We start from the raw sequence: 93,804 nt of genomic DNA, 5'->3' as shown, positions 1-93,804 counted from the left end.
CTCCATTGTATGTTTGTCTGACTCACTCAAAGTTTTGACGCTTTAGTTTTTCCTTACTTGGTTGTTATATTGTATGTCAATGATCTTCATTTCTTCCGCTTCCTACAAAACCCAGTATCTGTCGTTTTCGTTTCGTATTTGCGAGTGCAAAAGTAATAACTTATTTTGATTTGACCAAATGTTTTTCAAGAAAATTTTAAAGTTTTTTCTGTAACCTTAACTCCTCTCTAAACTCTCAATCTATACTCTCCTGCGCTTCCCCATTTAGGGACTGCAAAGATACAAATCTTTTTTATTCCTGCAAATCTTATTTTATATTTTTTTTAAAAAAAGTTTAAAATAAAACCCGCTTCAATCTGTAGCTTTAAAAAGACTTTTACCGTCTTCCTTCAGGATTCATTAAGTAATATTGCTTAGCTAAAAGCTCTTCTGCGCTTACTGATTCTCTATCGTTTTTCAGTGGGGCAAAGATAAGGGCTTTATTCCTTACAATACAACTTTTGTTAACATAAATTTCATATTTAATTCATATTTAATCCTAAAGCGCTGAGTGACTGGGAGAATAATTTCTGAAATTTTAAACCATTGTTTGGTTTGCAGGTGGAAAAAGCGGAAGTAAGGAAGAATGATGACTATTTTTCTTACTATATATAGTAGCATTCTTTACTAATTGACTTTATTTTACTATTGGAATCTTCAATTACAAATTGAATTCTATCATATATATAATATGTAATAAAAAATCCCGAGAAATTTCCCGGGATCTACAGTTTAAAAATTTATAGTGTCAGTTTACTATTTTTTTGCTTTTTCTTTTAGCTCTTCTTTGTCTTTATCGGAAGGATTCCAAACTTTTACATCTGCGTTTTTATCAATTCCGGATAAGATCTGCACATTAATTCCATCACTTGCTCCCAATTTCACGTAGACTTTCTTAAATTTACCGTCTTTCTGCTTCACCTCAACGAAAGGAAGGTCTTTTCCGTTTTTCTTTTCGTACTGTACTAAAGATTCATCCAAAAGCAAGGCATTTTTCTGGGAGTTCAGAACAATTTCTCCGTTGGCAGAAAATCCTGCTCTGATATATTCATTATTCGGATTGAAAACATCTCCTTCAACAGGAAATTTAATGGTTCCGTTATTATCTTTTCCTTTTGGAGCGATCATGGTTAATCTTCCCGGAAATGTTTTATTCTGAAGTGCACCGATCACGATGTTCATATCCATTCCCTGCTTTAATTTTCCAGCCTGAGCTTCATCTATCTCTCCCTGAAAGATCAAAGAATTCAAATCTGCAATGGAACAGATGGTTGTTCCGGCATTGAAAGAGTTGGCTTCAATAACCTGACTTCCCACTTTTACAGGAACTTCAAGAACGGTTCCTGAAGCTTTTGAGCGAATTTGTGTTGTTGCCAAACCCTGTAATTCAGGAGTAGATCCCGTTTTTGCGATCTGTAAGGCTTTCTGAGCTGTTATCAATTGCTGCTGTGCGTTTCTCAGAACCTGTTGTGTAGAATACAACTGTTGCTGTGCATTGAGAAATTCCTGTTTGGAAGCGACTCCCTGCTTGTAAAGTCTTTCCTGCATTTCAAACTGTTTGCGCATATTATCCACATTCAGCTTTGCATTGCTGATCTGGAGCTGCTGATTGCTGACATTCTGCTGCGCATTATTTACCTCAGAAAGATTCGGAACAATTCTTACAGTTGCAATTAACTGTCCTACTTCTACTCTATCTCCTTCGTCTACCAAAATTTTATCTATAATTCCGGCAATATTGGGCTTGATTTCGATTTCTTCTTTGGGAACGATTTTTCCTGTTGCCATCACTTTATCCTCCATATTCTGAACAGACGGTTTTCTGGTAAGGAAAGCCTCACTCTCTTTAGAATTGGACTTTACAAGATACCCGATTCCCGAGAACAGCGCCACTGCAAATAAAAGCCCCAAGATGATATAAATGGCTTTTTTCCAAGTGAATTTCTTTTTCATATATAGTTTATTTTTTTATTTAAATTATTTTATTCAGTTCTTAAAGCTTCAATTGGTCTGATTTTAACGGCTCTCTGTGCAGGAATCATTCCGATTATCAATCCTAAAACCACCATCACTGCCATTGCTGCAAATACGTTTCCGTAGTTAACTGTAGGATTGTAGAACGGGAAGGAATCCTGTCCTTTTGTGGCAATATCCAAAATCATCAGTACAAAAATTCCGAAAATAAAGCCGAGTAATCCGGAGGAGAGTGTAATAACCACACTTTCCAGCAGAATCTGGTTTCTTACTTCTGAAGGTTTTGCTCCTAAAGCTCTTCTGATCCCGATCTCTTTGGTTCTCTCTTTTACTGTAATTAAAAGAATGTTGGAAATGGCAATAACTCCGGCAAGAATGGTTAAAGTTCCTACAATGATTGTGAGTAACTGCATTCCGGATAAGAACCCCGTCAGCTTTTTAAATTCTTTACCTAAATTAAAACTTCCGAAGGCATTGGTGTCATCCGGAGAGACTTTATTTTTGGCTTTAAGCTCCTGTTTTACTTTTTCTTCTACTGAATTTACATCTACATTCGGTTTGCTTACAATCGCGAACATATCAATATTATCCGCCGCATTGTACATTTTTGTGTAGGTGGATAACGGAATGAAAACCGAACGGTCATTTTCAAAACCTCCGTTTTTCTTGATTCTGAATACTCCGATCACATTAAAGAAAATTCCTTTTATATTAATGGATTTTCCCAAAGGATTTTCGTTCTTTTTTGAATCGAAAAAGTTCTTGTAAATTTCTTCTCCTATTACCGCTACATTTTTATTCCCGGAAACATCGGCGTCGTTGAGATATCTTCCGAAGATCAGTTTCTTTTCTGAAATTTTATTTCCTACCGGATAATCTCCCGTTAAAGAATACGTTCCGCTTTTTCCGTTTCTGGACATTAATTCTCCGGGTGTTCCGGTAAAGCTTCCTCTTGAATTCTGAGGCGATATATAATCAATATCGGTGATTTTTCTTTTTAAAATATCAATATCCGAAAGTTTAAGATGCATCTGTCTTCCTTTCGGGAAACCGTCATAAGGAATGGATGTATTTTGCGCCCAAAGGAAAATAGAATTGGTGGCAAAACCTGAAAACAGCTTATCAAAACCATTTTCCATTCCTTTTGCAGCACCCAGCAAACTAACATACAAAAACATACCCCAACCTACTCCAATCATGGTAAGAAAGGTGCGAAGCTTATTATTTCTCAAGGAATAATAAATTTCCTGCCAAGTATCTTTTTTAAATATAATGTTCATTTGTTAATGTCTGTTTCTTTTAATAATGTCAATAGTTAAATTCACTTGCTAAACAAAATTCACCATTCACCATTCACCATTCACTTTCTTTCATCATTCCGTTCTCAATGCTTCAATAGGTTTGATTTTTGAGGCTCTGTACGCGGGAACGAATCCTGCAATCAGTCCTGAAAACACCAGTGCAATAAATGCGGCTATAATGTGTCCCCATCCTACACTCGGATTTTTAATGAAGTATTCTTCCAGATTATCTCCTATTAAGTATAAAGCCAGAACGCCGAGTCCCACTCCTATTAATCCTGAAATTACGGTAATCACCACACTCTCCTGAACGATAAGCGCAACAATACTTTTTGGTTTTGCACCAATTGCTTTACGGACTCCGATTTCTTTGGTTCTTTCTTTTACGATGTACACCATGATGTTACTGATCCCAATAATTCCTGCCGCCAAAGTTCCCAATCCAATGAAACCTACAATTCCTGTAAGTACTGCCATAAAAGCAAAAGTGTCGTTCATATTCTGGGCATTGTTCCAGACTCTGATCCCGTTTTCGTCATCAGGTGCTACATTTTTTCGGGCTTTTAATCGTGATTTTAATTCATCACCATATTTAATTGCCTGTTCCGGTGTTAATTTGTCGTTGTATGCAATGTAATTGATGCTTACGGTATCCGAACCTTTCTTCATTTGCTGCAAAGTGGTGATTGGTACGGTAATATGTCTTTCGTCCCAGTCTCCGCCGTCGTCTGAGAAAACACCTACGACTTTAAAGATTGTCCCATTGATATTTAATTCTTTTCCTACCGGATTTCCGTTTTTTATAAGGTCGCGCTGAACCATTCTTCCGATTACCGCAACATTCTGTTTTCTTTCCAGATCTGTCGGGGTAAGATAGCGACCTTCGAGCATTTTTCTGTTTTCGATGATCTGCTCTTCGGGTTTTGCTCCGTTAATCTGATAATTTCCGCTTTCCTTGCCATATTTTACCAGTAAATTTGAGGTATATCTCGGCGTGGAACTTCCTACTTTTTTCTTGTCAATATTTACGAGAAAATCGTAATCATCATTGTTCATCGTCACCATACGATCGGATTGAAGCCCGTTGTAGGCAATCGTTGTTTTTCCGGTTGCAATAGAAATGAGATTCTGTGCATCTCTTGCAAAACCTTGTGTAAAGGCATTTTGCAGCCCTGTTCCGATTCCGAAAAGAACAATGAAAATAAATAATCCCAAAGCCACAGTAAAACCGGAAAGTACCGTTCGCAATACATTACTGCGAATGGAACTGAATATTTCCTGCCAACGATCTAGATCGAACATAGTTTTTGTTTTTTACTTTGTAAAAGTGAATAACTTCTCTGTGAATTTTCTCCGAAGTCAATTATTTTATGTCAATGTTTAATTGATTATTCACTGTTCACTTTTTAATCATTCCACTTAATAATATAAATGATGTCTTTATTAATTTTCCAATTTTGTCAAGATCTTCAATTTTTGCATAACTGCTTTCCACAATCATATCAAAACATGAGTCTAATTCTATTACAGAACCTCTAGCTATTTCGAAATATCTTTTCCTTTCCGATTCAGATTTTCTTGAACAGCCTTCCGTAATATTTAAGACTACTGAAGTTGAAGCTCTTCTTATTTGGTCTGTTAAATTAAACCTTTCGCTTTCCGGAAGTTTAGGAAGAATTTTATAGCATTCAATCCTTAATTCTCTGGCGGATTTATAAGCATCAAGATTATAATGATTCAGATTTAAAAACATTTTTTCTTTTTTTCGTATTCATTTGTGTCATTTGTTTTTATGTCAATTATCAGTTTTGTCACTCTAAAAAATTCACTTGCAAAGCAAAACTGACCTTTCACCATTCATTTATAAAATAATCTGTTTAATAAACTCATCACTTTCAATAATGCCGTCCCGAAGCACCACATTTCTCTTTGTTTGTGCGGCTACATCAGGTTCGTGGGTTACCACAATGATGGTTTTCCCTTCGTTATTAATGTCCTGAAGCAGTTTCATGATGTCGTGCGTGGTTTTGGAATCCAGTGCTCCGGTCGGTTCATCGGCTAGAACCACTTTTGGATCGGTAATCAAAGCTCTCGCAATGGCAACTCTCTGTTTCTGTCCTCCGGAAAGTTCGTTCGGTAAATGATTTGCCCACTGAGCCAGTCCTACTTTTTCCAGATATTCCATCGCTTTCTGATTACGCTCTTTTCGCGGAACATTTTGGTAATACAACGGAAGTGCAACATTATCCAAAGCAGTTTTATAACCGATAAGATTGAAGGACTGGAAAATAAATCCTAGAAACTTACTTCTGTACTCGGCAGCTTTTACTTCAGATAAATGTTCAATCGGAACTCCGTCCAGCTCATACGTTCCGGAATCTTTTTCATCGAGAATACCAATAATATTAAGAAGTGTGGATTTTCCTGAACCCGAACTTCCCATGATCGATACAAATTCGCCTTCGGAAATGGTAAGATTAATTCCCTTGAGAACGTGTAGCTTACTCTTCCCTGTATCGTATGATTTATGTAAATCCTGAATTACTAACATTAAGTGGTGTATGTTTTTTATACCCAATAAGTAGACAGAATTTTTAATTTGTTACGAATATTGAAAAAATCTTTATTTAATTAATTGTTTAGCCAAAAACGCCTTTATTTAAAGCGCTTTTATTTTTTTTGTTTAATAAAATCCCACGAATAATCAGGTTTTTGTTAACATAATACTTTGTAAGTCAATATTTAAGGGGCTTTCATGTAAATGTGGAAAACTTTTAAGGCTAAAACTCAACGAATTAGTATTTCGCCCTTTTTATTACAGTTCTTTTTTTCGAACTTTGTGCTTGCACAGATCAAAAAATAAATCGCTTCGGTGGTTGATAACTTTCACACATAAGTTACACCAAATCAGAATATTGATTATTTTTTGAACGTTATCCACATTGATCTATTTATTTTAATTTTTTAAGACATTTTTAATATGGGAATTTTTGATAAGAGAGTAAGTTACAAGCCATTTGAATACCCTGAGGTTCTTCAATTTGTAGAGGCAATCAACAAATCGTTCTGGGTTCATTCCGAAGTGGACTTTACTGCAGATGTTCAGGATTTTCATTCACAGTTGGAGCCGCACGAAAAACACGCTGTAAAAAATGCACTTTTAGCCATTGCACAGATTGAGGTGTCTGTAAAGACATTCTGGGGAAATCTGTACACTCATCTTCCAAAGCCTGAACTGAATGGTTTGGGAGCTACTTTTGCAGAATGCGAATTCCGTCACTCGGAAGCATATTCCCGATTGCTAGAAGTGTTGGGATATAATGACGAGTTCCTTAATGTAGTGGAAATTCCTGCCGTAAAAAGCAGAATTGAATTCTTAGGAAACGCCTTAAAACATGCGAATTCTGCAACACCGAAGGAATATGTTTCTGCATTATTGCTTTTCAGTATTCTGGTAGAAAACGTTTCTCTTTTCTCACAATTTGCCATCATCCTTTCTTTCACAAGATTTAAAGGATTTATGAAAAATGTTTCTAACATCATCGCATGGACTTCTGTAGATGAGCAGATTCACGCTAACGCAGGAATTTTCTTAATCAACAAAATCAGAGAAGAACAGCCTGATCTTTTAACAGACAGCGATATCGAAGATATTTATACTCTGGTTGATGAATCGATCGAAAGAGAAGGTGATATTTTAAGCTGGATCTTTGAATTGGGTGAAATCGACAATGTTTCTAAAGAAGATCTTTTAAACTTCATGAAATACCGCGTAGACGACAGTTTAAAGAAAATCAACATGAAAACAAGATACAACGTAACTCCGGAACAGTACAGACCAATGGTTTGGTTTGAAGAGGAAGTTTTCGCCAATTCTATGGATGATTTCTTTGCGAAAAGACCAGTAGATTATACAAAGCACGATAAGAGTATTACTGCGAACGATTTGTTTTAAATTTTATGAGTACCTATTTAATTAATTATTATTCAAAATCTTCAAATAGAAATCTAAAATTAGAAACAACTATAAAAGAAATCTCAGATCAGTATATTGAAGTTTTTCCAAATACATGGTTTATTACAACTTCAGAAATATCTGTTCAAATAAATTCTTTTTTGGCTACAACTATTGAAGAAGGAGATCAGTTGTTAGTTACAGAAACAACTGGAGATTGTTCTAGTACTGGTTTAAAAAATAATACAATTGAATTTTTAGATACCTATGGTTAAGATAAAATTAATTAGATTGAGAGCGAAGCGAGCGTCGAAACAGATAGTATTAGCGATGTCATGCTGAGCCTGTCGAAGCATCTCAAAAACAATAATTCCTTAATATTATTATTTTAATAAAATTTAAAATAATTAAGAACAGTTTAAGACGAAAATTCATGAATAGATTGCTTCGTTCCTCGCAATGACAAATAATTAAATAAAACAAAATTCCTGAGCCTTCAAACCGCTCGGGAATTCGAAAATATACAACAACAATGGAAGAACAAAACAACAACATATGGTGGCTCAATGAAGAGTCTGAGCAAATGCTGAACAGAGGTTATTTGCTGAAGGGTGAAACTGTAGACGGAGCCATCGACAGAATTACCACTGCTGCTGCCAAAAGATTATACAAGCCGGAACTTCAGCCTGCTTTCAAGGAAATGATCACGAAAGGATGGATCAGTTTCTCATCTCCTGTTTGGGCAAATATGGGAACACAGAGAGGTCTTCCTATTTCGTGTTTCAACGTTCACATTCCGGACAGCATTGAGGGAATTACCCACAAAATGGGCGAAGTCATCATGCAGACCAAAATCGGAGGCGGAACTTCGGGATATTTCGGGGAGCTCCGTAACAGAGGAACTGCGGTTACCGATAACGGAAAATCTTCGGGAGCGGTTTCTTTCATGAAACTGTTTGATACGGCAATGGACGTTGTTTCTCAGGGTGGCGTAAGAAGAGGGGCTTTTGCAGCTTATTTAGACATCGACCACGGAGATATTGAAGAATTTTTGTCCATCAAAGACATCGGAAGTCCGATCCAGAATTTATTTACGGGAGTTTGTGTTCCGGATTACTGGATGCAGGATATGATTGATGGCGATATGGAAAAACGTAAAGTCTGGGCAAGAGTACTGGAAAGCCGCCAGCAAAAAGGGCTTCCTTATATTTTCTTTACCGATAACGTTAACAGAAATAAACCACAGGTTTACAAAGACTTAGGACTTACTGTAAATGCAAGTAATCTTTGTTCTGAAATCATGCTTCCTTCTACAAGAGAAGAATCTTTCATCTGCTGTTTATCTTCCATGAACTTGGAATTGTATGATGAATGGAAAGATACGGATGCTGTGAAATTAGCAATCTATTTCTTAGATGCTGTTTTATCTGAGTTTATTGACAAAACAGAAGGAAACTATTATCTTCAGGGTGCAAGAAACTTCGCAATGCGTCACAGAGCGCTTGGTTTAGGAGTTTTAGGATATCATTCTTACCTTCAGAAAAATATGATTCCTTTTGAAAGTTTTGAGGCTACACAATTTAATGCAAGAGCGTTCAGAAGAATTAAAGAACAGGCAGAGCAGGCTTCAAGAGAGCTTGCCAATATTTACGGAGAGCCGGAATTGCTGAAAGGTTACGGATTAAGAAATACGACAACCATGGCAATTGCGCCTACAACGTCAAGTTCGGCGATTTTAGGACAGACTTCTCCGGGAATTGAGCCGTTTGCTTCGAATTATTATAAAGCTGGTCTTGCGAAAGGAAACTTCATGCGTAAGAATAAATATCTTGCAAAATTACTGGAGGAAAAAGGGCTTGATAACGAAGAAACGTGGAGAACGATCATGTTGAATCACGGTTCGGTACAACATTTGAAGGAGTTAACGGATGAAGAGAAAGCAGTGTTTAAAACATTCAAGGAAATTTCTCCGATGGAGATTATTTCTCAGGCAGCCCAAAGACAACAATACATTGATCAGGCGCAGTCTCTGAATCTGCAGATCCCTTCTACAATGCCGGTAAAAGATGTGAACTATCTTTATATCGAAGCATGGAAAAAAGGTGTAAAAACCCTTTATTATCAAAGAAGTTCTTCTGTTTCTAAAGAAATGATGGTAAATTTTGTTACCTGCACAGCTTGTGAAGCATAAGATACTCAAATAATAAACATTACATATTCAATCGGGCACGCTTTTTCAGCGTGCTTTTTTATGTTAAGAAAAAATTAATATTACATTAATTTCATGATCTGTTATAAAATATGCTGAATAATCTGCCGTGAATAAAGGAAACATACAAAGACTATTCTTTACAGAAAAATATTTCTGATTTCAGCATTGATTTTCAATTGACAGTAAAATATATTTTTTTCATACATTTGTAAAAAATAACACAAAAAATTATTTCAAACGAATATTATGCGAAAATATTTTCAAGTTAATGGATTTATCACATTAATTCTATTCACTTCTTTTCAGTCTAATGCTCAGGTAAAAATCTCCAATTCTTCTGGAACCGTAAATTCGGAAAGCATCTTACAATTAGAAAATTCATCTAACAACAAAGGCTTTCTGCTTACAAGAATTGCTCTTCAGTCCACCACTTTAGCTGCTCCGATGAATGCTCATGTTGCGGGAATGATCGTTTATAATACAGCAACAGCAGGCACTGCACCCAATAATGTAACTCCGGGAATGTATTATAACACAGGATCCGGCTGGGTAAAATTATCTGCAAAAACTCCAAAAACAGGAGACATTAAAAACGGATTTCAGGCAGCAGACCATAATGGATGGTATCTCCTCAACGGAAGAGCAATAAGCACTTTGAGTACAAATGCCAGAGCCAGAGCTACAGCCTTGGGCTTTACCACCAATTTACCGGATGCTACAGACCGTTTTCTTAAAAATACAGGCGGTACAGACAATCTAGCAGCAGTTTCCGGAGCTGATACTTTTACTTTAATACAAGCCAATCTACCCAACGTAACCTTCACAGGAACAACAAATACTACAGGAAGTCATACGCATACGTATACAGACAACCCTTTAAATTCTACTACAAACGGCGTAGTATCCGGAACCAATAATCCTATTTCTGATACATCGAGTGTAAATGATACAACAAGTACCGATGGAAATCATACCCATAGTTTAAGTTTTACTTTGGGAAGCAGCCAGCCTGTAAGTATGCAGCCAAATAACATTATTACGAACGTATTTATCTATTTAGGAAACTAGTATGAAGACAAAATTTTTATATACATGTATTGCTGTATTTTTATTTGTTGCACACAAAGCCCAAGTGGGTATTGGAACTTCTAATCCGTCAAATTCTGCTGTTCTGGAACTGAGCAGTACCAATAAAGGTTTTCTGATGAATACTGTCGCACTTACTTCAACCACGTCTGCAGCACCTTTCGGGAGCAATGTGGAAGGGATGTGGGTATACAATACCGCGACAGCAGGAACATCTCCCAATAATGTTATTCCCGGTTTGTATTATAATGATGGTACAAAGTGGGTTTTAATGTCCATTAATAATGATCTTCCTAAAATCGGTGATCTAAAATCCAGTATGGCAACAACCGACCATGACGGATGGTTTCTGCTTAACGGGAGAAATATTTCCACCCTGCCTTCAATCAGCCAGACCAATGCAGCGGCTTTAGGCTTCAGTACAACACTTCCAAGTTCAAGCGACCGGATTTTAAAAGGTAAAAATACTTCTGAGGCAGTATCCTCAACAGGAGGAAGCAATTCTTTCTCCATCGCACAGGCTAATCTTCCGAATGTAAATATTACGGGAACTACGGCTTCTTCGGGAGCGCACACCCACAGCTATACCAACCGAGGCGTAAACTACTGGAACTATAATGCAGGCAGCATTAATACAACAAGAACAATTGATACAGAAGTAAGAACTACGGCTGCCGCAGGAGATCACAGCCACACAATTTCCGTAGCAAGCGGAGGAACCAATACCGCGATTACGCAATATCCAAAACATCTGGTTGTTCAGTATTTTATTTATCTAGGAAAATAACACAAAAATTTAAACAATGAAAAAAATAATTTTCGCTATCATATTAACTTCTTTTACTTCGTTTCTTTATGCACAGGTTCTTATTACAAACGGAACTCCTAGCAATCCTACTCCAAATCCGAATGCTCTGCTGGAAATTTATTCTAAAAATAACAATAAAGGACTTTTAATGCCCAAGGTTTCGTTGATAACCACTGACAATCCGAGCCCTTTTCCAAGTCATATTACCGGAATGACGGTGTATAATACAAATACCACTACTGCAACCACGCTTACGAGTGTTACTCCCGGGATTTATTATAATGACGGAAGTTCATGGAATAAAATGGAAGTACAAATACCTACTATGGGAGACATAAAATACAGCAACGTAGCGACAGATCATGACGGATGGTATCTCTTAAACGGAAGAGCAGTTTCTACCTTGTCTGCAACTGCACAGTCTGCCGCGTCTTCATTAGGCTTTACAGCTTCACTTCCCGACAGTTCAGACAGGTATTTAAAAGCTAAATCTGCTTCGGAAACATTAGGAGCAACAGGCGGAAATACGGCTGTTACTCTTACACAGGCCAATCTTCCGAATATTACTTATAATGCGACAACTTCAAACACCGGAGCGCACAGCCATACCTATAACGACAGGGCAAGCGGAATAGTAAACAGTGTTGAAGCCGGAAATACTAAAACGGTGGTAGACAACGATGCCACGACATCTACAACTTCATCTGCAGGAGCTCATACCCATACATTCTCAATTTCTACAGGCGGATCGGGTACTCCCCTTAATCTGCAGCCAAAATATTTATCTGCCTATATTTTTGTTTATTTAGGACAGTAAAAATAATCTGAAAGCAACAGTAACAAACTGTTTTCTATTACTTGAAAGACAAGGTATTTTTAATCCTAAAAAATTTTAATATAACTTTAACATTTAAGAAATAAAAATATGTATCCCAGCGTAATCACCTGTAAATATTGAAAATATAGCTTTTTCAATCCCTAACCAGTGAATCAAATTACTGCATCTCTGCGCTTTATATATTTTTAAAAACAAATTTTTTGTATATTTGCAAACGTATTTTGTTAACAACAAAGTTTATTATTGTTAAAAACACAACTATAAATTGAAATTTTAATTAAATTAATAAAACAAATGTTGTTTTGAAAATAAAAAACAAATAGTTCATTCATAAATCTTGAAGATTATAAATGAATTTATTTATAACATAAAAACACACAAAAGAAACCTTAATTAATTTTATTGATAAAAAGTTTATCAATATTAAAAACACAAAAAAATTATTTCTAATGAACAAAATTATCACTCTAATTTTGGTAATGTTTTCTTACAGCATTACCGCACAAGTTGGTATAAATACAAGTTCACCTGATCCCAGCTCTTCTTTAGACATTACAAGCAGTTCAAAAGGTCTGTTACTGCCGAGAATCAGCAACCTTTCACTGGTTACTAATCCTGCAACGGGCTTGGTTATTTTTGATACCAATAAAAAGTGTATAAGCCAAAACGTTGGTACTCCTGCCACTCCGGACTGGGTATGTCTTTCACCTTATTCGGCGAGATTTTTCTACATGCCGAGTGTGGTTTTCGACACTACCACTATTGCGTCAGGACAGACGAAAGATTTGTATACACTGTATAAAAATCAGTTTTCGAATATCCCTACAAATGCGAGAAGTACCTCTGCGCCTGCAACAATTCCTTTTTTCCCTAACGCAACGGATCTTTATTATTATGTAACAGGGTATGATTCTACTGTATTCAGAATTAACAGCATCAGCAATACAGGGGTTTTAAACTATGATGTACTGGCAAATGCAACGCCTGCTTCTTTTATTAACATTGTTTTTGTCGTAAAATAAGTAAACATCATGAAAAAGAATTTCACAGGGTTGTCTTTGATGAGCCTTATCTTTACCTTGCTTACAAATTTCATGTTTGCACAGACAGACAGTACAGAAGTTGCCAGTATTTATGGATTTTACTCCTATTCCAGTTCATTAATGAATGCTTCATCGGCATCTGAACTTACCATACAGGGAAGCGCCTCTCATACCGCAACAGGAGTACAGCTTACACCGGCAAGTTCCAGCCAGTTCGGAGGATTGTTTATTAACGGCAGAACATTTACTTCGGTGAATGGTTTACATGTAGAATTCGAATACGACATGAAATCCGGCGCTCCGTTCAGCGGAACCTATGGAGACGGGTTATCTTTTTTTCTGTATGACGGATCTGTTACCACTCCTACAATCGGTGCTCCCGGTGCTGGTTTAGGATATGCATATAACAGAGCAAAAAACGATTTTTCTTCGTTTAGAAAAACGGGTTTGTCAGGAGCATATCTCGGAATCGCTCTGGATGAATTCGGAAATTTTAAATCTAAACGTTTTCAGGGAGAATCGAGAGTAAACGGTATTGCCGGAGTTACATGGAGCCAGGGGGCAAGCCATGTTACTTTAAGGGGAGCAAAAGGAGCTGTCATCAATACCAATGGTTTGGGAGACGGATATACAGGATATCCTGTTTTAGTAACAAGATCCACACTAAGTAACACAGGAACGGTAGGAAGAATACTACAGACAGACAGATCATATGCCACAACCACTAATACCCTGTCTTCTGTATTTGATTTGAGAAATGGAAACGGCGAATTCAGAAAAGTGCTTCTTGATCTGATTCCTCATTTTGTAACGGCAACTACTACAGACGGCTTTGATATCAAAGTCGATATTCAGACCACACAAAACGGAACACCCATTAATATCATTGATTATTTTCATTATAAAACGTCAATTCCGTACAGCGAAAATGCGAACCCGGCTGTAACCGACTTTAACAGTTCAGATACTGAGGGCGCGGCTACAAACCAGACTTTAAATGCTACAGTACCTTCATTTTTAAAACTGGGGTTTGCTGCTTCAACAGGAGCTGCTTACCAACAGCATATTATCCGAAATGTAAAACTAACATTGCCTTATTCTGCTGTTGCCAATGATGATGCAGCTACCACATGTAAACTCCAGCCGGTCTCAATCCCGGTTTTGGATAATGATATTGCATACAAAGGTCCTATTAGTATTACAACTCCGCCTACAGGAAATAAAAATAATATTGATATAACGACATTCAGCTTTACAAAAACAGGGGATACCGACCTTACTTTATACCGAAGAAAGGTAACTCCTGAAGGAACATGGAGCTATAATAAAAGTACCGGAATAGTTACATTTACTCCATCAAGCGGATTTACAGGAACAGCAACAATGACATACACGATAAAAGGAAAAACGCTTAAAGATTCTAATGGCAATATTGTGGAGCCTTATGGTGATACCGCCTACAGATCTGTTCCGGCAACTATTACAGTTACATTAAAAACAACGGGATGTGTTTATTCTGTAGTATCGAATAAAATGGTGACACAGGGAGTACAGTAAAAACCTTACCAATTATATAATCCGACAAACCACAGAAAATTTTCTGTGGTTTTATTTTTATCTTTGTTTTACATATTAATTCTAAAAATATTCAGATATGAAATTCGGACAAGTTGAAGATCCTTCAAAGATAGATTTTACGTTACCAAAAGACCATCCAAGAACCAAAGAAATTTTGAGCAGGAATAAAAGCGGACTGGAAAACATTTCCATAGGATGCGCAAAATGGAATAAAACAGACCTTAAAGGATTTTATCCCAAGGGTACAAAAGACGAACTTACGTACTATGCAACTCAGTTTAATTCTATTGAACTGAATGCAACTTTTTACGGTATGCCAACTCCGGAACAAGTGCAGACATGGAAAGAAAAAACTCCGGCTGATTTTAAATTTTTTCCAAAAATCACGAATACGGTGTCTCATTTCAGAAGACTTTTAAATATTGATGATGTGGTAACACAGTTCGCTACAGCCGTTTTAAATTTTGATGAAAAACTGGGAATGGTTTTCCTTCAGCTTCATGATAATTTTAAACCAAAAGATTATGAAAGACTGGAAAAATTTGTAAAAAACTGGCCAAAGGAAGTTCCTCTTGCAATCGAACTGAGAAATACAGACTGGTTTACAGATGAAGAGATCCTTAATAAAACATGTGACTTATTCGAAGAAAACAATATCACCAATATTATTGTAGATACGGCAGGAAGAAGAGATATGCTGCATATGCGCCTCACTACACCCAATGCATTCATTCGTTATGTGGGAGCTAACGCAGAAAGTGATTATGACAGACTGGACGACTGGATGCGACATCTTACCCGATGGAAAGAGGAAGGTTTGCAGAATCTGTACTTTTTTGTTCATCAGAATATTGAAAAAGCATCTCCCCTGCTTTCCGCTTATTTCATTAAAAAAGTGAATGAGGAGTGGAAACAAGACATTCACATCCCAAAAATGGCAACCGAAAGTACAGGAACTTTATTTTAAAGTTTAACAGATTTTAATTTTATTCACTAATAAGTGGGATAATTGATAATAAAAAGTACACTTTCACTATAAATAATTCACTTTTTTGTCTGTAAAAAAAATTACTCTAAAAGCTTCATTCATATTGTTATAATTAGTAAATTAGAAAGAAGAGATTCTATATTATCAAATCACAATAAAAACCAATAACAGTATGGAAAAGGAAATTTGTACAATAAGTATAACGAGTAACTGGCTCGGAGACGAATATACTTTTTATGAAGACGAAAAAATAAAAAGAACTTATGACAACAACAGCTTAAGTTCCGACGTTACAGAATGGCTTGAACCTAAACAGATCAGTAAGCAGAATAAAGACAAGCTGATTAAAAACTGTCCGGAAGAGCACAAAGAAAGAATTATGATTATTTTAGACTATCCCTAAATCTTTTAAAATGCATTAAAAAGTCCCAATCTTTACTAAAGCCTGGGATTTTTTATTTTCTTTTTCGCAGCAAAAGCATGATGTTGAGAAACAAAAGCAGAAAATCTAAGGTGATCCAGATTCCGAGCTTCACATTTTCATGGTTGTACGTATCAATCTGCTTTTTTGCCAGATCCGAAAGTTTTGAACTCTGAATAATATAATTCTGAACTTCAATGATCTGATCTATATTTTTATTCGGAACCGAATTCTGAGAAAAATAAACAAGATTCTTTTTACCCAGATATCCTACCACCCAATATTCATCAGATTTATCCATCTTCAGATATTCTATCCTGTAATACTCCGGGCGGATTTTTCCGAGATGCTTTGTTTCTATTACTTTGCCGGCTTCAGCATCATTTAAGGTGAGTACATAAAAATCCAGTGGCTGCGGAAGTTTGTTGATAACCTGAAGCGCAACCGAATTTTCCACAATGCCTATGGTACTTTTCTTAATAAACCAGTAGGTGAAAATTGAAAATGAAAAAATAATCGTAACGATACGGAATAATTTTGCCCATTCTGCGCCTTTCCCTTTCTTCAGTTTAGAAAGAAGGAGAGAAAAAACAGAAGCCCAGAAGATAACCAGAACAATAAATACCATACTGCAAAGATACTTATTTAAAGACTTTTAAAAGAATACTAATCGACATTCCACTCTTTGTAGAACTGATCGAGAAATTTCAGCATAAAATCGTGTCTTTCGGCAGCAATTTCTTTTCCTTTTTCCGTATTCATGAGATCTTTCAGCAGCAAAAGCTTTTCGTAGAAATGGTTGATGGTTGTTCCGTTGGATTTTTTATACTCTTCTTTAGACATATTGAGTTTAGGCTCTACATGAGGATCATACATCGGATTATTTTTAAAGCCTCCGAAATTGAATGTTCTTCCGATACCAATGGCTCCGATGGCATCAATCCGGTCTGCATCCTGAAGAATTTTCAGTTCAACAGGAAGATTTTTGGGAACTTCTCCCCTGTTTTTAAAGGAAATATTTTTAATAATGAACAAAACCTGCTCAATTAGTTCTTCTCCTGCGTTCTGGCTTTCGAGAAATTCACGGGAAACTTTCAAAGCAAGCGTTTCATCGCCGTTATGAAATTTGGGATCGGCTATATCGTGAAGCAAAGCTGCCAGTTCTACCACTTCCTGATTACAATTTTCGGTTTCAGCAATTTTTTTGGATAATTTCCATACTCTTTCGATATGAAACCAGTCGTGTCCCGCTTCTGCGCCTTCCAGCTTTTCTTTTACAAATTCTACCGTGTTTTCAATCAGATTCTTCATTATATCAATCATTTTAAATATTTGGCGACCAACACGTCAGAAAGAAAAAAGATTCGTTACGGAATTTCATTTAAAATAATATTCCACAGTTTCTTATTATAACTTCTGAAAAAATTGATGTGTCCTATTTCACCTTTTTCCGATTCAGAAGTTTTCACAAGTCTGTATGTAGGCCGGAGATTAGGATAGGTATCATTCATAAGACTTTTCACGCCTTTTTCTGTGAGCCAGGCATCATCTTCAGCACGAATAACAAATACCTTTTGTCTTAAACTTTTAGAATAATCATCAATTTTTTCCAGTAAACCGTTGGTCGATTTTCTGTTTAAAATTAAGGTTCTCCAGTCATATGCGCAATTTTTCGGGAGACTTTCTCCGAGTCCGAACCAATTTCCGGGGAAGTAGCCTAATAATGCGGTAGTTAGAGGCTGGGCAATTCCAAAACCAAGATAAGCTTCTATTTTTGTTTTGAATTTTAAATGTCCCACAAAAGCATTTTGGGTTCCCACGAAGAAAAATTCTTCAAAAATATCAGCATCTTTATTCATTCCTAAAATTAAAGCACCTACAGAATGTCCCAGACAATATTTCTGATAATCATTAAAATTTTTCTGAATATAATCTGTAACTGCTTTAAAATCTTCCGAACCCCAGATTCTCATGGAAGCATGAAATCCTCTCATATTTTCAGGTTTTGAAAGCCCGATTCCACGATAATCGTAAGTGATGACCGTAAATCCGTTTTCGGAAAAAAATTTGGCAAAGGAAAAATAAATCTGTTGTTTTACTCCGGTTGCAGAGTTGATAAGCAATAGTTTATGATTGCTTTTTTCAGGCAAAAACAGATGGGCAGCTATTGAAACATTATCAGATGTAGTAAACGTAAGCTCTTTCATGGTAAAAGAAAAAATCCACTATAAAAGTGGAAATTTTACTTTATATTTTATGTTAAGTTTAAAACTTTCGATATGTAGCAAATAGCTTATGAAATAAAATCTGAAAGTCTGGGAAGACAGCATTGAGAACCTTTTGATTCAGAAACTCTTGCCGAAACTTCATTCCCGAATTTCACACACTCTTCTATAGAATTTTTGTGGCACAAAGCAATAGAAAATCCTACCGTAAAAGCATCTCCCATTCCCATTTTATAAGCAGTTTTATCCTTGTCGTTTCTGCAGTATTTCATTTCTGTACCGTCAAAATAGATGGTAGAATTAATGTCGTCTCGTACAAAAACTTTATTAAAATATTTTTTAAGAATTTCTTCTCTCTGCTCTTCTCCGAAAACGATATGCAGTTCATTGCTTTTTACCACAAGGAAATCTACATTATTTAGAATTTCATCGCTCAGACGCTGTGCAGGCGAAGCATACATACCTACTTTTTTACCATATTTCTTGGCTTTTTTTACGGTATACTCAATCACTTTCATAGAAACTTCAAGCTGAAGAAGAACCAGATCTGCCGTATGAAAATATTTATCTGCCGCTTCCACATGTTCTACACTAAGATAGTTATTGGCTGCAGGAACCACAACAATTGCCGCGTTTCCGTCTGAGGTAGTTACATAAGCTGTACCGGTTGACTCACGATCTGTTTCGAAGACAAAGCCTACATTCACATTTTCGTTCACCATATTTCTCATGATCTGCTGACCAAGCGGATCCATTCCCACACAGCCTACAAAGTAGACGCTTGCTCCCAAACGCGCTGCACCAACTGCCTGATTGGCTCCTTTCCCGCCAAAATAACTTTCGGATTTTCGGGCAATAACCGTCTCGTTCTCACAGGGAACTTTTTCGGTTTCTAAAACAAGATCAATCGAAGAGCTTCCTACAACGATAATTCTTGGCTGTTCTGAGGAAAAATTCATTAGTGTTTCTTAATGGTTTAATATTCCGTGATTTGTACAAATTTATAATATGAAATTAGAATTTCAAAAAAAAATACTGACTATTAACTAATTTCAATAAATTCTGTGATGATTTTTACAGGATTGCTATTTTTATCGCACGCGATGTAACTTGCATAAAAACCTTCACCATATCCTGTTTCAAAAGCAAAAATAGTTCCCGGATGGTTTTCAGACGGTTTTAAAAAAGCAAACTGGTCAATCGCTCCTTTTTCATCAAAGAAATATTCATGAAAAAATTCTTCATAAATCCCCATAAAATCGACTCCTTTGCTGTGATACAGTCTTTGTTCGAGATCATTAAGATTATTCTGTGTATCCACATCCATAAAGCAGCCCATCCCGCTTTCTACAGGATATCCGAAAACTTCTCCTTCCTCAAGATCTTTAATATTCTGCCCTTCTGTCGTTGCCAGTTTCCAGTCTGTGATTTCTGACTGGCTAAAAATAATTTCGGCATACGCCACACAATTGCTTTCCCTTTCTTTATGCAGTAAAACCGAAAAATCTCCCTTCGGAAAGGTTATGGAGAAAGGTTTCATGTCATTTGTAATCAGAGGATCACAGGCAACAAGTTTTCCGCTGGAAAGATAAATTTTCCCAACTTCAAAGCTTTCCAGCAAGGGACTTTCTACGAAGTTTTTGGAGAACAGTTTTTTGATGTTTTCTATGTGTGTCATGTCATATTTAAGCTAAGATTAAGGTTAAGGCTAAGCTCTAGACTCTGCCTTAACCTAAACCTTATTATTATAAACTTTTCAGCTTCTCTTCCAAAATTGCAATTTTGTCAAGAGCGTCTTTTTGCTTTTTTCGTTCCGTCTCAACAACTTCAGGTTTTGCGTTGGCAACAAATTTTTCATTGGAAAGCTTTTTATCTACAGAGATCAAAAATCCTTTCAGATACTTTAATTCTTCTTCTGTTTTCGTTTTCTCTTCTCCCAAATCTAAGTTTTCACTTAATGGAATTGAAATTTCTGTTGCACCTACCAAAAATGTAAAGCTCGGCTTATCCGTTTTTGTTCCGAAATGAATTTCTGAAACATTGGCTAATTTCTTAATCACTGATTCGTTAGGAAATTCTGAAGCATTGGTATATACTTCTACAGGATCTTTAGGTGAAACACCTTTAGTTGTCTGACGGTAATTTCTAACGCCTGAAATAATTTCTGAAGCAAATTCAAACTTTCGAATTATTTCTTCATCAAATTCACCTGCTTTTTTCTGCTGCGCGATAACCAACGCTTCCTCTGCTTTTCTTTCAGAAATTAATTGCCAGATTTCTTCTGACTGGAAAGGTAAAAACGGATGAACCTGCTTCATTAGTTCTTCAAAAAGCTCAACTGTTTTGTTATAAACATCTTTTGAAATACCTTCACCGTAATTTGGTTTGATTGATTCAAGATAATAACCACAGAAATCATCCCAAATTAATTTATAAATCAAATGCAAAGCATCAGAAATTCTGAACTTTTCAAACTGATCGTTGATCTCAGCAATTGTTTTATTTAATTTATTTTCAAACCATTCAATTGCCTGAAGTTCTGTTGAATTGGCAGGCTTATCTTCATGGTTCCACATATTGATCAATCGGAAAGCACTCCAGATCTTTGACATGAAGTTTCTTCCCTGAAGCATCAAATCTTCATCAAAAAGAAGGTCGTTTCCGGCTGCAGAACTTAATAAAATTCCTACACGAACTCCGTCTGCTCCATATTTATCCATTAATTCCAGCGGATCCGGTGAATTTCCTAAAGATTTAGACATCTTTCTTCGCTGCTTATCTCTTACAATTCCCGTGAAATAAACATTTTTAAACGGAACTTCTTTTCTGTATTCCAACCCTGCCATAATCATTCTTGCCACCCAGAAGAAAATAATATCCGGACCTGTTACCAGATCTGAAGTGGGGTAATAATAATTGATGTCTTTATTTTCAGGATCAAGCAACCCATCGAAAACCGACATTGGCCACAACCATGATGAGAACCATGTATCAAGAGCGTCTTCGTCTTGTTTTAAATTTTGAGTTTCGAGTTCAGGGTTTTGAGTTTTATCTTTGGCTAATGCCAAAGCTTCTTCGATGGTCTCTGCAACAACGAAATCATTTTCTCCTTCACCATAATAAAAAGCAGGAATTTGCTGTCCCCACCAAAGCTGTCGGGAAATATTCCAGTCGCGGATGTTTTCCATCCAGTGTTTGTAGGTATTTTTAAACTTTTCAGGATAAAATTTAACCTCATCATCCATCACAACATCCAAAGCAGGTTTTGCAATTTCAGACATTTTCAGGAACCACTGTACAGAAACTTTAGGTTCAATTACCGCACCGGTTCTTTCTGAAGTTCCTACTTTATTTACGTAATCTTCTGCTTTCAGCAAAAGATCTTTTTCTTCCAGTTCTTTCGCAATCTGCTTTCTTACGTCGAATCTGTTTTTTCCGGCGTAGTGTAAACCGTGATCGTTCAGATTTCCGTCATCATCCAAAGCATCAATCATCTGAAGATTGTGTTTTTGTCCGATTTCGTAATCATTGATGTCGTGAGCAGGCGTAATTTTCAAAGCACCTGTTCCGAATTCGATATCTACATATTCGTCCTCAATGATCGGAATTACTCTGTTAACGATTGGTACGATTACTTTTTTACCTTTTAAATGAGCGTATCTCTCATCATTAGGATTGATACACACTGCAGTATCCCCGAAAATAGTTTCCGGACGCGTTGTCGCTACTGACAAATATTCATCGGTATCTGAGCCTGTCGAAGATTCAATTTTATATTTCAGGAAATATAATTTTCCGTTCTGTTCTTTAAAGATTACTTCTTCATCAGAAATGTTGGTTTTTGCTTCGGGATCCCAGTTTACCATTCTGTACCCACGGTAAATCAATCCTTTATTGTAAAGATCAACAAAAGATTTAATTACCTGTTGAGAAAGTTTCGGCTCCATGGTAAAACGGGTTCTGTCCCAGTCGCATGAACATCCTAATTTTTTAAGCTGCTCAAGGATTGTTCCTCCGTATTTATCGGTCCATTCCCACGCGTGCTTTAAAAACTCTTCTCTTGTAATATCAGATTTATTGACTCCTTCAGACTTCAGTTTAGCAACCACTTTAGCTTCTGTAGCAATAGAAGCGTGATCTGTTCCCGGAACCCAACAAGCATTAAAGCCCTGCATTCTTGCACGACGGACCAGAACATCCTGAATGGTATTGTTAAGCATATGCCCCATGTGCAAAATCCCCGTAACGTTTGGCGGAGGAATTACAACAGTGTAAGGCGGCTTGTCATTGGGTTCTGAATGGAAGTATTTATTTTCCAACCAGTAATTGTACCACTTTTGTTCTGTTTCCTGTGGATTGTACTTTTCTGAAATCTGCATAAATTCTTTTACTTTAATTTACAATTTGCAAAAATAGTCTAAAGAAAAATATTTTAAGTATGAATTAAAATAATTTTTAACTTTGTTTCTCAAAATTTATCTAACAACATATTTAATATTCAAGAATATGAAAAAATTAATCGCAGGAATTGCATTATTCGGAACCTTCGCTCTTGCATCTGCACAAACGATTACGTTTGACAAAACTACTTTCGACTACGGAAATGTAAAACCAGGTTCAGACGGCATCAGGTTTTTCACGGTAACCAATACAGGAGACAAGCCTCTTATCTTATCGAATGTAAAAGCATCTTGCGGATGTACAACGCCTGAGTTCAGCCAGGATCCGATTCTGCCGGGAAAATCAGCTAAAATAAAGGTAGGATACAATACCGGAATTAACGGTGGTTTCAACAAAATGATTGAAGTATTTTCTAACGATCCTGTAAACAGCAGAAGCGTAATCTACATTAAAGGAAACGTAGATCCAAATGCTCCGGATCCAAAACCATTGACTCCTGAGGAATTGAAGGCTAAAGCTAAAGAAGAGAAAGCTGCGGCTAAAGCTGCAAAGAAGGAAGCAAAAAAAGCGGCTAAAGCTGCTGCTAAAACTGCTGCATAATGGTAAAATCTTTACTAAAATAAATGAAACCGTCTCATGGAGGCGGTTTTTTTATTACATTTATATTAGGTTAGTTGATGGTTAGCGATTTTAACTATGGATTGTGACCAAAATTAATCTTTAATCTTTTAATAATTTAAAATAAACATGGACACTAACTTTTCAGACGATTTTTTGGTAAAAGGAAAATTTTCCATTAAAAAAGCTTCAACGGAGTACAAAGGAAAACTTACCAAAGAAGAAGGGGAACAATTATTATTTAACGAAAAAGAAAAGCTTCGTGAGCTTCAGGAGAAATTGTATTCCGATGGAAGCCAGTCTCTCTTAGTGGTACTTCAGGCGATGGATGCCGCGGGAAAAGACAGCATGATTGAGCATGTTTTCGGGGGAGTAAATCCGCAAGGCTGTAATGTAACGAGCTTCAAAACTCCCACTTCGAAAGAATATGCCCATGATTTTTTATGGAGACATTATTTAGCACTACCCCAAAAAGGGATGATCGGAATTTTTAACCGTTCTCATTACGAAAGTGTATTGGTCTGCAAAGTTCATCCTGAATATAATTTAAGCGAAAAAACATGGAAATCTGTTAAGGATTTTGATGATAAATTCTGGGAAAACCGCTATGAAAGCATAAGAAATTTTGAAAAACATCTTGCCCAAAACGGAACGACCGTTATAAAAATATTCCTGAATGTTTCTAAAGACGAGCAAAAGAAAAGACTTCTGGACAGAATTAACGAACAGGAAAAAAACTGGAAATTTTCCGCCGCGGATCTTCCGGAGAGAGCTTTATTCGAAAAATATATGGAATGCTATGAAACGGCAATCAATGAGACTTCAAAAGATTACGCGCCATGGTATGTTCTTCCTGCTGACAACAAATGGTTTGCAAGAGTTGCCGCGATACAGATTATTATTGATGCTTTGGAAAAAATGAATCTGCAGTATCCTAAATTGTCTGAAGAGGATCGTAAAGATTTAGAAGAAGCAAAAAAACAACTGGAAAGCGAGAAATAAGTAAGAATGGAAGATGGGAGCCTGAAGATGGAGGTTTAAATGATTGCGTTAAAGACTTCCTTCTTCCAGCCTCTAACTTCCAACTCTTAAAAAACCACGAGAAAATCTATAAGCCGGATTTTGTTCTTCCGAAGAAGTGCCTGTTATTTATCTGCATCTTACATTGCTGCAAAACTTTAGCTGATTACCCCTCGGCTTTCAGAGCGAGCAACTCCTATTTTCATTGCTGAAAAGAACCGATATACTTATCATTGCACCACAAAGAGTTTACCTGATTTCACTACAGCCGAACTGTACATCCTTTCTGTTGCACTTGTCCTACCCTCGCGGGTGACGGATGTTATCCGCTTTGCTGCTCTACGGTGTCCGGACTTTCCTACCTCCCGTGAAACGGGAAATCAACAAGCCGATTTTCTCGTGGCTGCAAAGATAGCAAAATGTGAATTAAATCCACATTTTGTGGATTGTGAATTGTCAATTAAATTCATTCTCAATTTATAAAGCATTGAAATCACTTTAATGAAAAGAAAAAATTCACCATTCAATTACGAAGTAAAATTGACAATTGACTAATAATTATTATCTTCGTGCTACAAAAATTAAACATCCCAATTGGCTTCAAAGGAAAAGGAATTTGCGCAGCTTATTAAGGATAATCAGGGTCTGATTATTAAGGTTTCGCGTCTTTACACCAATTCTTTGGAGGACGAGGAAGATCTTTTTCAGGAAATTGTGTTACAATTGTGGAGAAGTTATGACTCATTTAAAGGAAATTCCAAAATTTCTACGTGGATGTACCGTGTTGCTTTAAATACCGCTATCACCCTTTTCAGAAAAAAAAGCAAAAGTTTACAGACTAATGAACTGGACATCAACCATGCAGATTTTGTGGAAGATGATGACGAAAAACAGCAACAGGTATCACTTTTGTATACAGTAATCAAAACCCTTCCCAATGTGGAAAGAGCAATCGTGATGATGTATCTGGATGATTTGCCTTATAAGGATATTGCAGAAAACCTCGGTATTACCGAAGTAAATGCGCGTGTGAAAATGAACAGATTAAAGAAAACCCTTAAAGAACAGATGGAAAAATATGCCTGAATTTGATTTAGACAGCTTTAAGAAAACATGGCAGGAACAGCCTGTTCAGGAAAAATACAATAACAATGAGATTCTTCAGATGCTCAACAAAAAATCACGAAATTATGTGAAGTATATTTTCTGGATCAGTGTTTTCGAGTTTTTATTCTTTACATTAATAGGATTATTCTACATCATTCAGGGAAAGGAATCCAACTCTTTCATTAATATTCTTACAAAGCTGGGCGTACAGAAAACTTCGGAATTAGAAAATACGTTCGACAATATTTATCTCGTATTAAAAGTTTTAAGTTTAGCCATTACAGCTTATTTTGTTCTTAAATTTTATCAGAATTATAAGGTTATAAAAATTGAGGAAAATCTTAAAAAGTTTATTCTTAAGATCATTAAATTTAAGAAGACAGTTAATGCCTTTATTTTAATTAATATCGCATTATTAATCACTTTTACCTCTATTTTCACAATCTTTGTTTTTTATATTTTAAATACTCAGAATGTAGAAATTACCAATTCTACGCTAGTAGGATTTGTAGCAGGTATTATCATAAGTACTGTTTTTACAGTAATAATGGTATGGCTGTATTACAGGGTTGTTTATGGAATTATCATCAAAAAGCTTGATAAGAATTTAACTCAGCTGAAAGAAATCGATTCGCAGGAAATTTAAACTGAAAACTGCAGGAATTTAAGATATTATTGTTAATTTTATTTAACCAAATCTTTTATTCTATGCAAATATCCTATGTTCATGGCGCTTCCGACATTTCTTTATTGGGTGAAACCATCGGAAATAACCTGAAACACACGGTTGAAAAATTTCCTAATCACGAAGCATTAATCTGTGTACATCAAAATTACCGCGCTACCTATCAGGAATTTTACAATCAGACAACAGCGGTTGCAAAAGCACTGATTTTTCTGGGAGCAAAATCCGGAGACCGCATCGGAATCTGGTCTACCAACCGTTACGAATGGGTTCTTTTACAATATGCAACCGCAAGAATCGGAGTTATTTTAGTCAATATCAATCCCGCTTACAGAACCAGTGAACTGATCTTTGTGATCAATCAGTCTGAAATGTCCCATATTTTTTCATCTCTGGCTTTCAAATCCAGCGATTATAAACAGATGATTGCGGATGCAAGAGAGTTTTGTGTCACCTTAAAATCTGAAGTTTTCTTTGATGATAGCTGGGAAGAGTTTTTAAATAACGGACAGCATATTTCTGATGATACACTCCACAGTTTTGAGGAGCATGTTCAGTTTGACGATCCTGTGAATATTCAATATACTTCAGGAACAACGGGTTTTCCGAAAGGAGTTACGCTTTCTCATCATAATATTTTAAATAACGGATATTTTATCGGAATTCGGTTAAAGTATACTGAAAAAGACAGGGTCTGCATTCCTGTTCCTTTTTATCACTGTTTCGGAATGGTAATCGGAAACATCTGCTGTACTTCTCACGGAGCCTGTATGGTAATTCCGAATGACAGTTTTGATCCTGAAATCACTTTGAAAGTTGTTTCTGACGAAAAATGCACCTCGCTTTACGGAGTTCCGACTATGTTTATTGCAGAATTAGCCGTAAAAAATTTCGAAACCTTTGATTTTTCAAGTTTAAGAACAGGCGTAATGGCGGGCTCAGTATGCCCTCCGGAAATTATGAAAAAGGTGGAAAGTCTCATGAATATTAAAGAAATGAGCATCTGCTACGGAATGACAGAAACCTCCCCTGTTTCTACGCAAACTCTTATCGGAACCCCATTTGAAAAGCAGGTGAATACGGTAGGAACGGTTCAGGATCATCTGGAAATAAAAATCATTGATGAAAACGGAAAAATCGTTGCGCGCGGCGAACACGGGGAACTGTGTACAAGAGGATATTCTGTAATGCTGAAATACTGGAACGATCCCGAAAACACCAGAAAAGTTCTTGACGAAGGAAGATGGATGCATACCGGAGATATGGCAGTAATGGATGAAGAAGGCTATATTACCATTTCCGGAAGGATTAAAGACCTGATTATCCGTGGTGGTGAAAATATTTCTCCGAAAGAAATTGAAGACTTTTTGTACACGTATCCGAATATTCTTGATGTTCAGATCATCGGAGTTCCGAGCGAGAAATTCGGAGAAGAAGTTATGGCATGGGTGAAAGTGAGAAAAGGTTTTCAGGTAACAGAAGAAGAACTTTTAGAGTATTGCAGAGGCAGAATCGCCCATTATAAAGTTCCAAAGTACTGGAAGTTTGTGGATGAATTCCCGATGACGATTTCCGGAAAAGTACGAAAAGTGGAAATGCGGGAAGTTTCTGTAAAGGAATTGGGATTAGATAAGGCAAAGATTTAAAGATCTTGTCATTTGTAGCGAAGAATCCACTTTACAAATGGAGATTCTTTCAACTTCGTTCGAATCTTTTCAGGCTGTTTCAGAATGAGATACAACTTTATGGATAATTAAAAAACAATAAAAAAAGCAGTTCGATTTGAACTGCTTTTCTATTTTATAATTCTTTTCTTAATCTCGCTACCGGAATATTAAGCTGTTCGCGGTATTTTGCGATCGTTCTTCTGGCGATATTGTAGCCCTGCTCTTTCAGAATAACCACTAAAGCATCATCCGTTAGAGGTTTTCTCTTATTTTCTTTGCTGATCACTTCCTGAAGATGCATTTTGATTTCTTTTGTAGAAACTTCCTCTCCGTCATCATTCGTTAAACTATCCGAGAACAGATCTTTAAGGTAAATAATTCCGTTCGGTGTATCGGCGTATTTGCTTTTTACCACTCTTGAAATTGTTGATATATCGAAGCCTGTGATATCGGCAATATCTTTAAGAATCATGGGTCTCAAAGATTTTTCATCTCCCGTAAGGAAATAGTCTTTCTGAAATTTCACAATCGCAGTAATGGTTTGCAATAATGTATTCTGGCGCTGATTAATTGCATCAATATACCATTTTGCAGCGTCTAATTTCTGCTTGATGAACAAAGCCGCCTGTTTGTGTTCTGCAGAATTCTTATCGTGAGAATAAGTAGATAAAATATCTTTGTATTCTTCAGAAACTCTTAAAGTAGGTGCGTTTTTGCTGTTCAGCATCGGAATAACCTGTCCGTCTTTCACCTGAATTACAAAATCCGGAATAATTTCCTGATTAATGGTAATGGTTTGCGTATCAAAGTTACCCCCCACTTTTGGAGATAATTTTGAAATTTCATCCAGAGCGTCTCTCAGATCTTCCTCCTCGATATCATACTTCTGAATGATCTTGTTATAGTGTTTGTTGGTAAGTGCATCAAACTGATGTCTCAGAATACTGGCAGCCAGAGAAACCGCTTTATCTGAGCTTACTTTTTTCTCAATCTGCAGCAAAAGACATTCCTGAAGACCTCTTGCTCCCACACCGGGTGGATCAAGTTTCTGTACATAGTTTTCCAGAATATCTTCTACATTTTCTCTCGTTGTATAAATTCCCTGAGAAAATGCAAGGTCATCAACAATAGATTTTATTTCCCTTCTCAAATATCCGTCTGTATCGAGATTTCCGATAAGATATTCCGCAATCTTCAGATCTTCTTTGTTAATATTGGCAAGATTAATCTGTTCCATCAGATAATCATACAAAGACTGCCCTTCTGTCAGAAGACTTTCGTTATCAAATTCCTCATCGTCTGAGGAATAGTTGCTGGATGCTGTTTTATAACTTGGTTCGTCGTCGTAAAGATATTGGTCTACATCAAAATCCGTTTCAATACTTTCCGTTCCTTCTGTTTCATACGTATCTTCGAGAGAAGAATAATCATCTTCCTTAGATTCTTCTTTTGCGATCTCCAATGCCGGATTTTCTTCTAACTCCCTCTCAAGTTCCTCTTCAAACTCCAGTGTATGAAGCTGGATCAACTTCATTAACTGGATTTGCTGGGGAGCCAGCTTTTGTCCTAATTTGAGTTGTAAGTGTTGTTTTAGCATATTACTAGTTGGTGTTTTAACATAACATATTTTACGAATTTAATACTTTTTTTTGATAAAATTAAATTTTAGCACGATTTTTGTATTCAATTATGTATAATAAGCTATTTAAAATAAACAAAAAAAGCCCTGAACAATGATTTTCAGGGCTTTTTTATTCTTATATCTCCAGATTTTCAGGATCTCTTCTGTTATCCCAAAACGCCAGAATTTCAATAACATCTTTATTAACCCGATAATAAAGGGAAAAATTTTTATCAATTAAAACATATTTAACATCATCAATTTCAGAGGGTGAACCTATATTCGGATTTTCGGAAATAAGTTTTTCTTTTTTCTCAACTTCTTTTCTTAGCTTTTTTGAATATGTTTGGGAAGAATTATGAGCAATCCAATATTTTAATGTGTCAGCAAAAGATAACAATGCCTGACGAGTCCATTTTATTTGAAACATTGATCCAAAATTTCTTTAGCATCTTCTTTACTAACAAAATCTCCTTTATCAGCCTCATCTATACCCTTTAGCAATTGTTTCTTCTGCCACTCTGTAAGATTTTCTTCTTTATCAATTTCAAAATTAATTTTCAGCTCTTTCAGAAGGGCTTTCAGAAGATTGATCTGATTTTCGTTTTCTGTATGTATGGTAATTGTACTCATCATCATTATTTTAAGTAAAGTTAATAAAAAAATCCTTCCGATGTTCTCAGAAGGATTTCTATATTTTTTATTAAAAAATTAGAACTCAGCATTTTTAGGTGTTCTCGGAAAAGGAATTACATCTCTGATGTTCGTCATTCCTGTTACGAAAAGAACCAGTCTCTCCAATCCCAGACCAAATCCTGCGTGCGGAACAGAACCAAATTTTCTTGTATCTAAATACCACCACAATTCGTGTTCATCAACGTGCATTTCTGTCATTTTCTGCTTCAAAACATCTAATCTCGCTTCTCTTTCAGAACCTCCGATGATTTCTCCGATTCCCGGGAAAAGAACGTCCATCGCAGCAACTGTTTTTCCGTCTTCATTCAACTTCATGTAGAATGCTTTGATCTCTTTTGGATAATCAAACAGAACTACCGGACTTTCGAAATGCTTTTCAACCAGATATCTTTCGTGCTCAGACTGAAGATCGGTTCCCCAGTTTTCAACCGGATACTGGAATTTTCCTTTCTTATTTTCTTTTGAGTTCATTAAGATCTCGATAGCTTCTGTATAAGAAACTCTCTTGAAACGTTTCGCAATTACATTTTCAAGCTTTTCGATAAGACCTTCTTTTGCTCTGTCTTTTTCAGCCTTGGATTTTTGCTCTTCTTCAAAACGTTTGTCTAAGAACTCAAGATCGTCTTTGCAGTGATCCAGTACATATTTAATTACATATTTTAAGAAATCTTCTGCAAGATCAATGTTATCCTCAAGGTTGTTAAAAGCCACTTCTGGCTCAATCATCCAGAATTCTGCAAGGTGTCGTGTTGTGTTTGAATTTTCTGCACGAAAAGTAGGTCCGAAAGTATAAATTCTTCCCAATCCCATCGCCGCAGTCTCTCCTTCAAGCTGTCCGGAAACCGTTAAATTTGTTTTTCTTCCGAAGAAATCCTGAGAAAAATCGATATCTCCCTGCTCATCTCTTGGAATATTATTTAAATCAAAGTTCGTTACCCCGAACATTTCTCCGGCTCCTTCTGCATCAGCTCCCGTAATGACCGGTGTGTTGATGTAAAAAAACTGATTCTGGTTAAAGAAAGAATGTACCGCAAAACTCACCGCATGACGCACTCTGAAAACTGCTCCGAATAAGTTGGTTCTGAATCTTAAATGCGCCTGATCCCTCAAAGTTTCCAATGAGTGTTTTTTAGGCTGAAGAATCGTTTTGTCTCTTTCTTCCGTGAAGTTATCTCCTAAAATGGTAATTTTTTTAGCTAAAATCTCAACAGCCTGTCCTGCTCCCTGACTTTCCACCACTTCTCCTACAATTTTAAGGGAAGAAGCTGTACTGATTTTGCTGATAATCTCTTCGTCGAAATTTTCAAAATCAACAACAATCTGCAAATTATTAATCGTAGAACCATCATTAAGCGCAATGAAGCGATTCGCACGGAACGTTCTTACCCAACCGTAAACCGTAATGTCATGATGTAATACTTTTTTGTAATCCTGTAGGATTTCCTTAATTGTCTGCTTTTTCATTTGTTGATTAAAATTTTTCTGTAAAAATTAATGTCTGCAAAGTTACAAAAAAACAGCGCAATTTGAGGATTACACTGTTTTAATTCAATTCATTTATCAATTAATTACTCAAAAAATTATGCTTTAAATAAGAATCAATTAAAGAAAATCGTTTTTTTTCTCTGTTTTCCTTTCCTAATTTTCCATGCATGATAAGAACTCGGAACATCATATTGCCATTTGGGAAGAATCAAAATAATTAAAATTACGTCAATATGCGAAATAAATCCCAAAATAACGGTAAGATAAAAAGCCCAACCTGCCTGTTGAAAACCAATTAAACAGGTAAAAGCGATCAGCAAACTCAGTCCCCACATTTTTGATAAAAAAGCGTGAGTACAGGTCTCTTTCCCGAATTTTAGCCAGCTCATTATATAGCAAAGTGCTTCCATTACGAAAATTAGAGCAACCCCTTTCCATTCGTTTTTTATTAATTCGGCATTTAAAAAGTAAGAAGCAAATCCAAGAGATAGCCAGAATATCAAATCGGTCTGACTGTCTAATCTTCTAAGTTTTTCGGAAGAGACACCGACTTTTCGGGCAATAATTCCGTCGAAAATATCGGTTAATAAACCAAAATACATTAAGCTTAAAATTAAAAACCGGGATTCTGCGCCTTTGAAATAAGCTAATAGAAGGATGATTGGAGCCAAACAAAATCTTGTGGCGATTAATAGATAGGGTATTGTTTTCATTTCAATTGTTTTTTTAAGATTTAAAAGACTAAATTAAATCCCAAAGAAAATCTGAAACCTGAAGTAGAAAAATACTTATAAGGTTCGTATTCAATATTATAACCCGATTCAGCAGCAATAAAATGGTAAAAAACTATTCCAAATTTTGGTGATACCGCATATGGAGTAATTCCGGCACCGGTATATAAATTGGTAATTATACTTTTTTCTTTGAAATCTGCAACTTTGTAAAAATAATCCAGTTCCGGAATAACAATAAATTTTCTTTCCGATGTATCCCACCAATTGAAATGCCCTCTTAAACTCACATAATTATTTTCATTAAGAGGAATTTTAGGACCGAAAGAAAGAAAAGATTTATCATTCATGATGGTTAATTCGAGACGAGTGCAAATAATTGATCCTATAATTGCCCAGTCTTTTTTGTTGCCGATTTGTGCGTTTACAAAACTGCAAAAAGACAGCGCAATGATTAATAACAAATTTTTCATGATTGCTTATTTTAAAAATTACACCTCAAAGCTATACTTGAAAAGCTGTTTCATAAATGCGAAAAAAAATTAAAATAAATCTCTACATTTGTGAAAATCGCAAAAACCATGTATCAGGAACGTTTGCTTAAAGAAATCCGAAAAAAGATTGGCGAAAAATCTCTGAATGACGAAATTGCCAACATTCTCAATATCAGCTACGATGCGGCACACCGAAGAACTTCCCTGAAAGCAAAATTCAGTTTAGAGGAAGCTCTGGAACTGGCAAAATATTTTCAGATTTCTCTGGATCAGTTTCAGACTTCTGACCGGCAGATTATAGTAAGAAAAACAAGTGTTGTTACGGAAACAGAAGATTTAAAATCATTTTTCCAGAACAATCTCAATGTGTTTGAAAATCTTCCTCTTTCAAAAGGAATGACGATCTATTATTCGGCGAAAGACATTCCGTTTTTTTACACACTTTCAGATTCGATGCTTTCCCGTTTTAAAGTATATGTATGGATGAATCTCCTTAATTCCAAACAGGTTTTCATTCCTTTTCTGCAGTTTTCGCCTCCCGATTTTAAACTTGATACGAAAGAACTCAGGAAGAAATATGAGGAACAGAATGTTATTGAGTTATGGAATAACAGCACCATTTCGAGCATCCTACAGCAAATTTTGTTTTATTCTGAAACGGGACACCTGAAACAGAGTGAGGCTCGGATTATTTTAAATGAATTAACGGAACTTATACAGTATATTGAGGAAAAAACAGAAAACAATCTTAAATTTCAATTATATGAAAATGAACTGATGCATCTTTCCAATGACATCTTTTTTCATCATCCTCAACTGTCACTGTTTGCTATTCCGACCAATATGTTTGGTTATATTCTGATTAACGATGAAAAGACGTGTACCGAAACACTGAATTATTTTGAACATCAGATAAAAAATTCAAAATCGATGAATACTTCGGGAAACCGGGACCGAAAAATATTTTTTAACCGAATGTATACTCAGATTGAGGATTTGAAAAAGAAACTGAATACTAAAATGTAAGCAGCAAAATTATTTGTAAAATTATTCGTCTTTCTTGGAAGGAACCAAGAAAACATCAATAAGACCTTCCGGAAGCTGCATTTTGATGAATCTTTCATCTCTGTTCACTTCTAAGATCCAGTCTTTGATGATAGGGATTACCACTTCTTTTCCATCGAGATTGGTAATAAAGTAAACCTGCGCTGTCTGATCGTTTACAGAACGGATCACTCCACAGTCGTTATCATTTTCATCATGGATATTGTACCCGATGATTTCATGGTAATAAAATTGCTTTCCGGTAAGTTTTGGTAAACTTGAGAGAGGAAGATAGACGTTTTTCCCCAATGATTGATCCACTAAAGCTTCCGAGGAATTTTTAAAGGCAATATTAAGAGCATCCAATTTACTCCATGATGATTTTTCAATAAAAAAAGGAACCAATAATCCGTTGATTTCAACGAATATTGATTCCAGTTTATTGTAAAGCTCGGGTTGATCGGTATCCAGTTTAAGGATAACGTTTCCCGCAAGTCCGTGTCTGCGCGTGATTTTTCCTAATAAATAGCAATCTTCTTTACGCATACCGGATTTTTCTTAAGCTTCAGTATTTTCTTCTGTAGATTCAGCAGCAGCTTCTCCTTCTGTAGTTTCTTCAGCAGGTGCATTTGTTGCAGCTTCTTCAGCAGCTTTAGCGTCCGCTTCAGCCTGTGCAGCAGCCGCCAATCTAGCTTCATTTACTTTTACTTCAGCTTCTAAAGCAGCTTTCTTAGCATCAGATTTAGCAGTAGCCAAACCGTCTACTTTACCTTGTACTTTAGCTTCTTTAGCTTCTACCCAAGCATTGAATCTTTTTTCAGCTTCAGCCTCATCAAAAGCTCCTTTAGCAACACCACCTTGTAAGTGTTTTTTGTAAAGCGCTCCTTTGTAAGAAAGAATAGCTCTTGCAGTATCAGTTGGCTGAGCACCGTTGTTTAACCACTTCACAGCAGAATCAACGTTCAAATCGATAGTTGCAGGGTTTGTAATTGGGTTGTATGTTCCTAGTTTCTCGATGAATTTACCATCTCTTCTTGCTCTAGAATCTGCAACCACGATGTGGAAAAAAGGTCTTCCTTTAGATCCGTGTCTTTGTAATCTGATTTTTACTGACATAATGTTTGAATTTTACGGGAACTCGTCCCAGTTAAATATTTAAGAGTGCAAAGATAATAAAAAAGTTCAAAGTAAAAAGCTTCCGGTAAAAAGTTTTGTAAATTCTCTTTTTGGGGAGCCGGGAACCTGCTCTCACTACTCGCTTTTTCCTTAGATTCCGGCGCGGCTTCGCCGCGCCGAAATCCAAGGAAAAGAGCTCAGACATGCCGTTCGATCAGGGCTATTTAGTCCAAATTACCCATGTAGAACAACCCAAGACATTTTTGATTTTCCTCAATCGTTAAAGACTCTTTTAAATGATCTACAATTTTCGGGGAACTCCAGTAACATCCGATATTATTTGCTGTACAGGTAAGATACATATTCTGAACCGCCATAGAAACTGCGGCAATTTCTTCCCATTCCGGAACCATTCCGCTGAAATTAACAACAATGGAGACTACGGTATCTGCTTTATTGATTTTAAAACCGATATCATTATATTTTTTTTCTAAAAAAAGATGTTCAGGTTGGGTAAATTTGTAAATCGACTGCATTTCTAAAGCCAGTTTTGCTTTTTCCTCTCCTCTGAATATTTTCAAACGCCAGGGTTTTGTACGTTTATGATTGGGAGCTAACGTTGCCGAATGTAAAATTTCGTCGAGAATTTCCTGTGAAATTTCTGTATCTGAATAATCTTTTGGAAATATGCTTCTTCTCTGCTCTATGATTTCTTTTAAAACTTCTGCTTTATTCATGAGCGTAAAATTACGAAAAAGTTGATGGCTGGCTGTTGATAGCTGATAGTTTTTAGTTATTGATAATTTAGATTATCCGTTTATTTTAAAAGTTTGTTTGTCATTCTAACGAATATTCAACGTTAATATCACCAAAGTAAAATCTTCACTCCGCTACGCTCCATTCAGAATGACAGCCCGTGCTTAGTTTGAAAAATTCATCATTCATCATTCATCATTCATCATTCATCATTCATCATTCATCATTTATAAAAATTAAAGTACCTCAACAATTTTCTGATGGATTTTATTGAGCGTAAATTCATCTCCGGGTTTCATGCCCATCATTTTCTTTGCCATCGGACTTTCAGATGAAATAGCGTAAAAGCGGTCTCCTTCGAAGAAAAATTCACCTAAAGAAACTGAAATATAAAACCGTGCCTTATTGGTAATGACCAGAGAACCCAGCTGAACTCTTTCGGTAGAATTATTCAGGACTTTAGCCATATTTCTCCTGAGATCATTTAATGCGCCCAACTGACGCTGCATCTGGTAGATTTCTTCCTGCATTTCCTCGCGCATGCTGTCATATTTCGGAGTTTTTTTTATATCACGGCTTGCTTCCTGAGTAAATTCAATAAAGTTTTTAAGTTTCTCAATTTTTTCGGCTATTACGTTCTTCACATAATTTCTTATGTTATTTTTCTCAAATACGGTCTTCTCCATGAATCAAATCTTTATATAAAGATAATATTTTTTCAATAATTCTTATTCGGCTTAACATAAAATAACAATTCCAAATATGGTACTGAAATTTTAAAATAATTTCTACATTTGTTTTTTAACAAATAAAACTAAAAATACCATGTTTAAAGCACCATTTTCTTTCGAGGGAAGAATCAGAAGAACAGAGTATGGACTATCCTATCTTATCTATTTAGTATTTTCTGTTCCCTTCAATCTTTATTTTAATATTAATAATAACGAAGATCCTCCAGGAGTTCTTCTTATTATCTTTTTACTATTGCTTATTCCTCTAGTGTGGTTTATGTTAGCACAAGGAGCAAAAAGATGTCACGACAGAGGAAATTCAGGATGGTTTCAGATTATTCCTTTTTATTCACTCTGGATGTTATTTGCGGATAGTGACCATGGTCCGAATGAATACGGTCCCAATCCGAAGGGTGAAGGAAATTACAATTCTATCAATGAAATAGGTCAAAAAGAATATTAAGAATAAAGCCTTGTGAAAATTTCACAAGGCTTTAATTTATTTTTGGCTTAAACAAATTCTTTATTTCTCTACTAATTTCTTCAGATTATTCAGACCTTCTTCGTAGGATTTTCCCATTTGGTAATCCATCATCGGGCGCATTATTTTCATCATCGGATCTTGCTCCGTATCCATCGTCCACGTTACTTTTGTACCATTTCCTTCTGGAGATAAAGTAATTTCTGAGGTTGCCTGTCCCGCAAAAGGTCTTTCAAAAATCATTTCAGTTTTTTGTTTCTGGTTTTCAACTAGCTCTTTTATTTCCTGACATCCTGCTCCTGCATCATCATTTTTGCTGTCCCAACAATATTTATCTCCCACCTGTCCTTCATTTCCGGAGTATGTAAGTTTCATATTCGGATCCAGCCTCATCCACGGATTCCACTGGTTGAATGCTTTTGTGGAACTGATCTGTTTCCAGACTTTTTCTTTCGGAGCGTTCATCACCATAGATTTTTCATAATGATAATTGTTGCCGAAAGCCAAAATGGCAACTACAGCGTAAACTGCAATTAACAAAATAATGATTCCAAGAGCCTTTAAAAATGTTTTCATCGTTATATTATTTTAGGAGTTTATAATTTTATCTTAATAAGACTTTAGTTAACTGTCAAAATTAATCAATCCGGCTTCATCTTAACTTTGCATATGACAAGATTATACAATAATATCCAATTTTGTCACAACTTCTTTTCAGGCATCATTTTTGAGCATTTTCGCTGTCGGTTCCGGAGAATCATTAAATTTACAACAATTAAAAATCAGAATATGAATATTTTAACAGAAAAATTTACCACACCATATCATTCAGCACCTTTCGATCAGATTAAAACTGAAGATTATCTTCCTGCTTTTAAAGAATTAATTAAAAAGTCCGAAGAAGAGATCGATGCGATCACTAATAATCCTGCAGAACCAACCTTTGAAAATGTAATTGAAGCATTGGCGTATTCAGGAGAGCAGCTTGATGTGGTTTCCAATATATTTTTCAATTTAAATTCGGCAGAAACCAGCGATGAAATCCAAAAGATCGCACAGGAAGTTTCTCCGATTTTAACAGAATATTCTTCAAAAATTTCTCAAAACGAAGCCCTTTTCAGTAAAATTAAAAAGGTGTACGATGAAAAAGAGAAATACAACCTCAACGAAGAGCAGGAAATGCTTCTGAATGAAACGTACAAAGGTTTTGTGAGAAGCGGTGCTTTATTAAATGAAGAAGACAAAGAGAAATTAAAGAAAATCAGCATGGATTTATCTTTAAAATCACTTCAGTTCGGGCAGAATGTGTTGGCTTCGACGAATAATTATTTTAAACATATCACCAATAAAGAAGATCTTGCGGGAATTCCGGAAGCTATTCTGGAACAATACGCAGAAGAAGCCAAAGAAAGAAATCTGGAAGGATGGGTGGTAACGCTGCAATATCCAAGTTACATTCCGTTTATGACGTATGCTGAAAACCGTGAGCTTAGAAAGGAAATTGCTTTGGCGAACGGCAAAAAGTCTTTCGACGGCGGAGAATTTGATAATCAGAATTTAATTAAAGAGCTTCTTTCTTTAAAACAGCAAAAAGCTGAATTATTAGGCTATAAAAACTACGCAGATTATGTTCTGGAGGAAAGAATGGCAAAATCTCCGACAAAAGTTATCGATTTTCTGAACGAACTTTTAACCAAAGCAAAACCCTATGCCGATAAAGAAATTGAAGAGTTGAAATCTTTGGCAAAAGCTGACGGAATTGAAGAAATGCAAGGCTATGACCACGCTTTTTATGCAGAAAAACTTCGCAAAGCAAAATATGATCTTAATGATGAAGAATTAAAGCCTTATTTTCCTTTAAATCAGGTTCAGGATTCGGTTTTCGGATTGGCAGAACAACTTTTCGGATTAACTTTTGAGGAAAGAAACGATATTCCGAAATATCATGAAGAGGTAAAGGTTTATGAGGTATTTGAAACAGGGAGCGGAAAGATGGAAGATGGAAGCAACCATTCTGAAAAAACTTTCAAAGCGCTGCTTTATGTAGATTATTTCCCACGAAAAGGCAAAAGAGCGGGAGCTTGGATGACGAGCTATAAAAATCAATACAAAAAAGACGGCGAAAATTCCCGTCCGCATATTTCTATCGTTTGCAATTTCAGCAAACCGACGAAGGATACTCCAAGTTTACTCACGTTTCAGGAAGTAACAACTTTGTTCCATGAATTTGGTCACGCCCTTCACGGAATGCTTGCCGATACGCAATACCCTACTCTTTCCGGAACTTCCGTAAAATGGGATTTCGTGGAGCTGCCTTCTCAATTCCTTGAAAATTTCTGCTACGAACCGGAATTCCTGAAAACATTCGCAAAACATTACAAAACAGGAGAAGTTTTGCCGGATGAAAAAATTGAGAAAATTGCACAGTCGAAAAACTTTATGGAAGGTTATCAGACGTTGAGACAGCTTGGTTTCGGGTTACTGGACATGAATTACCATACTAAAGTCGGAGAGTTAGAGAATAAAAGTGTAAAGGAGTTTGAGGATGAATATACAAAAGCAACACAGTTATATCCTGCGAATCCTGAAACGGCAATGAGTCCGAGTTTTTCACATATTTTTCAGGGTGGATATTCTGCGGGATATTATTCTTATAAATGGGCGGAAGTTCTGGATGCAGATGCGTTTCAATATTTCAAGGAAAACGGCATTTTCAATCCTGAAATTGCTGCGAAATACAAAGTTCTTCTTTCTTCCGGCGGTACAAAAGATCCAATGGAACTGTACAAGAATTTCAGAGGAAGTGAACCGAAAGTGGAAAGTTTGCTGAAGAGAGCGTTTGGATAAAAACATTTATAAAACCATTAAGTTATTGAGCTTAATGGTTTTATTTTAAAAATCTGTGATGAAATTTTCAGCTATTCTTTAATTATAAACTGAAACGCAAAGCTTTATATTCAGAGCTAAATATTTATGTAAAGCAAAGTGAGGCAGATTTCATCTGCTATGAAGCACACGTTTCATCATCCGCACATAACGGAAATATACTTGTTCCCTTTCATCCTAAAAATTGTTTTTACTTTGCGTAGAATTAAAATTTATATTTGAGAGTCCGCTATAAACCAATTCGAAATTAAAACCATGGAATTAATTAATGATATTGTCTGTCAGGTTTATTTTGATGGAAAATCAACCGAAAAAATTTTTGAACGTTTAAATCTTTATCTGCCTAAATATGAACCGTTGAATTTAGATTATACTTCCAGAATGGATAGTGAAGAAGGCTTTACTACCAATAAAGAGATGATCGATTATTTTGTAAGTACAAATCATATTGACCAGACATTTTACTGGAATCAATACATTGACAATCCTGATAGAATTTCGTTTGGCGTCAATATCACAGATGATAATAAAACGGTCTTCAGTTTAACTATTGACGGAACCATTACCTTAGCTGAAATTTATTTAAATGATTTGAAACAAAGGCTGAATTCTGATATTGGAGTTATTACTTTTTTTAATCCTGCCGAATATAAAAATGGGCTTGATTTTAAAATGAAGTATGGATAAAGAGTTTTCAAAATGAAATCTGAATTTGATTTCGATGTACAAGGTTTAATTCCTGATGAAAATAATTCATTATATAAAAATTTTGTAACCATACAGCCTTTTTGAAAAATTTAGCATATGAACTGATAAAATTATTATATTCATTGAAAAAATAAAAAACACTTATGCATAGATTAAAAGTTCAAAAGAATCTAATTATCCTTTTATTAATCTTCACCATCAATCAAACTTTTGCACAAAAGAAAGAATTTCGGGATACAGAAGTTGATACTGTTACTTTTTTGAACAACAGAAAAATATTAAACAGTTTAAATACAGATAAATTTCAAAAGAAAATATTTGAAGATCATGAGGTTAAAATTCCGTATAGATTTTTAACTCCTAAAAATAACAGCAAAAACAAAAAATTCCCCTTGGTTATTACATTTCATAATTCTACAAGGATCGGAAATGATAATGAAAATCAACTTGAGCCATTTGCCAAAATATGGTTGCGCGAAGAGATTTATGAAAAATTTCCATGCTATGTTGTGGCTCCACAGTTTAACAAACGATCCACAAATTATGAAATCAATACAGAAGGTATTCAAATTTCAAAACCATCCAACGAAGTTTCTGCTTTATTGAATTTGATTAAAGATCTTGAAAAAGAATTTCCAAATATTGATAAAAACAGAATCTATCTGATTGGTTATTCAATGGGAGGTTCAACTGCTCAAAATCTTATGAATCTGCAGCCCAATACATTCGCAGCGGTTGTTTCTGTGGCTTCCGTTCCGGATTTTTCTAATCTTAATAAAATCAAAGAAAAAAATATCTGGCTAATTCATGGTAAAAATGATGATGAAAACCCTTACATTGGTAGCGTTGAGTTATACAATAAACTTTCCTCTGACAAAAATTTGATCTTTACAACATTCACAAAGCTCAACCATAATAATATTGTGATTCCATTTCTAATTACAGATGAAATTCCAAAATGGCTATTTGAAAAACATAAATAAACATTTACAATTTCATAATTTTACGCCATGAATAACACAAACACAAGATTACAAAACGTAAAAAAACTCCAGGCAAAAAGATGGGAAAATGAAGATCATTGGGATGCAATTAACGATCTTTTAATCAAAGAACTGGACGAAATTTTAGCACTAGAACCGGAAAATAATTCCGCTTTAATTAACATTGGTGCAATCTATTCTGATATGGGAGAAGACGAACAGGCTTTAAAATATCTTCACAGGGCATTAAATCTGGGTTCGGCGGATAAGAATCGGTTTATTAATCTTGCAATTGTGATGACTTACATGGGAAAGCATCCTGAAGAATATCATGAATTTTTGGAAATTGCAGAAGACAAAACAGAAGATCCACTTACTTTTAAAGCTCATTTTGATCCGGAGTCGCGTTGAGAATTTTATCTAAAATAATGATTCGGTTTAATAATTAATTCCCAATTTTTCTGTAATTTCAGCGTTTTTAAAAAACATAAATAATAACCATCTTATATGAAGAAAACAATTATTTCAGCATTTTTTATTGTCATTTTTTCAGCTCTTAAAGCGCAGATTCCCACTGTAAAACCTTTGAATGTGGGTCTGGAGAAAAATTATCAAAACTTCAGTTCAAAAAAAGAAACGGTAATTCAAAAAGAAATCATAAAACTCGGTGACTTTCAAGACCTTCATTTTCAGAAAATTGTTCTTAAAGATTTGTCGGATGATTCTACGCTGAGTGTTTTGGGCATCATGACATTTTCGGAAACTTTCGACAACATTTCCAGAAAGACCATTACTCTGGAAAAAGATGAAGTCGAAAAACTCATCAATGCGCTTGAAAAAATTCAGCAGAACTCATCTTCCAAAACCGAAAACGACACCAAATACAAATACACCACCAACAGCGGCATTGAAACAGGAAGCAACTACCATTCTGATCTGAAAACGTGGGAATATTACCTGAAATTGCCAGCTACATTCTACAGTCAGAATGAAATACAGTTTTCCCAAAACGAACTTGCCGAATTGATAAAATTCCTTAAAACGGCAAATCATAAACTTTAAAATCAATAACTATGTTTACTTTCTTTAAAAGAAAAAAGCCGGAAGTTACCATCCATTCCGTTTCTATCCCCACTTTCGGATGGGAAATCGTTGATCAGAATGCGGAACGTATTGTGTGGGTGAATCCTGAGCAAAGCGCTTTAATTTCTCTCTATTTTTTCAATATTCCTCCTGATTTGCCAACTGTTAAAAATGCAGATGAATTAAGAAATTTTCACAGACATTCCATTTCAGCTTCCGGCGGTGGTATTGTGGAGGTTTCACTATTTAATCTTCATAACATACCCAGTGTAAAAACCATTTTTAAAATTCCGCAGGAGGAACATGGGATGACGTATCTTGCATCGGTTACCATTCCTTTTGAAAACTGCAGTTTCGTCATCAAAGCTCAGGCTGTTGAAACCGGAACAACAGGGATAAGAGATAATCTGATATTAAGCAGATTTCTCCAAAACGGCGAAGTTACATTCGATGATAATGGACTGAAAAACTGGTTTGAAGATCCGTACGAACCTTCGTTCAGATCAGGAACTCTTATGAACAAATCTGAAAGAGAAGAATATGACAGTGATTTTCCCGATCATCCGCTTTCCATTGTTCGAAGCATGATGAATGAAGCCATTCAGGAAGTCGTTTTAAAAGATGAACTAAAATATTTAAACATTTTCAACAAATAGTAAAACTTATAATAAAAACACCTATAAAGTGTATGAAATAATACCAATCTGCATTTTCATGTGAAATTTTTCACTACCTTAGTTTTGAAATTTGCTGAAAAATAAGGCAATACATAAGATTATGGCAGAAAAACTTTATTTCATCAAAACCAATCCTATTGCCGCAAAGATCAATCTGTACAATAAAATTTGCCGCGAAGAAGACACTGCACTTCAGTTTTTTAAAGAAAATCAAAAAACAAGTTTTGAACTTATTAAAAAGAAAGTTCAGGAGAATGCAGAAAGTCTTAATAAAGAAGAAGTGGAAGATATTTTCAATTGGTTTGCATCAAAATACATTTCCGATCCGGAAGAAATGAAAACCCAGCTTTTCGTACACGGATTTGATATTTTTTATGAAATAAATAATACAGAAAAAGTTGAAAATTTTAAACAGATTCTTGCAGATTATGAAAAATATTCAACACAATATTTAGGGTACAAATGCAATACGGAAGATTTCAACCGCTTTCTGATCTACGGAATTTTTTTCACAGGATTCATTAATAAAAAGAAGGAAGATTATTTATCTGATTATTTACAGATTAATCATAAAGATCTGTTTTCCTTTGCAGAACAGAAGTTCAACGCCGGAAATACAGAACTTTACCGGGAAAATAATTTTCCCGATTTTAAGGAGCTGTACGACTGCACAAAGTTTTATAAAGGTTTAATTTTCAGACTTTAAAATAAGAAGAGGCTTTTTCAGGCCTCTTTTATTATTAAGTCCCTGTTTTTCATGAGATAATCCAGCGCTTCTTTTACTGCTGTCTCAGGATTTTTCGGCATAAAGCCCAATTCATTTCTTGCCTTTGAAATATCAAAATTCTGCTGTAATCCGGAAAACATAGAAATATCCTTTCGCGTCAGAACAGGAACTTTTCCTTTCAGTGCTGCCGAAAATTCCATGATTCCTGCAATCAGCTTAAGAATAAATTTCGGAACCGACTGCGGAATTTTCAGGTTCAGTTCCGGATACAGTTTTTTTGCCAGAGCTGTTGTATCTGTGATCGTCATACATTCTTCATTTGCCAGAATATATCTTTCACCTGAACGTCCTTTCTGTGCAGCAAGATAACATCCTTCCGCCACATCTTTCACATCAATCCAATTGAGCGTAATTTTTGTATCAACAGGAATTTCTTTATTCAGAATTAATTTTAAGATACCGTAAGAAACATTCAGCGGAAGAAAAGCTTCCCCTCCGATCATCGCGGAAGGCATTACGGAAACCAGTTTTATTCCAAACTTTGCAGCCAGTTCAAAAGCCAGCTTTTCACCGTCATTTTTAGAATTATAATACATATCCCTGCGATCCGGATTATAACCATAGCTTTCTTTTGTCGGAAGTCTGGTGTAATCCAGAGCTGCAATTGAACTTACATAGACAATTTTTTTCACTCCCGCTTCAGCCGCTGCTTCAATCGTATTTCTTGTACCCTGCAGATTAACGTCATAAATTTCTTTTTTCGGATCTTTTGCCCAAAGTTTAAATGCGGCTCCAACGGCATAAAAAGTTTCCACTCCCTGCAAAGCCTTTACGAAAGATGCTTTATCCGTAATATCTGCCTGAACAACTTCGCAGTTTAATCCTTCAAAACATTTTTTTTGAGCTGTATTTCTTACTGTTGCTCTTACAGGAATTTCTTTTTGCAGTAACAATCTTACCAGATTATTTCCCAAATGTCCATTGGCTCCGGAAACCAGACTTAGTTTTTCTTGTATCATTTTTCATTATATTTTGACGATACAAAGTTCCCTGTCCTGATTCCAAAAGCACTTGACTTTTGTTAGTTAATCAGTTTTCTGCGGATTCTACTGAGACTTTCGGGCTTCATTCCGAGAAAAGAAGCAATATACTGAACAGGAACAAACTGAATTATTTCCGGATAGTTTTTCAGCAATTGAAGATACCGCTGTTCTGCATTTAATGTTGAAAGTTCTTTTGAACGGTTTTCGTTGTAAGTAATCGACTGATGGAAAACAGAAATACTGAAATCTTTCATGGCAGAACTTTCCAGTGTAAGCCTGTCCAGATTTTCCTTTGTAATTCTTAATAATTTACAATCTGTAATGCATTCCACATTTTCGTCCGATTTTGTCTGATTGATAAAGTGAAAGTATGAGGTAAAAAATCCGGGAGGACAATTGATATGGGTGGTTATTTCGTTTCCTTTTTCATCAGTATGAAACAATCTCAGATATCCGGAAACAATATAATACAGATGCACCGGAACATTTCCCTTTTCTTCAATAATCATATTTTTCGAATATTCTACAGGCTCGAAACAGTCTTTAATCAGCGCGATTTCGTCAGCATTGAAATGATGAAAAGATTGAAGATGCTGTATAAGTTTGCCGTGCATTATAAAAATGAATGAGAAACACAAATTTAATGAAAATCAAAAGATATTTTGTTTCAGACTATTCCCTAAATTTACAAATTGCAAAGTACCATGAGAAACAACCAAAAAATAATCCAATCGGATGAATTAGATATGCTTTTAATCCTTCTTCCTTCCGGATGGAGTGAATTTCTGCTTTACATTCATGGAAGAAGCTTTAATTATGTAATTACTCATGTTTTTAACAATCCTTATTCAGAAATCATGTATGCCGTTCTGGATCTGATACAAGACAAATGGGAAACTGAATTTATCTGGTATAACGAACCGGGAGGACGTAAATTTGAAATAAAACGAATAAAGGATAAACAGCACAAAGCAGTTATTTCTGTATATGGTTTTGAAGAGTGTTACGGAGAACAGTTGAATTTTAAACTGGAAATACAGTTCGAAGTTAAAATAAAACAATTTGTTTTGCTTTGTTATCTTCAACTGAAAAAGACTTATTTACTGCTTAATGATAAAGAATTTTCAGACAAAAGAAGCGGTGCCTTTCTTATACAGAATTTCCATGATTTTGAAAGAAAAGTTGAAGATTTTTTGAAGAAAAAACAGATGATTTTTTAATAAAATTCTATATTTGCACTCATGAAGCACTTAAATAACCTATTGCGTCTTCCTTTTTTCAGCAATTATTATTACCCGGATAATCGTTCGGGAAGACTTCTATAACCATATTCAGTAGAAATTTAATCTAAAAATATCATAGAACCCGGACAGTTTTGTTCGGGTTTTTTCATGCTTAAAAATTAAAAATATGATCAGGAAATTAAAAGAGAATGCAGAAATCATTCTGCCGGAAAACGGACTGGAAGAGAAAATTCAGCAAGCCGAAAAAGAAAACAGAAAATTAATCATCAAACTGGGTTTTGATCCCACTGCTCCGGATCTACATTTGGGACACGCAGTTGTTTTGAAAAAACTGAAACAATTTCAGGATCTGGGACATCAGATTGTAATCATTGTCGGAAGTTTTACCGCAAGAATCGGCGATCCAACAGGAAAAAACAAGGCGAGAAAGCCTTTAACCGCTGAAGAAGTTCATCATAATGCGGAAACGTACATCAGTCAGCTCTCCAAAGTTATTGATGTGGAAAAAACAAAAATTGTCTTTAACTCTGAATGGCTGGATGCGCTGAATTTTTCGGAAGTGATCCAACTGATGTCGAAAGTGACAGTTGCACAACTGATGCACAGAAATGATTTCAGTAAAAGATTTTCAGAAAACACACCAATTGCCATGCACGAACTTGTATACCCTATTTTGCAGGGGTTCGATTCTGTACAGATTAATTGTGACATTGAAATGGGCGGAACCGATCAGCTTTTCAACTGTACGATGGGACGACAATTGCAGGAAAATCACGGAAAATCTCCGCAGATTGTGATGTGCATGCCTTTACTGAAAGGTCTTGACGGAAAGGAAAAGATGAGCAAATCTTTAAACAACATTATCGGATTAACTGACGAACCGAATGAAATGTTCGGGAAAACGATGTCCATTCCGGATTCTCTGATTGACGAATTTATTGATCTTACCACGGATTTTTCTTCTGAAGAGAAAGAACGTTTAAAACAAAACATCAATGATGGTCAAAACCCGATGAATATTAAAAAGCTGATCGCTAAAAATATCATCACACAATGTCATGATGCAGAATCAGCTGAAAATGCCGAGTTGTTTTTTATGAATCAGTTCCAGAGTAAAAATTTTGAAGAAAAAGTTTTTGAACCGGTCTTCATTGACTCTCTCCACCATATTCAGTATAAAATGGTTTTATCGGAATTATGCCATCAACTGAAATGTAACGAAAGTAAATCTTTCATCCGAAGACTGATTGAAAACGGTGGAATTCAGATCAACAATATCAAATTAACAGATCCGAATGAAGAAATTAAATTAGAGAAAGGAATAAAAATTAAGATCGGAAAAAGAAGTTTTTTTGAACTTTTGTAAACATTGAATTTGAGATTTTTTTCAATATATTCGTTCAGAAAATTTTAAAATAGAAACACAATCGCATGAGCTACTTTATGGTCGATATAGAATCGGACGGACCGATTCCCGGAGATTTTTCAATGGTCTGTTTTGGAGCAGTTTTAGTAGACGAAAATCTGGAAACCACATTTTACGGAAAACTGAAGCCTGTTTCAGAGAAATTCAATCCCGAAGCTTTGGCAGTTTCCGGTTTTACGCGGGAAGAAACATTGGATTTTAATGATCCTGAAGAAGTGATGCTGAAATTTGAAGAATGGATTAAAGAAAATTCTAAAGGAAGACCTGTTTTCATCAGTGATAACAACGGCTTCGACTGGATGTTTATCTGTTGGTATTTTCATCATTTCATCGGGAGAAATCCATTCGGCTTTTCATCCAGAAGACTTGCGGATCTGTATTGCGGACTGGAAAAAGACACTTTTGCCCAGTGGAAACATCTACGAAAAACTAAGCACACCCATCATCCCGTTGATGACGCAAGAGGAAATGCAGAAGTTTTGCTGTATATGAAAAAGGAAATGGGACTGAAAATCGGATTGAAATAAATGCTCTGTCTTAGTAAAATTCTGGTATTAAATGATAAAATAAAAAAGTATGCATTTTCAGCATACTTTTTTTACTTATAGGTGTAAGGCACGAGAACTTCAATAAAATTATCTGTTTTGTGAGGTTCCCCGATGGCCCGGAATTTCCAGTCGCCGTTGTGGCGGTAAACTTCTGCAAAAACCATAGAACACATTCCGTTCATACTGGCGTCACCAGAAAGACTGAATTTTGTAATTTCCCTTCCTCTTGCATCTACCGCACGGATAAATGCATTTTCTATCATTCCGAAATGTTGTCTGTTGAACAATCCCTGATAAATTGAAACTACAAACACAATTTTCTGATAGCGCTCATCCAGCTGATCCAGCAATACAATAATCTGTTCATCATCGCCATCTCCGGCTCCGGTTCTGTTATCTCCGGTCAGCCATATTTTTCCGCTGGGATGCCGCATAGAATTGAAATAGATTACGTCGCTTTTATACAGAGCAATCTCTCTTCCGTTTCTTCCGGGAACCGTCATTCCGAGATCCGCAACCTTCCCGTTTTTATCCAAAAGAAAAGCAATGGCATCCAGATCATATTCCGCACCGTCACTTATCCCGAAAAGACGGTTGAAAAAACCACCGGATCTTCTAACATCCCATCCTAAACCTATGGTCACAGATGACAGATCATATGCATCTTCTCCATGTTCATTTTTGCGGAGATTGATGGTCTGACCTTTTTGTAAGTTGATAGCTATTTTTATTTTATGATTTGTCCTTTATAATATTTTTCAAGAAAGAAACCCAGATCTGCTCTGTAGCCGATTCCCGAAGCTTCAAATTTCCAGCTTCCGCCACGTTTGTACAGTCTTCCGAATTCAATTCCGGTTTCTATGGAAAAATCTTCATCCAGTTCGTATTTGGCAATTTCCATATTGGTATTATTGTCTACAATTCTGATGTAAGAATTTCTTACCTGTCCGAAATTCTGCTTTCTCCTATCAAAATCTTCGATGGTAACAACAAAAAGAATTTCCTGAACTCTTTCGTCTACTTTTTCGAGATCAATAATGATGGCTTCATCATCATCTCCGTCGCTGTTTTTTCCACTTGGATCATCTCCTGTATGTGTAAGTGCACCATCCGGCGAATGCAGGTTATTATAAAAAACAAAATATTCTTCACTCACCAGTTTTCGTTCCGCATCAATCATAATTGCGGAGGCATCAAGGTCAAAATCATATCCCATTCCTTCATTTGGATCCCATCCGAGACCGATGGTCATTTTTGTAAATCCAAGATCAATTCTTTGCCCTTTCTGTAAATTAATTGCCATAATAATGATATGTGTTTTATGTATTGTTTATCGAAGTTATGGCGGTTTTAGTAAATTTCCAAAAAATTTTGTGACAAAAAATTATGTAAATTGCAAAACATAAAATTTTGAAATTCATTAAAAATTAAGCCTAAAAAAATCCAATCGTTATGACCGGATTTTATATTTTCAAAAGATTTAATTAAAAGATAGATTATTCTGTAAATTCTTTTTTGACCACATTTTTGTTTCTTGCCCTTGCTAAAGCAGGAATTGAAAGCAATCCGGTAATAATTGTGAGCAGAAACTGTAAGGGCAGAGATATAAAAGAGTATATTAATCCCATTTCACCGCCTGTTACAGCATTTTTACCTGCAGAAATAAAAAGAGCCATAAAGCCATACTTCATCGCCAGATTGAAAGCGCCAATTCCTCCGCTTGCCGGCACAATCATTCCGAAAGTTCCCACGGTAATAATAAAGAAGCCGTCTCCTATGGTAAAATCTGATGTTTCGGGAAGGGAAAAACATACAAGATATGCGGCAAGAAAATAACATATCCAGATTCCTATTGTATAAAGAATGAATTTTCCTTTTTGTCTGAGCTTGAATATTGTGGTTAAGCCCTGTAAAATTCCTTTGGCAAATCCTATAAGTTTATCTTTTTTGTATTTGAACAAAATAATTAATCCTACGATTGCCAGCAGAAAAAGAGAAATCTTCATATAGAAATAAAAAGCAGTAAAATCTACAATTCCTATTTTCATTAGAAATTTTTCAAAAAAGCCATGCTCTACTTTTACCTTTTCCTCTTTCTGTCCGGTTGCAATATCATAGAACGAAAGAATAGCATCATATTTAAAAATGATGGTAAGCCCCAGAAAACCTATCATACAGATAAGGTCTACAACTCTTTCTAAAATAATAGTTCCGAAAGATTTATCAACGGGAACGTCTTCTACACCGTACAATGCTGTAGATCTTGCCAGTTCACCACTTCTCGGAATCGTAAGATTCATTAAATATCCAAAAGATATGGTCCAGAAAGCATTTGCATCCGAAATTTTATATCCCATCGGTTCGAGAAGAATATTCCAGCGTATTGCACGGAGCCAATATGCTAACAAACCAAAGACTCCTGCAATAAAGACCCAGGTATAATTTGCTCTTTCAATGGATTTCTGGATCACTTTAAAATCCAGCCCCTTTAAAGCAAACCATAAAAAAAAGCCTGCAAAAGCAAGCGAGATCACTATCGTAAGAATGGATTTCAGAGGATTTTTTGAGTTCTTCTCCATCCGGTTACGTTAAAAGGTTTGTTTTTTCGTCGGGGAAAACAATCTTCGGCTGGAAATTCTGCGCCTCTTCCGGAGTCATCTGTGCATAAGCGATAATAATAATGATATCATCTCTCTGTACTTTTCTCGCCGCAGGACCGTTAAGACAAACTTCTCCCGATTTTCTTTTACCTTTAATAACATAAGTGTCGAAACGCTCTCCGTTATTCACATTTACGATATAAACTCTTTCTCCCACTACCAGACCTGCAGCTTCAATAAGGTCTTCATCTATCGTAATACTCCCAATATAATTAAGGTCAGAAGCCGTAACTCTCACCCTGTGAATCTTAGACTTAAAAACTTCTATTAACATGGTGCAAATTTATTAATAATAATTTATAAAACCGTCTTTTAAAATGAATTTAAAACCAGCAGAAACCCAGAACTTTAATTTTATTAAACGTAATTTTTAAAGATTTTATTTACAGAATTTATAAACATATCCTGAAAACCATCAATACTTACTATACAATTCAGGATTTAATAAATACAAAAAATAATATTGCATTTTTGGTAAAGTCAATACAGATAAGCAATTGGCATGATTTTAGTAACGGATAACGTAGATTTTTCGTAAAAAGCTGAATTATCATATTTTAACCAATTTTACTTAAAATCAAAAAATTTATTTATTTTTTTGCAAAAAAATTGCACATTTAGAAAATAGTATTATATTTGCTATTATAACGAACTAACTTTAATATTAAAAATTATGAACAAGTCTGAATTAATCGACGCAATCGCCAAAGATGCCGGCATCACTAAAGTTGCAGCTAAAGCTGCTTTAGAATCATTTATCTCTAACGTTACTACAACTTTAAAGAAAAAAGACGGAAAAGTTTCTTTAGTAGGGTTTGGAACTTTCTCAGTAGCTGAAAGAGCTGCAAGACAAGGAATCAACCCTGCAACTAAAAAGCCAATTAACATCGAAGCTAAGACTGTTGCTAAATTCAAAGCTGGTGCAGACCTTTCTGCAGCTGTTGCTTCAGCTAATGCTCCTGCTCCAGGTAAAAAGAAAAAATAATCACTCAGATTAAAGAAAAAATAAAACCTCATCATCTGATGAGGTTTTTTTATTGCATCTATTTTAAGGAGCTAATCTCGCAATTTTCCAATCGAGACCATCCACCAATTCATAAACAATTCTATCATGGAGACGGTTTGGTCTCCCCTGCCAGAATTCTATTTCATAAGGCTTTGCAATATACCCGCCCCAGTTTTCAGGTCTTGGAATTTCTGTGTCTGCATACTTTTCTTCCAGTTGCTGAAGCTTGTCTTCCAAAAATTCACGGTTCGGAATTTCTTCACTTTGAGGAGAAACTACAGCACCCAACTGACTTCCTTTTGGTCTGGAATGGAAATATCCGTCACTCAGGTTTTCTGCAATACGTTCCATCTCAGCTTTAATAATGATCTGCCTTTCCAGATTGGGCCAGAAAAAATGAAGACAGGCTTTGTGTGTCTTTTCTATGGATTTTCCTTTTCTGCTGTCATAATTGGTGTAAAAAATAAATCCTTCGTATGTATAAGCCTTTAACAACACCATTCTTGTACGCGGACAACCGTCGTTTTCCAGTGTAGAAAGTGCCATTGCATTCGCTTCAGAGATGTTCGGATTTTCGCTGGCTTCCATAAACCACTCCCGAAACTGTTCAATAGGATTTTGTTTTATCTCACTTTCAATAAGTTGGGATTTCTCGTACACTTTTCTTTTGTCGTGCAGGTTTTCCATAAATATTTTTTATTAAATTTGAGTATGAATTACTCTTACAAAGGTAAAATATTAATTTCCACACCCGACATTTCCGGCGATATTTTTTCCAGATCTGTTGTTTTGATTATTGAACATAATGAAAGTGGTGCATTTGGTTTAATATTAAATAAAAAAAATAACCAGATGAGCGGTAAATTCAAAGATTTTTTCGATTTCAGAATTGAAGTTTACGACGGCGGTCCTGTAGGAAATGACAAAGTTTTTTTTATTGTAAAAGGGGAAAAAGTAACTGAAATGTATACAGAAATTACCCCGGAATTTTATCTTACCGAAGATATTGAAAACATCATCAGCGCTGTTCTCAGCGGCGAACTGGACATCAATAATGTCAAAATATTTTCCGGCTATTCCGGATGGTCAGCTTTACAGCTTGAGGAAGAAATCCAGAGAAAATTATGGACTGTGGTAGATGTTTACAATCTGGATTACACCTTGCCAAACGATCAAACCCTCTGGAAATCGATCATGCAGAATCTTGGTGGCGAATTTCTTTTATGGGCAAATTCTCCTGAAAATATTTCTTTAAACTAGCAAGAGAAATTCATTAATATTATTTAAATATTTAACAAATTTTAAGAAAACGTTAACCAATTTTAAGCAAAGGTTTTACGTTATCTGGTAAACTAAATCTCTGTGATATAAAAGGAACAAATGATTACTAAATAAAACAGGATCAAGAGATTAAAGTTAAACAATTTGACCAACGAGAAAAATCAAAAACAAGTTGCTGATAAATTTTCTGAAATTTTCAGAGAACAATAAATAAAGATACAAATTCTGATTTATCAGAATAAAAACCCGGTAAAGGACTTTCGGAACTTTGTTGTTTACCGGGTTTGTCAATTTTTATCTAGAAACTTTCTTTCCAGTTTTTAATAAGTTCCGTGAACCGCTGGTTTCCAAAAGTTTTATTTCTTATTTTACCTACAGAAAATATTCCTTTTTCATCCGAAATTAAGAGTATTTCTTCAGCTTTCTGAGACTCAAATGCAATAATCTCATGTTCCTGTATATCCGCAAGATTATTTTTGTGTAAAAAAGTTACAAAATTCTCCATAAGCGGCGAAATGTAGGCTCCTTCTGTCTGTTTTGGAATTTTGATCACATCACCTTCCAGAAACAAGAGATTCCCGAAAGTTGTACGCGCAATTCTTTTATTCGGGTTGAGAAGAATGACATCATCAAGATCGTTTTCCTGCGCATAAATTTCGCCGTAAATATTTTCCGGACTGTGAACCCTGATATTGCTTAAAAGGTTGTTATTAACGTTTATTTCCTTAATTAAATCAAGTTCCAGATTTCTTTCATGCAATGCTAACAGATCTTGGGTTTCTGTAATTTCATAATAGTAAGAAACTGAGGATTTGGAAAGGGTAATTCCGTCTGAATTTCTGAAAACCTGAAAATTAATGATCGCATCCTGAATGCTTTTTCCTTCAATAACTTCTTTCTGAAATAAGGTCTGAAAAAATTCAAGTGTGTAGGTTAAAGGAATATTCAGTCTCATTTTTCTCATGGAAGCCATCAGGAAGAAATAGCATTCTTCATCCATGATTAATTTTCCGTTTCTGATAAAAAAAGAAACCTTTACGGCGTCCCCCGAAAGAAAGGCTCTGTTTTTCACATTGATTTCGTCTGATGTAAAATATTGATTTTCCACTGTAATCTGATTTATTTACAAAAAAATAATGAACGATAAATCGTTCATCAGTTTTATAATTCAGCGTGCCTACATTTAGGCTGCTCCTAATTTAATTCTAAGATTTTCGATAAGATTTTCCCAGTACATCGCATTTTCTTCTTCATCCCCTTCTTCACAGAAATCTGTAATGTTCAGAGACAGGTCTTCCGTAATGTCATCAATTGTGATCGTCATTTCAAAGAAATTCTTTGTTCCTTCATCTTCTTCCCATCGGAAACGTACGAAACCTTCAGGCTTATATCTTATTAAAGTAGCCTTCTCAGAAGGACCTCCACCCCAGCTGAAAAAGAAGTCATCACCTTTCTCTGTCACATCATCTGCAAACCATTCAGACAACCCTTCCGCCGTTGCCAGATATTCATATAAAATCTCTGATAAACAATGCATTGGGAATTCGTAATGGACTTTATGTTTCGCCATATAATCTTTGTTTTAATCGTTCCGCAATATATAAATTAATTTTTTTATTACACAAAAATGTGTTTACTTTTTTGCACAATCTTCATGATATTTGTCAGAGATTTTTAAATAGATGTTTAATTATTCTTTTAACATAATAACTCTACTTTAAAGGCATAAAAAAACTCTTCGGATGAAGAGCTGTATTATTTTAAAAATGAAAATTGAGTTCCACAAAACCTATTCTCCCGAATCCTGTTTCTGACCATGCCGTTTTATTATCTTTCTGAAAACTCGAACGGTCTACTACATAAATATATTTGTAATACAACATGGGTTCCGTAGAAAGGGAGAAATGAGGAGAAAGAAAATACTGTACTCCTAAAAACACGCCTAAACCATTATCATACTGCGGTTTATTGATGTTTTTGTAATTGGAATATCTGAAGAAGTAATCTGCTCCGTAGTAAAAATTCCATCTTCTGTATCTTTTCAGATTTCTGTCGATCCCAAGTTTAAAAGCGAATTGAGAATATCCGCCTTCGCTGTCGTCATTCTTAAAATCAAATCCTGTTCTGTAAGACCATTTGTTTTTCCCCGAATACCGATAATTAATAATCATTGCGTTATCGTCGGATGCAAATACAGATTTAATGAATTTATTGAGACTAATTCCGACCTGATTTCTCGGAATAGCAAATAAACTATCATTTTGAGCCTGTGCAAAAACTGAAGCAGAAAGTACCAGCAAAAAAATTGAAATAATTCGTTTCATAATAAAAAACATCTCAAAGATCTGATGAAACCTTTGAGATGTATATTTTTTGTATTAATTATTAAAGATAATTAGCAAAAATAGCTTTAACTTTTTGCTCGAAATCACCGATGTAAACATCTGTATTTTCCGATGATCCATCGAAATATACAATAAAGAACTCTCCTTCTCCATTCACTGTTTTGTAAACAAGATCTCCGATTTTTTGTCCTAAATAAAATACTTCTCCTTTTGTATTATTATTAATCTGCGCATCGGTAGGATCTGCCAGCGGAGCAAGAGCTTCAACATTCATGGTTGCAACAATTTTAAGATCTCCTTCTTTAATAGAACCTGAAATGGTTTTAAAATCATCTTTTGAAGAGATATTGGCGTAATCAGAATGTTTTAAGATTACATTGGCAATCACTTCGCTTGAAGATCCCTGAGGAATTGTATTATTATACTTAAACTGGAAATCTTTAGCACTGTTTCTTGTCCATACAATATTCTGCGTCATAGGTGAAGCAAAAATCTGAATATTTGCACTGATCGGCATACTGAAATTCGTACTGTTATCAAATGTTACATTGGATAAATCCATACTAAACACTGTATTTCCGCTTCTTTTCAAGACAAGATTAAAGGTTTTAGGCAACCATACTACTTCAGAATTGTAACTTGTCTGAATATCTGTGTACGACGAAAGAGTTAATTCACTATCGATTACAGAAGAATTGGCTACGGACGGAAATTTCAATACAACATTGGAAGAATTGGCAATTTTTGTCCAGGTTCCGTTTGCATTGTTGTAAGTATAAGTTCCTAATCTGTTGGCAAACTGAAGCTTGTTATTGATAAGCGCTTCTCCAAACTGATTTTCCCAGCCTTCTACAACATTGTTCAGATAACTGTCATCAAATTCCTGAGCGGTATTGTTAAACATTGAGTACAAAATGAATTTTGAAAGATCTCCATCATCCATTGTATTCAGTTTGCTGTAAAAACCGTCAATTGTTTTTTTAATGTTAGCTTTATCTTCATTAACGGTCGTGGTGTGGATAGAATCATCCGTAGAAGAACTGCAAGACTGAGTTCCCAAAATCGTTGCAAAGCCTAATCCTGCAACGAGAATAATTTTTTTCATTAGTTATTATTTTTTTAAAACGGTGCGAAAGTAAAAATAATTTTTGTTTCCTACAAATTATTTAATACGTCAAGGATAATTTTACATCCTTCTGCTATTTCTTCTTTAGAAATGGTAAGCGGAGGAGAAATTCTCAGATATTCATTTCTGTAAAGCTGCCAGAAAACAATCAGTCCTTTTTCCATGCATCTTTTGGCAACGTCTAAAGTATATTCGGGAGATCCGAGATTTACAGCCAACATAAGCCCTTTTCCGTTAATGTTTTTTATTTTTGGATGAACCAGAAGACTTCTGTATAATTGTTCTTTTTCTTCCACTTCATTCATCAGACCGCTTTCCAGAACTTCCTTTAAAGTTGCATAACTGGAAGCCGCAATAAGCGGATTTCCTCCGAAAGTTGTGATGTGTCCTAATTTCGGAGAATGAGACAGTGTTTCCATAATTTTACGTGAACTCATAAAAGCTCCTACAGGAACTCCGCCTCCCATTCCTTTTCCCATAACAAGAATATCCGGAACGATGCCGAAATGCTCAAAAGAAAAAAGCTTTCCGGTTCTTCCGAATCCCGGCTGAATTTCATCCAGAATTAACAATGCGCCGACTTCTTCACATCTCTTTTTTAGTTTAATTAAATAATCATCATTAGGAACTAAAAATCCTGCCGCACCCTGAATGGTTTCTAAAATAACACAGGCTGTTTTCTCGGTAATTTTATCGAAATCTTTTTCGCTGTTAAATTCAATGAACGAAACCATTGGCAATAACGGGCGAAATTCTCTTTTATGAAATTCGTTTCCGGATACACTTAACGCACCGTGTGTATTTCCGTGGTAAGAGTTTTTGAATGAAACAATTTCTTCTCTTCCGGTATATCTTTTTGCCAGCTTCAGACTTCCGTCTATGGCTTCTGCGCCGCTGTTTACAAGATAAGTAATTTCTAAAGGATCGGGAGTAGCTTCTGCCAACAGTTTACATAAAGCTACCGGCATTTCCTGTGCATATTCTCCGTAAACCATGACGTGAAGATATTTTTCTGCCTGTTCTTTAATGGCATCAACTACTTTGGGATGGGAATGTCCTAAAGTATTGGCAGAAACTCCCGCTACAAAATCCAGATATCTTCTTCCGTCTTTGCCATAAATATAGCTTCCTTCCGCCTTCTCTACTTCAAAACCAGCAGCAAACTTTGTCGTCTGAGCCTGATATATAAAAAAATCCTTTTGCATTTCCATTGTTCCAAAATTTTAGCAAAACTATAAAAGATTCGGCAAACACCGAAATGAAACGGACAGAATAAAAAAATTGCCCGCAGAAAACTGCGGGCAATACCACCAAATCACAAAATATTAATATAGTTTCATATATTCTTAGGTAAATATATAGAAAAAAAACAATTAAAATACACATTCAATAAAAAATATTTACATTCAGTAGCAACATCGCAAATCAATTCAACAAACCATGAAAATTTACTAATTGAAAAACCGAATAGTCATGAGGCTTTCCGCTTCACAGATTTTTGAATAAAACACTTTAAAAAAGTTTAATTTTTTTAAAGAAAATATGAGCTACCGACTTGTTTCAGGGAGTTTTATAAAAATAAATCACCATTTTAAATGAATAAAATGGTGACTATTTATATTTTTCGGCTTTTTAGCTTAAAAAAATACGAATTATCTTCTTACACGTTTCGGTTTTTTCGCTTCTTCTTTGGCTTTAGCTTTTTCTACTGCTTCCTGAGCTTTGTTATAGAGTGTATTGTCGGCTTCGTATTTCACTTCCTCATAATTCGGTGTATCCACGAGGATATCCCGCCATTTCAAAATCCGGTCTTTGGTATTCCAGTTGAAATCCGGAAACTTCCGCCTTTCGGGTTCTATCATACTCATAGGATAGGTATCTGATGCCGCTCCGATATTACAGGCAACAACATACAACATCTTTTCCTCAAAAACAGCATCAATAATACCGCATGAAGTGAGAGAAATCCCGATTCTTTCTTTTTCCTTTGTCTGCTCGTTTTCATCATCGGAATAGGTAATTGCCTGAGCATTTCCGATTACTTTTGCTTCTTTGATGTTGTTATCTTCTCCATAATAAACTGTCATCAGTTTCCCTTTTACCTGATTGAATTCGTCTTTCATATTCAGAGAATCGACTTTACTGATGGCAAAAGCATTTCCGATAACTTTTAAGGAATCTATATTTTCTTTTTGGGTATTAAAATACGCTTCAACTTTATCTCCGGTCACCTGCTTTCCGTTGCTCCAAAGGATTGGATTAGTGTACATGTGAAGAACTCCATCTGTTTCATTAAAAGCGATGGAATCTGCTCTTCCCTGCGCATTAGATTTATAAAAACGTCCTTTTTTGTATGCTCTCAGAAAACTTTTCTTCACCTTGATGTCTTCTGGATCCGGTTTTTGAAAAGAAATAATTTTTTCTGCCGCAAAATACATCGAATCTTTTTCAAGAGCTTTTACTGCATAAGGATTTTTGGTCATCATGGCAGAATCTTTCTTTTCGTAAATTTCTCCGTAACCTCCTTTTATGAATCTTCTTTCGTTCGGATCATCCAGCGTTACATTCCCTGTCGCTTTTCCAAAACCGGACAACTGGTTGTAATACATTTCATCTCCGGTAAGAATTTTATCGTTGTAATATACTCTGGAGTTTTTGTATAAGAAAGCTTCTTTCGTATTTGTATTGTAATTTCCTTTATCGGTAACGATTCGGTTTTTAGGATTTTTCTTGTTGATGATCGTTGTCGGTCCGTTGATGTTTACAATGTTTGTATTCTGGTTCTGAACTACATTATCTCCTTCCAGAATATATTGGGCATCTTCTATTTTCACTCTTCCCGAAAGATCAATCGTTCTGGTTGTCAGAAAATAGGTTGCTGTTTTGGAATACGTTGTACTTTTTCCGTCGTTAATGGTTCCTCCGGTGTTGTAATACGCCTGATTGGAGAGTCTGTCGTAATACATGGTTTCCGTTTTTATCACCGTCCCTTTCGGGTCGGTAAGAACTACATTTTTCCGGGCAATCCCTTTTTGTGTATTTCCGTCGTACTCCATTTCATCGGCTGTAATTACCGAACCATCGGCGTTTTGCAGTTTTACATTTCCGATGGCTTTGATGAAATTCTGTTCTTCATACACAATCACAAGATCCGCATTCAGCAAAGAACCCTGATGCGAAAACTGTACATTCCCCACGAAATAATTATTTCCGTCGTATTTATCATCCTTTCTTAATTCATCAGAATGGATGTGCTTCACCTTTTCAGCAGGCGGAGCATTTTTTTGAGGGGTCGTATTGGTAAAATAAGGATCTTTTTGCAGAGTTTTCGGCTGGTTCTGTGCAAATAAAAACGTTGAAACAGAGACTAGGAATAAAGCAAATAGTCTCGTGAATTGATTAATCATTCTTTGTGCCATAAAAATACAGCGAATGGGAATCAATTTTTACGCCAAATGCCTGTTCAATTGCTTCTTTAATCCCTTGAATTCTCGGATCACAAAACTCGATGATCTCTTCAATCTCCTTATCTGAATCTTTTTTATACACGACTAAATGATCGTGCTGTTTATCAAAATAAGATTTTTCGTAAGAGGAAGAAGTGAGTGTTTTTTCTCCGAACTGATGTTTACGGATAAGTCCTGCATCAAGGAAAATTTCAATTGTATTGTAGATTGTTGCTTTGGAAACGTGGTATTTTTTCTGCAACATTAAAAGGTACAGATCATCCACATTGAAGTGATGATCCATACCGTATATTTCCTCAAGTATTGTATATCTTTCAGGCGTGTTTCTGAAACCTTTTTCCAATAAATAGTTTCTTAAAACATCCTTTATCAGCGCAATATTTTTTTCTTTTTGTATCGTATCCATCAAAAAATTTATCTACAAATTTATTGATTTTTATTTAAATACAAATTGTCCTGCTGTGTTAAAGAATTTAACCTTTGTGGCGGATAAATTCGCACTGCTCGATTTTGGATTTTCCGACGCAGTCTTCCGTCATAGGCGCAGATTCTACCACAACGTTGTGCGAAGTGATTCCCCATGCTTTAAAGTCGTCGCTTCCGATATATTTAACGAAATTATAAATATTAAGAATGATTTTTTCTTTAACCGTAAGAAGAATATCGTTGATATAGGTATTGTCTATAATCACATACTTCAGATCCGGCGGAATATTATGCGCTCTTAATGAAGGATGGCTGCTTCTTGAAGGAATTGTTCCGTCTGCCATCAGATCTCTGAGAACCGTATCGAAATAATCGTTAATTCTTCGGTCTATCTTAAATCCTAACATGAAGTTAATTTTATAGATCGTTCCCGGAAGAACTTCATCTACCGCATATTTAAAAGTATATGGATCTTCCTGATTGGTAATGCTTAGGATAAAATAATGATCGGCTCTTTTCGGCTGTTTTTTGATGATTGAATAAATAATTTTCGATTCGATCTCATCGTTTCTCTTCGCACGGCTTAGATAAGCTAAGTTAGTCGCATATTTAGGAATCGTTTCATCAAGCTTCATATCTTTTATGATAGGAATATAATTCGCCAGCTTAATGAACTTGATAAATTTGGTCTTGATTAACCTACCATTGTACCATGCATACATACAAACTCCGATAGATCCGGCCAATACCACTGTAATCCATCCTCCTTCCATGAATTTGATTACGTTTGCACTGAAGAAACCTAATTCGATTGCCATATAAACAAACGCAAAAACAAGGATTAACGCTTTATTTACTCTATGTTTTAATAACCAATAAACTAAAAGAACCGTGGTCATTAACATGGTTACCGTAATGGATAAACCGTAAGCTGCTTCCATTTTTCCTGATTCTTTGAAGTGAAGAACCACCACAATACAGAATAGTAAAAGCCCCCAGTTAATTCTCGGGATGTACATTTGTCCTTTTACTCCGGAAGGATAATCAATTTTCTGGTTAGGCCATAAATTTAATGACATTGCCTCTGAGAAAATGGTAAATGATCCTGTAATTAAAGCCTGACTGGCAATAATTGCCGCCGCTGTAGCCAGAATAACTCCGGGAACCACCATCCATTCTTCCATGATTCCGAAGAAAGGATTTATTACCGAAAAGCCGGGTTTACCGTAATTGGTTAAAAGCCACGCTCCCTGTCCCAAATAATTTAAGATCAGCATGATTTTTACAAATGCCCAGCTTACACGGATATTTTTGGCACCGCAGTGTCCTAAGTCGGAATAAAGTGCTTCCGCTCCGGTTGTACAAAGGAAAACCGCTCCTAAAATTACAATTGCGCTCGGAGAGTTGGCAATAAGTTTATAAGCATAATAAGGATTGAAAGATCTTAAAATCTCAAGATTTTCGCTCAAATGGGATAATCCCAAACCTCCCAAAACGAGGAACCAAATTACCATTACGGGTCCGAAGAATTTCCCGATAAAGCTCGTACCAAACTGCTGAACCACGAAGATCATAATAAGAATCGCTATGGTGATCGGAACAACCGGTGTATCCGGATTATAAATTTCAAGACCTTCAATTGCAGACATTACCGTAAGCGAAGGTGTGATTACTCCGTCTGCAATAAGCGCGGCCGCTCCTACGATAGCAATAAGATAGAGCCAGCCTTTTTTAAGATTTTTAACCAGAGAAAACAATGCTAAAATTCCCCCTTCTCCTTTGTTGTCTGCTCTAAGAGCAATGATCACATATTTAATTGTTGTCTGAAGTGTAAGTGTCCAGATAATACAGGACAACGCCCCTTCGATATACTCATTGAAAGGCATCGTACTTCCTTCTCCTCTTGCGTTAACAATCGCTTTCATAACGTAAAGCGGGGAAGTACCGATATCTCCGAATACAATTCCGAGTGACACTAAAATTCCAATGAAAGAAAGCTTTTTGATGTCAAAATGATGACCGCCTTCTGTAACTTCTGCCATACCAGCTAATTTAATTTTTAAACGCGCAAATTTAAGCCAAATTTACATCCCCATGAATTTTTCTTCATGAATATAATAAATGAAAAAACTTCCTTTCGGAAGTTTTTTTCTATAATCGTGTAATTACTTAACGTACATTGCTTTTTTGATCTCTTCTTTTACTTTTTCAAGTTTCGGGAACCACTCTGCAAATAAAGCTGCGGAGTAAGGAGCAGGAGCATCAGGAGTTGTAATTCTCTTAATCGGAGCATCCAGATAATCGAATGCTTTCTGCTGTACCATATAGGTGATTTCAGACGCAACAGAACCAAATGGCCACGCTTCTTCCAAAACAACCAGTCTGTTTGTCTTTTTAACGGATGCCAAAACAGTATCATAATCCAACGGACGAACTGTTCTAAGATCAATAACTTCTACAGAAATACCTTCTTTAGCCAAATCTTCAGCAGCTTGAATAGCCAGTTTCATGATTTTTCCGAAAGAAACCAGCGTTACATCAGAACCTTCTCTTTTGATATCTGCTTTCCCGATTGGTAAGTAATATTCTTCTTCAGGAATTTCCATTTTGTCTCCGTACATCTGTTCAGATTCCATGAAAATTACCGGATCATTATCCTGAATCGCTGTTTTTAATAATCCTTTCGCATCGTAAGGATTTGAAGGAACGACCACTTTTAATCCCGGACAGTTGGCATACCAGCTTTCGAAAGCCTGAGAGTGCGTTGCTCCCAACTGACCTGCAGAAGCTGTAGGACCACGGAAAACGATCGGGCAGTTCCACTGTCCTCCACTCATCTGGCGGATTTTTGCAGCGTTATTGATAATCTGATCAATCCCCACCAAAGAGAAGTTGAACGTCATAAATTCTACGATCGGTCTGTTACCATTCATTGCAGCTCCCACAGAAATCCCTGCGAAACCAAGCTCAGCAATTGGTGTATCGATTACTCTTTTAGCACCAAATTCATCCAGCATTCCTTTTGAAGCCTTATATGCACCGTTATATTCTGCAACTTCCTCCCCCATTAAATAGATGGATTCGTCTTTACGCATTTCCTCGCTCATTGCCTGTGCAATTACCTCACGAAAAGTATATTCTGCCATATTTATTTGAAAAATTTAGAGTACAAAAGTAGTGTTTTTTTATTATTTACATAACAAAAACGACATTTCATTTAATGAAATGCCGCTTATTAATTTTTATTTAATTCCGGTTAATTAACTTTCTGCCAAGTCTGTGATCTTCCGATGAAAGATAAACCAATATATCCTCTCACATTCAGGTTATCGCCGCTTCTTGTGATCGTACACTTGTATGTTTTTCCTGTTTTAGGATCTGTAATCGTACCTCCTGTAAATTCATCCCCATCCTTTTTTAGGTTTCTGATGATTTCCATTCCTAAAATAGGCTTGTTTTTTCTGTCATCCTTACATTCTGTACAGTTTGGAGTTGCAGGTTTTATCAGTAACTGGGAAATCTTCCCGAAATACTGATCTCCTTTTTTATAGATCTCAACAATAGATTTAGCCTGTTTTGTTTCGTCATCTATGGTTTTCCATTTTCCTTCAATTTGCGCAAAAGACATTACTCCGAATAATGAAAGCGCGAAGGTTAACAATAATTTTCTCATATTTCTTATAGTTTTAATTTCAATAAAATAATTTCGTTGTCTATTATTGCTAAAAATATAAATTAATTTTAAAACAACAAAAAATTTTATTATCCTTCACATAGATTACAAGATATATACCAAAAAATCAGGACAAAAAGTGGTAAAATGCAATATCCAGCACAACATTCAGTAATGAGAATCAATTCATTATGATTTAATTCATTTTTCTGTTTATCACCCGATCCATATAATCCTGATACCAGGCTTTGGCGATTTGTTTTCCTTTTTGCGCCTCCGGATCAGATCTCAACTGATCCATCAGATTTTTTTCCAATCCTAAATCAGACTGATCAAAGATCCCTACAATCTCTTTTCCATCAAAACGGTAGATGTAATTCCCGATGATAAACTGCTCCACCGTTCCATCCGAATTGGCAATAATGGGCGAATACTGTCTTTCGCTCACCAGACTTCTTCCCCAGCTTCTGATTTTTTTATGATAACCTATTAAATCCGCAAGCGTAGGATAAATATCAATCTGCTGTGCCAGTTCAGGATTTATACCTTTTAAATTGTACGCAGGATTTGGGGAATAAAAGATTAAAGGCACTGCGAAACGATTCATTGTTTTATCGTATTCGGGATAATAAATTTCGTTGGTATGATCTCCCGTAAAAACAAAGATGGTATTATTGAACCAGGGCTGTTTTTTAGCCGTTTCGAAATACTTTCTGATCGCATAATCCGTATATTGAATTGGTTCATGCATCTCAATTTTTCCTTTTTTAAATTTTCCGTTGTATTTCTCAGGGATTTTAAACGGATGATGTGAAGATGCCGTGAATACGGTTGCCATGAAAGGCTGTTTTTTTCCTACATTTTTTGCAAAATACTGTAAAAAAGGTTCATCCCAGATTGCCCAGATTCCATCGAAATCATTATCATTATTATATTCGGTCTTTCCAAAATAATGTTTGAAGCCCAAGATGTTTCCAAAGCCTAAAAATCCCATGGAACCATTCGGAGCGCCGTGATAGAAAGAAGTATCATATCCCATTTCGTTGCAGACAGAAACAATGGACTGGATTTTCTGGTTGGAATACGGCGAACTTGTAAAAGCGTCGGTTAAACTCGGAATTCCGGCAAGAACGGAACTCATCCCGTGAATCGACTGTCTTCCGTTGGCAAAAGTGTTCGGAAAAATAAGACTCTGTCCCGCCAAACTGTCGATAAAGGGAGTGTAAGAAACGTAATCTTTGATATTTTTGTCTTTATTGAATGCTCCTGAATATTCTCTTCCGAAGGATTCAACAATAAAAATAACAATATTTGGTTTTTCTGTAACTTCTCTGTTATATTCTTTATAAGGATGAATGTTCTGATCGATAAATTTTTCATCTACAAAATGAACTTCCTTAAAATTATTCGTATTTAAAGTTCGGAAAAAGGAAAATGTACTGTTCAAAACGACATTTCCCTGCGCCGGAATTTTCACGAAACGATTGGCATCCACCAGATTGATGGGTCTTGTGCTGTGCTTGAAGTCTCCGCGAATTCCACCGACAGCCAAAACAGCCGTTATGCAAAGCGTTATCACAGACCACACAAAATACGGAACCAGTCTTTTAGGCTTGTTTTCCTGAATTGTTACTTTTTTATAAAGAAAAATCCAAAGGATCATCAAACCTATAAATCCGATCAGAACAAAAGGATTCTGAGCAACAGAAGTTGTAAAAACCTTAAAAATATTGCTTTCGTGCTGCGCAACCTGTAATGCGGCAGAAGTAAGTCTCATCTGCGAAAATCTGAAATACACCATATCTCCGAAATTCATCGCATAGGCAATTCCGTTAGTGATAAAATACAGCCAGAAAAGGAATGTCTGGTAACTTTTTTTAGTGTTGATGATGACAGGAATGATGCTCAGAAGAATAAAAAGGGCATTTACATATAAAATCGCCGTTGTATCGAACGCAATCCCATGAAAAGACAGACTGAAATAATCTGAAACAGAATCGATTTTTATTAAGTCTTTATTAAAGTACCAGAATAAAAATCTTGCGATCTGATAGAAAAAATAGGCTAAAAAAATTCTGTACAAAAGCACCAGAACTTCCTGTTTTCTAAATTCTTTAAACAATTTCATGCTGCAAATTTACATTAAATTCGAATTAATTTAACAATATCTCCCTGTAACGGCTTATCAATCCACAATAATTGATGCGCCGTTTAATTAACGCTTTGTTACTTTAATTTATTAATTTTGTGCCTATGAATTTTATTAAAAATAATCTCGCCAATGCCATTACCTTAGGAAATCTGCTTTCCGGATGTATCGGCGCCATTCATCTTATTTCAGGAGATTATGAGACGACTGCGGTTTGCATCGTACTTTCTCTGATTCTGGATTTCTTTGATGGTTTTACAGCAAGAGCGTTAAAAGCAAATTCCAATCTGGGAACCCAACTGGATTCTTTGGCAGATATGGTGAGCTTCGGACTGGTTCCGGGACTGACGATGTTTAAAATGCTTGAACCGTTTGGAACGAATCTTTTTGGGATGACCTTACCGTTTGAGATTCAATATTTCGGATTGCTGATTACATTGTTTTCCTGTTTAAGACTGGCAATTTTTAATCTGGATGAAGATCAGAAATATTATTTTAAGGGATTGAATACGCCGAGTAATACGATTTTGATTTTTGGACTGTTTTACGCTTTCAAAGAAAATCAGAGTTTTGAATTTCTCCTGAATAATGAATTTGCATTGATTATTTTAACCATAATTTCTTCCTGGCTTTTGATCTCACCGATAAAAATGATCGCGATGAAATTCAAATCGATGAAACTGCAGGATAATTATCCTAAAATTGCGTTATTGGTTGGTTCTGTTATTATTTTAATCATATTTAGATCTGTCGGAATTCCGATGGTGATTCTTTATTATATTTTAATCTCAATTATATTTCAAAAACAACTAAAATAAATTTATGTGTTGAGTAATGGACGTTTAAATCCATTTTCAAATTACCACATTCTCAAATTTTCAAATTATAAAAAATGAATTTAAAACTACATAAACCGCTCTGCATTTTTGATCTGGAAACCACAGGAACCAACATCGGGAAAGACCGTATTGTTGAAATCTGTATTTTAAAAGTAAATCCGGATGCGTCGAGAGAAAGCAAAACATGGAGGGTAAATCCAGAAATGCCGATCCCGAAAGAATGCAGCGAAATCCACGGTATTTATGATGAAGACGTAAAAGATGCGCCAACCTTTAAAGAAATTGCTCCGAAAGTGATGGAAATGATTACGGGTGCGGATCTGGGAGGTTTCAATTCCAACAGATTCGATGTTCCATTGTTAGCGGAAGAGCTGCTTCGTGCCGAGTTTGATTTTGATTTGAATAAATTCAAACTGGTTGATGCACAGACCATTTTCTTTAAAAAAGAACCCCGAAATTTAGGCGCTGCCTATCAGTTTTATTGCGGAAAAACACTGGAAAACGCCCATTCTGCGGAAGCCGATGTTATGGCAACTTTCGAAGTACTTGATGCACAGGTCGGAAAATACGATGATGTACCGAACGAAATCGCAGAATTAAGCAGTTTTTCGTCTCAGAATAAATTTGCAGATCTTGCCGGAATGATTCACTTCAACGAAAACGGACAGGAGATTTTTGCTTTCGGAAAATATAAGGGACAAACGGTAAAATCTGTTTTCCAGAAAGATCTGGGCTATTACGGATGGCTTCAGAACGCTGATTTCCCATTGTATACCAAAAAGGTTTTCACGAAAATCCAATTATCAAGCAAGTTTTAAATGATGAGTGAGCCGGTTGAAAAGATGCTTTAATAAGCGATTGATTATGATAGTTCTATTCCTAAAGAAGTAGTTTTGGAAGATAAAACGGAACTTGAACAGATCAGATAATACAACAGCTCGAAGAGGAAGATAAGCAAACCATTTTTCCGGCTCGTGGAAAAAATGCTTACCCATAAAAAGTGGCTGTACCGTCTGTCTGCCTGTAATAGCTCAGCCTTATATTTCCTAAGTGGTCTTTGTAGTGGTAAATATATTGATTATTTTCAAAAATTATTTATCACTAAATCTGATACATAAGGCATGATCTTCAATCGTTTGGATATGTTTTTTTTGCTAAAATTAACAAGAGTAGGGAATGCCTACTCTTGTTTTTGTTATTTTATTTTTAATGTTAATTGAAATTCAATGAGTTAATTATTTAAAAATTGTCATCACTAAATTTGATACATGACCCATTACCGAGACATTACCAGCTTCAGTACTAGTTAAAATCATCGGGAATAAAATTTTTCAATCCAATAGTCTCAATCTTATCATTCTGCCAAAAATGTTCAATCCTCATAAGGTCGTCTAAGTCTTTCCATAATATCATTCTTCCTAAAATGGTCATATTATATGTAGCAATATTAATTCTTATTTTTTCGATTTCCAAATGATAACTTTCTGTATTTGAATTAAGTACATGGTCAAAATCAGATAATAGCTTACAACAATATAAAATCTCATCTTGCTTTAGTGAAAAAGTTTTAAATAAAATAGGTCTTAGCCTGTTTATTAAGGATTTCTCCTTTGGTATAAAAGCAAAATTATTTAAATCCGTTTGAGGCAAATTAAAACTATTCATTAAATATTTAATTACGATGGAAGGAGTTATAATATTTTTAAAATAACCTTGAAGTTCATCCCATGAAGTCCATCTGCTTCGGTCGAGTGAAAGATTGATCAATCGGAGATAAGCATATAAAAACAATAATTGATTATACTTTATTTTGATACTTTTCATATCTTCTTACATTTTTATTTTAAAACCCCAACCAATTCCATCTTACAAATTTTGGAGCTAAATTTGATATATTTAATGGAGGTCCACCAGTTACAATGCGCCCAGCATTTCCTATACCTCCCATATAGCCTGGAGCCGGTGGTCCTACTTGACTTTTTGGTATGGAAAATTCAATATATGAACCAGTACCAGATTGCCCTAAATCAACCTTAGTTGCCTTTAAAAAAGGAGAGACTTCCACATCTACCCCATATGGTAATCCTCTTGCGGCATCTATAGAACCACTTCTTTTTATCCCTTTAAGACCTTTTAATGATGTATGGTGCCTTACTCTAATAAAATCTTCTGCAAGATTTTCTTCTAAAGGTAATTCTTTTAGGGCTAATCTAGGTTTTCTAAAAATCACCGCCGCCATTAAACTAGCCGCAAAGAAAGTTTCCTGATCATCCTGACTAAAATTATTTTCTACAAAGTCACCCGCAATATCAAAAAATCCAAAGAAGTCTCCAAGACCACCAATCATTTTAGCTCTTCCTGGTTGTCGGACAGATGCCTGAAACTGCTGATCTCTAAACCAGTTACTTGCAACAGATGCCAACTTTGTTCTGGTAAATATAACCTCCTGTATTTCATTTTTACCATTTCTTAATATACCGTCACTGGCAGTAGTCATATAAATATTTCCCGCAGCATCGGCAGAACCTCCCCATGCCTTATATGATCCAAAATATGACCAAAAGTTACCTTCCATTCCTACATCATTCCACGTACTTAAAGCATCAGTTAAACCTTTAAAATTTCCCCCTTGCTTTAGATAACTTATTACAGAAGAAATATCATTTCCAGTGAAGTTCCATCCGTCAGAAGTCGGTTTAATATCTCTTCCATCAGGTTTATCACTATTGCTGATTTTAATTTTATATTAATCAATATTTCCTAAGAAATTTCTTTCTTTTTTAATTAATTTAAAAATGTCTTCTGATGTTAACATATAGAATACTTTATTTTGACCTTGGTAAAACATATTGTACTTTAGCACCATAAACTACGCCAGGAACAAGCCATTCGGTTCACTTAACCATTTTACAAACCATTACCTTTCGTGACATATCTTTTCATTTTATATTTGAAATCCTCAAAATTAGAATCCCAAAAAAATGGTGGATTATAAGTATATAAAATCGCTAATTCATCCATAAAAAATCTTACGCGTTCGCCACAATTATCTTCATAACCATCATCTTCATAATTGTAAACAAAATGATTTGCAAATTCCCTGAAGTCCAAGGATGTTAAAAGATATTTATCCTTATATAAATTGATAGACTCAAATATTGAAATAATAAAATCTCTATATTCATCCAAGGTCATCTTGGAAATATTTCCTGGTCTTAGTTCAATTTTTAATTTTTCCTGAATTTGTTTTATAATTAAGTCTCTTTCTTTCATATGATTTATTTTACAGGTTGCCAAGCTGGGGCAGTAGTTTGGATTAATGCCCTAAATGTCCCCACATTTATAGGAATTGCAGGGTATATTTGTCCATAATTTGGAATCTCAGGATTAAATACAGGCATTCCTGTCAAGTCATAAGATATTAAAGAATTTGCTGGTACTTAAACAGTATTCCTTTGCCTCTTGTAAAATCAGGCACTTTTTAATCAATCAATTGAATTCATACTTGTAAATTCGCTTTCATCAATTTCACGTTCTAAGTATCCAACAACTGCATTCCAATTTTCACTCAGAAAAAAGATTCCGTAATATTTTTTCCCTAATACACTTACAAACCTCAGTTTACTATTAGAATAATTTTCTAAATTTAGTATTAGAGTACCTATTTCTTGTGATAAATTATCATTACCATTTCTGGTAGCGCTATATTGCCTAATTTTATATACTCCTATTAAGTTATCTCTATCAAAGTTATCACTATTGCTGATTTTAATTTTATATTGATCAATATTTCCTAAGAAATTTCTTTCTTTTTTAATTAATTTAAAAATGTCTTCTGATCTTAACATATGGAATACTTTATTTTGACTGCCTTGTTCAGTTAAATTCTGGCTCTCCAATCATTGTAGGCACAAATATATCTCCAGCTGTAAGACTTGCTGTGGAAAACAGACCCGTTCCGACGGCAGCTCAGGATGATTCAGCGGCAACTCCTTCCGGAATTAAAGCAATATGCCATTGAAGTGATCCCTAAATGATCTTTATTATTTTCAAAAGTATAAATTTTAAATCAATAAAATATCGGGTTTTTCCTATTTTTTATTGAAAATAATTCTTTAAGATTTGTTGTTTCGTTTTTCTATTAGAGAACGAAACTAAATTATAGAACAAACTCCACCGCAATTCTGCTTTGGGGTTTTTGTTATTGTTCACGGATTATAAATCCGCGAGATCAGGAGCTTGCAGAAAAGTCTCAGGTAAATAACAAAAGCCTTTCCCGTTACGAACTGGGAAGCAGTATTCCGCCTGCCGATGCGCTTAAAAATATTGCCGATACTTTAGGAGTTTCAAGTGATGCATTACTGAACGATGAAACAGTTGCTATTAAAGATAAGGAACTTCTTAAAAAATTTGAAGCCATACAGGAGATGAGCGAAGAAGACAAAGCTCTGGTAACAAGATTTCTCGATCTTACCATAAGAGATTTTAATGCAAGAAAAGCCTATAAGTAGTCATTCCTTAAAAAGCCAGTTTCTCACTTTGAAAATTATACTTGCATAAAAATATTCGGAGAATAAGTTCAAGCCAAAGAATAATTTGGTTTTTAATTTGGTTTAATCTCATCTTTAAATTATATCCAATCCCGGCTAATAAGGCATTATTAATATCTCCAGCTACTCCTTTAAGGAAGTTTAATCCTAAGGAGTGGTTTCTTTTTAAATGTGAGATACAAGGTTCTATTGCTGCTCTTGCCCGGAATCTTAATCTGGCTACTTGTTGCCCATATTTTGTTTTCTCTTTTTTTGTGGGAAGCAAAATTACTGTTCCTTCTACTTCTTTTACTCCCCTAAATCCTCGGTCTGTGGCTGCTTTCGTAGGGCTTGTTCCCCCAATTGATTTTCTTACCCGCTCACTTTGTGCCAATGATTCTTCCAAGGTTTTGCTGTCGTGAGGATTGCCGGAAAATCTTTTTACGGAACTGATGATGCCTGTTTTCCGACCCCGTACTACCGCCACTTTTGTCCCAAACTCGTAATTCTTTCCCGATTTTCCTTTCGCAATACAGGCAACCTGTGGTTCGTGAAGACTGTAAATTTTATCTTTCGTGTTGCGTTCTTGAGTGAGTACTTTGAGGTAAATTTTAAAAACTTCTTCGTAGTCTTTTAAAACGCTTACCGGGAGCTTCCTTTCCAATTCCCGAAGCACCCTTTTGCCAATCGTTCTGAGCTTTTTTCTTGCCATCCTAGCATCCTTTTGTCTTTTGGGATGGTGCCCGAAATAGGCAGTCCGAAGCAATTGTTTGCTTACTCTTTTGTAGCTTTGTCTTTGTACAACACCTTCTTCTTGGGCTATTTTACAGCAATTATCAATCACCTTTTTTGCCAGTTTGGCATCCGTAGGAAAAGTAATATTCTTTTCCCCAACGGTGGTGTCTATCTGAACTTCATCTTCTCTTTTGGCTTTCGGATGAAGGGAAACACTTTGTCCCAAAAGGAATTCCAAACCTTTCTCCCCAATTCTCTTTCTAAAATGTACAAAATTGCTGGGGTCAAATGGCTGTTCGGTCTGAAAAAAGGTTTCTCCGGTGAAATATTGCCAGTAAGCATTCTCAATCCATCGTTCTACAACCGTCTCATCGCTTTCTTTAAACATCTCCTTCAACAAAAGCATTCCTGCTATTTTGCGAATCGCAATAGAAGGTCTTCCTCCCTCTGAAAATAAATTTTCAAACTCTGACTCCATTTTATCCCAAGAAATCTCATGTGCTAATTTTACCAACGGATGCTCCATATTAATGAGCTCGGTAAGTCTGGTCTTGAATAAATCTTGCTGTAAATCCTGTTTTATTTTTCCTAACATTTTGCCACTTTTTATACCCTAAAAATAAGATTTATTGCAATTTTTCACCATCCTTTTAACCATATTTTTAATGCATTATAATGAAAATCAAAACATTATCACAATTTTAAGGAATGAATAAGTAAGTTTTGCTTTATTATAAAACACAAAACCCACCGCTTTGCGGTGGGTTCTTTATTGTTGCTCACGGATTACAAATCCACGAGAGCGGGTTCACTTAACCATTTTACAAACCATTACCTTTAGTCATATCTTTTCTTATTTTATTTTTAAAATCTTCAAAGTTGGAATTAAAAAAATATGGAGGAGGTGTAGAAAAACAGAATATTAGCTCGTCCATAAAAAATGCCACCCTTTCCCAACAATTATCTTCATATTCATCATAATTATATTTATGATGAATAAGCTTACTAAATTCTACAAAATCTTTTTTACTTAAATGATATCTGTCTTTGTATAAATTTATATATTCAAACGTTGAAATTAAGAAATCACCATATTGATCCAGAGTCAACTGATATAGATTTTTCGGATCAAATTTAATATACAATTCTTCTAAGATTTTTCTTACAATAACATCTCTTTCTTCCATATCTAATTATTTTACAGGTTGCCAAGCCGGTGCAGTACTTTGAATCAATGCTCTAAATGTCCCTACGTTCATAGGAATTGCAGGGCGTATTTGTCCATAATTTGGAATCTCAGGATTCGGAACTGGTATTCCTATCAAGCCATGGGATATTAAAGAACTTGCAGGTATTTTAAAAAGTGTTCCTTTTCCTTTTGTAAAGTCAGGTACATTGGGAGGTATACTATTACCAAAACCTACGGAAACGGATAAGCCATTTTCAAAAAATGTGGTTATCATGGTTTTGTTATCCTACTTTATACTTCTCGTTGTTATTTCATCAACAATCCATTCATCAGGTGTAAATTCACTAAGAAATGGATAGAAGCACAATGCTGTTACACTGTCTTTATTCCACATACTGACAAAAGCTAAATTTTCATTGATCACAACTTTTTTTATTAAAAAATGAAAACTCTTTTTTCTTTCTGGAACTATTAAAACTTCTAAATCCTTATTATTATATATTACCTCTTTATCTGTAAGATATTTATCTGGATCGATAATAAGTATTTTATTATTCGTTGAATATTTTTTAAGCTTATAATAAACATTATTATTGGTGAAAAATTGTTTTGAAAAATTTTCTTTATTAGATTGTTTACTTTGTGAAAAACAAAAAGTACTAATAAATAATATTAAATATATAAGACGATAAACTGTTTTCATATTTTATTTAAATATATTTGATAATGTTTTTTGATTTTTTTTAACGTAAAATTTTAAATAATCTGATATATTATTTCCATAATTACCACTATCTATTCCCCATCTAGGCTTTTCTTTTGTATCGGGACCGAAGTTTAAAATATACATTCTCGCTTCAAAAGCTTTTCCATGTTCTGAAACTCCATCTATAGGGTTGCAGATTGAAAGAATTTGTCCCAATTGGATTCCTGTGCCGCTTTTAGGGGTAGGTGAACTTCCTCCACCATCATATCATTTAATTATTTTCTTTGGGAAAAAATATTTTAAATCTGTATCATTAATAATTGGATTACATTCTTTTGATATATTATTATTTATTTTTGATATATTAATCAAAATATCGTCTATATTTTCATTTATCATATTCCCATTAATATCAGTTTCCATTGTATTACAATAATTTTTAATTTCCTGTATTTTGATGCCGGAAGTATATATATCATCTTTAGGTGGTAGTAAAGGCATATAATAATACTTCATCAAATACTCGTAGTTAAAATCCTTATCTAATATAATCATTGAGGGGGTAAACATATATTTATCATGAGAACCTGTATGTAAACTAATTTTGTAGATATTCTTTTTAACACTATAAATTATCTGTTCAAAATTAACCATGATTCCTTTACTATATTTTTTAGAAAAGAAAATGATATTCGCTATTCTATTGGTTCCTAATCCTTTTTTTAAATCAAAATCTTTTTTATCTAATATATAATAAATAGTACAATTATTATTCTCACGTATCTTGATAAGATTTTTCTTCTCTGTTTTTGAATTAACTGAAAATTCTGTTCCATCAATATCTGCCATTTTCATCTGAGAAAAAGTAGTGATTCCAATAATTGAAAACAATAATAATGTTATTTTATTTAAGTGTTTTAACTCCATATTTTGTCATTATAATATTAAAATTTGTTTGAATAACTGAACCGTCTCTATACCATACCCAGCCATTTTTATATTCGCCTTTAGAAGTTTGATTATAATTAATAAAATTATTAAAAGGAATTATGCCCTTTTCTTTAACAACATAATTGCTTGAGTAATCTCTATTCATAAAAATATCTCTGGACTTTACAAGAGAAGAAATGTTTGAACCTAATAAATCATCATATCTCGCACTCCAACAAGCACCCAAAACTAAATTTTTGCCATTCTTAACATAGTTTGCAATACCAATAAAACTATCAATACTACCTAGCTTATCTGCTGATAATTTACTTTTGTCAGAGTTATATTGCTGAAGATCACTACCTAAAATCTGATCATGATCAGTGTGGAAGCCTGTATCACCTACTACTTTATATCCATTTCTTCCACTAGAACTTGAGTCAGGAATAAGTTCTCCATTCTCATTAAAGACATAGCGCTCACTTACTAGACCATGTGCATTAATATAAATATTATCAGCTTGGGTATTTCCTAAATATGTAGTTAATTTTTTTAGTGCATCTGCAAGGCTAGATGCATCAATAATATGCCATCCGTTGGCTTCAAAATCGCTATTCACAAAATTTCCAAGGTTGCCTGCATCTCCTCTCAGGAAGTTAATGATAATGTTTATAGCTGTAGTTCCAGTAGTGCCACTTCCTCCACCACCACCATAAGCACCATTGGCTCCTTTGTAGAAAATAAGCATATCTTTTCCTAAGAACTCATTATATGATGCATAAGATCCATTTCCTCCCCTTAAATAAAAATCAGCAAGTCCTCCTCGTGGTACGTTATCTTCAACCGGTTCGGGAGCAAAAGCTTTTCTTCCGTCCGGATCAATAAACATCACAGGATTATTCAGTGCATAATTATACGGATTTACCCTTGTCGTTGTTTCAGCTAAAGGATCAATAACGCCCCATCTTGCGATGTCGCTCATGTACATTCTTGCTCCAAAATCGCTCCAGCCTGTTTCCTTCTGCAGCTCTTTTCCGCTGTATTGGTAGTTGTAAGAAGGGTTTCCTGCAGTCTGGTTATATCCTTCATGCTTCATCCCAAAAGGGTAGAAGTTGTTTTCTTCAAGAACTTCTGCGCTGCCATTGAAGTGATCCCTAAATGGTCTTTATCATTTTCAAAAGTATAAATTTTAAATCATAAAATATTGTGCTTTCTCTATTTTTATTGAAAATAATTCTTTAAGATTTGTTGTTCCGTTTTTCTATTAGAGAACGAAACTAAATTATAGAACAAACCCCACCGCAATTTTGCTGTGGGGTTTTTATTATTGCTCACGGATTACAAATCCGCGAGATCAGGAGCTTGCAGAAAAGTCTCAGGTAAATAACAAAAGCCTTTCCCGTTACGAACTGGGAAGCAGTATTCCGCCTGCCGATGCGCTTAAAAATATTGCCGATGCTTTAGGAGTTTCAAGTGATGCGTTACTGAACGATGAAACAGTTGCTATTAAAGATAAGGAACTTCTGAAAAAATTTGAAGCTATACAGGAGATGAGCGAAGAAGACAAAGCTCTGGTAATAAGATTTCTCGATCTTACCATAAGAGATTTTAATGCAAGAAAAGCCTATAAGTAAGTTTTGCTTTACTATAAAACACAAAACCCACCGCATTGCGGTGGGTTCTTTATTATTGCTCACGGATTATAAATCCGCGAGATCGGGTTTGGCATTTATTGGTACATCTAATATTAATTCATAATTTTTATTTAATTTCATATATTTTATTACCACAAACATTATTACAATTATCATAATATTTTTCTTTCATATCACTACTCCAAATAAAGTCTCCATTGATAGTTATATCAAAGGCTGAAGCTCTTGTATTAGCAATAATCATGGGGCTTAATATGAGTTTGTAGCTTTTATTTAATTTAATTTTTTTCCACGATTTTAATGATTGATCACATTTTTTTTCACTCGCAAAAATGCCAGCTAATTTAGTATTCTTAAAATGATAAACTATCATATTGCTTTTCTCTTCAATTTTAAAAATTTTTGCGTCTATAACAACAAATCTATGGTCAAAATAGGCTGTTTCATTTTTCACAGTACATTGAATGCCAATAGCACTAAATAAAATTAAAAATAAATATTTCATAATTTGCACTTAATATTTTACAGTTCCGAATCTATATAATATTTCTCCCGTTGTTTTATTATAAAAATATGGTGAAATACTTTGCAATTTACCATTTAGACGTACCTCGTTTGGCATCAACCTATAATTAGCAGGAGTATTTCTAAAATTCTCTTTGTCTAAACATGCAGCCCAATCGTGAGAAGCTGAATAGGGTATATTGTCTGGACCAAACGTCCCATCTTTACCAGCCGTTTTCATACTATCAGGAAAATATTTTCCTCCAATATATGCTTCTAAAGCCGCATGTAATACCCCCGTTCCATTAGGAGATTTGGTTATAAAATCAAATCCTTTAATAACTTCAGTACTTACAATATTTGTAGCTACAGTCTTATTATTATAAATAAAACTTCCCCTAAATGCATCTCCTTCAAAGTAAACATCTTTTTTTAAATTTGGATCATAAAAATAAAAACCGGCAACAGTGTCTAATCTAACTTTAATATCTGGATTTTTAATCGCTTCCAACAGCCAACTAGCTGCCTCTGACAAAGTCGCTCCTTCAACTGCTGAGCCACTAACCATTCCATCTTTAAATGTTAAATTTAATTGTCCCTTCATTGACTCTTTTAAGAGATCAAATGCAGCTTGCGCGAATTTTCCATAAATGCCTATTTCAGTAGGTCCACTTCCTCCACCACCACCATAAGCACCATTGGCTCCTTTGTAGAAAATAAGCATATCTTTTCCTAAGAACTCATTATATGATGCATAAGATCCATTTCCTCCCCTTAAATAAAAATCTGCAAGTCCTCCTCGTGGTACGTTATCTTCAACCGGTTCGGGAGCAAAAGCTTTTCTACCATCCGGATCAATAAACATCACAGGATTATTCAGTGCATAATTATACGGATTTACTCTGGTTGTTGTTTCAGCTAAAGGATCAATAACACCCCATCTTGCGATGTCGCTCATGTACATTCTTGCTCCAAAATCGCTCCAGCCTGTTTCCTTCTGAAGCTCTTTTCCGCTGTATTGGTAGTTGTAAGAAGGATTTCCTGTCGTCTGGTTATACCCTTCATGCTTCATCCCAAAAGGATAGAAATTGTTTTCTTCAAGAACTTCTGCGCTGCCATTGAAGTGATCCCTAAATGGTCTTTATTATTTTCAAAAGTATAAATTTTAAATCAATAAAATATGGGGTTTTCCCTATTTTTATTAAAAATAATTCTTTAAGATTTGTTGTTTCGTTTTTCTATTAGAGAACGAAACTAAATTATAGAAAAACCCCACAGCAATTTGCTGTGGGATTTTTTATTATTGCTCACGGATTATAAATCCGAGAGATCGGGTCGGGATTAATTTTTATTCAATCGTGATAGCTTAAGATACTATTAAAATTGACATTGGGCCTTTTATTTAATCTTTCAATTTTAAAATCAGGTTTTACATGGATGACTTCATTTTTATCATTAATAATATAGATTACATTTTTATCATTACTTATATAGATGCTGTCTATTTTATCAACTATTGTTTTTCCTAATATAAAACTGTTTTCATTATTTTTCTTCTTCACAAGTATTGATCTCGTGGTATGATCCAAATAGATATCACCTTTTAAATGATACATAAAACTATTTATATTCTCATTAGATATTTTATTACATGATTGTGTGAATAAATAGCTTAATATGAGTAGTAAAAATATTATTTTTTTTTGCATAATTTCTTATTGTGTATTAATCCATTGATAATTAAAATGAATATTAATTGTAGTTGTTCCTAAAGGTGTAATTGATTTCCCTCTATTAAAAGAATCTGAATCATTTCTTGATACTCCTGAGGATACTGTATACTTATCAAAAACATTTACATATAATTTATCACCTCTTTTTTGCATATTATAAATCATTCCTCCACGCCAAATAGATTGATCAGCAAGTCCTTTGAGATGAGCAGAGATACTACCACTAATTCCAATTTTATCAGGTTATAAATCCGCGAGATCGGGTTACAAATCCGCGAGATCGGGATATTATCATCTCAATTTTCTTTAATGATGTATTCACCACAGACGTTTAGGCAATTCCAATAATAGATTGTTGGTGTACCTGCCTTACGTATCAGATATCCTGCCATATAATAATCAACATCGCGAACGACAGAAACGTGATTATCGACAGGCTCTTGTTCCAAAATAAACTTATATGTTTTATTCTCTTGAAGCAATTCTTGATTTTTTACTTTGTTCTTACAATATCTCTCCTTTGCAAAAACACCGTCCATCCTTTCGTTTCTAATATGATATATGATTATACTGTCTTTAAAATCAATTTTGTAAAGTTGAGCTTTAATCATTTTAGAATTTTGTGATGTGTCATTCTTTTGTACACTACAACTTATAAATAGTAAAAATATTAGGATTATATATTGATAATTCATGTGTTAATATTTTATAGTTCCAAAATCTATTATAATTTTATTTGTATTTATATCTCTAAAAAACACAGTTTCACTAATAACCCTTCCTTGCGCATTTCTCTGGACAGATCCTCCTTGTACATAATTTGATGGTAGGTCTTTATATCTTGAATCTATACAGGCAGCTTCTGCATGAGAATAATCATAAGCTGTATTTCTATCTTTACCAGGAAAATGTAATGCACCTATATATGCTTCTAAAGCTGCATGTAAAAAACTAACACCCTTTTCTGAATTTAAAAATTTGTCAAACTCTTCAGTTATTTTTGGGCTAACAATATTCGTAGCGGTTACTTTTCCATTATATACAAAGCTTCCTTTAAATGCATCACCAAGAGCAAATACATCAGTTTTTAGATTTGCATCATAATACCGAAATCCAAATACTGTTTCTAGCCTAACTTTAATATCAGGAAATATAAAATAACATAGCATTTTTCATTTGATCAACTTGAAGCCATCTAGGATTTTTATTCAATCGTGATAGCTTAAGATACTATTAAAATTGACATTGGGTCTTTTATTTAATCTTTCAATTTTAAAATCAGGTTTTACATGGATGACTTCATTTTTATCATTAATAATATAGATTACATTTTTATCATTACTTATATAGATGCTGTCTATTTTATCAACTATTGTTTTTCCTAATATAAAACTGTTTTCATTATTTTTCTTCTTCACAAGTATTGATCTCGTAGTATGATCCAAATAAATATCACCTTTTAAATGATACATAAAACTATTTATATTCTCATTAGATATTTTATTACATGATTGTGTGAATAAATAGCTTAATATGAGTAGTAAAAATATTCTTTTTTTTTGCATAATTTCTTATTGTGTATTAATCCATTGATAATTAAAATGAATATTAATTGTAGTTGTTCCCAAAGGTGTAATTGATTTCCCTCTATTAAAAGAATCTGAATCATTTCTTGATATTCCTGAGGATACTGTATACTTATCAAAAACATTTACATATAATTTATCACCTCTTTTTTGCATATTATAAATCATTCCTCCACGCCAAATAGATTGATCAGCAAGTCCTTTGAGATGAGCAGAGATACTACCACTAATTCCAATTTTATCAGGACTAGAACCTATATAATATTGGACAGTTTCTCCATCCTTTATTCTTCCTGAATTGTAGTCATCAGCGAACATTGTAGTTGCCCTTGCAGAAGAATTTGACCATTTAATATCTTCTGTTATAGCATCTTCAGGATAGAAATTTCTGTGTGCAGGACCCGTTCCTGAGGCATACTCATACATTAATATAGCGGTTGTTTTTCGTGCACTTTGTTTAAATATAGCTTGCTTTTCTGATTCTGTAAGCTTATCTAAAGTGAAAGGAGTCCCAAATAATTTATTTGCAACAGTTGATAAACCTTGAATGAGTAAAAAATGTTGTTTTGTATATTTAGGACGAGGATCACCATTTTTAAATTGGCTCATAATGTCCCTATACCATTGGGTTTCCCCGAAAGTGCTACTTCCTCCACCACCACCTAAAACATTCGAAAAGAAGCTTACAATACTATTTCCCGCACTGCTATTTGCTGCATTTTGAGCCTGTCCTATAAGATAAGCACCCATTAATACTGCCGAATCTCCGCTGTATGTAGTGCCTTCATTAGTTTCTTTTACGCTTCTCCCGTCAGGATCAGTAAATGACACAGGATTGTTTACTGCATAATTGTAAGGACTCCATGCTTTATATTGTTCTGCCAGCGGATCCATTACTCCCCATCTTGCGATGTCAGGCATATAAAACCTTGCACCGTAATCATACATGCCGCTTTCCTGAACTTCCTTGCCATTGTATTTATAATGGTAAGTACTGCTTATGATTGGCGTATATCCCGTGTGTCTCAACCCAAAAGGATAATAATTCGTCTCCTCCAATATTTTGGCTGTACCGTCTGTCTGCCTGTAATAGCTCAGCCTTATATTTCCTAAGTGGTCTTTGTAGTGGTAAATATACTTATTTTGTACGAAATCATAATATCCTTCTTCATTGGCGTAAAACTGCAATACATTATTGTCATACTGGAAGTTATCCAGATAATCGGTAGTTTTCTTAATCTCAGTCTGGCTTTTACCCACAAAATACGTGTATACGGACTTCAGTTTTTTTCCTCCTGCATCATAGGTGTACTGTGTATTTACATTTCTTTCTACCTGTCCCATAAAAGGATCCTGAATGATGTAGGTACTGTTGTAAATAACAGATGAAGGAAGATCCAGATAATTATAACCGATCTTGTTGATTCCCTTATCTTTCTGGCTGGTCATATTTCCATTGTCATCATAATCAATAAGCGTCCCTGAAGAAGCCGGATAGCCATTATAGTTCTGGGAGACATCTGTAACATTCGTGAGTCTGTTTCCATCGTCGTAAATATATGTAAGGTTATCTATAGTCTGTGATGTTCCCGATATCGCTCCTGCGGTTCTTTTCAGGGTAGAAATGTTTCCGTTAAGGTCATAATCCAGAATTTCGTTGTATTCTTTCAAATACGGATTGGCATCGGTCTGGTAAAAGCCTGCTTTCAGTCGGTTGATGCCGTCATAAGCATATCCGTATCTTCTCTGGATGTTGTCCGATGCCGTTTTCCAGTCGACTTCTGCAATTCCTCCGTTGTAACGGGGCTTTACTTTCAGATCTGTGTATTCGTTGTTAGGAGTTTCTACACCTTCTCTTTGGTTATATTTTATTTTATACGCAAAAAGCTTACTTCCCAAATTACCCATATCATTAGGATTGATGCCCGTAAGCCATCCTCTGATGTTATAGGTATAGTCTGCGCTTTGCAGGGCTCCGCCTGTTTTTTTATTGGTCACCTGCCCAAGATCATTATAAGTAAGATCCGAGATCAGCTCTTCTGCATTGCTGTTGATCTGCTGATAATGCTTCAGAAGAAAATTCTGAGGATTGTAGACGTACCTGTCTTTTATGGTAACCTGTGCAGAGGTTGTATTTCGGGAGTGGTATACATAGCTTTCTGTTGCTTTTCCGGAGAAATCCAGAGAAGTTTCTGTTTTTGTAAATCCTCCCAAATGGTTTTGCCCATACGTTCCTACAGCTCTTCCCAAGGTATCGTACCAGATAAAAGCCGAAGACCAGCTGTCGTTTTCTATATTTCTTACATAGCTTCCCGTAGGAAATGTTTTTGTACTTCTTACTGAGGAATATCCGTTGGAGGTAAAAGCGGTAGGCACAGATTTCATTGTGGTCTGGTTTTGTACAAGATTGGGTTGTATGGGTGCACCTGTAGGATATTCATCATAATAGTTTACGCTCAGCACCGTCATACTTCCTGTAGGGAAAGCATTTTGGGTGTAGTAAATATTCATGCTTCCCTGCGTGAAAGGAGTGGTGGCTGTAGTTTCATTATTAAGTCCGTTGGCAGACATATTGTTAACGGCAGTCTGCATGGCAATTCTCGTACCGGTATTGGCGAAAAAGCCAGTGTAGACCACTCTTCCAAAAGCATCGTATTTGGTAAATATCCAGCCTTTTTTCCCAAAGGTATTGGTCGTTATTCTCAGGTTGGCATCCTGTGTAAGAATGGGACGGTTTTGTTTGTCGTACACTACATATTCCCAATCTTTTCCGGGAAGTTTTTTCTCTACATTTCTGTTGTATTTATCATATTTATACTGATAGCAAAGAATATTAAGCTTTGTATTAAGCTGATTAATGGTGGTTGCTGCCGCTGATGCTCTGGGTGGAATAACGAATACCAGATTTTCAAAATCATCATAAACGTAGTAAGTATCCAGATTTTCTGTTGTTCCGTTTTCTTTTTTGTTGATCTTACGGATGAGGATCTGTTTTCCTGTAGGGTCTGTAAAAGTTTGAATTTCATGATCTTCTTCATCCCTTGCAATGGTTTTGACAAGAATATTTGCATTGTAAAATCCATTGGTGGTGTAGGCATTATCTGATACTGCATCCAACGCTACATCACTGATCTGTGTTGAAGGGTTCCATGTGGAAGTTGCCGTTATTTTTCTTACCTCGCCTCCTGCATTGGTGGTCTGTTCTGCCTTTTGAGTGTGATTCCCGGTGATACGCCAATCAGTTCCCGGTGCGGCTTTTTTTTCCACTCTTGCCAGTGGAGAATTCTCATAAGAAACTTCTGAATAAGCATTAGGAACTCCATAATAAGCATTTACAGAGTTTTCGCCAACATTCGGAAGGTAAGCTCCGTTTTGGCTGTCTACAGGTTGTGGAAGATAATCTTTGGTTTTTCTTCCTGAAGCGTCATAAGTGATTGGAACTGCCAGATCTTTTCCTGACGGAGTTCCTTTAATGCTGATGCTTTGGGTACTTCTTCCCAGTCCGTCAAAGTATTTTACACTTTGGATCTGTGAGGCTCCCGGCTGTTCTGTTGTCACAGATTCCAGATAGGTTCTGCTATAGATATAGTTTTCTGATGGTGTTAAGCTTTGTGCATAGGAAAAAGCCACCAAAAGGATATGAAGTATAGTGAGTATTTTTTTCATAATTTATTTTTAAACAAATACAACATTGGAGATTAAGGCTGTGATTTAGTATTGTACTTGTAATCTGAAACGATGTTTCCGTTCACGTTAATTACTGAGTTGAGCCTGTATTTCTGGTCGTAGGTATAGCTTTCCCTGATTCCGTTGGGCGGTGTTGCAGAAGTTGCTCCCATTAAAGGATTATAAGTATACGTAGTGATTTGAAAATTTTTAAGCGCAGGATTTGTTCTGAAGGTATCCAATGCTTCAAGCAATGTTTTCTCGGAGGCATTGTCTTTATCAAGATCAGATTTTGCAATGATATCATCTGCCAATGTGCCGATGTTTTCTAGTTTCGCACCCAAGATCTTGGCGATCGGTAAGGTTTTATGATATCCCCAGATCACCACTGTTGAAACACCTTGTCCTGAAACTTCATCAATATTCGAAGTATATTGCCTGATGTTTCCTTCACTGTCATAAGCATCAAATCTTTGGGTAGTTTTAAGGCTTCCGTCTTTAGGGTTAGTTACCACGGTGGAAGTAGGACGAAGGCTTCCGTTGTCATATTTTACCTGTGAGGAAGAAAGCAGCTTACCGTTTTTCTTAGCAATGGTTTTTACCGGAACAGAAAGGATATTGGCATTTTGAAGATGCGTATATTCTGTATCGCCTAAAGAATAATAAGATTGTGTTTCTATAACATCTCCATTTGCCAGAGAAACTTTTTCTTTTTCTGTCTGGTAATTGGCAGAGCTGATCTCAGTTTCGGAAGAGGTCTGTATCGGCTGTCCGTTTTTTCCATAGTTTTTAGCTAAAACCGTTACTTTTTTAGTAAATACGGGGACAGATCTTGCATCTTCTATGAGCTTGTCTGTAAGATTTTTCTTTTCATAAACATACGTGTATTCAGAGGAATTAAGGATTTGGTTTTGCTCATTATAGGTTTCCTGCTTCTTTATCATTCCATTATCCAGATCATTATTTTCAGGGGTTATGGTTACATTGATTCCATTAACCTGTACTTCATAAGGAGGAAAACCTCCTTCATCGGTATAGTAATAACGAAGATATCCGTTTCCTGAATTTTCCTGGATCTTTACATTCTGATAGATTTTTCTTATCCCACTGCTGGAGGGAATTGTCATATCAAATTTATCATAGGTATAAGAAATAGTTTTTACAGGCTGAGTATCTGTGTTGCTGTTAAAATATTTGATATTTTTTACTCTTAGCCCATCTTTCAGAGCAAAGTTTCTGTAAGGTCCCGGTTTGGTAACCATTTTATCTATAACAATGCTTCCGGTTCCGGTTCCTAAGATTTGAAGGGTATAAGTCCCGGGAAGCAGACGATAAACATTTTCAGAATAGCACACCTCATTTTCCTGAGCTGCTCCCGAATTTTGGGTAACGCCTACAATTTTATAGTCAATATGCTCAAAACCGCCGCCTTCAGAAGGAATAATAGGAGGAAAGCTGCTGCCATTATAATTGAATTTTAAAATCTGTTCTTTTCCGGGAGTTCCCGTTACCTGAAACGTATAGATTCCTGAGTTATTAGTATTAAAATCCCAGTTGTAAGCGCTTTGGTAAGACTGATCTTCAGAACTTCCCATTCCCTGATCTAATAAGTAAAGATATTCAGGAGTATTATGATCTGCAAATATTTCATTTCCTTCAAAGTTGTATTCCACAGTTCCTCCTCCCGGGTTTAATATTCTTAGCTTTTTATTATCCGTTATAATGATCTTAGTTTTATCCAAAATGTTATTGCCGGGATCAAGTCTTTGAATTTCTGTTAAAACTCTTCTCTGAAAATTTTGATCATACTCTTTATAATAGTTATAAGGAAGATCATATACAAAATTGTATTGTGAGATGATACCTCCCCAAAGGTTTTTCAAAACCGCTTTCTTTACGCTATAAGGATCACTCATTGAATTTTCCAAAGCAGTTACAAATTCATACTGTATTTCCAGAGATCCCATATTGGGAGAAGTTACTTTTATTAGTTTACAAAGTTGATAATTGAGATATAAATTAGATGTATCCTTATATTTAAAATCTTTCTGATATTCATAAGTAAGAAGCGTAACATTAGCCGGAGAAATAATTTTAGTTAAATAAAATGCGGATTTATAAACAAAACCTGCAATAGATGATGTTCCTATTCTTCCTTCAAGTCTGCTTTGGCTGTAATCACTAAAAAGAAATTTATATCCAAAAGTATCTGTAATGGTGAAAGAAGTTGCGTTTAAAGTTGCCTGATTATTGTCTCGGATATATTCTATTTTTATATTGTTGGCACTCAGGTTTACGATCTCAAATGTATTGCTATTAACATCTCTTACAAAGCGGAATTTTCCTGATGTACCAGTAGGAAGATTATAATAATAGACATCATTAAATTCATTCTTTTTATAATAAGAGGAAGAGGAATTATAATAACTTTCATCAAGTTCGTCAGCTAATTCTCTTGTGATGACTCCACCTTTTGCCAGTGTCCATCCTGCACCAGCTTCTCCTGCAATTTCGTTTTCCTGATTATTATTGGGATGATACATAAGTGACAGACTTGCTGATATTCTAGAATCGTTGCTTGCCAGACTCAGAAGCGGCAATGAAATATTAGGAATTCCTGTGGCAGAAGATGCCGGAGTTGTATCAAAAGTAGTTAATGAAGATTCTGAAGGAACAGGCTTGGTAAAATCACCAAAATTAATTCCTTGAGCATTGAGACTTACAAAGGTTGCACTCAATATTAAAAACAAAGATATATTAATTTTATTTTTTATCATAGTTTATTTTTTAATCAATTTGGCATTCGCCGTTTTGTCATTGGTTTTCACCACCACCAGATACGCCCCCTGAATCAGAGGCTGGGTATTGATTTTGGTGATCTTATTTTTTGTTTTTACCGTTTCAAGCTTTCTTCCGCCCATATCGTATACTGAGACCTCCGCTTCAAACGCTCCTTCTCTCAAGCCCTCAAACCCAAGCTCCACGTACGCATAATCCGTTACCGGGTTCGGGTAGATCTTAATGTCCTGCTTTTCGATCAGTTGGTCAACCTGTTTATCGCCCAGCTTAACGATCTTCCAGTTTTCTTTCCCCAGCTCCTCTGCGCTGGTTCCTGCGAGTATAATCGATCCGTCACGGTTCAGTTTAATATCAGATAACCGTTCTTCTTTTTTTCGGGATTCTCCCTTCACGTGCTTTCTCCACTGCTCATTTCCGTTCTGGTCGAGATACAGCATCCAGAAAGTCTCATCATCATTTTCAATCCTGCCTTCCGCCTGTGTGTAACCGCCTAGCAGAATCCCTTTAGACTTCCCGCTTCCGTCTTCCTGCTTCCCGGCAATGACGCTCATCCCCATCAGAACATCGCGGTTTTTAAAGCTGTAAGATTTCTGCCAGAGTTCTTCACCCCTTTCATCAATGGAGAGTAACCAAAGGTCTGTTCCCTCTTCAATACCGACGGATTTATTTCCCGATCTTTCCGATCTGGATTCCCCACCGATCAGATAGCCTGTTGAAGTCAGTGCCAGTGTTCTTACATGATCGTCGCCTTTTCCGCCAAAGTTCTTTTCCCATTCCACTTTTCCGTCTTTCGAAAGTTTCACGATCCAGTAATCGCCTTCGCCATAATTTTCTGTCTGCTTGGCTTTACTTCCAGCCTCTGCCTTCCCGCTTCCTGCCAAAGCCCCGCTTCTGGAGTAGATCCCTAACAAAGCTCCTCCGTCTTTGGTGGGAATCATTTTTTCCACTTCATCCAATCCTTTACCTCCTAATACCAATTGGGATAGTTCCTTTCCGTTTTTATCAAGCCGTACTACCAAAACATCTTTGGAGCCGTAGCCCGTCATTTTCGCATCCTGAGCCTGTTTACCCTGAGCGGAGCCGAAGGGAAGGGTTGTATTTCCTGCTACAAAGAACCCCATATCCGTGGTCTGAATCACCGCCCTTGCTTCTTCATCCGCAGTGCTGCCTATGGTTTTCTGCCATAATTCATCGCCGAATTCGTTGATTCTGATCAGCCAGAAATCGCTGCCGCCTTTGGAATCGTCTTTTTTATCCAGTCCTTTCCCTGAATAGCTGGAACCCGCCAGAAGAAATCCTCCTTCCTGCGTGTTAACCGTTGCCGACAAAAGATCATGGTTTTTCCCTGAGAAATATTTTTCCCAGACTTCTTCGCCCTGCTGGTTGAGTTTTACCAGATGAAAATCGTAACCGTTGTTTTGCTTTTGGCTGCCGGATGATGGTTGCTGGTTGTCAGAATGGATGCTGCTTCCGGTAATTAGATACTGCTGATCGATGGTCGTGGTGACCTGTGAGAGAAAGTCCTGCGTAGAGGACCGGATGTCTTTCTGCCAGACTACTTCCTGGGCATATACCCCCAGAATGCTGCACAGAGTGAACACACTCATGCTGAGTTTTTTCATACTTAGTGTAATTTTAACGTTATTGTAAAGGTGAAATTAAGAATAGAACGGGTTAAAAAAATAAGGAAATCCGCATTCTTAAAAATGTATTCAGAATAGAATCTGTTCGAAAATCTTTTTGTGTATTCATGGTCTTTGTTTTTTTATCGGCTTTTGACAGCCTGTTTTTAGTTTTTTTTAAAAATCATAATGGTAAAAAGCTTTTAGTCTTTTTATCTTCTGCAAAGTTATACCCCTGTAACGACAAAAGGTGTCGTTTTATTTTAAAGATGCAAAAATTTTAAAAAAGGTTGGAAATTAATCGAAAAAAAAGAAAGCGTGGGCCTTCCCATTTTCCCATTAAGGACCGTAAACTAATTTAGAAAAATATTTTTCAACGGCAAAGTTTATTTACTGTGTGCTTCGGCTCGGCTCAGCGCACGGTGGTGGATTTGTGTTACAATAATTTGTTTAAATGGAGTTGGAATGAAGTGCGCTTCGGCTCCGCTCAGCGCACGGTGGTGGGTGTGATTGACAATGATTTGTTTAAAATGAAGTGGCAATGAAGTACGCTGAGCGGAGTCGAAGCGGAAAATATCCGCCTTAAAATTTTATCGGAGATAAAATCTTTGCGCCTTAATACATAGAGCATGAAGTTGTTTAAAGTAAAGAGTTTGCTCCTTTAGGAGCAGAATCTGTGTAGAAATAAGAATAAATCCGTCAATCAATCCATAGGATTGATATCTTAAATACGATAAATTTTCTAAAGATAGCGTTCCTACGGAACGCAGAACGCCTTGCGAATATGGTGTCTACACAGATAAAACTCTATAGAGTTTTCTGCCATTTTACTTTAAACAACTTTTATGTTAAAAATCCTGCGTCTTTGCGATTGTAAACAATTTTGGGGAGGGTTATTCAGGATGATGTGTGCTTCGGCTACGCTCAGCACCCGGTATCGGGTTGTATTACAATGACTTGTTTAAAATAGTGTGGCAAAGATGTGCGCTTCGACTCCGCTCAGCGCACGGTGGAGGGTTTGGGTGCAATGATGTGTTTAATAGAATTGCATCACCGTAGGCTTCGACTCCGCTCAGCCCACGGTGATGGGTTGATTGACAATAATCTGTTTAAAATGGGGTGGCAATGATGTACGCCGAGCGAAGCCGAAGCGTACAATGAAGCAGAAAAAAACTTTCATAAAATCTTCGGGAATCCTTCGGCTGTTGTTCGGTAATCCTTCGGAAAAAATCCCATTTTTCCGAAGCCGATCCGAAGAAGACCCGAACATGATCCGAAGAAATGGGTTTTCAAACCGGTCAAAACCGGTCAAAAGCAGTCAAAACCGGTCAGAATTTTTTATGATGGTGGAAAATGGACATTTCTGTGGTAATTTTACTCCGTTCATCAAAAAACATCATTCAAAAACAAGCAAAAAAACAGATTTTCAGAAATTCAGTCAATCAAACAAATCAACCAAAAAGTACGCAGAGCGGAGCCGAAGCGTACGGTTGCCTTAGAAATATCTTCATTAAAATTTTATCGGAGATAAAATCTTTGCGCCCTAAACAGATAGAGCGTGTTAAAAAATATTGCGTCCTTGGTGGGTTTAAACAATTTTGGGAATGGTTAATTCAGGATGATTTGCGCTTCGACTCCGCTCAGCGTACAGTGGCGGGTGTGATTGACAATGATCTGTTTAAAATGGGATGGCAATGATGTGCGCTTCGCCTCCGCTCAGCCCACGGTGGCGGTTGGGTTTACAATGATTTGTTTAAAATTTTATAAAAAAAATAAATTTAAATCTGTTGCGCTTACATTACGTAAGTTCATTCACTTAAAAAAATAAAAATAACTATATTTATAAAAAACATGGAAAAAGTAAAAAGACGATGAGTGAACTGGTTAAATTCAAATTTTACGAAACGGCGCTTCAGGCGAACCGAGATAAACAGATTTTGGCGGAAAGTGGCATCAACAGTTTTATCGCTAATGAACAGCTAATCCAGTCGGACTGGCTGCTTTCTCAGGCGGTTGGCGGAATTCAGCTTCAGGTTTTTGAAGTGGATCTTGAAAAAGCCAATCAGGCATTGAAAGATTACAAGGAAAACGAAGAATTTTGTCTGGAGGTGGAACACACCATTGCAGATCCTGAATTTGATTTCGTTTGTCCGAAATGTGGTTCTAATCATATTTACAGGGACGACAGCGCAACGAGTTTTTTCGGAATTTCGATTTTAACGAGCCATAAATTTGTCTGTTATTATTGCGGGAATGAGTTTACGCATTAATGCTTTTAGAAATTTTTTTAACGCAATGACCGCAATGTCTTTTTGAAAGTATTGTGGATATTTTTCGTTCACAAAGGCGTTCTACTCAGCAAATGACAGTATCTTTGTTCTCCTTATTTGTACGACAAGATAATGTTGAAAAAGCCGTTACAATTCCCCTCCTTTGGAGGGGTGTCAAAAATTCAAATGAATTTTTGACGGGGTGGTCTTTTATTATGGTTGATAAGTGATGATTGATGATTGATGATTGAAAGATACTGCGAAAAGCAAGAAATCAATAAAAAAAGAAAACAATAAAATATTGTGTATATTTTCCTTTCCTAAAGGCGTTTCACTCAGCAAATGGCAGTATCTTTGTCATTGTTATTATATCATAAGGATAATATTGAAAAAACCGTAACAATTCCCCTCCTTTGGAGGGGTGGCAAAAATTCAAATGAATTTTTGACGGGGTGGTCTTTAATTATGATTGATAATTGATAATTGATAAGTGATAATTGATGATTTATAATCGATGAGGAATGAATTTTCTTTTACAAATAAAATATTATATATTGGAAAGTTCATGATTAACTCGTAGAAATTAACCGTTTCCTTCTCATAGCCTCGATTGCAGCGGCATCCTTTTGTGAAGCGAAGCGGAACAAAAGATACAGCGGAAAGCGGGAAAAAGCTCCTAAAAAAAAGAAAGGAAGATGGAGGATGGAAGTTTACGATCGTTGAAAATAAAAATTTATTAAATAATGTGAGACTGAGGTTGCTTCGTCGCATTCGATTCTCGCAAAGACAAAATAAAAGAGTATGAAAATAATCTGTATAGGAAGAAATTACAGCGAACACGCAAAAGAACTGGGCAACGAAATCCCGGAAAGACCGGTTATTTTTATGAAGCCGGATACAGCGGTTTTGAAGGGAAATGATTTTTACATTCCCGAGTTTTCAGAGGATGTACATTACGAACTGGAAGTTGTTGTGAAAATATCAAAAGGCGGAAAATACATCCAGAAAGAAACAGCACACAAACATTATGAGGAAATTGGGCTGGGAATTGATTTTACGGCAAGAGATCTTCAGAGTGAGCTGAAATCCAAAGGACTGCCCTGGGAACTGGCGAAAGGTTTTGACGGTTCTGCTGTAGTGGGAAATTTCTTTAAAAAAGAAAATTTCAATCTGGAATCGCTGAATTTTTCTTTACTGAAGAACAAGGAAAAGGTACAGGAAGGGAATACGAAAGACATGATGTTCACCATTGATGATATTATTGCTTTTGTATCGCAGTATTTTACTTTAAGAGTAGGAGATCTTATTTTCACCGGAACTCCGAAAGGGGTAGGTAAAGTGGAAGAAAATGATATTCTGGAAGCTTATCTGGAAGAAGAAAAAGTTCTTGACATCCGAATATTATAAGTAATTTAACATAATTTCTGGCATAATTTTCCTATCTTTAGTAAACAAAATTAAAGGTTATGGTAAATATTGTATTACCCGTAGATTTTGGGGACAAAACAGAACAGCTTCTGGAAGGAGCAGTAAAATTTGCTAAGCAGGTTAACGGCAGAATTTATATCATTCACGTTGCGCCATCGGATATTGGCTTTGCCATAGGAGATATGGGATTTCAGTATTTTCCGGAAGTTGAGGAAAACGAGATCCGGGAAGAGCTTGTTCAGCTGAACAAGATTCAGCAGAGAATTCTGGCTCATGATGTAGACTGCGAACATATTCTTAAACAGGGAATCGCCAAAGATATTATTCTGGAACATGCAGAAGATAAAAAAGCAGATTTTATCGTGATGGGATCACACGGAAGAAGCGGGATTTATGATGTTTTCGTGGGAAGCTTAACAAAAGGGATCACAAAGGATTCTAAAGTTCCTGTTCTGGTTCTTCCGATACATGACTAAAGAGTAATTTTAACCGTTAAATAAAGGTTTAATAGTCAAAAATAGTTGGTAAAATTCTTCGTATTGCCGATTGTTACTGATGATTTAGAAAGTTTATTGAACTTTGTTTCAATAAACTTTTTTTATGGCTGAAAATTCAAAAAAAATCGTTGTTGGAGTTGCAAAAGTCTGGATGTGATTTCTTGGGGGAAGCAAAATGGTAAGCGTCGTTTTAAATGTAAAAATTGCGGCATTTATTTTACCTCAGAGAATAAATCTATTAGCCTAAAAAACAAAGAAATTTGGTTCAAGAAATGGATTGTCGGAAAACAGACTTATGAGCAGATTTCAGCAGAATCGGGATATTCCGTGAGTACTCTTCAGCGGTATTTTAACGTGATGCTTAGTAAAGCTCCAAAACTCAGTTACAGCCAGAACAAGGAAGTTTATTTACTCATCGACGGTACCTATTTTTCTAATGAAATCTGTCTGGTTGTTTATAGAGACAGTGTTTTTAAACAAACCCAGCTTTACAGAATTACGGACGGAGAGCATTATGAAGAACTCAAAGAGGATTTG

Annotated in this window: 96 protein-coding genes, 1 other RNA gene and 2 pseudogenes; 39 read left to right on the top strand and 60 right to left on the bottom strand. The window is 35.5% G+C overall.

Annotation, left to right across the window (positions count from 1 at the left end; translation table 11 throughout):
- Positions 1-795 precede the first annotated feature (795 nt).
- From WFH39_RS18440 to WFH39_RS18420, 5 genes are all read right to left on the bottom strand, one after another.
- On the bottom strand, positions 796-1,992 hold the full coding sequence (locus WFH39_RS18440; RefSeq protein ID WP_336690949.1) for an efflux RND transporter periplasmic adaptor subunit: 1,197 nt from the start codon (positions 1,990-1,992) through the stop codon (positions 796-798).
- Between the two features lie 29 nt (positions 1,993-2,021).
- The gene (locus WFH39_RS18435; RefSeq protein WP_235129838.1) at positions 2,022-3,293 is read right to left on the bottom strand and encodes an ABC transporter permease; all 1,272 of its coding nucleotides are present in this window, start codon (positions 3,291-3,293) and stop codon (positions 2,022-2,024) included.
- Positions 3,294-3,386: 93 nt separating this feature from the next.
- Positions 3,387-4,616, bottom strand: coding sequence for an ABC transporter permease (locus WFH39_RS18430; protein WP_235129837.1), 1,230 nt, complete (start codon positions 4,614-4,616; stop codon positions 3,387-3,389).
- Positions 4,617-4,713: 97 nt separating this feature from the next.
- On the bottom strand, positions 4,714-5,067 hold the full coding sequence (locus WFH39_RS18425) for a four helix bundle protein (protein ID WP_108411579.1): 354 nt from the start codon (positions 5,065-5,067) through the stop codon (positions 4,714-4,716).
- Between the two features lie 108 nt (positions 5,068-5,175).
- Positions 5,176-5,865: an ABC transporter ATP-binding protein gene (locus WFH39_RS18420; protein WP_336690948.1), complete on the bottom strand. Its 690-nt coding sequence runs from the start codon at positions 5,863-5,865 to the stop codon at positions 5,176-5,178.
- Positions 5,866-6,294: 429 nt separating this feature from the next.
- Between WFH39_RS18420 and WFH39_RS18415 the strand changes: the two genes are divergently transcribed.
- The 10 genes from WFH39_RS18415 to WFH39_RS18370 all read left to right on the top strand — a co-directional run bounded on the left by WFH39_RS18415 (position 6,295) and on the right by WFH39_RS18370 (position 16,225).
- Positions 6,295-7,269, top strand: coding sequence for a ribonucleotide-diphosphate reductase subunit beta (locus WFH39_RS18415; RefSeq protein WP_214590651.1), 975 nt, complete (start codon positions 6,295-6,297; stop codon positions 7,267-7,269).
- Between the two features lie 5 nt (positions 7,270-7,274).
- On the top strand, positions 7,275-7,544 hold the full coding sequence (locus tag WFH39_RS18410; protein ID WP_235129835.1) for a hypothetical protein: 270 nt from the start codon (positions 7,275-7,277) through the stop codon (positions 7,542-7,544).
- A gap of 236 nt (positions 7,545-7,780) precedes the next feature.
- Positions 7,781-9,460 carry a ribonucleoside-diphosphate reductase subunit alpha gene (locus WFH39_RS18405; protein WP_256038072.1) on the top strand — a complete coding sequence of 560 codons (1,680 nt, stop codon included), beginning with the start codon at positions 7,781-7,783 and terminating at the stop codon, positions 9,458-9,460.
- A 267-nt stretch (positions 9,461-9,727) separates the two neighbouring features.
- Complete coding sequence (locus WFH39_RS18400) at positions 9,728-10,549, top strand: hypothetical protein (protein ID WP_336690947.1); 822 nt, start codon at positions 9,728-9,730, stop codon at positions 10,547-10,549.
- A gap of 1 nt (position 10,550) precedes the next feature.
- Entirely contained in the window at positions 10,551-11,354 is an 804-nt protein-coding gene (locus WFH39_RS18395) for a hypothetical protein (RefSeq protein WP_336690946.1), read from the top strand.
- Positions 11,355-11,370: 16 nt separating this feature from the next.
- Positions 11,371-12,192: a hypothetical protein gene (locus WFH39_RS18390; RefSeq protein WP_336690945.1), complete on the top strand. Its 822-nt coding sequence runs from the start codon at positions 11,371-11,373 to the stop codon at positions 12,190-12,192.
- Between the two features lie 470 nt (positions 12,193-12,662).
- On the top strand, positions 12,663-13,235 hold the full coding sequence (locus WFH39_RS18385; protein WP_214590655.1) for a hypothetical protein: 573 nt from the start codon (positions 12,663-12,665) through the stop codon (positions 13,233-13,235).
- Positions 13,236-13,244: 9 nt separating this feature from the next.
- A complete protein-coding gene (locus WFH39_RS18380; protein WP_336690944.1) occupies positions 13,245-14,813 on the top strand; it encodes a hypothetical protein in 1,569 nt (522 codons plus the stop codon).
- A gap of 97 nt (positions 14,814-14,910) precedes the next feature.
- Positions 14,911-15,801 carry a DUF72 domain-containing protein gene (locus tag WFH39_RS18375; protein WP_214590657.1) on the top strand — a complete coding sequence of 297 codons (891 nt, stop codon included), beginning with the start codon at positions 14,911-14,913 and terminating at the stop codon, positions 15,799-15,801.
- A gap of 193 nt (positions 15,802-15,994) precedes the next feature.
- Positions 15,995-16,225 carry a hypothetical protein gene (locus WFH39_RS18370; protein ID WP_235129828.1) on the top strand — a complete coding sequence of 77 codons (231 nt, stop codon included), beginning with the start codon at positions 15,995-15,997 and terminating at the stop codon, positions 16,223-16,225.
- 52 nt (positions 16,226-16,277) lie between these two features.
- Here the strand turns inward: WFH39_RS18370 and WFH39_RS18365 are convergent, their stop codons facing one another.
- From WFH39_RS18365 to WFH39_RS18340, 6 genes are all read right to left on the bottom strand, one after another.
- Positions 16,278-16,871 carry a hypothetical protein gene (locus tag WFH39_RS18365; RefSeq protein ID WP_214590659.1) on the bottom strand — a complete coding sequence of 198 codons (594 nt, stop codon included), beginning with the start codon at positions 16,869-16,871 and terminating at the stop codon, positions 16,278-16,280.
- Between the two features lie 38 nt (positions 16,872-16,909).
- Positions 16,910-17,554 (bottom strand): HD domain-containing protein, encoded by a 645-nt coding sequence (locus WFH39_RS18360; RefSeq protein ID WP_336690943.1) that lies wholly within the window; start codon positions 17,552-17,554, stop codon positions 16,910-16,912.
- Positions 17,555-17,610: 56 nt separating this feature from the next.
- Positions 17,611-18,450 carry an alpha/beta hydrolase family protein gene (locus tag WFH39_RS18355; RefSeq protein WP_336690942.1) on the bottom strand — a complete coding sequence of 280 codons (840 nt, stop codon included), beginning with the start codon at positions 18,448-18,450 and terminating at the stop codon, positions 17,611-17,613.
- Positions 18,451-18,536: 86 nt separating this feature from the next.
- Positions 18,537-19,427: a PfkB family carbohydrate kinase gene (locus tag WFH39_RS18350; RefSeq protein WP_235129825.1), complete on the bottom strand. Its 891-nt coding sequence runs from the start codon at positions 19,425-19,427 to the stop codon at positions 18,537-18,539.
- 83 nt (positions 19,428-19,510) lie between these two features.
- Entirely contained in the window at positions 19,511-20,146 is a 636-nt protein-coding gene (locus tag WFH39_RS18345; protein ID WP_336690941.1) for a DUF4241 domain-containing protein, read from the bottom strand.
- Between the two features lie 67 nt (positions 20,147-20,213).
- Positions 20,214-22,847 (bottom strand): valine--tRNA ligase, encoded by a 2,634-nt coding sequence (locus tag WFH39_RS18340; RefSeq protein ID WP_336690940.1) that lies wholly within the window; start codon positions 22,845-22,847, stop codon positions 20,214-20,216.
- A gap of 127 nt (positions 22,848-22,974) precedes the next feature.
- On the opposite strand from WFH39_RS18340, the gene WFH39_RS18335 reads away from it, so the two are divergent.
- Both WFH39_RS18335 and WFH39_RS18330 read left to right on the top strand, forming a co-directional pair.
- Positions 22,975-23,469, top strand: a complete 495-nt coding sequence (locus tag WFH39_RS18335) for a DUF1573 domain-containing protein (protein WP_214590665.1) — start codon at positions 22,975-22,977, stop codon at positions 23,467-23,469.
- 147 nt (positions 23,470-23,616) lie between these two features.
- Entirely contained in the window at positions 23,617-24,489 is an 873-nt protein-coding gene (locus tag WFH39_RS18330; RefSeq protein WP_336690939.1) for a polyphosphate kinase 2 family protein, read from the top strand.
- 93 nt (positions 24,490-24,582) lie between these two features.
- On the opposite strand, the gene rnpB is transcribed toward WFH39_RS18330, so the two are convergent.
- An RNA gene (rnpB, locus tag WFH39_RS18325) (RNase P RNA component class A) lies at positions 24,583-24,907 on the bottom strand.
- Positions 24,908-25,101: 194 nt separating this feature from the next.
- On the opposite strand from rnpB, the gene WFH39_RS18320 reads away from it, so the two are divergent.
- The 3 genes from WFH39_RS18320 (at position 25,102) to WFH39_RS18310 (ending at position 27,945) form a co-directional block, all read left to right on the top strand.
- Entirely contained in the window at positions 25,102-25,593 is a 492-nt protein-coding gene (locus WFH39_RS18320) for an RNA polymerase sigma factor (RefSeq protein ID WP_076396001.1), read from the top strand.
- Entirely contained in the window at positions 25,586-26,260 is a 675-nt protein-coding gene (locus tag WFH39_RS18315) for a beta-carotene 15,15'-monooxygenase (protein WP_336690938.1), read from the top strand. Before WFH39_RS18320 ends, WFH39_RS18315 begins: the two co-directional genes overlap by 8 nt.
- A gap of 62 nt (positions 26,261-26,322) precedes the next feature.
- Entirely contained in the window at positions 26,323-27,945 is a 1,623-nt protein-coding gene (locus tag WFH39_RS18310; protein ID WP_336690937.1) for an AMP-binding protein, read from the top strand.
- Between the two features lie 154 nt (positions 27,946-28,099).
- Here the strand turns inward: WFH39_RS18310 and rpoN are convergent, their stop codons facing one another.
- The 6 genes from rpoN to WFH39_RS18280 all read right to left on the bottom strand — a co-directional run bounded on the left by rpoN (position 28,100) and on the right by WFH39_RS18280 (position 32,972).
- Positions 28,100-29,563 carry an RNA polymerase factor sigma-54 gene (rpoN, locus tag WFH39_RS18305; protein ID WP_235129818.1) on the bottom strand — a complete coding sequence of 488 codons (1,464 nt, stop codon included), beginning with the start codon at positions 29,561-29,563 and terminating at the stop codon, positions 28,100-28,102.
- 160 nt (positions 29,564-29,723) lie between these two features.
- Positions 29,724-30,017, bottom strand: coding sequence for a type II toxin-antitoxin system RelE/ParE family toxin (locus WFH39_RS18300; RefSeq protein ID WP_336690936.1), 294 nt, complete (start codon positions 30,015-30,017; stop codon positions 29,724-29,726).
- Positions 30,005-30,220, bottom strand: coding sequence for a DUF2683 family protein (locus tag WFH39_RS18295; RefSeq protein ID WP_336690935.1), 216 nt, complete (start codon positions 30,218-30,220; stop codon positions 30,005-30,007). Before WFH39_RS18295 ends, WFH39_RS18300 begins: the two co-directional genes overlap by 13 nt.
- Before the next feature lie 78 nt (positions 30,221-30,298).
- Positions 30,299-31,747 carry an asparagine--tRNA ligase gene (gene asnS / locus WFH39_RS18290; protein WP_336690934.1) on the bottom strand — a complete coding sequence of 483 codons (1,449 nt, stop codon included), beginning with the start codon at positions 31,745-31,747 and terminating at the stop codon, positions 30,299-30,301.
- A 134-nt stretch (positions 31,748-31,881) separates the two neighbouring features.
- Entirely contained in the window at positions 31,882-32,481 is a 600-nt protein-coding gene (locus WFH39_RS18285) for a CDP-alcohol phosphatidyltransferase family protein (protein ID WP_336690933.1), read from the bottom strand.
- Positions 32,482-32,501: 20 nt separating this feature from the next.
- Positions 32,502-32,972: a hypothetical protein gene (locus WFH39_RS18280; RefSeq protein ID WP_336690932.1), complete on the bottom strand. Its 471-nt coding sequence runs from the start codon at positions 32,970-32,972 to the stop codon at positions 32,502-32,504.
- 90 nt (positions 32,973-33,062) lie between these two features.
- Here WFH39_RS18280 and WFH39_RS18275 point away from each other — a divergent pair, with 90 nt between their 5' ends.
- Positions 33,063-34,019, top strand: a complete 957-nt coding sequence (locus tag WFH39_RS18275; RefSeq protein WP_336690931.1) for an XRE family transcriptional regulator — start codon at positions 33,063-33,065, stop codon at positions 34,017-34,019.
- Between the two features lie 21 nt (positions 34,020-34,040).
- On the opposite strand, the gene rimM is transcribed toward WFH39_RS18275, so the two are convergent.
- The 4 genes from rimM to WFH39_RS18255 form a co-directional block, all read right to left on the bottom strand.
- Entirely contained in the window at positions 34,041-34,583 is a 543-nt protein-coding gene (rimM, locus tag WFH39_RS18270) for a ribosome maturation factor RimM (protein WP_235129813.1), read from the bottom strand.
- A 12-nt stretch (positions 34,584-34,595) separates the two neighbouring features.
- Entirely contained in the window at positions 34,596-35,153 is a 558-nt protein-coding gene (locus WFH39_RS18265; RefSeq protein WP_336690930.1) for a 30S ribosomal protein S16, read from the bottom strand.
- A gap of 224 nt (positions 35,154-35,377) precedes the next feature.
- Complete coding sequence (locus tag WFH39_RS18260; protein ID WP_336690929.1) at positions 35,378-35,890, bottom strand: nitroreductase family protein; 513 nt, start codon at positions 35,888-35,890, stop codon at positions 35,378-35,380.
- Between the two features lie 255 nt (positions 35,891-36,145).
- Entirely contained in the window at positions 36,146-36,595 is a 450-nt protein-coding gene (locus WFH39_RS18255) for a hypothetical protein (protein WP_214590678.1), read from the bottom strand.
- 139 nt (positions 36,596-36,734) lie between these two features.
- On the opposite strand from WFH39_RS18255, the gene WFH39_RS18250 reads away from it, so the two are divergent.
- A complete protein-coding gene (locus tag WFH39_RS18250; RefSeq protein ID WP_336690928.1) occupies positions 36,735-37,103 on the top strand; it encodes a DUF805 domain-containing protein in 369 nt (122 codons plus the stop codon).
- Positions 37,104-37,163: 60 nt separating this feature from the next.
- Here WFH39_RS18250 and WFH39_RS18245 read toward each other — a convergent pair whose 3' ends face one another.
- The gene (locus WFH39_RS18245) at positions 37,164-37,697 is read right to left on the bottom strand and encodes an SRPBCC family protein (RefSeq protein WP_336690927.1); all 534 of its coding nucleotides are present in this window, start codon (positions 37,695-37,697) and stop codon (positions 37,164-37,166) included.
- 213 nt (positions 37,698-37,910) lie between these two features.
- Here WFH39_RS18245 and WFH39_RS18240 point away from each other — a divergent pair, with 213 nt between their 5' ends.
- From WFH39_RS18240 to WFH39_RS18210, 7 genes are all read left to right on the top strand, one after another.
- On the top strand, positions 37,911-39,968 hold the full coding sequence (locus WFH39_RS18240; protein ID WP_336690926.1) for a M3 family metallopeptidase: 2,058 nt from the start codon (positions 37,911-37,913) through the stop codon (positions 39,966-39,968).
- A 294-nt stretch (positions 39,969-40,262) separates the two neighbouring features.
- Complete coding sequence (locus WFH39_RS18235; RefSeq protein ID WP_336690925.1) at positions 40,263-40,694, top strand: hypothetical protein; 432 nt, start codon at positions 40,263-40,265, stop codon at positions 40,692-40,694.
- Positions 40,695-40,858: 164 nt separating this feature from the next.
- A complete protein-coding gene (locus tag WFH39_RS18230; RefSeq protein WP_336690924.1) occupies positions 40,859-41,698 on the top strand; it encodes a prolyl oligopeptidase family serine peptidase in 840 nt (279 codons plus the stop codon).
- 27 nt (positions 41,699-41,725) lie between these two features.
- Positions 41,726-42,109, top strand: a complete 384-nt coding sequence (locus tag WFH39_RS18225) for a tetratricopeptide repeat protein (protein WP_336690923.1) — start codon at positions 41,726-41,728, stop codon at positions 42,107-42,109.
- Between the two features lie 96 nt (positions 42,110-42,205).
- On the top strand, positions 42,206-42,760 hold the full coding sequence (locus tag WFH39_RS18220) for a hypothetical protein (protein WP_336690922.1): 555 nt from the start codon (positions 42,206-42,208) through the stop codon (positions 42,758-42,760).
- A gap of 11 nt (positions 42,761-42,771) precedes the next feature.
- A complete protein-coding gene (locus tag WFH39_RS18215) occupies positions 42,772-43,437 on the top strand; it encodes a hypothetical protein (RefSeq protein ID WP_336690921.1) in 666 nt (221 codons plus the stop codon).
- Positions 43,438-43,558: 121 nt separating this feature from the next.
- The gene (locus WFH39_RS18210) at positions 43,559-44,164 is read left to right on the top strand and encodes a hypothetical protein (protein ID WP_336690920.1); all 606 of its coding nucleotides are present in this window, start codon (positions 43,559-43,561) and stop codon (positions 44,162-44,164) included.
- Between the two features lie 17 nt (positions 44,165-44,181).
- Here WFH39_RS18210 and WFH39_RS18205 read toward each other — a convergent pair whose 3' ends face one another.
- Positions 44,182-45,204, bottom strand: a complete 1,023-nt coding sequence (locus tag WFH39_RS18205) for an NAD-dependent epimerase/dehydratase family protein (RefSeq protein WP_336690919.1) — start codon at positions 45,202-45,204, stop codon at positions 44,182-44,184.
- A 62-nt stretch (positions 45,205-45,266) separates the two neighbouring features.
- Positions 45,267-45,842, bottom strand: a complete 576-nt coding sequence (locus WFH39_RS18200; RefSeq protein ID WP_336690918.1) for a Crp/Fnr family transcriptional regulator — start codon at positions 45,840-45,842, stop codon at positions 45,267-45,269.
- Positions 45,843-45,932: 90 nt separating this feature from the next.
- On the opposite strand from WFH39_RS18200, the gene WFH39_RS18195 reads away from it, so the two are divergent.
- The 3 genes from WFH39_RS18195 to WFH39_RS18185 all read left to right on the top strand — a co-directional run bounded on the left by WFH39_RS18195 (position 45,933) and on the right by WFH39_RS18185 (position 48,425).
- Positions 45,933-46,448 carry a hypothetical protein gene (locus WFH39_RS18195; protein WP_336690917.1) on the top strand — a complete coding sequence of 172 codons (516 nt, stop codon included), beginning with the start codon at positions 45,933-45,935 and terminating at the stop codon, positions 46,446-46,448.
- A gap of 190 nt (positions 46,449-46,638) precedes the next feature.
- Positions 46,639-47,838, top strand: a complete 1,200-nt coding sequence (gene tyrS, locus WFH39_RS18190; RefSeq protein ID WP_336690916.1) for a tyrosine--tRNA ligase — start codon at positions 46,639-46,641, stop codon at positions 47,836-47,838.
- A gap of 65 nt (positions 47,839-47,903) precedes the next feature.
- On the top strand, positions 47,904-48,425 hold the full coding sequence (locus WFH39_RS18185; RefSeq protein ID WP_336690915.1) for a 3'-5' exonuclease: 522 nt from the start codon (positions 47,904-47,906) through the stop codon (positions 48,423-48,425).
- A 71-nt stretch (positions 48,426-48,496) separates the two neighbouring features.
- Here the strand turns inward: WFH39_RS18185 and WFH39_RS18180 are convergent, their stop codons facing one another.
- The 4 genes from WFH39_RS18180 to panD all read right to left on the bottom strand — a co-directional run bounded on the left by WFH39_RS18180 (position 48,497) and on the right by panD (position 51,380).
- On the bottom strand, positions 48,497-49,165 hold the full coding sequence (locus WFH39_RS18180; protein ID WP_336690951.1) for a TerD family protein: 669 nt from the start codon (positions 49,163-49,165) through the stop codon (positions 48,497-48,499).
- 8 nt (positions 49,166-49,173) lie between these two features.
- Entirely contained in the window at positions 49,174-49,749 is a 576-nt protein-coding gene (locus tag WFH39_RS18175) for a TerD family protein (RefSeq protein ID WP_214590695.1), read from the bottom strand.
- Positions 49,750-49,942: 193 nt separating this feature from the next.
- Entirely contained in the window at positions 49,943-51,025 is a 1,083-nt protein-coding gene (locus tag WFH39_RS18170; RefSeq protein WP_336690914.1) for a lysylphosphatidylglycerol synthase transmembrane domain-containing protein, read from the bottom strand.
- A 4-nt stretch (positions 51,026-51,029) separates the two neighbouring features.
- On the bottom strand, positions 51,030-51,380 hold the full coding sequence (panD, locus tag WFH39_RS18165) for an aspartate 1-decarboxylase (RefSeq protein ID WP_048511083.1): 351 nt from the start codon (positions 51,378-51,380) through the stop codon (positions 51,030-51,032).
- A 399-nt stretch (positions 51,381-51,779) separates the two neighbouring features.
- On the opposite strand from panD, the gene WFH39_RS18160 reads away from it, so the two are divergent.
- A complete protein-coding gene (locus WFH39_RS18160) occupies positions 51,780-52,091 on the top strand; it encodes an HU family DNA-binding protein (protein ID WP_214590697.1) in 312 nt (103 codons plus the stop codon).
- A 63-nt stretch (positions 52,092-52,154) separates the two neighbouring features.
- Here WFH39_RS18160 and pdxH read toward each other — a convergent pair whose 3' ends face one another.
- Positions 52,155-52,799 carry a pyridoxamine 5'-phosphate oxidase gene (gene pdxH, locus WFH39_RS18155; protein WP_336690913.1) on the bottom strand — a complete coding sequence of 215 codons (645 nt, stop codon included), beginning with the start codon at positions 52,797-52,799 and terminating at the stop codon, positions 52,155-52,157.
- A gap of 24 nt (positions 52,800-52,823) precedes the next feature.
- Here pdxH and WFH39_RS18150 point away from each other — a divergent pair, with 24 nt between their 5' ends.
- Positions 52,824-53,372, top strand: a complete 549-nt coding sequence (locus tag WFH39_RS18150; RefSeq protein ID WP_214590699.1) for a YqgE/AlgH family protein — start codon at positions 52,824-52,826, stop codon at positions 53,370-53,372.
- Positions 53,373-53,691: 319 nt separating this feature from the next.
- On the opposite strand, the gene WFH39_RS18145 is transcribed toward WFH39_RS18150, so the two are convergent.
- The 11 genes from WFH39_RS18145 to WFH39_RS18095 form a co-directional block, all read right to left on the bottom strand.
- Positions 53,692-54,501 (bottom strand): aminotransferase class IV, encoded by an 810-nt coding sequence (locus WFH39_RS18145; RefSeq protein WP_214590700.1) that lies wholly within the window; start codon positions 54,499-54,501, stop codon positions 53,692-53,694.
- 75 nt (positions 54,502-54,576) lie between these two features.
- Positions 54,577-54,963: an START-like domain-containing protein gene (locus tag WFH39_RS18140; RefSeq protein WP_214590701.1), complete on the bottom strand. Its 387-nt coding sequence runs from the start codon at positions 54,961-54,963 to the stop codon at positions 54,577-54,579.
- 190 nt (positions 54,964-55,153) lie between these two features.
- Positions 55,154-55,717, bottom strand: a complete 564-nt coding sequence (locus WFH39_RS18135; protein WP_214590702.1) for an outer membrane beta-barrel protein — start codon at positions 55,715-55,717, stop codon at positions 55,154-55,156.
- Between the two features lie 61 nt (positions 55,718-55,778).
- Complete coding sequence (locus WFH39_RS18130; RefSeq protein WP_336690912.1) at positions 55,779-56,843, bottom strand: hypothetical protein; 1,065 nt, start codon at positions 56,841-56,843, stop codon at positions 55,779-55,781.
- 50 nt (positions 56,844-56,893) lie between these two features.
- On the bottom strand, positions 56,894-58,069 hold the full coding sequence (locus tag WFH39_RS18125; protein WP_336690950.1) for an aspartate aminotransferase family protein: 1,176 nt from the start codon (positions 58,067-58,069) through the stop codon (positions 56,894-56,896).
- Between the two features lie 447 nt (positions 58,070-58,516).
- The gene (locus WFH39_RS18120; RefSeq protein ID WP_336690911.1) at positions 58,517-60,271 is read right to left on the bottom strand and encodes an OstA-like protein; all 1,755 of its coding nucleotides are present in this window, start codon (positions 60,269-60,271) and stop codon (positions 58,517-58,519) included.
- Positions 60,264-60,737 (bottom strand): Fur family transcriptional regulator, encoded by a 474-nt coding sequence (locus WFH39_RS18115; protein WP_076396095.1) that lies wholly within the window; start codon positions 60,735-60,737, stop codon positions 60,264-60,266. The genes WFH39_RS18120 and WFH39_RS18115 overlap by 8 nt, the downstream gene beginning before the upstream one ends.
- 67 nt (positions 60,738-60,804) lie before the next feature.
- On the bottom strand, positions 60,805-62,799 hold the full coding sequence (locus WFH39_RS18110) for a KUP/HAK/KT family potassium transporter (protein ID WP_336690910.1): 1,995 nt from the start codon (positions 62,797-62,799) through the stop codon (positions 60,805-60,807).
- 123 nt (positions 62,800-62,922) lie between these two features.
- Entirely contained in the window at positions 62,923-63,903 is a 981-nt protein-coding gene (locus WFH39_RS18105; RefSeq protein ID WP_076396100.1) for a pyruvate dehydrogenase complex E1 component subunit beta, read from the bottom strand.
- Between the two features lie 110 nt (positions 63,904-64,013).
- Positions 64,014-64,430 carry a DUF2147 domain-containing protein gene (locus tag WFH39_RS18100; RefSeq protein ID WP_336690909.1) on the bottom strand — a complete coding sequence of 139 codons (417 nt, stop codon included), beginning with the start codon at positions 64,428-64,430 and terminating at the stop codon, positions 64,014-64,016.
- A 196-nt stretch (positions 64,431-64,626) separates the two neighbouring features.
- On the bottom strand, positions 64,627-66,558 hold the full coding sequence (locus tag WFH39_RS18095; protein WP_336690908.1) for an LTA synthase family protein: 1,932 nt from the start codon (positions 66,556-66,558) through the stop codon (positions 64,627-64,629).
- Between the two features lie 125 nt (positions 66,559-66,683).
- Here WFH39_RS18095 and WFH39_RS18090 point away from each other — a divergent pair, with 125 nt between their 5' ends.
- Positions 66,684-67,397, top strand: a complete 714-nt coding sequence (locus WFH39_RS18090; RefSeq protein ID WP_336690907.1) for a CDP-alcohol phosphatidyltransferase family protein — start codon at positions 66,684-66,686, stop codon at positions 67,395-67,397.
- 74 nt (positions 67,398-67,471) lie between these two features.
- Positions 67,472-68,236 (top strand): 3'-5' exonuclease, encoded by a 765-nt coding sequence (locus WFH39_RS18085; RefSeq protein WP_336690906.1) that lies wholly within the window; start codon positions 67,472-67,474, stop codon positions 68,234-68,236.
- Between the two features lie 484 nt (positions 68,237-68,720).
- Here WFH39_RS18085 and WFH39_RS18080 read toward each other — a convergent pair whose 3' ends face one another.
- From WFH39_RS18080 to WFH39_RS18065, 4 genes are all read right to left on the bottom strand, one after another.
- A complete protein-coding gene (locus WFH39_RS18080; protein ID WP_336690905.1) occupies positions 68,721-69,242 on the bottom strand; it encodes a hypothetical protein in 522 nt (173 codons plus the stop codon).
- A gap of 19 nt (positions 69,243-69,261) precedes the next feature.
- Positions 69,262-69,993 carry a hypothetical protein gene (locus tag WFH39_RS18075; RefSeq protein ID WP_336690904.1) on the bottom strand — a complete coding sequence of 244 codons (732 nt, stop codon included), beginning with the start codon at positions 69,991-69,993 and terminating at the stop codon, positions 69,262-69,264.
- A 332-nt stretch (positions 69,994-70,325) separates the two neighbouring features.
- Positions 70,326-70,691 (bottom strand): hypothetical protein, encoded by a 366-nt coding sequence (locus tag WFH39_RS18070; protein WP_336690903.1) that lies wholly within the window; start codon positions 70,689-70,691, stop codon positions 70,326-70,328.
- 212 nt (positions 70,692-70,903) lie between these two features.
- Entirely contained in the window at positions 70,904-71,266 is a 363-nt protein-coding gene (locus WFH39_RS18065; protein WP_336690902.1) for an enoyl-CoA hydratase, read from the bottom strand.
- 333 nt (positions 71,267-71,599) lie between these two features.
- On the opposite strand from WFH39_RS18065, the gene WFH39_RS21260 reads away from it, so the two are divergent.
- Positions 71,600-71,929, top strand: coding sequence for a helix-turn-helix domain-containing protein (locus WFH39_RS21260; RefSeq protein WP_442891770.1), 330 nt, complete (start codon positions 71,600-71,602; stop codon positions 71,927-71,929).
- Between the two features lie 7 nt (positions 71,930-71,936).
- On the opposite strand, the gene WFH39_RS18055 is transcribed toward WFH39_RS21260, so the two are convergent.
- From WFH39_RS18055 to WFH39_RS18025, 7 genes are all read right to left on the bottom strand, one after another.
- Positions 71,937-73,277 (bottom strand): IS5 family transposase, encoded by a 1,341-nt coding sequence (locus WFH39_RS18055; protein WP_336690900.1) that lies wholly within the window; start codon positions 73,275-73,277, stop codon positions 71,937-71,939.
- 226 nt (positions 73,278-73,503) lie between these two features.
- Complete coding sequence (locus tag WFH39_RS18050) at positions 73,504-73,869, bottom strand: hypothetical protein (protein ID WP_336690899.1); 366 nt, start codon at positions 73,867-73,869, stop codon at positions 73,504-73,506.
- Positions 73,870-73,875: 6 nt separating this feature from the next.
- Positions 73,876-74,145, bottom strand: coding sequence for a hypothetical protein (locus WFH39_RS18045; RefSeq protein ID WP_336690898.1), 270 nt, complete (start codon positions 74,143-74,145; stop codon positions 73,876-73,878).
- A gap of 12 nt (positions 74,146-74,157) precedes the next feature.
- Complete coding sequence (locus WFH39_RS18040; protein WP_336690897.1) at positions 74,158-74,574, bottom strand: hypothetical protein; 417 nt, start codon at positions 74,572-74,574, stop codon at positions 74,158-74,160.
- A 3-nt stretch (positions 74,575-74,577) separates the two neighbouring features.
- Positions 74,578-74,793, bottom strand: coding sequence for a hypothetical protein (locus WFH39_RS18035; protein ID WP_336690896.1), 216 nt, complete (start codon positions 74,791-74,793; stop codon positions 74,578-74,580).
- Between the two features lie 51 nt (positions 74,794-74,844).
- Positions 74,845-75,504 (bottom strand): hypothetical protein, encoded by a 660-nt coding sequence (locus WFH39_RS18030; protein ID WP_336690895.1) that lies wholly within the window; start codon positions 75,502-75,504, stop codon positions 74,845-74,847.
- Positions 75,482-76,603 (bottom strand): RHS repeat-associated core domain-containing protein, encoded by a 1,122-nt coding sequence (locus WFH39_RS18025; protein ID WP_336690894.1) that lies wholly within the window; start codon positions 76,601-76,603, stop codon positions 75,482-75,484. The genes WFH39_RS18030 and WFH39_RS18025 overlap by 23 nt, the downstream gene beginning before the upstream one ends.
- Before the next feature lie 211 nt (positions 76,604-76,814).
- Between WFH39_RS18025 and WFH39_RS18020 the strand changes: the two genes are divergently transcribed.
- Complete coding sequence (locus tag WFH39_RS18020; protein ID WP_336690893.1) at positions 76,815-77,141, top strand: helix-turn-helix domain-containing protein; 327 nt, start codon at positions 76,815-76,817, stop codon at positions 77,139-77,141.
- A 127-nt stretch (positions 77,142-77,268) separates the two neighbouring features.
- Here the strand turns inward: WFH39_RS18020 and WFH39_RS18015 are convergent, their stop codons facing one another.
- From WFH39_RS18015 to WFH39_RS17980, 8 genes are all read right to left on the bottom strand, one after another.
- On the bottom strand, positions 77,269-77,667 hold the full coding sequence (locus tag WFH39_RS18015; RefSeq protein WP_214590034.1) for a hypothetical protein: 399 nt from the start codon (positions 77,665-77,667) through the stop codon (positions 77,269-77,271).
- Between the two features lie 9 nt (positions 77,668-77,676).
- Positions 77,677-78,738, bottom strand: coding sequence for an RHS repeat-associated core domain-containing protein (locus WFH39_RS18010; protein WP_336690892.1), 1,062 nt, complete (start codon positions 78,736-78,738; stop codon positions 77,677-77,679).
- Positions 78,739-79,695: 957 nt separating this feature from the next.
- The gene (locus tag WFH39_RS18005; RefSeq protein ID WP_336690891.1) at positions 79,696-80,094 is read right to left on the bottom strand and encodes a hypothetical protein; all 399 of its coding nucleotides are present in this window, start codon (positions 80,092-80,094) and stop codon (positions 79,696-79,698) included.
- A 3-nt stretch (positions 80,095-80,097) separates the two neighbouring features.
- Positions 80,098-80,568, bottom strand: a complete 471-nt coding sequence (locus WFH39_RS18000; RefSeq protein ID WP_336690890.1) for a hypothetical protein — start codon at positions 80,566-80,568, stop codon at positions 80,098-80,100.
- Positions 80,569-80,607: 39 nt separating this feature from the next.
- On the bottom strand, positions 80,608-80,844 hold the full coding sequence (locus tag WFH39_RS17995; protein WP_336690889.1) for a hypothetical protein: 237 nt from the start codon (positions 80,842-80,844) through the stop codon (positions 80,608-80,610).
- 126 nt (positions 80,845-80,970) lie between these two features.
- Entirely contained in the window at positions 80,971-84,651 is a 3,681-nt protein-coding gene (locus tag WFH39_RS17990; RefSeq protein ID WP_336690888.1) for a DUF6443 domain-containing protein, read from the bottom strand.
- A gap of 32 nt (positions 84,652-84,683) precedes the next feature.
- On the bottom strand, positions 84,684-87,428 hold the full coding sequence (locus tag WFH39_RS17985) for a hypothetical protein (protein ID WP_336690887.1): 2,745 nt from the start codon (positions 87,426-87,428) through the stop codon (positions 84,684-84,686).
- Positions 87,429-87,431: 3 nt separating this feature from the next.
- The gene (locus WFH39_RS17980; protein ID WP_336690886.1) at positions 87,432-89,072 is read right to left on the bottom strand and encodes a T9SS type A sorting domain-containing protein; all 1,641 of its coding nucleotides are present in this window, start codon (positions 89,070-89,072) and stop codon (positions 87,432-87,434) included.
- Positions 89,073-90,425: 1,353 nt separating this feature from the next.
- On the opposite strand from WFH39_RS17980, the gene WFH39_RS17975 reads away from it, so the two are divergent.
- The 6 genes and pseudogenes from WFH39_RS17975 to WFH39_RS21250 all read left to right on the top strand — a co-directional run.
- Positions 90,426-90,770 (top strand): hypothetical protein, encoded by a 345-nt coding sequence (locus tag WFH39_RS17975; RefSeq protein ID WP_336690885.1) that lies wholly within the window; start codon positions 90,426-90,428, stop codon positions 90,768-90,770.
- A gap of 173 nt (positions 90,771-90,943) precedes the next feature.
- Positions 90,944-91,342 carry a hypothetical protein gene (locus tag WFH39_RS17970; protein WP_336690884.1) on the top strand — a complete coding sequence of 133 codons (399 nt, stop codon included), beginning with the start codon at positions 90,944-90,946 and terminating at the stop codon, positions 91,340-91,342.
- An 801-nt stretch (positions 91,343-92,143) separates the two neighbouring features.
- Positions 92,144-92,749, top strand: coding sequence for a fumarylacetoacetate hydrolase family protein (locus WFH39_RS17965; protein ID WP_336690883.1), 606 nt, complete (start codon positions 92,144-92,146; stop codon positions 92,747-92,749).
- Between the two features lie 59 nt (positions 92,750-92,808).
- Complete coding sequence (locus WFH39_RS17960; protein ID WP_214590723.1) at positions 92,809-93,246, top strand: universal stress protein; 438 nt, start codon at positions 92,809-92,811, stop codon at positions 93,244-93,246.
- 159 nt (positions 93,247-93,405) lie between these two features.
- Positions 93,406-93,480, top strand: a pseudogene (locus WFH39_RS21255) (IS1/IS1595 family N-terminal zinc-binding domain-containing protein); the annotation flags it as partial.
- 144 nt (positions 93,481-93,624) lie between these two features.
- Positions 93,625-93,804 (top strand): annotated as a pseudogene (locus tag WFH39_RS21250) (IS256 family transposase, variant Zn-binding type); the annotation flags it as partial.

The organism is Chryseobacterium sp. MMO-72 (assembly GCF_037146035.1).
Lineage (GTDB): Bacteria > Bacteroidota > Bacteroidia > Flavobacteriales > Weeksellaceae > Chryseobacterium > Chryseobacterium indicum.
This window is presented reverse-complemented; position numbering and strand designations above follow the sequence as displayed.

Bases quoted from the DNA above. Each gene is read 5' to 3' on its own strand.
- WFH39_RS18440 (WP_336690949.1), bottom strand. From the start codon at position 1,992: ATGAAAAAGAAATTCACTTGGAAAAAAGCCATTTATATCATCTTGGGG.
- WFH39_RS18435 (WP_235129838.1), bottom strand. From the start codon at position 3,293: ATGAACATTATATTTAAAAAAGATACTTGGCAGGAAATTTATTATTCC.
- WFH39_RS18430 (WP_235129837.1), bottom strand. From the start codon at position 4,616: ATGTTCGATCTAGATCGTTGGCAGGAAATATTCAGTTCCATTCGCAGT.
- WFH39_RS18425 (WP_108411579.1), bottom strand. From the start codon at position 5,067: ATGTTTTTAAATCTGAATCATTATAATCTTGATGCTTATAAATCCGCC.
- WFH39_RS18420 (WP_336690948.1), bottom strand. From the start codon at position 5,865: ATGTTAGTAATTCAGGATTTACATAAATCATACGATACAGGGAAGAGT.
- WFH39_RS18415 (WP_214590651.1), top strand. From the start codon at position 6,295: ATGGGAATTTTTGATAAGAGAGTAAGTTACAAGCCATTTGAATACCCT.
- WFH39_RS18410 (WP_235129835.1), top strand. From the start codon at position 7,275: ATGAGTACCTATTTAATTAATTATTATTCAAAATCTTCAAATAGAAAT.
- WFH39_RS18400 (WP_336690947.1), top strand. From the start codon at position 9,728: ATGCGAAAATATTTTCAAGTTAATGGATTTATCACATTAATTCTATTC.
- WFH39_RS18395 (WP_336690946.1), top strand. From the start codon at position 10,551: ATGAAGACAAAATTTTTATATACATGTATTGCTGTATTTTTATTTGTT.
- WFH39_RS18390 (WP_336690945.1), top strand. From the start codon at position 11,371: ATGAAAAAAATAATTTTCGCTATCATATTAACTTCTTTTACTTCGTTT.
- WFH39_RS18385 (WP_214590655.1), top strand. From the start codon at position 12,663: ATGAACAAAATTATCACTCTAATTTTGGTAATGTTTTCTTACAGCATT.
- WFH39_RS18380 (WP_336690944.1), top strand. From the start codon at position 13,245: ATGAAAAAGAATTTCACAGGGTTGTCTTTGATGAGCCTTATCTTTACC.
- WFH39_RS18375 (WP_214590657.1), top strand. From the start codon at position 14,911: ATGAAATTCGGACAAGTTGAAGATCCTTCAAAGATAGATTTTACGTTA.
- WFH39_RS18370 (WP_235129828.1), top strand. From the start codon at position 15,995: ATGGAAAAGGAAATTTGTACAATAAGTATAACGAGTAACTGGCTCGGA.
- WFH39_RS18365 (WP_214590659.1), bottom strand. From the start codon at position 16,871: ATGGTATTTATTGTTCTGGTTATCTTCTGGGCTTCTGTTTTTTCTCTC.
- WFH39_RS18360 (WP_336690943.1), bottom strand. From the start codon at position 17,554: ATGAAGAATCTGATTGAAAACACGGTAGAATTTGTAAAAGAAAAGCTG.
- WFH39_RS18355 (WP_336690942.1), bottom strand. From the start codon at position 18,450: ATGAAAGAGCTTACGTTTACTACATCTGATAATGTTTCAATAGCTGCC.
- WFH39_RS18350 (WP_235129825.1), bottom strand. From the start codon at position 19,427: ATGAATTTTTCCTCAGAACAGCCAAGAATTATCGTTGTAGGAAGCTCT.
- WFH39_RS18345 (WP_336690941.1), bottom strand. From the start codon at position 20,146: ATGACACACATAGAAAACATCAAAAAACTGTTCTCCAAAAACTTCGTA.
- WFH39_RS18340 (WP_336690940.1), bottom strand. From the start codon at position 22,847: ATGCAGATTTCAGAAAAGTACAATCCACAGGAAACAGAACAAAAGTGG.
- WFH39_RS18335 (WP_214590665.1), top strand. From the start codon at position 22,975: ATGAAAAAATTAATCGCAGGAATTGCATTATTCGGAACCTTCGCTCTT.
- WFH39_RS18330 (WP_336690939.1), top strand. From the start codon at position 23,617: ATGGACACTAACTTTTCAGACGATTTTTTGGTAAAAGGAAAATTTTCC.
- WFH39_RS18315 (WP_336690938.1), top strand. From the start codon at position 25,586: ATGCCTGAATTTGATTTAGACAGCTTTAAGAAAACATGGCAGGAACAG.
- WFH39_RS18310 (WP_336690937.1), top strand. From the start codon at position 26,323: ATGCAAATATCCTATGTTCATGGCGCTTCCGACATTTCTTTATTGGGT.
- rpoN (WP_235129818.1), bottom strand. From the start codon at position 29,563: ATGCTAAAACAACACTTACAACTCAAATTAGGACAAAAGCTGGCTCCC.
- WFH39_RS18300 (WP_336690936.1), bottom strand. From the start codon at position 30,017: ATGTTTCAAATAAAATGGACTCGTCAGGCATTGTTATCTTTTGCTGAC.
- WFH39_RS18295 (WP_336690935.1), bottom strand. From the start codon at position 30,220: ATGAGTACAATTACCATACATACAGAAAACGAAAATCAGATCAATCTT.
- asnS (WP_336690934.1), bottom strand. From the start codon at position 31,747: ATGAAAAAGCAGACAATTAAGGAAATCCTACAGGATTACAAAAAAGTA.
- WFH39_RS18285 (WP_336690933.1), bottom strand. From the start codon at position 32,481: ATGAAAACAATACCCTATCTATTAATCGCCACAAGATTTTGTTTGGCT.
- WFH39_RS18280 (WP_336690932.1), bottom strand. From the start codon at position 32,972: ATGAAAAATTTGTTATTAATCATTGCGCTGTCTTTTTGCAGTTTTGTA.
- rimM (WP_235129813.1), bottom strand. From the start codon at position 34,583: ATGCGTAAAGAAGATTGCTATTTATTAGGAAAAATCACGCGCAGACAC.
- WFH39_RS18265 (WP_336690930.1), bottom strand. From the start codon at position 35,153: ATGTCAGTAAAAATCAGATTACAAAGACACGGATCTAAAGGAAGACCT.
- WFH39_RS18260 (WP_336690929.1), bottom strand. From the start codon at position 35,890: ATGAATAAAGCAGAAGTTTTAAAAGAAATCATAGAGCAGAGAAGAAGC.
- WFH39_RS18255 (WP_214590678.1), bottom strand. From the start codon at position 36,595: ATGGAGAAGACCGTATTTGAGAAAAATAACATAAGAAATTATGTGAAG.
- WFH39_RS18250 (WP_336690928.1), top strand. From the start codon at position 36,735: ATGTTTAAAGCACCATTTTCTTTCGAGGGAAGAATCAGAAGAACAGAG.
- WFH39_RS18245 (WP_336690927.1), bottom strand. From the start codon at position 37,697: ATGAAAACATTTTTAAAGGCTCTTGGAATCATTATTTTGTTAATTGCA.
- WFH39_RS18240 (WP_336690926.1), top strand. From the start codon at position 37,911: ATGAATATTTTAACAGAAAAATTTACCACACCATATCATTCAGCACCT.
- WFH39_RS18235 (WP_336690925.1), top strand. From the start codon at position 40,263: ATGGAATTAATTAATGATATTGTCTGTCAGGTTTATTTTGATGGAAAA.
- WFH39_RS18230 (WP_336690924.1), top strand. From the start codon at position 40,859: ATGCATAGATTAAAAGTTCAAAAGAATCTAATTATCCTTTTATTAATC.
- WFH39_RS18225 (WP_336690923.1), top strand. From the start codon at position 41,726: ATGAATAACACAAACACAAGATTACAAAACGTAAAAAAACTCCAGGCA.
- WFH39_RS18220 (WP_336690922.1), top strand. From the start codon at position 42,206: ATGAAGAAAACAATTATTTCAGCATTTTTTATTGTCATTTTTTCAGCT.
- WFH39_RS18215 (WP_336690921.1), top strand. From the start codon at position 42,772: ATGTTTACTTTCTTTAAAAGAAAAAAGCCGGAAGTTACCATCCATTCC.
- WFH39_RS18210 (WP_336690920.1), top strand. From the start codon at position 43,559: ATGGCAGAAAAACTTTATTTCATCAAAACCAATCCTATTGCCGCAAAG.
- WFH39_RS18205 (WP_336690919.1), bottom strand. From the start codon at position 45,204: ATGATACAAGAAAAACTAAGTCTGGTTTCCGGAGCCAATGGACATTTG.
- WFH39_RS18200 (WP_336690918.1), bottom strand. From the start codon at position 45,842: ATGCACGGCAAACTTATACAGCATCTTCAATCTTTTCATCATTTCAAT.
- WFH39_RS18195 (WP_336690917.1), top strand. From the start codon at position 45,933: ATGAGAAACAACCAAAAAATAATCCAATCGGATGAATTAGATATGCTT.
- tyrS (WP_336690916.1), top strand. From the start codon at position 46,639: ATGATCAGGAAATTAAAAGAGAATGCAGAAATCATTCTGCCGGAAAAC.
- WFH39_RS18185 (WP_336690915.1), top strand. From the start codon at position 47,904: ATGAGCTACTTTATGGTCGATATAGAATCGGACGGACCGATTCCCGGA.
- WFH39_RS18175 (WP_214590695.1), bottom strand. From the start codon at position 49,749: ATGGCAATTAATTTACAGAAAGGGCAAAGAATTGATCTTGGATTTACA.
- WFH39_RS18170 (WP_336690914.1), bottom strand. From the start codon at position 51,025: ATGGAGAAGAACTCAAAAAATCCTCTGAAATCCATTCTTACGATAGTG.
- panD (WP_048511083.1), bottom strand. From the start codon at position 51,380: ATGTTAATAGAAGTTTTTAAGTCTAAGATTCACAGGGTGAGAGTTACG.
- WFH39_RS18160 (WP_214590697.1), top strand. From the start codon at position 51,780: ATGAACAAGTCTGAATTAATCGACGCAATCGCCAAAGATGCCGGCATC.
- pdxH (WP_336690913.1), bottom strand. From the start codon at position 52,799: ATGGAAAACCTGCACGACAAAAGAAAAGTGTACGAGAAATCCCAACTT.
- WFH39_RS18150 (WP_214590699.1), top strand. From the start codon at position 52,824: ATGAATTACTCTTACAAAGGTAAAATATTAATTTCCACACCCGACATT.
- WFH39_RS18140 (WP_214590701.1), bottom strand. From the start codon at position 54,963: ATGGCGAAACATAAAGTCCATTACGAATTCCCAATGCATTGTTTATCA.
- WFH39_RS18135 (WP_214590702.1), bottom strand. From the start codon at position 55,717: ATGAAACGAATTATTTCAATTTTTTTGCTGGTACTTTCTGCTTCAGTT.
- WFH39_RS18130 (WP_336690912.1), bottom strand. From the start codon at position 56,843: ATGAAAAAAATTATTCTCGTTGCAGGATTAGGCTTTGCAACGATTTTG.
- WFH39_RS18125 (WP_336690950.1), bottom strand. From the start codon at position 58,069: ATGCAAAAGGATTTTTTTATATATCAGGCTCAGACGACAAAGTTTGCT.
- WFH39_RS18120 (WP_336690911.1), bottom strand. From the start codon at position 60,271: ATGATTAATCAATTCACGAGACTATTTGCTTTATTCCTAGTCTCTGTT.
- WFH39_RS18115 (WP_076396095.1), bottom strand. From the start codon at position 60,737: ATGGATACGATACAAAAAGAAAAAAATATTGCGCTGATAAAGGATGTT.
- WFH39_RS18110 (WP_336690910.1), bottom strand. From the start codon at position 62,799: ATGGCAGAAGTTACAGAAGGCGGTCATCATTTTGACATCAAAAAGCTT.
- WFH39_RS18105 (WP_076396100.1), bottom strand. From the start codon at position 63,903: ATGGCAGAATATACTTTTCGTGAGGTAATTGCACAGGCAATGAGCGAG.
- WFH39_RS18100 (WP_336690909.1), bottom strand. From the start codon at position 64,430: ATGAGAAAATTATTGTTAACCTTCGCGCTTTCATTATTCGGAGTAATG.
- WFH39_RS18095 (WP_336690908.1), bottom strand. From the start codon at position 66,558: ATGAAATTGTTTAAAGAATTTAGAAAACAGGAAGTTCTGGTGCTTTTG.
- WFH39_RS18090 (WP_336690907.1), top strand. From the start codon at position 66,684: ATGAATTTTATTAAAAATAATCTCGCCAATGCCATTACCTTAGGAAAT.
- WFH39_RS18085 (WP_336690906.1), top strand. From the start codon at position 67,472: ATGAATTTAAAACTACATAAACCGCTCTGCATTTTTGATCTGGAAACC.
- WFH39_RS18080 (WP_336690905.1), bottom strand. From the start codon at position 69,242: ATGAAAAGTATCAAAATAAAGTATAATCAATTATTGTTTTTATATGCT.
- WFH39_RS18075 (WP_336690904.1), bottom strand. From the start codon at position 69,993: ATGGAAGGTAACTTTTGGTCATATTTTGGATCATATAAGGCATGGGGA.
- WFH39_RS18070 (WP_336690903.1), bottom strand. From the start codon at position 70,691: ATGAAAGAAAGAGACTTAATTATAAAACAAATTCAGGAAAAATTAAAA.
- WFH39_RS18065 (WP_336690902.1), bottom strand. From the start codon at position 71,266: ATGTTAAGATCAGAAGACATTTTTAAATTAATTAAAAAAGAAAGAAAT.
- WFH39_RS18055 (WP_336690900.1), bottom strand. From the start codon at position 73,277: ATGTTAGGAAAAATAAAACAGGATTTACAGCAAGATTTATTCAAGACC.
- WFH39_RS18050 (WP_336690899.1), bottom strand. From the start codon at position 73,869: ATGGAAGAAAGAGATGTTATTGTAAGAAAAATCTTAGAAGAATTGTAT.
- WFH39_RS18045 (WP_336690898.1), bottom strand. From the start codon at position 74,145: ATGATAACCACATTTTTTGAAAATGGCTTATCCGTTTCCGTAGGTTTT.
- WFH39_RS18040 (WP_336690897.1), bottom strand. From the start codon at position 74,574: ATGAAAACAGTTTATCGTCTTATATATTTAATATTATTTATTAGTACT.
- WFH39_RS18030 (WP_336690895.1), bottom strand. From the start codon at position 75,504: ATGGAGTTAAAACACTTAAATAAAATAACATTATTATTGTTTTCAATT.
- WFH39_RS18025 (WP_336690894.1), bottom strand. From the start codon at position 76,603: ATGAAGCATGAAGGATATAACCAGACTGCAGGAAACCCTTCTTACAAC.
- WFH39_RS18015 (WP_214590034.1), bottom strand. From the start codon at position 77,667: ATGAAATATTTATTTTTAATTTTATTTAGTGCTATTGGCATTCAATGT.
- WFH39_RS18010 (WP_336690892.1), bottom strand. From the start codon at position 78,738: ATGAAGCATGAAGGGTATAACCAGACGACAGGAAATCCTTCTTACAAC.
- WFH39_RS18005 (WP_336690891.1), bottom strand. From the start codon at position 80,094: ATGAATTATCAATATATAATCCTAATATTTTTACTATTTATAAGTTGT.
- WFH39_RS18000 (WP_336690890.1), bottom strand. From the start codon at position 80,568: ATGCTATGTTATTTTATATTTCCTGATATTAAAGTTAGGCTAGAAACA.
- WFH39_RS17990 (WP_336690888.1), bottom strand. From the start codon at position 84,651: ATGAAAAAAATACTCACTATACTTCATATCCTTTTGGTGGCTTTTTCC.
- WFH39_RS17985 (WP_336690887.1), bottom strand. From the start codon at position 87,428: ATGATAAAAAATAAAATTAATATATCTTTGTTTTTAATATTGAGTGCA.
- WFH39_RS17980 (WP_336690886.1), bottom strand. From the start codon at position 89,072: ATGAAAAAACTCAGCATGAGTGTGTTCACTCTGTGCAGCATTCTGGGG.
- WFH39_RS17975 (WP_336690885.1), top strand. From the start codon at position 90,426: ATGGACATTTCTGTGGTAATTTTACTCCGTTCATCAAAAAACATCATT.
- WFH39_RS17970 (WP_336690884.1), top strand. From the start codon at position 90,944: ATGAGTGAACTGGTTAAATTCAAATTTTACGAAACGGCGCTTCAGGCG.
- WFH39_RS17965 (WP_336690883.1), top strand. From the start codon at position 92,144: ATGAAAATAATCTGTATAGGAAGAAATTACAGCGAACACGCAAAAGAA.
- WFH39_RS17960 (WP_214590723.1), top strand. From the start codon at position 92,809: ATGGTAAATATTGTATTACCCGTAGATTTTGGGGACAAAACAGAACAG.